This window comes from Frankia sp. Hr75.2 (genome assembly GCF_949319125.1).
Taxonomy (GTDB): domain Bacteria; phylum Actinomycetota; class Actinomycetes; order Frankiales; family Frankiaceae; genus Parafrankia; species Parafrankia soli.
In genome coordinates, this window is the sequence record NZ_CASGGV010000088.1 from 1 (window position 1) to 112,158 (window position 112,158).

A 112,158-nucleotide genomic window follows, 5' to 3' on the forward strand; every position below is an offset into this window, starting at 1 on the left:
TAGCCGCTTGACGTCCATAGGAACATCGACCGGCCGTGAGAGAGCGCAGCCACCCGGCGGTCCGTACATCACGTGACGACCGGCCTCGACCGCAGATAGGTGCCGCGCACCCCGCGCGAGCCTTCACCGCCCAACGCCACCAGGCCCAGCCCGGGTCGGGTCGGGCCGGGTCGCCGTACTGACCTGCGAGCAACGACCGAGGAAGATCAATCGGGGTAGGAGTGAAAAGTGAACTTCGCCGACCTGTTGCATGCAGCGCTTCACGCCTCTACTCGCCGGGGCAGCCCGGCCCTGCCGGCATCGGCCCGGCGACAGGTGGTTCCTCGACGAGACCTACGTCAAGGTCGCCGGCCGGTGGGCCTACCTCTACCGTGCCGTCGACCAGCACGGCCAGGTCATCGACGTCCTCGTCAGCACCCGCGGCGACCAGGCCGCTGCCCGCCGGTTCTTCATCCAGGCGCTGGCGCATGGCCGCCGCCCGGTCGAGGTCACCACCGACAAGGCACCCGTCTACCCGAGGATCCTCGACGAGCTGCTCCCCGAGGCCTGCCATGTCGACGCCGCCAGGGAGAACAATCGGATCGAAGCCGATCATGGCAGGCTCAAAGCCCGGCTCCGGCCGATGCGCGGACTCAAACGGCTCCGGTCCGTCCAGACCATCAGCGCCGGGCGTGCCCTTGTTCAGAACATCCGCCGCGGCTACTACGAGCTCGCCGCCGGCACCGACCCACAGCTGCGGCTGCAGGCCGCGTTCACCGAGCTCGCACGCGCCGTCTGACCGCGGTCGCCGGAGCCCTTGGCGTGCGCCGGATCCCCTGAACGCAACGCCCCTCGTGTCCGCTGGCCGAGGGATGCCGGGCCTTCCACCCGGTGATGACGGGGCGGATCAGCTCCCACGCCTCGTCCGATAGGTCACTGGGGTACGGCTTACGCTCGCTAACGCCTTCCAGCGGAACGCACCGACCGCCGAGCGCAAGACGACCAGCCCCACACCCAGAGATCAACTCAAGCTGAGGCCCGGCGAAAGCGTGCAGAACACCCACCGAGAGCCTGGCCTGCCACCCTTTCCCGGGACACAACAGCCCCTACCGAAGCACCCAAAGTCGGGTAACGTAAAAGTTACTCACCGCATAACCGGGGTCCAAGGGTGCAGGGAGTCATCGCTTGTATATAAATCTGCTATACATATTTTCTCCTTTGAAGAAAATATGTATACTGTACATCGATGCAACATCGGACGTTCGGCGCGCGTTAAACAAGGATTCCTAGGTTGACCCATCGGACTCGGACGGGAGTTCGCTAATTCAACAGGGGAGTCATTCGATGGCAGAAGATTCGCAGGTCGGGCCGCAGCGGCGTGGGCTTCTAAAGGGAATGGCAGTGCTGGGCGGCGCCGCGCTGGCCGGGCCGTTCGGCTCACTTTCCGCGCGTATTGCCTCCGCCGCCCCGGTCGCGGGAGGCGGGTATGGTCCGCTCTACCCGGCCGCCGACCGGACGACGGGACTCGAGCTGCTGCGGCTGCCCCGTGGCTTTGAGTACGTGACCTTCGGGTGGACCGGCGATCCGATGACGGACGGCACCGCGACTCCCGGCGCGCACGATGGAATGGCCGCTTTCCGACGCAACGGAAAGATTCACCTGGTCCGGAATCACGAGCGCGGCACCGGCGCTCCGATCGGCGAGGGTGGGATCCCGACCTACGACAGCACCGCCGCAGGCGGCACCACGACGGTTGTCTTCGACCCGGACCAGGCGAAGTACATCGAGACCCGGCCGAGCCTCGCCGGGACGATCCGCAACTGCGCGGGCGGTCCCACACCCTGGGGCACCTGGCTCAGCTGCGAGGAGACGACGACCATCAGCCCGAAGCGGCACGGGTATGTGTTCGAGGTCCCGGCTGACGGAGTGTCCGACGCGATGCCGATACCCGCCATGGGGCGGTTCAGTCATGAGGCGACCGCGGTCGACCATCACGGCTATGTTTATATGAGCGAGGATGCCACGCCTGGCGGTTGGTACCGCTTCACGCCGAACACCCAAGGCCGGCTCTCCGACGGGGGGAAGCTGGAGATGCTCGCCATACGAGGCGAGTTCCGGAAGAACCTGCGTGGCGCGGTCGGCACCGGTACCACTCTGCCGGTGGAATGGGTACCGATCGCGAACCCCGACCCGGACACCGGCAACGGTGTGGTGCAGCAGGGTCTGGCACTGGGGGCCGCCGAGTTTGCCCGGCCGGAAGGCCTCTGGTACGGAAACCGGCTGGTCTACATGACCGCCACCAGCGGCGGTGCGGCCGGGCAGGGACAGGTCTTCGCCTACAACTCCGACGCGATGACCCTCACCTGTGTGTTCGAGTCACCGGCCGCCAACGTGCTCAACTTCCCCGATAACATCACGGTGAGCCCGCGCGGTGGCCTCGTCCTGTGCGAGGACGGGAGCGGCCGGGAGTTCCTGCACGGTTTGTCCACGGACGGTCTGATCTTCCAGTTCGCTGAGAACAACGTCGTGATCCCCGTCGACAAGGCAGTCAACGGCATCAGTGGCGACTTCACCGGTTCCGAATGGTGCGGGGCCTGCTTCGACAACGACGGCGGCGGAAACTGGCTGTTCGTGAACATCCAGTCGCCGGGCATCACCTTCGCCATCACCGGGCCGTGGCGTCAAGGCATCCTGTAGCACCTCGCACCTGACCGGGACGGCATCTCCTGCGAAACGGACCCGGCGCCAGGTGATCACCTGAACGGAGCGGGGGTCCGGGTCGAATCGGCCCGGGCCCACCCTTGTTAAAGCGGCTCTGTTGCCTCCGGCCAGGGCAGGACTTCGCGCTGGTGGTCGAGCATGATCAGGTGATGGGTCGAGGCGCGGTTGATCCGCCGGTCTCGGAGTTCGCGGGGTTCCGGTTCCCACCGGAGGTGATCGTTCTGGCGGTCCGGTGGTACCTGCGGTTCGCGCTGTCGTACCGGGATGTGGAGGAACTGCTCGCCGAACGCGGCATCGACGTCGATCACGTCACCGTTTACCGGTGGGTGCAGCGGTTCACGCCCCTGCTCGTAGACGCGGCCCGGCCATACCGGCACCGGCCGGGCGATAGATGGTTCGTCGATGAAACGTATGTGAAGGTCGCCGGCCGGGGGACCTACCTCTACCGGGCCGTTGACCAGCACGGCCAGGTCATCGACGTCCTCGCCAGCACCCGCCGCGACCAGGCCGCCGCCCGCCGGTTCTTCACCCAGGCGCTGTCTCATGGCCGCCGGCCGGTTGAGGTCACCACCGACAAAGCACCTGTCTACCCGAGGCTCCTCGACGAGCTGCTCCCCGGGGCGTGCCATGTCGACACCGTCCGGGGGAACAACCGGATTGAGGCTGATCATGGCCGGTTGAAGGCCCGGCTGCGGCCGATGCGCGGGCTGAAACGGCTGCGCTCTGTCCAGACGATCAGCGCCGGACACGCTCTGGTCCAGAACATCCGCCGCGGCCACTACGACCTCGCCACCCACACCGACCCGCAGCTGCGGCTGGCCGCCGCATTCACCGAACTCGCCCAGGCCGTCTGACCACTGCTCACCGGGCCACTGGCATGCCCTGCTTCCTCCGAACGCGTCAGCGCCTCATCGAATCACTATTGACCCCGCGGCCGCCACCGACAGGGCGATCCGCTTCTACAAGAAGGTCGGTTTCCTGCCCGCCGGAATCATGCGCAGGTATGAGCGCGGGCCGGACGGTGCTTTCCGTGATGGGCTACTCATGGACCTGATCAGCGATGATTTGGAGGTTGGATACGGAGCGCGCCGCGGCGCGACCCTCCACCCTTCATAGCTTCCGCGGGAGGCGTTCACCAGGTGTCCTCCTGCCGAGATCGCGGGGCAGGCCGCTCCCGTAGCGGCGCCGCGGTGTCAAGGTGGTGTTCCGGTGCGTCCGGGCGATCGTCCCAGTGGGCCCGGAACGGCTCGAGCCAGCGGGCGAGCTCCCGCAGCGGCGCGGGCTCCAGGAGGTAGAGCCGGCGCTGTCCGTCGGGGCGGACAGTGACGAGCCCGGCCTCACGCAGGATCCGCAGGTGCTTGGACACGCCGGGCTGGCTCAGCCCCAGCTGTTCGACCAGTTCGTTGACGGGCCGAGGGCCGGCGCGGAGCAGCTCGAGCACCCGGCGGCGGTGCGGGTCACCCACCGCGGCCCAGATCACAGGTTCCACAACTCAACTATCACCAAAAGGTTATATTGCTGTCAAGCGATTGCTTTTCCGTGACGGACGTCCCGGAAAGTCGTCTGCGCCGCTATGCGTCCGCGGGCTCACCGATCTCGAAACTGAACGCCGTGTTCGCGCCGTCGACGGAGTCGACGGTGACGTCCACCGGATGGGTCGTGCCGTCCGCCGGTCGATCAGCGCGCACTGCATCTCGACACCCTCGCGGAACGGCCCGTGTCCCGCCGGCGACAGGACCCGGGCAGGCGAGCTCCCTCGTCTGACGGGACCGGTGCCTGCCGGCCGGCGGGTGCTCACCGGGCCGGGCGGATCGTTCCCGTCACCTCACCGAAGCCGATGCGCACGCCGCTGTCGCCGGGGGCGGTGGCCCGGATGGTGATGGTGTCGCCGTCCTCGAGGAACGTCCGCTCGGTGCCGTCGGGCAGTCGCAGCGGCTCGGTGCCGTTCCAGGTGAGCTCCAGGAAGGACCCGCACTCGTCGCGGCGCGGGCCGGAGACGGTGCCCGAGGCGAAGAGGTCGCCGGTGCGCAGCGCCGCGCCGCCGACGGTGAGATGCGCCAGCTGCTGCGCGGGCGTCCAGTACATCTCGGCGAAGGGCGGGCGGCTGACCACGAAGCCGTTCCAGCTCACCTCCAGCCGCAGGTCGAGGCCCCACGCGCCGTTGTCCCGCAGGTAGGGCAGCGGTTCGGGCTCCCGCGGCGGCGGCTGGAACCGCGCGGCCGCCAGCGCGTCGAGCGGGACGACCCAGGGCGAGACCGACGTCGCGAAGGACTTCCCGAGGAACGGCCCGAGCGGCACGTACTCCCACGCCTGGATGTCCCGCGCCGACCAGTCGTTCACCAGCACCACGCCGAACACGTGGTCGGCGAACGCCGCCGGGGTGACCCGTTCACCGAGCGCCGACGGCGTCCCGACGACGAAGCCGACCTCCGCCTCGATGTCGAGGCGGGTCGTCGGGCCGAACGCCGGCGGCTGGCCGTCGGTGGGCCGACGCTGCCCGCACGGGCGGACGATCTCGGTTCCGGAGACGACGACCGTGCCGGAGCGGCCGTGGTAGCCCACAGGCAGGTGCCGCCAGTTCGGGTTCAGCGGATCACCGCCGGGGCGCAGGATCCGTCCGACGTTGCTGGCGTGGTGCTCGGAGGCGTAGAAGTCGACGTAGTCGGCCACGTCCACCGGCAGGTGCAGCCGGACCGCGTCACGCGGGATCAGGCTGGGCCGCGCCGCCGCTTTCTGGGCCGGGTCGGTCAGCAGGTCGGTGATCCGCGCGCGGACTGCCGTCCAGTGGCGCCGGCCCCGGCTGAGGAACTCGTTCAGCCGGGGCCGGGCGAACACCGGGTCCCCCAGCGCGGCGGCGAGGTCCAGCACGTGGTCGCCGATGGCGACGCCGATCCGGGGGCTCCCACCGTCGGCGGAGAAGGCGCCGTAGGGGAGGTTCTGCAGCGGGAAGTCCGAGCCCTTGGGTACCGGCACCCACGAGCGGGCCGTCACGCCGACGCCTCGGTCCCGGCCGACGCCGTCGCCCCGGACGGTGCCGCGGAGCTGACGAGGCCGAGTCGGCGCAGGTCGTCGACCGGTGCGTCTGTCCGGCATGAGCCGTATGCGACGAGGGCCCGGCGTGCGGCGCGGGCCAGCTCCGGCGGCACCGCGCGGGCCTCGGCGACGAGCGCGGCCTCGTCCGTGCGGTCGAGGATCTCGCTGACCGCCGGGAGGCCGGCGCCGTCGACCGCGCGGCAGGTGGCGAGCACCAGGTTGAGGAACCCGTGGTGGGTGAAGCCGGTTCGCCGGTCCCGGTAGGGCAGCGCGTGGTGGAGCCCGGCGGTCGCCTTGAACGGCACGCCGCCGCGCGCGCAGGCGACCACGAATCGGGCCACTTCCGCGGACGGGGGGAACTGTTCCGCGCGCGCCCCGCCGCACCGGATCTTGGCCCCGTGGCCGGCGGCCGACACCCGCGCCAGGGCGTCGAGATCCCCGCGCGGCGTCTCGACGAAACAGGGCACGGACGGTGGCACCGCCGCCAGCGCGGCGAGGTCACCCAGCAGCCCCTCGACCCCGACCAGCTCGACGCGCGGGTCGCCCTCAAGGCGGGCCAGGGCGGTGTGGAGCGTGCTCGGCTCCAACGGGCTGACGAGGCCCAGCGCGAGACGCCCCTCGGCGGCGGTCCCGTCGAGACGCCCGCCAAAGGCTCCACGCCCGCGCGCACCGGCGGCGAGCGCTTCGAGGAGTTCGTCGAGGCGGGACGCGGCGCACAGGAAGTGGCCGGTCAGGACGCCGGTGGGGTCCGCGCGGTCGTGCCGGTGCCGGCGGAGGGCGGCGGGCATGGGCAGTTCCTCGGGCGGGAACAGCCCGGCGTCGTCGACCAGCCCGGCGAACAAGCCCGGCGGCGGATGGCCGGTCACCCTGCGCCGCCCCGCGCCGCCGCGTTCGCCGCCCACGTCCAGGCGTAGTCGGGGTCCTCGCAGGCGAGGCCGCCCTCGCCGAGCTCGAGTGGGGCGAAGGTGTCGACCATGACCGCGAGCTCGTCGACGAACTCCACCCCGATGCTCGCCTGCACCGCCCCGGGCTGCGGGCCGTGGGTGTGCCCGGCGGGATGCAGCGAGAGGGAACCGGGCCCGATCCCGGAACCGCGGCGGGCTCCGTAGGCACCGCCGGTGTAGAAGATCACTTCGTCGGAGTCGATGTTGGCGTGGTAGTACGGCGTCGGGATCGCGTCGGGGTGGTAGTCGACCTTGCGGGGCACGAAGTTGCAGACGACGAAGTTACGGCCCTCGAAGACCTGGTGCACCGGCGGTGGCTGGTGCAACCGGCCGGTGATCGGCTCGAAGTCGCCGATGTTGAACAGGTACGGGTAGAGGCAGCCGTCCCAGCCGACGACGTCGAACGGGTGGGTCCGGTAGGTCAGCACCGTGCCGGCGACGCCGCCGGCCCCGGGCCCGCGGTGCTTCACGTACACCTCGACGTCCGTTCCCTCCTCGAGCAGCGGCCCGGCCGGGCGGCGCAGGTCGCGTTCGCAGTAGGGGGCGTGCTCGAGGAACTGGCCCGAGGCCGACAGGTAGCGCTTCGGCGGGCGGATGTGGCTGTTCGCCTCGATGATGTAGGCGCGCAGCGGCTCGTCGCCGCTCGGCGTCCACCGGTGCGTCGTGCCGCACGGGACGACGACGTAGTCGCCGGGGCCGGCCGGCAGTGTGCCGAACACGGTGTCGACGCGGGCGGTGCCGGCCTCGACGTAGACGCACTCGTCACCGGTGCCGTTGCGGTAGAGCGGTGAAGGCGCGCCGGCGGCGACGTAGCAGAGCCGGACGTCGGCGTTGCCCAGGAGCAGCCGCCGCCCGGTGACGACGTCGAGGCTCCGCCATCCCTCGGCCGCGGTGAGGGTGTGGGTGCGCAGGTGCCGCGGCCGCAGGGGGTGGTTGGCGACAGTGCCGAGGGCGGGCAGCTCCCACGGCCGGGCCGCGCTGATCGCCGCCGGGATCTCCCGGTGGTACAGCAGTGACGAGTCCGCGGAGAAGCCCTCCGATCCCATCAGCTCCTCGCTGTACAGGCCGCCGTCGCCGCCGCGGTGCTGCGTGTGCCGTTTGGGCGGGACGTCCCCGGTCCGGGCGTAGTACGGCATCGTCGGGTCCTTTGCGTCGGGTCCTTTGCGTCGGGTCCTCAGAACATCTGCTCCGCGGAACCTCGGCACCTCAGAGGTTTCCCCGCCGTTCCTGCTCGCGTTCGATCGCCTCGAAGAGGGCCTGGAAGTTGCCCTTGCCGAAGCCGAGCGATCCGTGCCGCTCGATGAGTTCGAAGAACACCGTCGGACGGTCCCCCAGCGGCCTGGTGAAGATCTGCAGGAGGTAGCCGTCCTCGTCGCGGTCGACCAGGATCCGGCGGCGCCGGAGCTCCTCGACCGGTGCCCGCACCTCGCCGACGCGGGCCCACAGCGCGGGGTCGTCGTAGTAGGTGTCGGGAGTGTCGAGGAACTCGACGCCCTCGGCCCGCATCGCGTCGACCGAGGCGAGGATGTCACCGGTCGCCAGGGCGAGGTGCTGCGCGCCGGGACCGCCGTGGAACTCCAGGTACTCCGCTATCTGCGACTTCCGCCGGCCGGGCGCGGGCTCGTTGAGCGGGAACTTGACCCGGTGGTTGCCACTGGCGACCACCTTGCTCATCAGCGCCGAGTACCGGGTGGCGATGTCGCCGCCGACGAACTCGGCCAGGTTCGTGAAGCCCATGACCCGGTTGTAGAACGCCACCCACTCGTCCATGGCGCCGAGCTCGACGTTGCCCACGACGTGGTCCAGCGCCTGGAACAGGCTGCGCGGCGCACCCGGCCGCCGGACGTGCCCGGAGCGGCGCTCGACGTAGCCCGGCAGGTAGCACCCGGAGTAGCGCGACCGGTCGACCAGGGTGTGCCGCGTCCGCCCGTAGGCGGCGATGGCGGCGAGACGCACGGCGCCGTGCTCGTCACGCAGCTCGTGCGGCTCCTCGAGCACCCGCGCACCCTGGGCACGGGCGTGCGCGATGCACCGGTCGACGTCGGGCACCTCCAGCGCGATGTCGACGACGCCGTCGCCGTGCCGGCGGTGGTGGTCGAGCAGGGGGCTGTCCGGGCTCACTCCCCCTTGGAGCACGAACCGCACCGCGCCGCTGGTGAGAACGTAGGAGCAGTGATCGGGCTGGCCCGTCTCCGGCCCGGAGTAGGCGACGAGGTCCATGCCGAACGCCGACTGGTAGTAGTGGGCCGCCTGGTTGGCGTTGCCGACCACCCACACCACCGCGTCCCAGCCGGACACCGGGAACGGGTCGCCGGCCGGGTCGTGCTCGACGAGACCGACCAGCTGTCGGAGCTGGTCGATGTCCAGCTCGGCCGAGCGCTCCTGGCCGGTCAGCGTCACTTCGGTGCTCATGGACGTCCTCTCGGCCGGGCGGGAGTCGAGGCGGCGGCGCTGGCGCGCGAACGCGAGAGTGACACTACCTTGAGTGACGCGATGCCCGCCTGGTGTGACGACTCGCCTGGTGTGATGAGACGGGGTGGTCAGCGACCGGCGACCTCGCCGGTGGTCAGGTCCTGGGTTCCGATGACCCGCAGCAGGTCGAGCTGGTCGCGCGCCGGGCTGCCCGGTCGCGGGTAGAGCACGACCAGCGTCTGGGTGCCCGCGTCGCTGGTCAGCGTCTCGCACAGCAGGTCCACGGCGCCCACCGCCGGATGGATGATCCGCTTGTGGTCGGCGCGGCGCACCATGACCTCGTGCTCCGCCCAGAGCCGCGCGAACTCCTCGCTGCGGCCCAGCAGATCGGCCACGAGATCCTCCACATCCGCGTCGCCGCGGCGCCGGCCGTGGGTCGCGCGCAGGTCCGCGACGTGCGTGCGGGACAGCCGCTCCCAGTCCTCGCGCGGGAACCGCGACCGGACGTCCGGCTCGGCGAACCAGAGCCAGGTGTTGTTGCGGGCCCGTCCCGGGCGGGCGGAGATGTCGCCGGACAACGCGACCGACATGCGGTTGCGCGCCAGGACCTCGCCGATGTCGGAGACGACGAACGCGGGAGTGTCGGTGAGCCGGTCGAGGATGTACAGCAGACCGGGCGAGACGTGCGCGGCGGTGGACGTCCGCGGTGGGGGCGGCTGGCCCGCGAGGTGGAACAGGTGGTCGCGTTCGTCGTCGCTCAGGCGCAGCGCCCGGGCCAGCGCGGCCAGCAGCGGCGCGGACGGCCGCGGCCCGCGGGACTGTTCGAGGCGGGTGTAGTAGTCGGTCGACATGACGGCGAGCGCGGCCACCTCGTCGCGGCGCAGCCCCGGGGTGCGCCGGCGCACCCCGGGGGGCAGGCCGACGTCCGATGGCTGCAGCTGCGCGCGGCGCCGGCGCAGGAAGTCGGCGAGCCCGGAGCGATCCATGCCACCAGCGTTCCCCACACCCGGCGGCCGAGCCAGGGACCGGCGATCCCACGATGAACGGTCCCTGCCGCGGCGTCGCCCGCCGCAGCAGACTGGCGGCCATGACGCAGACGACGATGACGACAAGGCGGCTCGGGGCGACCGGGCCGGAGGTGGGTGCGCTCGGGCTCGGTTGCATGGGCATGTCCGGCATGTACGGGCCGGCCGACGACGACGAGAGCGTGGCGACGATCCTCGCCGCGGTCGACGCGGGGATGACCCTGCTCGACACCGGCGACTTCTACGGCATGGGGCACAACGAGCTGCTGGTCGGCCGCGCCCTGCGCCAGCTCGACCGGGACGCGGTGACGGTGAGCGTGAAGTTCGGCGCGCTGCGCGACGCGGTCGGCGGCTGGGGTGGTTTCGACGCCCGGCCGGCGGCGCTGCGCAACTTCCTCGCCTACTCGCTGGTGCGCCTGGGCACCGACCATGTGGACATCTACCGGCCGGCCCGGCTCGACCCCGCCGTGCCGGTCGAGGACACCATCGGTGCCATCGCCGAGCAGGTCAAGGCCGGTCTGGTCCGGCACATCGGCCTGTCGGAGGTCGGCCCGGAGACGATCCGGCGGGCGGCGGCCGTGCACCCGATCTGCGACCTGCAGATCGAGTACTCGGTCCTCTCCCGCGGCATCGAGGACGAGATCCTGGCGACCTGCCGCGAGCTGGGGATCGCGATCACCGCGTACGGGGTGCTCTCCCGCGGGCTGATCGCCGGCACCGGCCCGTCGGGGCACAGCGGCGACTTCCGGGCGCACAGCCCGCGCTTCCAGGGCGCGAACCTCGACCACAACCTGGGGCTCGTCGAACGCCTACGGCCGGTCGCCGAGCGCCACAACGTCTCCGTCGCGCAGCTGGCCATCGCCTGGGTCGCCGCCGCCGGTCCGGACGTCATCCCGCTGGTGGGGATGCGCCGCCGCAGCCGCGTCGACGACGCCCTGGCCGCCGTGGCCGTCACCCTGTCCGAGCAGGATCTGGCCGACGTCGACCGGACGGTGCCCGCCGGGTCGGCCGCGGGCGGACGGTACGAGGACGCCCAGCTCACCGCCCTCGACAGCGAGCGTCCCGCCGAGCGCTGACGCGGCCCGCCAGCCCGCCCACGCACAGGTGGTGCACAGGGAACGCACAGCGTAGGCATCGCCGGGCCCGCCATGATCGAGCCATCAGGTCAGCCGATCGCAGATGGAGGGCACATGGAGGATCACCGGAGTCCCAGCCGGACGCGGGCGTACGAGGGGCGCCCGCTGGCCCGGCCCGACGAGGAGATCGTTGACCAGGGCCTCGCCTTCGACGTCGGCACACTGCTGAGCCGGCGGCGGATGCTGGCCTTCTTCGGCCTCGGCGCCGCGTCGGCCGGCCTGGCGGCCTGCGGCTCGGACTCCGCCGGATCCACTGCCTCAGCCGCCTCGGGGACGTCCACCTCGGGGACGTCGGCCGCGACAGCGAGCGTGGCGGCCGGGGAGATCCCCGAGGAGACCGCGGGCCCCTACCCGGGCGACGGATCCAACGGGCCGGACGTCCTCGAGCAGAGCGGTGTGGTCCGCAGTGACATCCGGTCCAGCTTCGGCGACTCGACCGGCACCGCCGAGGGCGTCCCCATGACACTGGCGCTGACGGTTCGCGACCTCGCGAACGGCGGCACGCCCTTCGCCGGGGTGGCCGTGTACGTGTGGCACTGCGACCGCGAGGGCCGCTACTCGATGTACTCCGACGGCGTCACCGACCAGAACTACCTGCGCGGGGTCCAGGTCGCAGACTCCGCCGGCACGGTCCGCTTCACCAGCATCTTCCCGGCGTGCTACACGGGGCGCTGGCCGCACATCCACTTCGAGGTCTATCCCGACCAGGCCAGCATCACCGACTCGACGAAGGCCATCGCCACCTCGCAGGTCGCGCTGCCGCAGGACGTCTCCGAGAAGGTCTACGCCCAGTCGGGCTACGAGGCGTCCGTGCGCAACCTGGCGGCGGTCAGCCTCGACAGCGACAACGTCTTCGGGGACGACTCGGCCGCCAGCCAGCTCGGCACCGTGACCGGCGACGTCTCCAGCGGCTACGCGGTCGCCCTCGCCGTCGGCGTCGACACGTCGACGGCCGCGGGCGGCAGCCAGGCTCCCGGTGGAGGGCCGGGGGGCGGAGGGGCGCCGGGCGGGGGCTGACGGGTCAGCCGGACCAGACCGGTCAGCCGGATCAGCCGCGCAGCTCCCAGCCGTTGCCGGCGGGATCGCGGCAGATCACGATCCGCCGGCCGTCGAAGTCACCCGCGGTGAACGGGATGCCGGCCGCGGTCAGGCGGGCCTCGATCGCGGCGCAGTCGGCACCGACCTCGATCGCCGTGTGCGCCTTGGCCGCGGGAACATGGTCGGGGTCGAGGCTCAGGTGGACCTGGGTGCCGTCGTCGGCCTCGAACCACCGCGCACCGCGGCCGAGGGCCACCGACGATGGCTCGAGCCGCCGGTAGCCGAGCACCCCCACCAGGAACTCCGCCTCGGCGTCGGCGGCATCCGGCGGGACCCCGAGGTTGGCATGGTGAAATCTCGGCACACGCCGGAGTGTGGCACAGAAGCCACCTCCGGCGGAACGTCCTCGCCCCCGGTCAACCGGCCTCAGCCTCCAAGCGGGCGGCCGACGAGCCCGGCCCGCTCGGCGACGAACTCCTCGACGCTGCGCGCCGGACGTCCCGCCCGCAGTCGGGAAATGTTTGGATTCTGTCGCCTTCGTACGTGACAGGCGCCGGTGCCCGACGGGTGCCGACGATCATCCCCGGAGGGGCAGATGGCCAGCGAGACGACCTGTCCGGCACCGCCGTTCGACCGGGAGCTCACCCCGCTGCTGGCATCGGGCCAGCTGCCGTCCACCGTGGACGCCGCGCGCATGGTCGCGCTGCGCACGCCGACACCGCTGGCGGTGGTCGACGAGGCGCTGGCCGCGCAGGACCTCGTCCGTGAGGACCGGCTCGTTCCCGGACTGGACGGGGACCCGGACGTCACCGTCGCCGTCATCAGGAAGCGCGCGGGCGCGCCGGGCGGGCCGGGCGTCTACTTCGCCCACGGCGGCGGGATGGTCATGGGTGACCGGTTCAGCGGCATGAACCGGTACCTGGACTGGATCACCCTTTTCGACGCTGTCGTGGTGTCCGTGGACTACCGGCTCGCGCCGGAGCATCCCGACCCGGCGCCGCTGCGCGACTGCTACGCCGGTCTGGTCTGGACGGCGGAGCACGCCGCGGAGCTCGGGTTCGACCCGGGCCGGCTGATCGCTGTGGGCCTGAGCGCCGGCGGCGGGCTCGTCGCGGGGGCGACGCTGATGGCCCGGGACCGCGGCGGGCCCGCGCTCGCCGGGCAGATCCTGCTCTGCCCGATGCTCGACGACCGCGACGCCACGGTCTCCACGCAACAGATCGACGGCATCGGCGTGTGGGACAGGTCCAGCAACATCGCCGGCTGGGGCGCCCGGCTCGGCGACCGGCGCGGCACGGACGACGTCTCGGAGTACTCGGCCCCGGCCCGGGCCACCGACCTCTCCCGGCTGCCGCCGACCTACCTCGACTGCGGATCGGCGGAGGTGTTCCGGGACGAGGTGGTCGCCTATGCCTCGGGAATCTGGGCGGCCGGCGGGTCCGCGGAACTGCACGTGTGGGCCGGCGGCTTCCACGGTTTCGACGGAGTGGCGCCGGACGCCGCGATCTCCGTTGCCGCGCGGAAGACCCGGGACGATTTCATCCGGCGCCTTCTCGGGTCTGCACACAGTGAGGAGCGATGAATAATCGCTCACTCCGAGCCTGCCGACCCGCACCCACCCGCACCCAGGAAGGCCGACCCTCCGCACAGGGAAACATACGAACACGTAACGGCGACTCCCGCCGCGGCACGCACGCACCCCCTAGATCACATTCCGCATCGTGGAATAGTAAGCGCTCACTTGTCCAAGTCGGTTCGGGCGGTTAGCCTTTCCTCGGCGCCAGGAAACCGGCCCGGGGAGAGCGGCGGCGGACCGTCCAGAGCGCCGTACGGCGAGGGCGGCGGCACGTTCGGTCATCGATTCGCGTGATCGCCGCTTCGTGCGTCCCCTCGTATCGGCGGAAGTGAGAGCACTCGACATGGATCGCGAGTCGGAGTCCCCACGTGCGGAATTACTCGCGGCTACCGATGAACAGATCGAAGACGCGGCTGACCACGCCGATCCGATGGCACTGCGGGGATTGCTGTATCAGCTGACCGGCGACGAGAGCGTCGCCGCCACGAAGGTCGGGCCCGTACCGGGCTACGTGGGCGGGAACCTCTCGGTCGGCCTCACCGATCCGGCCGACATCGCCCTGCTGCGAGCGAAGGCCGCGGATTTCCTGAAGGCCTGTCGCGACTCCGGCGCGGGGCAGATCGATCCCGGGCCGCGCGAACGACTGCCGCGCAGCCTCGCGCTCGCCGGCGGCCTGGACGAGCTCCCCGCGGAGGACGTCGATCTCTGGGTGGAGGAGCTCGGCCTCGACCCCTGGGTCCGCGGGCTGACCTGGAAGGAGCCCACCCCGCCGGAGCGGCTCGCGGACTTCTCCGTCATCGTCATCGGTACCGGCATGGGCGGCCTGAACGCGGCCGTCCAGCTCCAGCACGCCGGCATCAGATTCACGGTGATCGAGAAGAACTCCGGCGTCGGTGGGACGTGGCACGAGAACCGCTACCCGGGCGCGCGGGTCGACTCGCCGAGCCGCGCCTACATGCACATGATCGGCGTCGAGTTCGACTGCCCGTCACCGTGGTGCTCACAGTCCGAGAACCAGCGCTACTTCGACTGGGTCGCCGACACCTTCAACCTCCGCGAGCACATCGTGTTCGGCACCGAGGTGACGACGGTGGTCTGGCAGGAGGGCACCTCCACCTGGGAGGTCACGGCGAAGGGGCCGGAGGGCGAGCGGGTCTTCCGGGCGAACGCGGTCATCAGCGCCGTCGGGCTGCTCTCGCGGCCCAGCGTCCCGACCATCGCGGGCGCGCAGGACTTCCAGGGCCCGTCGTTCCACACCGCGCGCTGGCCGGACGGCCTCGAGCTGGGCGACAGGCGGGTCGGTGTGATCGGCACCGGCTGCTCGGGCGTCCAGATGACTCCGGAGCTGGCGAAGCTCGCCTCGCACGTCACGGTGTTCCAGCGGACGCCGCAGTGGCTGTTCGAGCACGCCGGCTACCTGTCACCGTTCCCGGACCAGGTGACCTGGCTGGACCGCAACTTCCCGTACCACCCGCACTTCATGCGGTTCCGGACCAACTGGCTGCTCGGCCCGTACCAGTCGGGGCCGTTGCGTGAGATCGACCCGGAGTTCGACGACCCGTTCGCGCGCAGCGCCGTCAACAAGGAGATCCGCGACGAGCGGGTCGCCTTCATCCGGCAGAAGCTCGCCAGCCGGCCCGACCTGGTCGAGAAGATGATCCCGCCGCATCCGCCGTTCTCGGCGCGGCCGGTGCAGGTCGACGCGAACTACAACATGTACGACGCGATCATGCGCGACAACGTCGCCCTCGTCACCGAGGGGATCGACCGGATCACCCCGACCGGCATCCGCACGGCGGACGGCACCGAGCACGAGCTGGACGTCATCGTCTACGCGACCGGGTTCAAGGCGAACGAGTGCCTGTGGCCGATGGAGGTGCTGGGGCGCAACGGGCGCTCCGTGCACGAGCTGTGGGCGAAGGACGGCCCGCGCGCCTACCTCGGCGCGATGCTGCCGGGGTTCCCGAACCTGTTCCTCATCTACGGGCCGAACATGAACCCGTACGGCGGCCTGGGCGTCGTCAACCACCAGGAGATGGTCACCCGCTGGCTCCTCGAGTGCATCGAGAAGGTCATCCTCGAGGAGAAGGCCTCCATCGACGTCACCGAGGAGGCGTACTGGCGCTACAACGACCAGCTCGACGAGCGCGAGAAGTACAAGATCTACAAGGATGCGCGGGCGAACAGCTACTACCGCAACGAGCACGGCCGCTCGGTCACGAACTGCCCGTTCCCCGGGAACGAGATGTGGCACCGGCTGCGCCACCCGGACTTCGACGACCTGATCCTGCGTTGACCCCGCCGGCCCGCCTGCCCGTGGTCGGGGCCGGCGGGCCCGGTCAGGGCACGGGCGCCCTCGCGTTGGCGGGAGCCCCCGGTCAGGCCGGGTGCGGGGGCCATTCCAGGCCGGACAGCGAAGCCAGCGCGTGCACCAGTGCCTGGGCGCCGTCACGGCCACGGTCCTGCGCCTGCAGGGCCACGTAGAGCTGGTTGGCGAGCGCCAGCCCCGGCAGGGCGAGCCTGGCCCGCCGTGCCTCGGCGAGCGCGATGCCGAGATCCTTGACCATGTGGTCGACGAAGAACCCGGGCGCGAAGTCGCCGCCCACCACCCGCGGCGCGAGGTTCGACAGCGACCAGCTGCCGGCGGCGCCGCTGGCCACCGACTCCAGCACGCCGGCGACGTCCAGTCCGACGCGGCTGGCGTACAGCAGTCCCTCCGACATCGCGACCATGGTGCTGGCGATGAGGATCTGGTTCACCATCTTCGTGTGCTGACCGGCGCCGTGATCACCCTGCCGGACGATCGTGGCGCCCATCGCCTCGAAACCGGGGCGGACCGCCTCGAACACGCCGGGCGGGCCGCCGACCATGATCGAGAGTGTGGCGTTGCGGGCGCCGACGTCGCCGCCCGACACCGGCGCGTCCAGCGCGTGCATCCCGATCTCCCCGGCGGCCCGGCCGATCTCGACCGCGAGCGCGGGCTCGCTCGTCGTCATGTCGACGAGAACCGTCCCGGGCTCAGCACCGGCGAGCGCGCCGGCGGGGCCGAGCAGCACCTCGCGGACGTCCGCGGGCAGGCCCACCATCGAGAACACGACGTCGCTGCCGGCCGCCACCTCGGCGGGCGAGTCGGCCCAGGTCGCCCCCGCGGCGAGCAGGCCGTCCGCGCTGTCCCGGCTGCGGGTCGTGACCGTCACCCGGTAGCCGCGGCGCAGCAGGTGCCCGCACATGGACGCCCCCATCACCCCGGTGCCGATCCACCCGACCCGGGTCGACTCGGGCGACATCGACTCGGGCGACACCGACTCGGGCGACACCGGCGAGGAACCTGCGACGGACAAGACGACCCGCTTCCTGTGCGACCACGCACGACTGCGTCCCACTGCCACCTCGTACGACCCCGTACGACCCAGGAGTTCGTACCACCCGGCCCCGCCGCCGGTGGCGGCCGGCTCAGTTCACTGCGGCGCGGCGCAGCGCGCGGTACAACAGCTGGGGATCGCCCATCCGGCGGCGCAGTGCCCGTTCCAGGCCGGCGATCGGGTAGAGGTTCTGGGGGGCGCGGGCGTCCTTGAACTCGGCGGAGGCGAAACGGCGCAGCGTCACCTGGCTCTGGTCGGCCAGCGCGATCGCCTCGGCGGCGGACATGTCCGCGCCGCACTCGACCCGCACCACCCCGGCCCACGGCGCGCCCGGCCCGCCCGGCAGCCGCAGGTACCAGCTGTGCCGGTCCCAGCTGGAACCCATCAGGAAGACCGGGGTCCGCTGGCCCGGACCGAGGGTGCCGACCATCGCGTGCTGGCGCGGCGGAAGGTAGGCCGACTGGTGGGTCTTGACGAAGCCCAGGGTCCGCGGCAGGTGCTGGCGCCCGCGCAGCGGGCCGTCGACGACCAGCAGGTCGGTGCCGGCGTGGTGGCCGGTGCCGGTCGTGTGGTCGCCGAGCCGGGCGCGGGCCGCGGCGGCCGACTCCACCTCGAGCTCACCGAGGGCCCGCTGCAACGCCAGGCTCAGCCCGACCGGGTCGGTCGCGCGCGTCCGGCGGACGGGATAGTCGCCGGCGGTCGTCCGGACGTCCGCGGCGTGCGCGGCGGCGGTGAACGTCCCCCGGCTCACCATCGCGACGGCCAGGTGGGCCCCGGCCTCACAGCAGCAGACGACGCCACTGGCATAGGAGGCGCACAGGGCCGGCAGCGCCGATGTCGCCTGCTCGCCGGCGGGCACGCTGTCGTGGATCCAGGCGCGTGCCTCGACGCGGCGCACCCCGTCGACGAACAGCACCGCGCCCGGCGGGGCCGTGCCGGGAGCGGGGTCACGCGGCGCCCACGCCGACTCGGGCACCTCGACGTCCAGCACGACCGGGGCGCTGGACTCGACGAGCTCCTCCTCGCCGAGGCTCGTCCCGTAGCCGGGATCCCAGGCGTCGACGCTGAACCGCATCCCGCCCGCCGGCGCCACAGGTGCCGCGGATCCGGGAGGTGCGGGAGGTGCGGGGGATCCGTCGGGTCCGGCCGGCGCGGCCGGCCGCGGGATTGGTGGTGCCTCGGTCACGTGCGCTCCCTGACGACGGTCGACGTCCGCTGGTCCCGGTTCACCGCGAAGCGTACGGGGACCCGCTCGGCCAGCGCCTGGACGTGGGTGACCAGGCCGACCATCCGGCCGCCGCCGCTCGCGAGGCTCTCCAGGGTGCTCGCGACGACGTCCAGGGTGGCCTCGTCGAGGGTGCCGAAGCCCTCGTCGAGGAACAGCGAGTCGAGCGAGGCCGCCCCGCCGGCCGCCATCGCCCGCAGCTGGGAGGACAACGCGAGAGCCAACGCCAGGCTGGCCTGGAACGTCTCACCGCCGGAGAGGGTCCGCACCGGCCGGCGCGAGTCGGCGTCGGCATGGTCGACGACCACGAACTCGCCGTCCTCGTGGGTCAGCTCGAACTGGCCGCCGGACAGCTCCGACAGCGTCACCGACGCCTCCTCGACGAGGATGTCGAGGGCGGCGGCCACCATCCAGCGCGGGAACCGGTCGGAGCGCAGCAGCTGGCCGAGCTGGCGGGCGACCTGGTCCGCCTCGCGCGCCGTCGCGACCTCGGCGGTGAGCCGGGCGGCCTCGGCACGGCGCTCGACGACCCGGGCAAGCTCCGCGCGGGCCCGTGCCAGCCCTTCCGCCACGGCGGCGGACGCACCGGCCGAGGCCGGCCCCCCGGCGGGGTCAGGCTCGGGGCCGTCGGGGCGAAGGTCGTGGGCGGCGAGCAGCTCGCCCAGCGCGGTGTCGGCGTCGTCACGGCGCCGGCGGGTGGCCTCGGCCTCGGCGGTGGCCGCGGTGAGCAGGTGGTCGCGGGCCGTCGCCTGCGCGCGGGACCAGTCGGTCAGCTCCGTCCAACCAGCCAAAACGTCCTCGCCGTCGACCGCGGGGGCGCCGAGCGGGACGAGGCCGTCGCGGGCCGCGGCCAGCGCGGCGCCGGCCGCGCCGAGCGCGTCCCGGGCCTGCTCGAACGCCCGCTCGGCGGCGTCGACTTCCGCCCGGGCGCCGCGTAGCCGCTGGTCGGCCTGGCCGGCCGCGGCGGTGAGCCGGTCGAGCTCGGCGAGCGCGGCCGCGACCTCGACGGCGCTCGGCGCGCCGGCGAGCGCGGCACGCAGCGCCTCGGTCTGGTCGTCGAGGGTCGCGACGCGGGTGGCGGCCCGCTGCTGGGCCCGGGCCGCGGCGATCCGCTCCTCGTCCGCCCGGGCCTGCCCGGCGGTGGCGAGCGCCAGTGCCTGCCGCGCGGCGGCGAGGGACGCCGCGGCGGCGGCCGACCGCTCGGCGGCGGCGTCACGCTGACCGGCCCGGTCACGGGCGAGGCCGGCGGCCCAGGTGACGAGCGCGGCCCAGTCGGCCTCCAGGTCGGTGCCCGCCGGGCCGGGAGCGCCGAGGGAGACCAGCGGGTCCCGGGCGGTGTCGAGCGCCCGCCGTGCCCCGGCCGCCTCGTCCCGGCAACGGGTGACGACCGTCTCGGCGGCCGCCGCGGCGTCGCGGGCCTGGCGCAGGGCCAGGTCGGCGCCGGTGACGGCGCCGTCGAGCCGCTCGACGTCCGCGAGGAGGTCGGCGGCGCGGCGGGCGTCCGGCGCGTCGGCGAGCGCGCGGCGCAGCTCCTCGACCCGTTTGGTCAGCTCCGCGAGCCGGGCCTCGGATTCCAGTGCCGCCCGGGTGGCGGCGGTCGCCTCGGCGGTACGGGCGGCGACCTCACCCTCGGCGGCGGTGACCGCCTCGTCGGCCGCACCGATGCCGAGGGCCGGCAGCGGCGGCGGCAGGGTCGCGACGGGCCGCGCGCAGACCGGGCAGTCCTCCCCCACGGCCAGGTGCGGCCGCAACGCGGCGGCCAGATCGGCGCGGGCGGCGGTGTCCCGGGCGGCGGCCGCGCGGTGCCGGGCGTGGCGGGCCGTGTCCAGGGCGGTCTCGGCCCGGCCGAGCGCGTCCCGGGCTGCGGCGTGCGCGGCTGCCGCGCCAGCCTGGCCGGTCAGCAGCTCGGCGAGCAGCTCGTGATCGCGCAGGGCCCGTTCCAGCGGGCCGCGCGGCGGTGCGGCGGCCCGCTCCTCGCGGACGGCGGTGTCGGCCCGCTCGGCCGCCTCCCGGCGCTCGACGGCCTCGGCCCGCGCCGCCTCTGCGCCGCGCAGCCGATCGGTCAGCGCCGCCAGCCCGACCGGCGGGCGCACACCGGCGAGCAGCCCCAGCTCGGCTTCGAGCCGGCTCATCTCGGCGGCGGCGGCCTCGGCGGTCTGCTCGGCCGCGCGTTCGGTGGTGGTCGCCGACGCCAGCCCGCCGCGCGCCTGCGCGAGCGCGGCGTCCGCGGCGGCGAGGGCCGCCCCGGCCGCGGTCTGCTCGGTGACGGCTTCCGGTCGGGCCGCGAGCAGGCCGGCGAGTGCCTCGTGGTCGTGGGCGTACCGGTCGAGCGGGCCGCGGGACGGCGCCGCGGCGAGCCGTTCCCGGGCGGTGCTGTCCGCCCGCTCGGCCTCCTCGCGGTGCCGGCGGGCGTCCGCGGCGGCGGCCCGGGCGGCGTGCAGCCGGCCGGTGAGATCCGCCAGCCCGTCCGGCGGTCGGACGGCGGCGAGCCGGTCACGCTCAGCGGCCAGCCGGGTGACCTGGGCGGCGGCGTCGGCGGCGGCGGTGTCCAGCCAGGCCAGCTCCGCCAGCGCGGCGGCCACCTCGGCGGCGAGCCGGGTGAGCGCGTCGACCTGGTCGGCCGCGGTGGCCTCGGCGGCGGCGGTCGCGTCCGAGTACCCGGCGAGCTGCTCGGCGAGGACGTCCGCGCGCTGGCGCTGGTCGCTCGCGCGGGCGTTCGCCGCCGCGCGGATCGTGTCGTAGACGCCCAGCCCGAGCAGCCGGGTGAGGATCGCCTGCCGCTCGCTCGGCTTCGCCCGCAGGAACTCCGCGAACTCGCCCTGCGGGAGCACCACGCAGGTGCAGAAGTGCTCGAAGGTGAGCCCGAGCAGCTCCTCGACCGCCGCCGTGACGGCGGGCGCGCCCGCGGCGAGGACCTCCGTCGGCTCCCCCGGCCCGCCCGCGCCGGACGGGTCGGCCAGCCGCTCGAACCGGGCGTTGCGCACGGTCACCCCGCCGCGGGCGGAGCGGCGCAGCTCCCGCGCCACCACGTAGCGGGCGCCGGCCGCGTCGAAGACGAGCCGCACCGTGCCGCGGGCCGCGGTCGGCGCGAGCGCCAGGTGCACCGTCGCGCGGTTGTTCCAGCGCGGCACCGAACCGAACAGCGCGAACGTCAGCGCGTCGATCAGCGTCGACTTGCCGGCGCCGGTCGGGCCCACCAGCGCGAAGTAGTCGGCGTCGGTGAGGTCCAGCACCGCCGGTTCCCGGAACGACCCGAAACCGGCGAGGTCCAGCTGTACCGGGCGCATTCAGTCCCCTCCCAGATCCCTCGGCCGGCGCCGGCTCGGACGTCCCATCAGTCGCTTGGTCACTCGGTCACTCGGCCACTTATTCGCCGCTGGAGACGTCGTCGTGCAGCCGGGCGAACAGCGCCTCGACCCGGGGGTCGTCGAACTGTTCGGCGGCGCAGTACTCCCGGAACAGGTCCGCGGGGCTGCGCCGGGCCAGCGCCGCGGCGCTGGGGCGCGACCCACCGAGGGCCACCCGGAACTCCGGGTCGATGCCGACCTCGAGCGCGTTCGGCAGCAGCTCCTGGACCTCGTCGCGCAGCCCCGCGCGGGCCGGTTCGCGCACGACCACCCGCAGCAGGTCCTCGGCGAGCTCCGGGGCCTGCGCGGCGAGCTCCGCGACGGTGCCCCGGACCGTCCGCAACCGCCGGCCGGCCGTCAGCGCGATGTCGGTGACCCGGGCGGGGACGCCGGGGCTCGCCTCGACGAGGCACACCACGTTCGTGTTCTCCTGCTCCCCGAAGTCGACGGCGAGCGGCGCGCCGGAGTACACCACCGGGCACGGCGCGGCGAGGGTCTGCCGCCGGTGCAGGTGCCCCAGCGCCACGTAGTGGGCGTCCGCGGGGAACGCCGCCGCGGACACGTGATACTCGAAGATCGACTGGGCCATCCGCTCCCCACCGCCGAACAGGCCGTTGGTCACCGTCAGGTGGGCCAGGACGAGGTTCACCGCGTTGTCGTCGAAGCCGGAGTGCAACTGCTCCACCAGGGCGCGCACCACCTGGTCGTAGCGGGCCGCGGTCTGGTCGGGCGTCTGGGTGACCAGGTCGGCGGCGCGCACGGCGTACCGCTGGGAGACGAACGGCAGCGCCGCCACGGTCACCGGTTCACCGGTGCCGGGGGCGCGGAAGGTCACCACCCCGCCGTCGGCGGCGGTGCGCGGCGTTCCGACCAGGGTGATCCCGGCGGCGGACATCAGCGGCCGGTAGGCGTCGAAGGTCGGCTGGTGGTCGTGGTTGCCGGCGATCACGACCACCTCGGCCCCCGTGCCGCGCAACGCGACGAGCGCCTGCACGGCGAGCTGCTGGGCCGCCGCCGGCGGGGCCGCGCTGTCGTAGACGTCCCCGGCGACGAGCACCGCGTCGACCTCGTGCTCCCGGGCGATCCCGATGATCTCCCCGAGCACCGCGCGCTGCTCGTCGAGCCGGTTACGCCCCTTGAGCGTCTTGCCGAGGTGCCAGTCCGAGGTGTGCAGGAACTTCATGGCGGTCCCTAACGGCCAGAGGTCAGAACGGCGGAACCTCGTCGGAGGGGTTGGGTAGGAGATCGAACGGATTGCGGGGAATCGTGCCGGGCGCCGGTTTCCCGGGCTGGCCGGGAACCGAGCCGGACGGCGGGCCGGTGGTTTCGGGGGGAGGACCCGCGGTCTCGGAGTGCCGGGTCGCCCAGGCGGGGAACGGGAACTCCACCGCGAGCGGCACCGGGATCTCCGGCTGCGAGACGAACATCGTGCCCGGCTTGGCCAGTGTGGCCCGGGCGCGCTGCCCGGGCGGCAGAAACCCGTACTCCGGCCGGCCCGCCTCGGCCGAGTCGAGGCGGCCGACCACCTTGATCGAGCTGTTCGCGATGATCCGCCGCTCGACCTCGCTCGCCGTCTGCTGCGCGCCGATCAGGATGATCCCCAGCGAGCGGCCGCGCTCGGCGATGTCGAGCAGCACCTCCTTGATGGGGCTCGCGCCCTCCCGCGGGGCGTACTTGTTCAGCTCGTCGATCATCGTGAACAGCAGCCCGCCGGCGCCGGCCTCCTCCTTGCGCCGCGTCTCCGCGGCCAGCACCACCCCGACGACGAACCGCTGCGCCCGCTCCGGCAGGTTGTGCAGGTCGACCACGGTCACCTGCTGGTCGGCCGTGGACACCCGCCGGCGCGGGCTGTCCGCCAGATCCGCCCGGATCAGTGACCGCAGTGAACGCAACGACGAGCGGAGCCGGCGGACGAAGGCGTTGACCGTCCCGGCGCCCGTCACCGGCCCGGCCCAGTCCCGGCGTGTCTCCTCGTCGGTCAGCCGGTCGACGATCAGGTCGACCAGCTCGGAGTAGGTCCGCACCAGCTGGCCGTCGATGCTGACGGCCCCGTCGGCGCCGGCGGGAACCGCGTCCGTGCGCAGCCGCAGGGCCACCTGGTGGACGACGATCGTGTACTGGTTGCGGTCGTCCTCGGCGTCGGCGAACACGTACGGCAGCAGCTCGCCCGCGCAGAACTCCTGGATCGTCCACCAGAACGCGGCTACCCCGGTCGGCCGGGAGGCGACGTGCGGACGTCCCGAGGTGTCGTCGGGCAGCGGCGGGGCGAAGAAGCCGACCGAGCGGAACGGCTCGGCGGGCAGCCCGAGCAGGCTGTAGGCGGCGCGCATACCCTCGTCGAGCCGGGAGTTGGCGTGGTCGAGGAACAGCAGGTCCTCGCCCTTCACCGAGAACACCAGCGCCTTGGTGTTCACCGCTTCGCGCCTGAGCACCCCGCAGCGGAAGATCGAGTGCAGCAGGAACAGCGCGAAGCTGGTCTTGGTGGCCACTCCCGAGATGCCGCTGATCGAGACGTGAGCGCCCCGGGTCCCGTCGAGGAACTCCAGGTTGACGTAGATCGGGTTGCCGTCCCGCCCGATGCCGACCGGGATCCGCTTGTCCATCATGTCGAAGTACAGCGCCGTCGCCCGCTCGTCGCCGGTCGCCCGCCGCACCTGCTCGCCGGGCAGCGGCGGGACGTAGACCTCCGGCTCCACCCGGGTCGTGGTGATCTCGGCGATCTCCTGCACCTGGGCGGGCAGGACGCCGTCGGCGATCAGGAAGACGTCCGAGCCGAACGACGCGCCCTCGTGCCGGGCCCGCACCTGGGTGACGATGCCGGCGGTCATCACCGGCCCGACGCCGGGCACCGCGCGGACGGTGACGACGACATCGTCGAGCTGCAGATAGCTGCCCTCGAGCAGGGCGACGTGGAACAGCAGCGGGGTGTTCTCCTCGGTGCCGAGCACCCGACCGACCGGCGCCACGGCCGCCGCCTCCCGCGCCGGGCCGGCGGTACGCCTGCCGTTGGACCCGCCGACCTCAACCGTCATGCACGAACCCCCAACCGACTGCCCCTACCAACCTGCTCCTGCCGGCCTGCCACGACCGGCCTGCGACTGCCGGCCTGCCAATGCCAATGCCAATGCCAATGCCATGGCCATGGCCATGCAGCGCCCGACACCCGACACCCTCCGCCGCAGGCGATCGCCCGGCGCATCCGGCGACCGGCCGCCACCAGGCTAGCCGTGAGGTCCGACACCCAGCCGGTGCCACCTCGACCAGCGACCTCCAACGCGTTCGCCGCCCGGCCGGGAGATAGCCGAGCCATAGTCGTCGGATGGCCCGTCTCATGCTCGTGCTGGGTGCCGTGCTCGTCTCCTGCATGGCGACGACGTCCTGCGGGCCGGCCTCGGACGGGTCGGGGCCGGGGCCGGTACCGCCCTGCAGCCTGCTGACAGTGCCGGAGATTCGAGCCGCGATCGACGCGGCCTGGAGCCCGGGCAGGCAGCAGGTCTCTGAAGGGGACACGGATGCGATCGGATGCGCCTTCAGTTCACCGAAAGGGTTCGTCATCCTCTGGAGTTCCGCGCAGGACGCCGAGGCAGGCTATCGGTCATCGCGCGCGGCTCCGGCCCAACAGCCGCAGGAGGATCTGAGCGGTGTCGGCTACGAGGGTTACGCATACACCAGCCCCGGCAACGTCCAGGAAGTCCACCTGCTGAAGGGTGACGCGTACGTCTCGGTCGCCGTCGGGGCAGGAGCCCCGCCGGGCACCGCCCGCCATTTCGGTGATCTTGTCGTTGCCAGACTCCCCTGACCGCCCGGTGCCTGCCGAGACGACCTGCACCTCCGATCAAGATCGCCAACGGACGGGGTGTCGTCAACGCGGTTGATTATCTTGAGGATAATTCGAGACTAAGAAGATCAAACCCCCGGCACGTCACGGTGATCCGGACACGGCAGGGGCAACCAGGGCGCCTACCGGCGCGAAGGCGCGCGACGGGTGATCCGCTGCCGTAGGCGCGCGCCGAGCGGGAAACCGGCCGACCCGCCCAGGAAGATCACCGCGTGGACCAGAGCCTCAACCCACGAGACCCCGAACGCGATCCGGCCCACGCCGATCAGAAGCATCACGATCATGACCGCGAGCGCGGCGAGAGACAGGAACCACCGACGTCGTCCGCGTCGACGTCGGTCTGGCTCCTGAGACGTCGGGGTGGTGCCGTGGCTGCCCGCGGGTTGGACCCGGGCGGCTCAACTGGTGTGGGTCGGGACGTGGCGGTCCAAGGCGTCGGCGAGGTCGGTGAGCTTCCGTTCGTAGGAGTCGTGGATCCGCGGGGTGACGTAGCCGAAGTACAGGTTGCTGCGCAGGATGGCGGTGAGCTGGTCGCCGTGGGCGGTGAGGGTGACCTCGGTCGGCCTAGGCGCCCGGGCGCCTGGTGATGGTGCGGGGCCAGCGCCGCCCGCCCTGACAGCGGACGGTGTTCGGGGTCGGGGGGATCGTTCCCGTGCGGAAGCGGGCGGATCCCCTGCGGCGCTAGGGTGATCGCACTATGACGAGAGCGATCAGAGGCGATCAGAACGAGGCGTCCGAACCTCGGCACAGCATGATCACCGAGTGGCTCGAAGCCGACGCCGAGCCTCGGCCGTGGCGGAAGCCGAGGCGACGGAAGGTCCTGTTCGCGCTGACCACGGTCCTGCTGATCTCGCTGACCGCGCTGCTCTGGCCCGGCGGCGAAGCGGATGCCCCCCTGCCCAGTGCGACCCCCGAAGAGTGGTCCCACGCCGCCCCGCTCGAAAAGACCCTCTACGGCCATACCGGCTGGGTGCGGTCGGTGGTGTTCTCCCCGGACGGACGCACGCTGGCCAGCGGCTCCGACGATGCCACGGTGCGGTTCTGGGACATGTCCGACCGCGCCGACCCCACCCCCCTCGGCAAGCCCCTCACCGACCACACCGACCCGATAGCGGCGGTCGCGTACTCCCCCGACGGACGCACCCTCGCGACCAGCTCCACCGACCGCACGGTGCGCTTCTGGGACGTCACCGACCGCACCGATCCCACCCCCCTCGGCGAGCCCCTGACCCGCCACTCCACGGACCCCACGAGCTATGTGGCCGCGATGGCGTACTCGCCTGATGGCCGCACCCTCGCCACCGGCGGCCTCGACAACACGCTGCGGCTGTGGGATGTCACCGACCGCACCAACCCCACCCTCCTCAACCAAACCCTCACCGGCCACACCAGAACAGTGGCGTTCCTGGCGTACTCCCCGGACGGGCGCACCCTCGCCACCGGCTCCTACGACCGCACGGTGCGGTTCTGGGACGTCACCAACCGCACCCGACCCACTCCCCTGGGCGAACCGATCGTCCTAGGCGACAGCCCGTCCGTCTGGTGGGTGCTAGATCTGGACTACTCCCCTGATGGGCACACCCTCGCCACCATCTCCGGCGACCGACTGGTGCGCTTCTGGGACGTCACCGACCGCACCAGACCCACCCTCCTCGGCCAAACCCTCACCGACCACACCGACCGGCTGGAGTCCGTGGCGTTCTCCCCGGACGGGCGCACCCTCGCCGTCAGCTCCGATGACCGCACGGTGCGGCTGTTGGCGCCGTGAGCAGTCCCCTCGCCCTTGGCCGGCAGCACGGTCCAAGGGTGTTCTGACGCGCCGTTAAGGCTTGTTTAGGACGGCGGCGCTTCGATGGTCGGAGTCGGCTGGAGCCGGGTCCTTCGGGAGGGCGTCTGATGAGTTGGCGGGACCGGTTGTTGCTGCGCCGGTATGGCCAGGGCCGTTCGAAGAGCCGGGCCACACTGCTCGATCGGGAGGCCAGCCCCACGGACCTCGCCGACCTGCGGGCCTTCGTCGCGGAGCGGATCGGTGTGGAGTTCTACGTCGAGCCGGAGACGACCGCGACCGACACGACGGTTGTCGCGGTGGACCGGGACGGCGACTGGATCCGCCGGCGAGTCGGGACCCCGACCGTCGCCGCCAAGCTGGCGAGGTCGGTGGGCGTGCCCGTGTACGACGCCGCGGTGCTCGGGTATCCGCGACGGATGCGGGAACGGAACCGAAACCACCGGAGGTGACCCCGTGGCCGGTCGGTCCCCGGCCCCCGGCTGTGCCGGGTGCGTCGGATGGTGGTGGTGAGTGCCACCTATGCCAGGCTGGCCCGTCTCCCGGGCGGAGGAATCGGCCGGTTGGTGCGGTAATGAGTCGAACGGCTGGTGGGGGGCCTGCGGATCACCCACCGTGACCAGCCGTGTCGGATCGCACCGCGCGGAAGGTGTCCTCAATAGTGATCTTTATTGTGCTGGCGTTTCCCTTCGCACTCATGTTGATGATGTTGGCGATGCACGCGATCGAGCTTCACCTCGACGCGCCGTCGACGCCGGCGCTCAGCCCGGCACGCCGCCGGTCGGCGGTCGCCGCGGCGAGGCCGGCACCACTGCGGCTTCCCGCCCTGTCCCCCGCGCGCCCGTCGCTCCCCGCGCCGATCGCCACGACGATCCCCGGTCTGCACGCACTGCCCCCGTTGCCGGTGCTGCCCGCGCTGCCAGCCCCGCGCTCGGCGACCTCGGTGACCGCGCCGATCGTGCCGGCGACCACCGTGGCCGCGACGATCGTGCCACCAACCGCAGCAGCAGCGGCGACAGCGGCGAACACCGCGACCGTCCCGATGGTCATCACGACCGTGGCGGCCGCGGCACCCGTCACGGTGTAGGACGGCGGCCAGCGGGTCGCAGCCGCCGCCGATGCCGGCGGACCCGCCCCTCCCCCGTCACACCAGGCTCCCCATGGTTCGCTCCGCGTCCCGGACACGGACCTCCCCGGACATCAGCTTCGGCGACAGCGCGTCCCGCAGCCGAGCCAGCGCCGCCGACTCCGCGTGCGCCGCCTCGCCGCGCGCGTCCAGCGCCGCCAGCTCGGCGCCGATCCCGGCACACCGCTCGGCCGCCGGCACCGCGATCACCAGGTCGTTCAGCTTGGCCCTGCTCAGCTCGGTCTGGCCGGTGCTGCCCTCGCCCATCAAGGCGATCCTCGGCTGCGCGGCCAGCATGGAGAATGCCCCGCACACCGGATCCAACCGGTCCGGTACGAACCGGACGACGGTGACATGCGAGTCGACGGTCGCCCACGTCGCATGCACCCACCTCGCCACCCGGCCCAGGGTGCCGATGCCCGTCGAGTTGACCAGGACGTCGTCCGCCCGCAGCCGTTTCGCGGCGGGGACCGCGGCCGGTTCCGTCCCGCGGGCCGGTGCGAGGTCGACCCGGCCGGCGCGTACACACTTCTGGTTGAGTACGACGAGCGCGGAGTCGTCCGCCGTGTACCGGGGCGTGATCCCCCGGGTCAGCGTCTCGACCAGGTCACCGAGCCTGAGCTCCCGGCGGCCCGGCCCGCGCGTCGCCGCCGCGTACCGTGCCTCGGCGAGCTCCCGGGCAGTCGAGGCAAGCCGATGGTTCAGCGCGATCTTGTCGTCGAGGGCGCCCAGCACCGCCGCGATCGCCCGCTGTTCGGGATACTCCGGCGCACGCAGCTCGACGGCGGCGATGTGGTTGCGGTTGAGCGAGGGCTGCGCGCTCCCCGAGTTGAACCGGGTGAAGTCGATCGTCCGCAGCAGGAAGTAGAGAAAACGCGGATCGTTGCCCTGGAAGTCCTCGACGAACAGCACGGTGTTCAACGGCCAGTAGTCAGACGGCACGTACGTCACCGTGCCGATTGACGAACCGCTGCGCCCGAGAGTGATCCCCGGCCCGGCGATCGGCCCCCGGTCATGCCACCCGCTGACCCCGGCGGAGCCGACCACCGGAAAACGACCAGCCCGGCGTTCCGGCGCCGGCAGGTCGAATCCCCGCCGCAGCCGAACCAGGTCAGCGAGCGAGATGCGCCGCCATTCAGGCATCGAGACGCTCCAGTTGGCTGCGAACTTCCTTTTCCAGGCGAGCGGACTCTTCGAAGTGGATGAAGAGTTCCTTGGCGAGACGCTCGATCTTCTCGGCCACCGGCTCGTCGTTGGAAATGTCGGCTTCGGCGGCGCCTACGTAGCGGCCCGGGGTCAGGACGTGGTCGTGGGTGCGGATCTCCTCGGTGGAGGCCGAATAGCAGAAGCCGGGAATGTTCTCGTAGGCCAGGCCCTTGTCGCGGGCCGACTTCGCGCCACGCCAGGCGCGGTAAGTGTCGGTGATCTTCTCGAGGTCACCGTCGGTGAGGATGCGCTCGGTGCGGTCGATCATCGTGCCCATGTTGCGGGCGTCGATGAACAGCGTCTCGCCGCGCCGTCCGGCGAGCCCGCGGGCGCCCGGCTGGCCCTTGTCCTTCGCGAAGAACCACAGGCAGGCCGGGATCTGGGTGGTGCGGAACAGCTGCGGCGGCAGCGCGATCATGCAGGCCACCAGGTCGGCCTCGACCAGCGCGGCACGGATCTCACCCTCGCCGGACTGTTTCGACGACATCGAGCCGTTCGCCATCACCACGCCGGCGGTCCCGCGGGAGCCCAGCTTGGCGATGATGTGCTGCAGCCAGGCGAAGTTCGCGTTGCCGGTCGGTGGGGTCCCGTACCGCCAGCGCTGGTCGTCGACGGTGCGCGCCCAGTCGGACATGTTGAAGGGCGGGTTCGCCAGGATGAAGTCGGCCCGCAGGTCCGGATGCCGGTCGTTGCGGAAGGTGTCGTCCCACCGGGCGCTCAGATCGCCGGTGATCCCGTGGATGGCGAGGTTCATCTTCGCCAGCCGCCAGGTCCGTTCGTTCGACTCCTGGCCGTAGACGGCGATGTCGCCGGAGTGGGTGAGCCCTCGGTGCGCGACGACGAACTTCTCCGCCTGGACGAACATGCCGCCCGAACCGCAGCAGGGATCGTAGACCCGGCCCTCGTAGGGCTCCAGCATCTCGACGAGCAGCCGGACCACGCTGGCCGGGGTGTAGAACTCACCACCGCGCCTGCCCTCGGTGCGAGCGAAGCGTTCCAGGAAGTACTCGTACACCTCCCCCAGCACGTCCCGCGCCGGCCGGGTCGCCGCTTCCGTCGGAACTCCGGCGGCGGATTCGCCGAAAAGCGCACCGTCCTCGCCAGTAGGCGTGGACGCGGGCCGCTCGGTCGCCCGGTGGCCGGTGAAGCGGGCGTCACCGAGCAGGTCGACGAGCTCGCCGAGCCGGTGCTGGTCGACGCCCTCGCCGTTGAAGATCCGCGGGAGGACGCCGGTGAGCGCCGGGTTCGTCCTCATCACGGCGTCCATCGCCGCGTTCAGCAGTTCCCCGATGCCGGCGCTTCTCGCGTTCGCCGCGATGTGCTCCCATCGGGCCTGCCCCGGCACCCAGAACACGCCCTGCCCGACGTACTCGTCGACGTCGTCGAGGAACTCCTCGGCCCGGGACTCGTCGATCCCGTCGGCGAGCACGTCCTGCCGGATCTGCTCGCGCCGCTCGGCGAACGCGTCCGAGACGTACTTGAGGAAGATCAGGCCGAGGACGAAGTCCTTGTACTGGGCGGCGTCCATCGAGCCGCGCAGCTTGTCGGCCGTCTTCCACAGCGTCTCGCGCAACTGGGCCATGGTGGGCGGTCCGGCCTGAGCGGACTTCCTCCGCGGGGGCATGGATCTCCTTGCGATCGTGGAACCGGCTGGTCAGGGGGTCGGGTTCGGGGCGTCGATCAGGGTAAGCGTGCCGTCGGTCAGCCCATAGACGGCGGTGCGGCATGGTTCGCCGTCTCGGCATGAACCGCGGCGGTCACCGTCCGGGCGGCCGCGGCGACGTCCGGGTCGAGGCCTTCGCCGGCGGAGAAGTCGCGGCCGGAGATCGCGTAGATCACGACGTGCTTCGGTAGTCGGCCGAGGCCCCGTCCGATCTCGACGGTGTCGGCGAGGCCGAGCGCGTGGGTCGACGCGGCGCCCACGTCCCGTGGCAGCGCGTGGTCGTCGGCCTCGACGCGGTGCACGGTTCCGGGCGGGGCCGCCGATTCGGCGGCGTCGATGATCCAGACCGCGTCGGCCCCCTCCCACGCGAGGAGCAGGCTCGTCGGTTCGCCCTCGGACTCGAGCACGTCCACGCCCGGCGGGGGCCGGCGGCGGAGCAGGCGGGCGACCTCCAGGCCGACGGCGTCGTCGTGCCGGTAGGGATTGCCGATCCCGATGACCGTCAGTCGCATTCGATGTGGAGGGTCAGGAAGTGGGTCGCGCAGGAGATGCAGGGATCGTAGTTGCGGACGACCCGCTCGCAGCGCCGGACGAGCTCGGCTTCGGACAGGTCCAGGCCGCGTTCGACGACTCCGCGCAGGTCGTCCTCGATCGAGCGCTGGTTCTGGGAGGTCGGCGGAACGATCTTGGCGTCGAGAACGGTGCCGTCCTGATCGGTCGTGTAGCGGTGGTAGAGCAGGCCGCGGGGCGCCTCGGTGGCGCCGTATCCCGTTCCCGCCCGGGGCCGGGACTCCAGCGCGGGGAGGTCGGGCTCGGTGTAGTCACCGATGATCCGCAGTGCCTCGTCGGCCGCGTGGAGCATCTCGACGCAGCGGACGACGATGGCGCGGTACGGGTTGCGCTCGGGTGGGCGCAGGCCGATGTCGGCGGCTGTCTCGCGCGCGGCGGGTGCCAGCCACCGTGCGTTCAGCGCGAAGCGGGCCAGTGGCCCGACGAGGTAGGAGCCGCCCGTGGCGAGGGTGGAGTGCAGCGCGTTCGACCAGGGGACCTGCTCTTCGACGAAGTGCCGGTCGTAGTCGGCGGCGGCGATGTCGAGCCCGTCGGTCGAGACGATCCGACCACGTTCGACGGGATACTCACCGGGTTGGTGAAGGGCGACGAAGGTCTGGGGAATCTCGTCGTCGGGGAAGTCCAGGCCGGCGGCGAACCGGGCGGCGTCCCGGGCGATGTCCCGGGCCCGTTCGAGCTGGGGGACGAGGCCGGTCAGCTCGCGGCGGCGGGGTGCCCGGTACCAGCCGCCGACCCGCGCGTTGACGGGGTGGATCGACCGGCCGCCGATGACCGTCATGAGGCTGTTGCCGGCCTTCTTCAACGCGAGCGCGTTCTCCACCAGGGCGGGATCGTCCTGTGCGAGGTGGATCGCGCTGTCGTAGCCGAGGAAGTCCGGCAGGTGCAGGAGGAAGACGTGCAGGGCGTGGCTCTCGATCCACTCGCCGCAGTAGATGAGCCGTCGCAGGGCCGCGGCCGGGCCGTCGACGTCGAGGCCGCAGATCTGTTCGATGGCCGCGAGCGCGCTCATCTGGTAGGCGACGGGGCAGATGCCGCAGATGCGGGCGGTGATGTCGGGTGGTTCGGTGTAGGCGCGGCCGCGCAGCAGCGCCTCGAAGAACCGCGGCGGCTCGAAGATCTTGAGACGGACCTCGGCGGCACGCCCGTCAACGATCCTGATCAGCAGCCTTCCCTCGCCCTCCACCCGAGCCAGCGGCGGGGGCGTGATGGTCCTAGTCATCATGATCGGACCTCCCGCCGTCCTCGTTGCCGCCGTCCTCGCTGCCGCCGGACGCGGCGCGGAACGCGGGCGCGGCGGCGTTGAACGTCTGGAACACCCGGCCGACGTTGTCGTCGTCCATGCCGAGGACCTTCAGCTGCCGGGTCAGCGCGGGGGCGTTCGGGCTCTCCATGGGGCCGAAGCAGCCGTAGCAGCCACGGTGGTAGGTGGGGCAGATCGCGCCGCAGCCGGCATGCGTGACCGGGCCGAGGCAGGGGGTGCCGTGCGCGACCATGACGCAGACCGTCCCGCGCCGCTTGCACTCGGTGCAGACGGAGGACGAGGAGATGCCCGGACGCCGGCCGGCGAGGAACGCGCTGATCACCTCGAGGAGCTGGCGGCCGTCGATCGGGCAGCCCTGCAGCTCGAAGTCCACCCGGACGTGCGCGGAGATCGGGGTGGACGTCGACAGCGTGGAGACGTACTCGGGAGTGGCGTAGACGGCGGCGAGGAAGCCGCGGACGTCCGCGAAGTTGCGCAGTGCCTGGATGCCCCCGGCGGTGGCGCACGCCCCGATCGTGACCAGGCGTCGGGACGCGGCCCGGATCTGCTGGATGCGCTCCGCGTCCTGCCCGGTGGTCACCGAGCCCTCGACGAGCGACAGGTCGTAGGGCCCGGCCACCGTGGCGCTGGACGCCTCGAGGAAGTAGGAGATCTCGACCTGGCCGGCGAGCGGGAGCAGCTCGTCCTCGCGGTTGAGCAGGGTGAGCTGGCAGCCGTCGCAGGAGGCGAACTTCCAGACGGCGAGCCGGGGCCTGGCCGCCGGGGTCGCGGTCGCGGTCGGTGCCGGGGACGAGGCCGGGGACGGTGTCGGCATCAGAGCTCCCGCACAGCCAGCAGCGGGCCGAGGCGGTCGTAGTCGCGGACCGGCCCGTCGAGGCAGAGGATCAGCGGGCCGAGCTGGCAGCGACCGCAGTGCCCGACGCCGCAGTGCATGTTGCGTTCCACGGACAGGTGGACGCGGTCGGCCGGCACTCCGACGTCGACCAGGGCCCGCGCGGTCAGCCGCATCATGATCTCGGGGCCGCAGGTGAACGCGACGGCCCGGGCCGGGTCGAATCGCACGTCACCGAGCAGGGCGGTGACGAGCCCGACCCGGCCGCGCCATCCGGGCTCACCGCCGTCGACGGTGACCAGGGCCTGCAGGTCGGCCCGGTCCTGCCAACCGGCCAGCTCGCGCCGGTAGAGGAGGTCGACGGGTGTGCGGCTGCCGGCCAGCACGACCACCTCGCCGTAGGCGTCCCGCCGGTCCAGGATCCGCCGGACCACCGGGCGCAGCGGTGCGAGTCCGAGTCCGCCCGCGACCACGACCACGTCCGAGCCGGCGGCCGCGCTCATCGGCCAGCCTCGCCCGAACGGACCACGCACCCCGAGGACGTCACCCGTCCGGGCGGCGCAGATCGCCGCCGTCACCGCCCCGACGGCCCGGACGGTGTGCACCAGCGGCCCGCCGGCGCCAGCCGGCTCGGGACAGGCCGCCACGGACAAGGGCACCTCACCGACGCCGAAGGCGTAGACCATCGTGAACTGGCCGGGCTCGGCGCCGATCGGGGCCCCGGAGAGCGGTTCGAGCTCCAGCGTCCAGGTGTCACGTGTCTCCTGGCGGCGGCGCGTGACCCGGAACGGCCGCGGGGTCATCTCCCCGGCCGCGCCGTCAGCCCTGGTCCGGGTTTCCGTAGACATCAAGCAGTCGCAGACGGGTCGCCTGCAGGCGCTCGACGAGCACCTGGGCGAGGTGGAGCAGCGCGTCGTAGCCCAGCGCCGGGTCCCGCGCGAAGGTTCGGCGCAGGCAGGAGCCGTCGATGGCGCTCGCCCGGACGGGTGACAGGGCGCGGGCGTCGAAATGCAGCCGGTACGGCGGGAACAGCCACGACCAGCCGACCACGCTGCCGGCCGTGACCGTCTCGATGGGGACCAGCCCACGGGACGGGACGAACATCTCGATCGCCACCGTGCCCCGCCGGATGACGTAGAGAGTGTCCGCTGGGTCGCCCTCCCGCAGGATCACCGCACCGGCGTCGAACGTCGCGTCGCGGGCGCATCGGGCGAGCAGCGCGAGGTGGTCCGGGCGCATGCCGGCGAACACGCCCGCCTCGCCCAGGGGCGTCTCAATGGATGTCATCGCCGGCCTGCCCCTCCGGACCGGCCTCCCCCGCCGGACCACGGATCAGCGTCTCCGGGTCGCCGGCCGCCGAGTTCGCGCGGATGGCGGTCAGTTCCTCGGTCACGTCGATGCCGACCGGGCACCAGGTGACGCACCGGCCGCAGCCGACGCACCCGGATGTGCCGAACTGGTCATGCCAGGTGCCGAACTTGTGTGTCAGCCACTGGCGGTAGCGGGAGCGTCCGGAGGCGCGGACGTCGCCGCCGTGGGTGTGGGAGTGGTCCAGTGAGAAGCAGGACTCCCAGCTGCGCCAGCGCTCCGCCGTGCCGCCGGTGAGGTCGCTGACGTCCTCTACGGAGGTGCAGTAGCAGGTCGGGCACACCATGGTGCAGTTGCCGCAGCTCAGGCACCGCTGCGCCACCTCGTCCCAGCGCGGGTGTTCGAGGTTGTCCGCGAGCAGGTCGCGCAGGTCGGCCGCGTCGACGGTGCGCCCCATCCGGTCGGCGGCGCCGTCCACCGCCGACCGGGCCGCGTCCCGGTCGGACGCCTCGGCCGCCCGTCCGCCCAGCTCTTCCAGCACCTCGACGCCCCGCGGGGTGCCCGCCTCGAGGAGGATCCGGTGCTCACCGTCCAGGATCTCGCTGAGGACCAGGTCGTAGCCCTCCCGCACCGCGGGGCCGGTGTTCATCGACACGCAGAAGCAGGTGCCGCCCGGCTCGTGGCAGTTCACCGCGACGACGAACACCTCGCCGCGACGGGCGGCGTAGTCACGGTCGGTGTGACGTCCACCGAGCAGCACCCGGTCCTGGATCGCGATCGCGTGCAGCTCACACGAACGCACGCCGAGGAACGCCACCGCGCCGCGCGGCACCGGCTCCTCCTCCACCTCGAACCCGCCGTCGCCGTCCCGTCGGGTCGTGAGCAGGCGCAGCCGGGGCGGCAGCAGGTGCTGCTTCCACGAGTGCGGCCCGACCGCGTAGCCGAACAGCGCCGCGTCACGACGGCGCTCAAGCCGGTAGCGGCCGGCGTCCTGGACGTCGGTCCAGCCCACCGGCAGCTCCCCGGCACCGCGGATCTCGTCGTAGACGATGGCGCCGTCGCGCACGGTGGGGCCGACGACCTGGTAACCACGCGCCCGCAGCACGTCGATCAGGGTCCCGACCGTCGCCGGCCCGACGACGGCGTCGGTCACACCTGCGTGCGTCACCCTGCCCCCTCATCCACCCTGACAGCGACAACCTTCTGTAGCGGGTTCCATACCCTTCGCTTTCACCAGGGAACATCGACGTCAGGCGGAGATCTCCGACGCGACGACCCGAGCCGAGAAGGCCGTGCCGACGACGGCGAGCGGTGCGTGATCAGAAACGTTCGGACGGCCGGAAGCCGGGCAGGAAGAAAGCGTGAGGAACCGGCTACCAGACGCTTACGGGGGCGGGCACCGCTCCGCGGGCGGAAGGGCGGTGTGACGTGCTTTTCCGTGATCGTATGGACGCGGGCCGGCAGCTCGGCCGGAGGCTGACGCATCTCCGTGGGCTGGACGTCGTGGTTGTCGGGCTCCCCCGCGGCGGGATTCCGGTCGCCTACCAGGTCGCGCGGGCGCTGGGCGCCCCGCTGGACGTCATCCTGGTCCGCAAGCTCGGCGTCCCCTTCCAGCCGGAGCTCGCGATGGGCGCGATCGCCGAAGGGGACGTGCGGGTCATCAACCCCGAGACGCGGCTGATGGCCGACATCGGCCCGGACGAGCTGGCCGCGGTCGAAGCCCGCGAGCGACTGGAGCTGGACCGCCGGGTCCGCCGGTTCCGGGGCGCCCGGCCACGGGTTCCACTGGCCGGCCACACTGTGGTCGTGGTGGACGACGGGATCGCCACCGGGGCGACGGCGTCCGCCGCCTGCCAGGCGGCCCGCGCCGCCGGCGCCACCCGGATCGTGTTGGCGGCTCCCGTCGCACCACCGGACCGGATCGGATGGCTGCGCCGGGACGCCGACGAGGTCGTATGCCTGCACACTCCGGACCGGTTCTTCGCCATCGGCACGTTCTACACCGACTTCACCCAGACGTCCGACGACGAGGTGACGGACCTGCTGCGCAGGGCGGCGGTCCTGGCACCGCAGGCGCCTACGGCCGCACCGGCCGGGACGCACGAGACGCACGAGACGCACGGAGCGGCCACGCCGGGCGCGACGCCCAACCCGCCGGGGCGCGAGGTCGAGGTCGACATCCCTGCCGTCCCGGTCCGGCTGACCGGGCAGCTCACGGTTCCGGAGGGGGCCGGCGGTCTGGTCGTGTTCGCCCACGGCAGCGGCAGCAGCCGACACAGTCCCCGTAACCGGTACGTGGCCGACGTCCTGGGCGCCGCCGGACTCGCCACCCTGCTGTTCGACCTGCTCACCCCCGCCGAGGAGATCGACCGGGCCAACGTGTTCGACATCGGGCTGCTCGCCCACCGCCTGGTGGACGTCACCGGCTGGCTGCGCGGCCAGCCGGGCGTGTCGCACCTCCCGGTCGGCTACTTCGGGGCCAGCACCGGAGCCGCCGCCGCGCTGTGGGCCGCGGCCGAACCCGGCTCCCGCATCGCCGCCGTCGTCTCCCGCGGCGGCCGGCCGGACCTGGCCGCCTCGAAACTGGCCGCGGTGGCGGCCCCGACCCTGCTCGTCGTGGGCGAGCACGATGACCTCGTCATCGACCTCAACCGGCAGGCCCAGGCCCGGCTGCGGTGCGAGAACCGGCTCACGGTGGTCCCGCGGGCCACCCACCTGTTCGCCGAGCCCGGCGCGCTGGAGACGGTGGCCGCGCTCGCCCGTGACTGGTTCGTCCACCACCTGACCCTGGTCACGCACCGCGGCTGACCCCGTCGCGCACCGGCCGGCGGCGGGCCGGGCTCTAACGGCGGCCCGCCGCCGCGGCATGACGTTCGGCGGCGGCCGCCGGCGTGGTGACCGGTGTGGCCGCCGTGGGCAGGGGCTGCCAGCGGTCCGAGAGACGGTCCTCCAGAGCGGGCATGGTGGTGTACTCGAGCTCGTCGAGGCCGAGCCGGTGCGGCTCGAAGGGGCCGTGCCGGCGCAGGTAGTCCATCACCTCGTTGGCCTGCGCCCGGGCGCGGTCGAACGCCGGGTCGTCGAACATGTCGCGGGGGCCGATGAGCCGTCCGCCGGAGATCTGGAAGCCGAGGCACACCACCCGGGGTGGGCCGTCGAACCGGGACGGGTGCGCCTGCCCGGCGGCGACCGGCATGAGCGGCGCGTGGTGCGAGCCGCGCATGCTACCGGCGACCGTGTAGGCCAGGGCGAACGGTTCGAGGGCCTCGCCGACCGCGGGCAGGCCTGACTGGCAGCGCACGATCATCACCGGGTCGTCCTTGCCGACATACCTGCCGGCGATCAGGGACAGCCGCTGGGTGCTGGTCGCCACCGCCTGCTCGGCCGAGGTCTTCGAGGTGACGCTGTGCAGGACGTAGCGGGCCGGAGCGCCGATGTACATCAGCAGGTCGTACATGTCGGCCGGGCAGTCGAAGACGATCCGCTTCTCCTGGTACAGGTCGTACACCTCGAACTGGAAACCGGCGTGCATCTTCGCGTCGATCACCAGCCCGGCGGTGGTGAACGGGTCGGCGAACATCCGGAACAGCGGGAGGTTCCAGGCTCCCGGCTCGGTCTTGTCCGCCAGGAAGCACAGCACCGTCTCGGACGGCCGTTCGGTGAACTCCAGCTCGGCGTAGCCGGGGCCCATGCCCCGCAGGTTCCCGGAGAAGGCGTCGGAGAGCAGGTCCTGCCCGGCCCCGTAGAGCCCCAGATCCCGGGCGATCCGGGTGGTCGCGTGGAAGACGTCCCAGGCGAACGAGTGCACCGCCGCGGCGTCCGGGCCGTGCTCGTGCGTCATGATCAGAGCGAGGTCGTCACCGCAGGCCGCGACCTTCCCGTCGAGCAACAGGTCGCCGCGGGCCGCCTCGACCCGCCGGGTCGCCTCCTCGACCATGTCCGGGTGGACGGCGCAGTGGCCCACGAACCCCCCGGTGTCGGCCTTGATGATGCTCAGGGTCGGCATGACCGCTACCTCCTGACTCGGCGGGCGTGTTCACCAGATGTTCGAAGCCCTACCCGGGCGGGTGGACGGCAGTCCCGCCGCGGGCGGCGGACAGCAGCAACCGCCGCTCGGCCGAGGCGATGACCCGCCGGGCGGCGTCGACCGCGTCCGGGTTGACCGACACCGAGGTGATCCCGAGGCGCACCAGGTGTTCGGCGAAGTCGGGCCGGGTCGACGGCGCCTGCCCGCACAGCGACGAGGTGATCCCGGCGTCCCGGCAGGCCGCGATGATCCGTGTGATGGCGTCCAGCACCGCCGGGTCGGACTCGTCGAACAGCTCCGCGCAGGTCCGCGAGTCGCGGTCGACGCCGAGGACGAGCTGGGTGAGGTCGTTGGAGCCGATGGACACCCCGTCGACGCCGAGCCGGGCGTAGGCCGGGATCCAGTAGGCCACCGACGGGACCTCGGCCATGACCCAGCGGTGCAGGCCGCGGTGGTCGCCGAGCGGGCTGGCGTCGACGGCTTCCAGGCAGGCTTCCAGCTCCCAGCGGGTCCGCACGAACGGGATCATGAGGTGCAGGTTCGGCGTCCGCTCACGGACGTGGGCCAGCACCTCCAGTTCGAGGGCGAAGATCTCGGGTTCGCGGACATAGCGGTAACAGCCGCGGTAGCCGATCATCGGGTTCGCCTCGGCCGCCTCGAACCGCTCACCGCCGGTGAGCCCGCGGAACTCGTTGGTACGGAAGTCCGTCGTGCGGTAGATCACCGGGCGGGGGGCGAACGGGCGGGTGATGCGCAGCAGCGAGGCGCTCATCCTCTCGACGAACTCCGCCCGCCCGCCGCGCGCGAGCAGCTCCTTGGGGTGCACTCCACCGAGCGCCTCGGTGAGCAGGAACTCCGCGCGCAGCAGGCCGACACCGTCCACCGGCAGTGCGGCGACCTCCTCCGCCCGTTCGGCGATCGCAAGGTTGACCAGCAGTTTCGTGCCGGTGGGCTCGGCTTCGGCCCGGCCGGGCCGAAGCGCGGCGACGGTGGTCGCCGGCGCGCCCGCGATGGCCGCGGCCCCTTCGTAGACGGTTCCCCTGGTGCCCTCGACGGTGACCAGCTCGCCGGTGCGCAGCGTCGTGGTGGCCGTGCGGGTGCCGACCACACAGGGCACCCCGAGCTCGCGGCTGACGATCGCGGCGTGGCAGGTCATGCCGCCGCCGTCGGTCACCAGGGCCGCCGACCGGCGGATGGCGGGCACCCAGTCCGGCGAGGTCATGGGCGCCACCAGCACCTCGCCGGGCCGCAACAGGGAGCACTGGTCGGGTGAGGCGAGGATGCGCACCGTGCCGCTGGCCCGGCCCGGCGCGGCCGGAAGGCCGCTGACCAGCGTCTTCCGCGCAGCCGGAAGCACGGATGGTTCGGGTGCCCGCTCGCCGCTCGGCGCCGTGCCGAGGGTGGTGATCGGGCGGGACTGGACGAGGAAGGTGCGGCCGTCATCGCGTGCCCACTCGATGTCCTGCGGGCTGCCGTAGTGGTCTTCGACCCGGATCGCCAGCCGCGCCAGGTCCACGGCCTCGTCGTCGCTCAGTACCCGCTGGGCCCCCTGGTCGGGGGCGAGCTCGACCCGGCGGTCGGAGCCGTCGGATCCCCGCACGATCTGGTGGCTCTTGTTGCCGACCCGGACTTCGAGCAGACGGGGTCCCCGCTTGCTCAGCGTGTAGGTGTCCGGCAGGAGCTGTCCGCCGACGACGGCCTCACCGAGACCGAAGGCTGCTTCGATCACGACCCGGGACCGGTCGCCGGTCGCGGGGTCGGCGGAGAAGATGACGCCGGAGCGCGCCGCGTCGACCATCTGCTGCACGACGACGGCGATCGCCGGCTCGCCGCTGATCCGCCTGCTCGCCCGGTAGGCGAGGACCCGCGATCCGAAGAGGGAGGCCCAGCAGTCCCGGACCCGGTCGAGCAGGTCGCCGCCCGAGGTGTTGGTGAAGGTCCGGTTCATACCGGCGAACGAGGCCCCGGCGGTGTCCTCCTCCGTGGCCGACGAGCGGACCGCCACCCACTCGGCGCCGAGCCGCTCGTAGGCGTCCAGGACGGCCCGGCGAACCGTGTCGGACAGTTCGACGGCACCGACCCGCTTCGCCAACTCGTCCGCCACGGCCGCGCACGCCGCCGGATCATCCGGGTCGAGGCCCGCGGTGCGCGCCGCGAGCTCGGCACGCAGACCCGCCCGTTCCACCGTCTGCAGGTAGGCCGATGCCGTGATGACAAATCCCGGCGGGACCGGCAGACCAGCCCGGACCAGTTCTCCCAGGTTTGCGCCTTTTCCCCCGGCCAGCGCCGTATCGCGCACGGACAACTCGTCGAACCAGGCCACCAGCGGTGTATCAGCCTCCATCAACGTCACCTCACCAGAGCTGCGCAACAAACCTGACCGTGCTACTCCAGACCTTTCTCTCAGCCATACCCATGACCGGATCGGCTGACCGCCTGCCGCTGTCAGGCCATCCCGGTTCGCAGCCGATACACTTCTCAGCCGGCGGCCAAATCGGGCCGAGGCCGGATTGATACCTGGCGCAATCGTAATTTCTGACCCATTGCGACCTTGGCTGACATCTCTGACGTCACCAAAAATGGTGGTAGTTCCGGTCGAAGGACGTTCGACGGGAGGAACCGATGCCCGCATCCGGCGTCACGATGATCGAACGAAGCGTCGACAAGACCTACGAGTGGCTCAACCAGCTCGCTGACGCGCTTGGTAGTCCCGGTGACCGCCACTATGCGTACCGGGTGTTGCGGGCGGTCCTGCACACGCTGCGTAACCGGCTGCCGGTGGACGCGGCGGCGCATCTCGGCGCTCAGCTGCCCGAGCTGATCCGCGGGATCTACTACGAGGCCTGGCGGCCATCGGCCACCCCGCAGCCGTATCACCACGCGGCGCAGTTCCTCGACCGGGTCGCCGCCGAAGCAGGTCTGACCGGGGAGACCCAGGCCGGCTATGCCGTGGCGGCAGCCGCCCGGGTGCTACGTCAGCACATCACCGCCGGCGAGCTGGATCATGTGTGCGCCGCGCTACCGACCGAGATCTCCGCTCTGCTGACCGACGCGAAGTCCTGAGCGAGCTGCTGGATGATCTCCTTCGGCCAACGCCGGCGCCGGCGGCGGGCCAGCACGTCCGGCCCGTAGACAACCAGCCGCCGGGCCGCCTTCCGCCGATCACGACGGCGTCGCCGGCGCCCAGCCGAGGTGGGGGGCGACGGTTTCGGCGATGTCCTCGAGCAGGCTCAGGTTGTCGCGCAGCCCGAAGGCGGGCGGCAGGAACGCGATGAGCTCGTCGCTGACCGCCAGGCTCGGGTCGGCGAGCAGCTGGTCGACGACGGCGGACGGGGCGCCGTGGTGCACGGGACTCATCGTGAACCGGGCGGGCGGGGCCGCCGCGGGGGTCAGGGCGCCCTCCGGGCGCGAGGCCGCCGGCCCGTGGGTGCGCCGCTGTTCGTCGTAGGCCGCGTAGCCGCGGGCGAGCTCCGGCGACGTGGCGGGCAGCACGGAGCGTGCGATGGCGACGCGCGAGGGCGAGGTTCCGGTGTAGGCGGCGCGGTAGGCCTCGACGGCGCGGGCCAGTTCGGCGCCGTAGTCGTCGATCTGGCCGTGCAGGATGGTGCTGAGCAGCAGTCGCAGCCCCTGGCGGCCGACCCGTTCGGCGGAGGCCACCGAGCCGCCGCCGTACCAGACCCGGTCCGGCAGCGTGGGGCTGGTCGGGCGGACGAACAGCCCGGTGCCCGCGGCGACGAGCCCGGCGGGGAAGGCGATGCGGGAGTTGAAGCCGAGCCGGAGCCGGCGCGCCTCCCCCGCGGCCGTGGCCGTGGCGGCGGTGGCCTTGGCGGCGGTGTCGTTGACTGCAACGGTCGTCACGGGGTGCTCCCGTCGTTGTGGTGGAGGAGGGTCTGGTGGCGCTCGTCGGCGCCGGCGGTGTGCTCGACCCAGGCCGCGTGCAGTCGGGCGTAGTGGCCGGGGACGCCGACGAGCTCGTCGTGCCGCCCGCTCTGGACGAGACGCCCGTGGTCGAAGACGAGGACGCGGTCGGCGCGCTCGGCCGTCACCATGCGGTGGGCGATCGAGACCGTGGTACGCCCGACCGTGAGCGCGCCGAGCGCGTGCTGCACGCGGACGTCGGTCGCGGGGTCGACGCCGCTGGTCGCCTCGTCGAGCACGAGCAGGTCGGGGTCGACCAGGGCGGTGCGGGCGAGGGCGACGAGCTGGCGCTCGCCGGCGGAGAGCCGGTCGCCGCGTGTGCCGACGCGGGTGTCGAGGCCCTCGGGCAGGGTGTCGATCCACGGCCGCAGGCCGAGCGAGTCGACGATCTCGTCGAGCGCCCCGGCGTCGCCGCGGACCCCGGCGAGGATGTTGTCGGCGATCGTGGCGTCGAACAGGAACGGGTCCTGCGGGACGACCGCGACGCGGCGCTGGAAGGACAGGTCCGACACCTGGCCGGCCGGGAGGCCGCCGAGCAGGACACGGCCGTGGCGTGGCGCGATCTGCCTGGTCAGCAGCCGGGCGAACGTGCTCTTGCCCGAGCCGGTCTCGCCGACGACGGCGACGTGCTCGCCCGCGGCAATGCCGACGGTCAGCTCCCGCAGCACGGGCGGGCCGTCCCCGTAGGCGGCGGCGACGTCGTGCAGGTCGACGGCGACCGGCCCGGCGGGCAGCTCGCGGGCGTCCCCGCCTTCGACGACACCCGACGGCGTGGCGAGGATCTCCAGCGCGCGGCGCCAGCCGACGACGGCGTTCTGGGCCTCGCCGAGCATCTGGACCAGCATCTGCAGGGGCCGGACGAAGAAGGTGACGAGCAGGAGCATCGCCACCAGCTCACCGGCCGACAGGTGCAGCGTCGGCTCCCACCGGGTGTGGGCGGTCGACCAGCGGACGCCCGCGACGATCACCACCACGGTGACGAACGAGATCGCGATCTCACCGAAGGCGGTGTTGAAGTGCAACGGGACGAGGGTGCGGCGCTGCGCCGACGCCGTGTGCTCGACGGCCTCCTCGACCATGGCGCGGCTGCGTGCCTCGGTGCCGGTCGAGCGGATGACGCTGATGCCGGTGACGGCCTCACCCACGGTGGACTGCAGCGCTGACACGCTCTCCCGGACCACGGTGAACCGGCGCGCCACCAGCGCCTGCACGCGACGCATCGCGACGAACAGCAGCACCGCCGTCGCCAGCACGGGCACCGCCAGCTGCCAGGAGTACACCGCGATCAGCACGCCGGCGATGATCATCTGGGTGACGTTGACGAGCAGCATGACGCCGCCGTTCTGCACGAAGGTCGTGACGGCGTCGACGTCGCCGGTGAGCCGGCTGACGAGGTCGGCGCTGCCGGTGCGCGCGAACGTCTCCGCGGCCATCTCGTGGATGCGCGCGACGCCGGCCGCGCGCAGCTCGGCGAGCGCGGCCTCCGTACGCCGGTAGACACGCCGGTTCAGCCACCAGGAGGCGAGCACCGCCGTGACGGTCGCCGCGGCACCGACACCGGCGGCGCGCGCGACCACGCCGGCGGTTCCCTTGTGCGGCTCGAGCAGGCCGTGGTCCAGGGCGTACTGGACGGTCAGCGGCGTCACGATCCGGCCGGCACCGGCGACGAACGCCAGCAGCAGGGTGAGCGGCAGGCCGACGGTGAGGACGGGCGTGGTGGAGGCGATCAGCCGGCCCAGCTCGCGCGCCCGGGCCCGCCCGAGATCGGCGAGGCCGCGCTCACTCATCGGCCGTGTCCGATCCCGCCATGTCTGATCCCGCCGCGTCAAAGCCCGCCGCGTCCGGGTCCGCCCCGTGGGTGCCGTACGCGCCGAGAATCCGGCGGTAGTCGGGCTCGGCGCCGAGCAGCTCCGTGTGGGTGCCGACGGCGACGAGCCGCCCCGCGCGCAGGAAGGCGACCCGGTCGGCGACCGCGACCGAGCTGGGACGTCCGCCGACGATCAGCACGGTCGTCCGCCCGCGCAGGCCGGCCAGCCCGCCGAGCACCCGGCGTTCCACGGCGGGATCGAGGGCCGAGGTGGCGTCGTCCAGCAGCAGCACGCCGGGCTCGCGCAGCAGCGCGCGGGCCAGGCACAGCCGCTGCCGCTGGCCGCCGGAGAGCCGGGCGCCGCGCTCGCCGACCCGGGTGTCGAGGCCGTTGGGCAGGTCACGGACGACGTCATCGGCGCCGGCGGCGGCCAGCGCCCGCCAGATCTCACCGGCGGTGTAGGGACGCCGTTCGCGGGGATGGCCGTCGAGCTGAAGGTTGGCGTGGACGCTGCCGCCGAACAGCCACGAGGTCTGCCCGACGACGGCCAGCCGGGACGAGATCTCCCCGCGGGCGAGGTCGGTGGCGCGGACTCCGCCGATCTCGACGACGCCGTCGGTGGGGTCGTCCTGGCGGCTGAGGAGCTCGACCAGGGTGGTCTTGCCCGAACCGGTCGGCCCGACGAGGGCGACGATCTCGCCGGGGCGCACCTCGATGTCGACGTCCGCGAGAAGGCTCGTACCGCCACGGATGAGCCCGACGCCCCGCGCCCGCAGCCCCAGCGCGGGGGCGGGCACGGGCACGGGCGGATCGCTCACCTGCCGTCCCGGCGCCCGCGGAGCAGGCGCCCGCGGGCCGGGAGCGGCGGCGCCGGGCAGGACGCGGTCTCCGTGGGCGGTGGTCTCGGCGGCGTCGAGCACGGCGGCGACGCGGGTGCGGCCGGCCACCGAGACCGGCAGCATCCCCAGGAAGCGGCTGATCACGTTGAGCGGGATGGAGATGGTCAGCAGCAGGTAGACGACCTCGACGAGGACGCCGACGCTGAGGTCGCCGGTCTCGACCCGGCGCGAGCCGACGACGAGGACGGCCAGGACCGCGGCGGTCGGCAGCACCTCCAGGAGCGGGTCGAACACCGAGCTGAGGTCGCCCGCCGCGGTGGTGGCCGCGCGCAGCCGGAGCGCCGCGGCACCGACCCGGGCCCGCTCGCGGTCGGCGATGCCGAGGGTCCGGACGACCTGGCCGCCCTCGATGCTCTCCAGCGCGAGCGCGCCGAACTCGCCGCGGCTGTCCTGCACCGCCCGGGCGCGCGGGCTGAGCAGGCGCTGGTAGAGCAGGTTCACGCCGAGGACGGAGCCGACGAGGCCGACCCCGACCAGCCCGAGCGCGGTGTCGTGCCCGAAAAGCTGGACGATCGCGACGACCAGCATGACGATCATCCCGAGCGCGAAGTAGAAGAACGTCATCGGGAACCACAGGGCGTCCACATCGGACACCGCGGTGGACAGCAGACGCCCGGGCGGATGCCGGCGGTGCCAGGCCAGGTCGAGCTCGAGATACCGGCCGACGACGGACCGCCGGACCCGCGCCTGCGAGCCGTGCTGCACGTATCCGGTCGCGATGCCGCGGATGACGATGGTCACCCAGCGCACCGTGGAGACGCCGAGGATCGCGCCGACCGCGATCCACCAGGTGGCGCGGGCGACGTGGCCGCCGGCGAGGGCCGGGACGATCAGATGGTCGGTGGCCCAGCCGATGGCGGCGGCACCGAGGATCATGGTGGTCCCGTTGACGATGCCGGCGAGGGTGGCGATCAGGGCCGGCCGCGGGTGGGCGAGGGAGCCCTCCAGCATCGTCCGCAGCCCTGGCCACAGGGTCGCGCCGCCGCGCGCTTCCCCATCCAGGTTCCTTCTTATGTTCACCAGAATGGTAGGAAATACTGGTCTCGTCCAACGCGTTCGCGCGATTGCACCGATCGCGGCCCGCGATAGATCCTTGGCTGTCGCCGATCCCGCCCGGATCCTCGGAGGCGGGCGGCGCCCGCGACCTGGCCGGCGGGATGGGTCACCATGGCGGCATGCGAGTCACGGCGCCGCCCAGCCAGCCCCGAGCCGGGAGCGCATGATGCCGGCCGGGCTCCCCCCGTCCGGTCGCGCGATCGGCCGTGAGGTGACCGCGGCTGTCACGGCCGTCGCCGCGCGGGACGCGGACGCGCTGCGCGAGGCACGCACCCGGCTGCGGGCCGTCGACGAGCTGCAGGTCCGGGACGTCCTGCACGGGCTGACCCTGGGGCTGATCGAGCAGGCGTTCCCCGACGGTCTCGACGCGGCCGACCTGCGCGCGCTGCTGGGGGACGTCCTGCGCTCGGCGGCGGCCTGGCTGCCGGAGCTGGACGCCTACCCGGTCGCCGTCGTGCTCACCGGCGTGCTGTCGGTGCACGAGGCGGACGCGCCACCGCTCGACCCCGAGGTGCTTCCGATCGCCTGCGCGGCGGTGGTCAGCCACCTGGTCCAGCGGCTCGGCGTCCCACTCGACGCCGAGCTGGCCCGCGTCTTCGACGAGCTCCGCCAGGCGCAGACGATGGAGATGCCCTGAGGTTGACATCCTCCCCGGCATGAATGCCGGGGATTCCCGCACCTCGCGATGCGGGTTCCTGCTTCGTCAACGGACGCCTCCTCGCTTCAGGAGCGAGGCGGTCTCACTCCATCTCCACAGGCAGCCACCGCGAGCCCCGCGGCCAGAACGTTCCGCGCCGCATTCACGTCCCGGTCGTGAACTGTGCCGCAGCCGCGGCAGGCCCATTCCCGGACGTTCAACGGCATCTTCTCGACGATCGACCCGCACACCGAACAGGTCTTGCTGCTCGGGTAGAAACGATCGATCGCGATCACGGTGCGGCCGTACCAGCCGGCCTTGTACTCCAGCATCGTCCGCAGCTCCGACCACGATGCGTCGGAGATCGCCCGTGCCAGCGCATGGTTGCGGACCATGGTGCGGACCGCCAGGACCTCGATGACCACCGTTTGGTTCTCGCGGATGATCCTCGTGGACAGCTTGTGCAGATGATCCCGGCGACGGTCCCGGATACGGCCGTGGACCTTCGCGACCCTCGCGCGGGCTTTCGCCCGGTTCGCCGAGCCCTTCTCCTTGCGGGACAGTTCCCGCTGTGCGCGTGCGAGCCGAGCCCGGTCGGCACGCTCGTACCGGGGGCTGGTGACCTTCTCCCCGGTCGACAGAGTGACCAGACTCGTGATCCCCGCGTCGATCCCCACCTGCCCCGATGTCGGAGGCAGGGTGATGATGGTCTCCTCGACCAGGATCGAGATGTGGTACTGGCCGCGACTGTTCCGCGACACCGTCACCTGCGACACGTCCGCGCCGTCGGGCAGCGGACGCGACCAGACGATGTCCAGCGACCGGTCCTGCTTGGCGAGGGTGACAGCACCGTTCCGGTAGCTGAAGCAGTTCCGGAAGTAGGTCGCCGAATCGAGGGTCCTGCCCTTCTTCTTGAAGGACGGGTAGCCGGCCCGCTTCTCCCAGAAGTTCACGAACGCCGACTGAAGGTGCCGTAGCGTGGCCTGCAAGGGTCCTTTCGACGACTCGGCGAGCCATGCCGTCTCCGGGTTCCGTTTCCACGCGGTGAGCATCTTGTCGGTCTCGGCGTGCGTGATGCGACACCGTTCCTGGAACCACGCGCGAGACCGCTCGGCGAGCGCCCGGTTGTAGACGTAGTGGACGCAGCCGAAGGTGCGGGCGAGCTGCTCGGCCTGCTCTGGGGTCGGGTAGAAGCGGTAACGGTACGCCCGCTTCACCACCCCGCTCCCCATAGCTGACATGGATACCACCTTTGCCTGTCACGCTGTCGTTGATGCGCTATCCCCGCCCTGAAGGACGGGGCCTGCGCGCTACGTTCCACGGTCACCCGAGGCGCAGGACAGGCTGGTCACCCAGGCGTTCCGGCGGGGCCCCGCGACCGAGGGCGCCCCGTTCACTCCCGGCCTGGGCCTGCAGCCGGCTCCGCCGAGAACCCTGCTGCCGGCGACCAGCGGCCACGTCCTGGAAAGCCTCGCCGCGGGCTGGAACGCACTGGCGCCAGCCGCGTAGCGGCGGGGGGCTGTTTCGCGACGCGGGTACCGGCGGCTGGCCGCGTACTTCTCACGACGGCGTCCGCGGTCCCGCACGGTGGGTCAGCGGGCGCCGAACGGCGGGTGCCGGCCGCGTCGAGACGTGGCGGGCCCGAGGCGATACGTGCCGAGCCGCGGGTGGGTTCACGCCCGGCCAGGCGCGTGGGCGCCGGCCGCCGGCCGGGTGGGCAGGCGCGTCAGTGAGGGGGGCGCGCCTGCTCCCTCCGGCGCGTCGGCCGGGTCGGCCGCGGGCACGGCGGCCGGGTCGGTGGCCCGGTCCGAGGCGCTGGCCCGGGGGGCCGTGGCCCAGCGGATACTCGAGACCACGCCGTGCCCGGCGATCCGTCCCCAGGTGGCTTCGGTCGCCGGGAGGTAGGGCAGGCGCAGCGGCCAGCGGGTCCAGGCGGGCATCAGCCCGACGGCCGCGGCGGCAAGCGCGCTGTAGGGAACCCGGGCGGCGAGGGGCAGCGGGGCCCGCAGCAACAGGTAGCGGGCCGCGCCGCGGGCCTGCGGCGTCCCCCGCAGCTCGGGCCGGAAGGCGGCGAGCTGGTCGGCGAGCTCGGGCCGGGTCCGCGGCGGGTCGGGCACGCCGAGCCGGCTGGCGATCAGGCTGGCGTCGGCGATGTAGTCGTCGCATTCGGACGGGCTCAGCGGCGCCGCCCCGTAGCGTTGGTGGGCGGCCAGGAAGCTGTCGATCTCGGCGAGGTGAACCCATCGCAGCAGGTGCGGGTCGCCCGCCGAGTAGGGCCGGCCGTCCGCGGCGACGCCCCGGACCCGCCGGTGCACCCCGCGCACCCGGTCCACCGCCCGCTCCGCCTCACTCACCGGGCCGAACGTCGTCACCGCCAGGAAGAAACTCGTCCGCTGGAGACGGCCCCACGGGTCCTCTCGGTAGTCCGAGTGCTCGGCGACCCCGGCCATCGCGAGCGGGTGCAGCGACTGGAAGAGCAGGGCGCGCAGGCCGCCGACGAACATGGCCGCGTCGGCGTGCACCCGGCGGATGGGCCGGTCCTCGCCGAACCAACGCTCGCCGGGGGCCTCGAAGATCTGCTCCCGCCGCTGCGGCCCGCTCGTGCCCGCCACCCGGGAGAACACCTCCCCGGCGAGACGGGTGCGCAGGGCTTCCGCGTCGATCCGGATCCTGGGCAGCGTCACCGTTCCATCATGCGCCGGGCAACCGCGGACGGACCAACCGGCCGGAATCGGCCTCCGGCCCGGGACGGCCCGGGGACGTGCCGGGTGCCGGGTGCCGCCTTCCCGCATGGTTCAGTGATGGCCATGGGGGTTGCCGGACCTGCGACGATCGCCGGCCACGTGATCGTGTGTGGCCTGAACGACCTGGGCCTGAGCATCGTCGAGCAGCTTGACGCGGCCGGGGTGCGCGCCGTGGTGGTGGACGAGCGCGACGCGCCGGGCCTGCGCCGCCGGCTCGAGCGGTGGGGCGTCACCCTGATCCGGGAGAGCGTCCGGACGCCGGAGTCCCTGCGCGAGGCCGGCCTCGACACCGCGCTGGCTGTGGTGGCCTGCCACGAGACCGACCTGGAGAACCTGCAGATCGCGCTGGTGGCGGTCAACGCCGCGCCGCGGATCCGGATCATCGCCGGCATCGGCAACCGCCAGCTCGGCGACCAGCTCCGGGACGCGCTCACCCAGGTCCGGGTACGCAGCGTCGGTGAGCTGGCGGGGCCGGGCTTCGTCGAGGCGTGCGTCCGCTCCGCCGTGATCCACGCCTTTCCTTTGGACGAACCAGCCGGGGACAGGGAGATCTTCGCCGTCGTCGACGAGCCGGTCACCGGCCGGGCGCCGTTCCGGGCGCTCTACGGCGACCTGACACCCATCTCGCTGCGCCGGGCGGGCGAGCGGCTGGCCGAGGTGTGCCCGCCGCGGGACGTCCCGCTGGCCCCCGGTGACCGTCTCACCGTGCTGGGCCGTCTCGGCGAGCTCCGCGCACGCGGGATGGCGGTCGACGAGGTGCACGACGCCCGCGTCTTCGCCTCCCTGGCCGCCGGCGCCAGGGAGGACGCCGGCGACAACAGCCGCGGCCACGGCGGCGGGGGCGCCGGGGGCGATGACCGCGACCGCGGTGGACTCGGTGACAGAGACGGCCGCGGTGGCAGGGATGGCCGTGCGAGGGCGCCGGACGTCCCCGGCCGCACACGGCACGCGCCGGCCCGGAACACGACGCGGGCCGCCCGGATGCGGACGCTGCTGGCGACGGTGCGCGGCGAGCTCGACCGGCCGTTCCGCCGGGCCCTGACGGTCGTCGGGGCCCTCATGGTGATCAGCACTGTCGTGCTGGCGTTGACCTACGAGGACAACAACCCCGGGGCGCCCGCGGACTTCGACACGCTCGACGCGCTGTACCTGACGGTCGAGACCATGGTCACGGTCGGCTACGGCGACTACAACTTCGGCGCCGCGGACAGCTGGCTGCAGGCCTTCGGCATCGGCCTGATGCTGCTCGGCGCCCTGTCCATCGCCGTCGTCTACGCGTTCATCACCAACGTCATCATCAGCCGCCGGCTGGAACGGGCGCTTGGGCGCGGCCGAGCGAACGCCGTCCGCGGGCATGTGATCCTCTGCGGGCTCGGCTCGGTGGGCGTGGCGACGATGGAGGGCCTGCTGCGGGCCGGCCGGCGGATCGTGGTCATCGAACGGGACGAGAACAACCGGTTCCTGCCGGTGGCCCGCGAGCGCGGCGTCCCCGTGGTGATCGGCGACGCGACGGTACGCGCGACGCTGTTGGAGGCCGGGCTCGCACACGCGACCACGATCGCGGCGGTGACCAGCGACGGCCTGGCCAACCTGGAGACCATCCTGTCGGCCCGCGAGACGCACGCGGAGCTGCGCCGGGCCCACGCCGCCCGGTGGGCCGCGCGGGCCGCCGCCCAACGCGCCGGCGGCCGAGCCCACCACGGCGCACGCCACGACCCCGCCCGACCTGCCGACAGGAGCCCCGAAGCGGCGCTGCGCGTCGTCCTGCGGGTCTTCGACGCCACCATGGCGGACGAGTTCGAGCGCCGCTTCGGGATCCACACCGCCCGCAGCGCGTCCACGCTGGCGACGCCGTACTTCGTCGCCGCCGCGCTCGGCCACGAGGTGATCAGCGCCTTCTACGTGGAGCGGACGCCGTTCCTGGTCGCGCGGATGACGGTGCGCCCCGGAGGCGGGCTGGCCGGGCCCACCCTCGGCGAGCTCGCGACCGGAACCCGGGTCCTGGCCGTGACCAGGCACGACGACCCCCACAGCGGCCCCCGTATCGGGCCCGACGACGACTCCCGGGGCAACGCCGAGGACGGCATGGCCCACGGCTCGGGCGCGAGCTCCCCGGACTACCGACCCGGCCGGCACACAAAGCTGCGGCCCGGGGACGAACTGCTCGTGGTCGGCCCCGTCACCCAGATCGTGGACATGGTCCGGCGCAACCAGCTGACCCGGCACACGTCGTCACAGAGCTGACGCCGCCAGCCGGCACCGCGGGCGGCTGCTGGCCAGGAGCGGCTGTTCAGGCCAGGGGGATGCCGGCGCCGAGCAGGCCGGTGCGGACACGCTCGGCCACCGCCTCGACCTGCGTCGAGAGGTAGAAGTGCCCGCCGGGCAGCACAGCCAGGTCGAACGCGCCTGTCGTGTGCTCGGCCCAGGCCGCCGCCTCCGCCTCGGTCACGGCCGCGTCGCTGTCACCGATCGTCACCCGCAGCTCCGCGGCCACCGTGACACCGGGCGCGCAACGGTAGGTCTCGATGGCCTGGTAGTCGGCCCGCGTCGCGGGCAGGATCAGGTCGACCAGCTCCGGGTCCGCGAGGATCCGCCGGTCGGTGCCGCCCAGCTTCGCGATCGACTCCAGGACGGACGCGTCATCACCGTGGTGGACGGTGCCGGGCCGGCTCCTGGACGGGGCGGGACGGCCGGACGGGAACACGATCGACGGAACAGGTGCCCCCGGCGTGGCCTCCAGCCGGCGGGTCACCTCGAACGCGACGATCGAGCCCATACTGTGCCCGAACAGGGCAAGCGGGCGGTCGGTCAGCGGGCCCAGCGCCGCCGCGATCTCGTCGGCGAGCGCGTCGATGCTGGTGTGCGGGGCCTCGGCCAGCCGGTCCTGCCGGCCCGGGTACTGCACGGCGCAGACCTCGGCGACCTCCGCCAGCGCCGCGGACAGCGGGTGAAAGAAGGTGGACGCGCCGCCGGCGTGCGGGAAGCACACGAGCCGGGGGCCCGTCTCACTGCCGCGGTGGAACCGCCGCAGCCAGCGGTCGATGTCGCTGGTCAAGGTCACCACCGTCAGGCCGGGACAAGGACGGGAACAGAGCGGTCCGTGTCCGGACCCACCACCACCATCAGACCATGCCCGCCCGCTCCCCGGCCACCGGCCCGTCGACGTCCCGGTCGAGCATCGTTCGCACGCCGGTCCGCACTGGACTCCCGGGGCCGCCGCCACGGCACCGGGTACGCCGACGAACGCGCCTAATAGCTTTGCGGTTCGAGCAGGCTCCGAGGAAGATCCCCGCATGCCGGTCGAGAGCTCTGACGGGGTCCGTATCGGCTACGAGATCCTTGGGCAGGGGAAGCCGCTGGTACTTCTGCACGGCTTCTTCGGGGACCGCGAAGCCGAGCTCTTCCGCACCCGTGGCGTCGCACCGTTCATCGACCACCTCGAACGGCAGGGAGCGCTGCCCGACTGGATGCGGACAGCCGACCGACTGGCCAGAGCCGTCGTCGTTGAGCTGCCGGGCTGCGGCCACTTCGACGCATTCGTCCGTAGCGATCTTTCCGTCCCACCCGCCAGGACCTTCCTCTCCACAGCCTCGATACCCGTCAGCCGGACCTGACCCAAGGGAGCACACCAGTGGCCGCCGGAGTACTGATCGCGGAGAGCCTGCGCGTCGGGACCGTCCTGGACGACCTGTCGCTCGTCGTCCGGAAACTCCAACGGTCGGCACCGGGAAATGCCACCGCCGAGCAGCCACCTGTCTGGACGCTGGTCTTCTTCGACGTCGCCGACACCGCAGCCGAGGCACTGGCCACTCAACTGAGCGACGCCCTGGATACGCCTGGATGGTACGTGGACCTACACACCGCTCAGGACAGCTTCATCGTGTTCCCCGGCCGAGTCATATGCTACCGACGGGGGGACCCGCAGGGACGCGCCGAAGCCCAGGAACACGGCCGTGCTCACGGCATCCCCGACTCACAACTCGACTGGCCGATCTGACTCTCCGACCGGCGAGGATCTCGATGGTGCGGTCAGGCTCGTCTCCTGCTGGTCGGAGGAACGGCGCGGCGGGTCTCCGACGAGCCACGTGGCCCACGACGCTCGGCCCGCGTGGCCAGGCTGCCCCGCATGGCGCTGGATGACTGTTTCCCAGGCTGGCGCGGTACTGGTGGTGCGTCCTGATCTGACGGACGTGGAGCTCAACGAGCTGTTCGACGCGTCGTGGCCGGACCGCGGCCGACGTCCTTTGCGCCCTCAAAGGGCCGCCAAATGGCGGGGGCCGCTCACCATCGTGTTTCGCCGCGGCCACCCTGAAAGCACAAAGAACCCAGAGAGTCAACACACAACCCTTCCCCAACACGGATGGTCGACCTATCATCTCTTTACGGTGATCGGCTAAGGTTGCATGCCGTCGTCCATCTCGAGGCCCGCGGTAGTCGTGTGCGCCGGGCGCTTCGTTTATTTCCATGTCGGGGGTTCACATGGGTACGGGTGCCGACCAGGCCATCGAAGACGCCACCCAGGGGTCTCCCAGCGATCCGCGGCCGGTTACCGATACCTGGCGTGATTTTTTCCCGCGCCCGTGACCATGCTTCTGTGATTCCGTTCTCCTTCGCCGCCGGAGATTTTCGGCGGCGACCGGCGGCGATTCCACAAAAGCCGACCCAGGGCGCTGGACACGCCTGCCTTCAGACAGGCGTCCCGGAGAGGACGGCACCAGCAATGCTCGACCACCCCGTACTTCCCGTACCCGACGTTGTTCCCCTACCCGAATCCGCGGTCCCGGGTCGCGTTCCCTCTCGTCGCGGGCTGTTCCTGGCCGCGACCGGTGCCGTCCCCGCGGCGGTCCTGACGAGCGGCGTGGCCGCGGCCGCGGTGCGTCCGGGAGGGCCCGGCCAGCCCGCTGGGGACCTGCCGCCGCGCGTCGACGTGCACCACCACGCCATGCCGGCACCCGTCCGGTCCTGGCTGGTGGAGCACGGCATGCTCCCACCGGCGGGCGGCCCGCTGTTCGCGCGGTGGGATCTCGGCACCACCCTCGCCACCATGGACCAGCACGGCATCCAGCTCGCCGTCCTGTCCGCGCCGGTGCCGACCGCGTTCACCCCAGTGCCCTCGCAGGCCGCGGAGCTGGCGACCATCGCGAACGACAGCCTGGGCACGCTCGCCCGCGAGCAGCCGTCCCGCTTCGGCTGGCTGGCCAGCGTCCCATACCTCGAGCCGAACGACGCCGTGGCCGAGATCGAGCGGGTGTACGGCGGCCAGGCGCCCGACGGGGTGCTGCTCACCGCGCACGCCGGCACCCGGTACCTCGGTGACCCGGCCCTGGATCCGGTCATGGCGGCCCTGAACGACCGGGACGCGGTTGTCCTGGTGCATCCGTTCGACCTGCCCGGCGCGTCCCCGATCGCGGTGCCGTCCTTCGTCGTGGACTTCATGGCGGACACCACCCGCGCTGCCGTGCAACTCACCGTGTCCGGCGCTCTCGACCGTTTCCCGCGGATCCAATGGATCCTCGCGCACGGCGGCGGCGCCTTCCCGTACCTGGCGGGCCGCCTGGCGCTGGGCCGCGGCCTCGGCTACGGCGCGGACCCGGGAGCGATCAGGGCCGCGGTGCGGCGGTTCTGGTACGACACCGCTGGGCCGATGTCCCCGTACGCCACGCCCAGCCTGCTCGCGGCCGCCGGTGCCGGGAGGATCCTCTACGGCTCCGACTACAACGCCATCCCCGCGGCGACCGTCGGCGAGAGCCTCGCGGCCCTACGCGCCGACCCGGCGCTGGACGCCCCGGCGCGCGCGGCGATCGCCCGCGGCAACGCCCTGCGCCTGTTCCCCGCCCTGGCACAGCGACTGGGCTGAGGGAACGCCGCACCGGGCCGCGGCCGGCGCTCGCCCGCATGGTCGGACGGCGGGCGTCCACGTCTCCCTCGTCGTGGACGCCCGCCGTCCGCGCCTCAGTCGCTCAGGACCAGTCCGGCCAGGTCACCGGCGTCGCGCCACTCCTGCAACAGCTCCTCGAACGCGTAGAAGCCGGGCCCGTAGGGCTCCCCGAGGAACCACCGGGCGTTCGACTCGCCCTCGCTGTTGTAGTAGCCGGGGGTGCACTCGGTGACGAACCTGGTGTTGTCGATCTTGTTGTCGCGGATGGTCCGGACCCAGCCCTCCTCGGCCTCGGCGGTGGGCTCCACGACCTTCGCCCCGCGCGCGATCGCCTCGCCGAGGATGTAGGCGATGTGGTCGGCCTGCTGCTCGAACATCTTGGTCGTGGACGCGGTGACCCCGCCCTGGATGAAGCCGGTGGCGAAGTAGTTGGGGAAACCGTGCGCCATGATGCCGTGCAGCGTGCGGAAGCCCTTGCCCCAGTGGTCGTAGAGCGATCTGCCGTCACGGCCCGCGAGCGGCCTGATGTCCAGCTGCCGGTCGAGAGCTCCGGTGATCTCGAAGCCGCTGGCGAACACGATGCAGTCAACCTCGTGTTCGATGCCGTTGGCGACAACCCCACGCTCGGTGATCCGCTCGACGCCCTTGGAGTCCGACACGTCGACGAGGGTGACGTTCGGCAGGTTGAAGGTCGGCAGGTAGTCGTCGTTGAACACCGGACGCTTGCACAGAATGCGGAAGTACGGCTTCAGGAGCTCCGCGGTCTTCGGGTCCTCGACGACCTGGTCGACCCGCTGCCGGATCCGCTCCGCGACCCGGTAGTCCTCGGCCTCGTGCAGCTCCATGAACTTCACGGGGTCGGCCAGCGCGCCCCAGCCGTTCGTGGAGTTGAGGTGCGCCGCGAGGTTACGGGCGACCTCGGTCCAGGCGTCGCAGATGTTGTCCGGCTCACCCGGCGAGTAGAACGCGAAGGTCGCGTTGTGGAAGTTGCGCTGGCGCTCCTCCCGCCACCCGGGCTTCAGGCTCGCCACCCATTCCGGATCGGTCGGGTAGTTGGAACGCTCGAAGACGTAGGACGGCGTCCGCTGGAACACCGTCAGGTGCTTCGCGCCGCGTGCCAGGTGCGGGATCGCCTGGACGCCGCTGGAGCCGGTACCGATCACGGCGATCCGCTTGTCGCCGATCTTGTCCAGCCCGCCGTGCAGGTCACCGCCGGTGTAGTCGAAGTCCCAGCGGGCGGTGTGGAAGGTGTGCCCCTTGAAATCGGTGATGCCGGGGATGCCGGGTAGCTTCGGCCGGTTGTAGGGCCCCTGGCACATGATGATGAACCTGGTCCGGATGTCGTCACCGCGGTTGGTGACTATCCGCCAGCGCCCGACCTCCTCGTCCCACTCCAGCGACTGGACCATGGTGTGGAACAGCGTCTTGTCGTAGACGCCCAGGTGGCGCCCGATCCGCTGGGCGTGCTCGTAGCACTCGTCGCCGTGGGAGAACTTCTCCTTCGGGATGAAGCCGGTCTCCTCGAGCAGCGGGAGATAGCAGTAGGCGTCCGAGTCGATCTGGATGCCTGGATAGCGGTTCCAGTACCAGACGCCACCGAAGTCGCCGCCCAGTTCCAGGATTTTGAAGTCGGAGATCCCCTTCTTCTGTAACCGGTCCGCGGCGATCAGTCCCGAGAAGCCGCCACCGAGGATCACCACCTCGATCTCAAGGTCGATCGGCGTGCGGGGCGTGAGCGGCGTGTGCGGATCGGCTTCGTAGAACTCGGCGAACTCGTCACCGGACTCGACGTACTGCTTCTGGCCGTCAGTGCGCAGCCGCCGGTCCCGCTCGGCGAGATACTTCTCGCGAAGCGCCTCCTGATCGACCTCGGGGGTGATCGTCGGCGCACAGTGATCCAGGGGCGATCGGTACATGAGAGATCCTCGGTCCTGCTCGTGGTCACGGTCGGGAACGGCGGGTCCGGTCATGGCCGGCTCCGCGGGATTTCGATCGGCCGGGTCGGTATGTCCACGGCGCGGCTGCTCAGCGTTCCGGCCGGAGGGCCAGGACGCTGCCCTCGGCGTCCGCCGAGACGTACAGGGTGCCGTCCGGGCCGGCGGCGATACCGGCGAACGGGCCCTGCGGCCCCGAGAACGGCGGCTGCCCGCGCAGCGGCTTGGGGGTGACGCCGGGCGGGGCACCCACGGGGAGGTCACGCGCGATCGTGGTGCGCGCCCCGGTGCCCGGGTCGACGTCTAGCAGCGTCTTGGCGCCGGCGTCGACGATCAGCAACCGCCCGCCCCGGGCCAGGATGCCCTGCGGCGTGTCCAGACCGTCGACGACGGTCTCCGCGCGTGGGCCGCCGACCGAGACGATCCGCCCGGCGCCGGCCTCGGACACCAGGCAGGCCCCGTCGGAGCCGAAGGTCACGCCGACCGGCTTGTCCAGTCCGGTGGCGAGGACCTCGATCTCGCCGGCTCGGACAGCCAGCACCCGGCCGCGGCCGAACTCGGCCGCCACCACCGCGCCGTCCGGCGCGATCGCGACACCGTAGGGCTGGTCCAGGCCCTCCGCCAGCACCTCGCTCACGAATTCCGCGGGCCGGAAGCGCGCGATCGTGCCATTGCCCGTGGTGACGATGAATTCGCCAGGCCCGGTGGTGGTCACCCCGCGGACGAAGCCGGGGCTGCCGGGGCTGAACAGCATGCCGACGGTTCGCGGGGAGCCGCCCGGGCTCAGCGCGTAGAAGAACGGACCGTCGGCGATGTAAAGGGTGCCGTCCGTGTCGAGGGTCAGGTCCAGCGGCCAGTTCAGGCCCCCGGGCAGCGTGGTCCGGGTCTCGCCGCCACCCAGCACCTCCGTGATCTCTCCGGTGAAGTTCGAGACGAACAGCCGGCCGTCGAGAAAGGTGCAGTTGTCGAGGCCGGGCTGGAGTTTGGCGAGCACCTCCCGATCGCCCGAGCGCGGGTCGATGCGCAGCACCTCGCCGGTGTGTACCTGGGTGGACACGATGAATCCGGCGTCGTCGAACTTCACCGAGTCCGGCACACCCAGGTCGCCGGCGACCCGCTGCGGCTCGCCGCCGTCGGGGTGAATACGCCAGATGTCGTTGGTGGCCATGGCCGGGTAGTAAAGAAAGCCGTCCGGGCCGACCTCCATGGCGTTCGGCATGCCCAGGTTGTCCGCGAGCACCCGGGGCGCGCCGCCACCGAGCGGCAGCTCCATCAGCCGGCCGCCGGGGCGGCACTCGTTCACGAACAGGCGGTCCTGGTACACGGTGATGCCGTTGACGGCGGGCATGTCCTCGCCCACGACCCGGACCCGGCCGTCGGTGCCGAGGACGCTCACCCGGTCGTCCATGTACTCGGTCGCGTAGATGTTGCCGGCCGAGTCGAACGCGACGTCGTCCGGGCCGACGATGTCGCCGCCCTTGGGGCTGACGGCCTCCACCGCCCCGGTGTCGACGTCCAGCGCGCTGATCTGACTGCCGGTCACCTGGGCTATGTATATGCGGCCGTCGGGACCGGTGCGCAGCCCGTTCGCACCGAAAAGCCTGCTCGTCGGCGTAAGTCGGTCCAAGGTCCAACCCGCCGCGAGGGTGGTCGGAGCAAGGCTGGTGTAGCGCGCCCCTTGAGCCAAGGTTGAGACCCCCTGTACTGAGGACATCGGTGTCCGCGAGACGTGTCCGCCGCCTGCCGTCGGATGGCAGGCGCGCGGACCACCTCTGTACTGGTTATGTGTCTGGTTTATGACCGTATATCTTTACAAGGATAGCAATGCTGGCCGCCATCCTCAACAGCCATCTCGAGAACAGCGGCGCCTGGTCAGAACGACCCATTGTTTGCTGAAAAGCTAATGGGTGGAAGGCGTCGTCTCCTGTAGCACACCCTCGTCGACCAGGCGCTCGATTTCCCCCTCGTCGAGGCCGAGCAGCTCGCGGGCGATCCGGCGGGTGTGCTCGCCGAGCATCGGCGCGGGGCGCAGCTCGACGTCCGGGATGTTCCGGAAGTGCGCGGGGGTGTTCTCGCTGGGCATCGGCCGCGGGATCAGCGGGTGCCGCGCGGTGCGGAACGCCCCGCGCGCCCGGAGGTGCTCGTCGTCCAGCAGCTCCGTGAGCCGCAGCATCATCCCGGCCGGCACGCCCGCCGCCTGGAACTCGGACGCCGCGACGCGGGGCGGGCGCAGGCGGGTCCACGCCGCGATCAGCTCGTCGATCTCCTCCGAGCGGGCGAGGCGGTCCTGCGTGGTCGCGAACCGCGGGTCCGCGGCGAGGGACGGGCCACCGATCACCGCGGCGAGCCGGTGCCAGTCCGCGGAGTCCCGCACGTCGACGACGACCCACTCGTCGTCACCGCCGCACGGGTACACGCCCCGCGGCGCGTGCCGCTGCGAGCCCTCGGCCCGGCCGAGCGACGCCGCGGCGTACAGGTCGGGATTCTGGCCGAGGATGACCTCGGCCTGGGCGACGCTCACGGTCCCGCCACGGCCGGTGCTGCGCCGCCGGACGAGCAGAGCCAGGACGCCGATCGCCGCGACCCGGGCCGCGACGTGGTCCGGGTAGATCGTCGACGCGTCGGCGAAGCCGCCCGAATCACCGGCGAAGCCGCCCGGGTCGTCGGAGGTGTCGTCCCGCCACAGCAGGCTGATACCGGTCGCGGCGCGCACGAGGGGGCCGTAGCCGAGCCAGTCGCCCCACGGGCCGTCCGCCCCGAAGGCGCTGGAATCGGCCACCACCAGCCGCGGGTTGACCCGGTGCAGCTCGGCCACACCGAGCCCCAGCTTCTCCATCGTCCCCGGCTTGAAGTTCGACAGCACGACGTCGGACTGCCGCGCGAGCTCCAGGAACAGCGCCCGGCCACGCGGGTGGCGCAGGTCCAGCCCCAGGCTCGCCTTGTTGCGGTTGCCCCAGGCGAAGACGGGGCTGATCGGCTCCACGGTGAGCGACTGCCGCGAGCCGTCGGGGAACGCCGCGCTCTCGATCTTGATCACCTCGGCCCCCATGTCGGCCAGGAGCCGCCCACTCTCCCCACCCACGACGATCACGCCGAGATCGAGCACCCGGAGTCCGTCGAGCGGCCGGCGCGACGCGGGAGGCGCAGGAGGCGCAGGGGGCTCGGTGGTGCCGGCCGCATCGGGTCCCGCCACCGCCGCCGGACGATCACCGGGGGCCCCGCTGTCCGGCGGCTCACCCGCCGGCTCAGCCGCCGGTTCAGCCGCCGACTCACCGGCCCGCGGTGCCGGTGTGCGCAGGCCGGCCCGGTGGCCGTCGATCCCGAGCAGACAGTCCGGGACGAGCATCTCCCCCTCCGGCGTGGCGACGCCGGTGAACGTGCGGCGGGCGGCGAAGTGGTCCGCGCGCAGGACCCCGGTGAGGTCGAGCACCGCCGCCGCGGGAATCCCCAGCCGCTGGAGCTCGGCCGCGACCTCGTCGCGTTTCCGGTTGGCGAGCAGGCGACCGATCTCGGGATGCAGGACGTCCGCGACGGCGAAGCGCCGGGACATGTCCGCCAGCTCCGGGTCCGCGAACCGGGCGGGACGGCCCATCCACTCGAACACGGCCCGCCACTGCCGGGGCTTGAGGATGCACAGCCGGACGTAGCCGTCCGCGCAGCGGAACACCGGATAGAGATGGCCGGCGGCCGGGCGGCCCCGGGGGCCGTCGGAGGTGGGGATGCCGCTCGTCGCGGAACCCGCCATCCCGTAGCCGGGGTCGATGACCTGGACGGTGGTCTCGAAGACCGACACCTCCACGTCGTCGCCGACACCGGTGACCAGCCGGTTGTGGTGGGCGAGCAGCGCCGACCACGCCGCGACCAGCGCCGAGGACTCCGTGGGCAGGGCGGCCGGTGGGAGCAGCGGTGGCCGGCCGGGCAACCCCGAGCGGGAGAGGAAGCCGGCGAGCGCGGCGTGCACGGCATCGGTGCCGGCCCAGTCCCGGTAGGGCCCGGACCGGCCGAACTCGGTGACGGAGACGACGACGAGCGCGGGAAACCGGCGCCGGAACTCACCCGCGTCGAGGCCCAGACTGTCCGGGAGCGACTCGGTGAGCCCCTCGATGACGATGTCGCTCCTCGCGAGCAGGCCCAGTAACCGCTCGCGGCCGCCGGCCGCCGCGAGATCGAGCGCCAGGGCGCGCTTGTTGAAGTTGTGCGTCTCGTGCCGGACGTCCGTACCGGGCGCCCGACCAGGAGCGTCGAGGGTTCCGGCCGGCTCGACCCGGACGACGTCGGCGCCGAGGTCGCCGAGCACCCGCGAGGCGAGCTCCGCGCCGCCGCGGCACAGGTCGACGACCCGGACGCCGGCCAAGGGCAGCTCGGCGCCGCCGCCCGACAGCCCCGTCACGGTCGCTGCCCCGTCCGGTCGGGCGGGGACCCGGCGCTGCTCTCCGGGGCGAAGCACGGCAGGGCGCCGCCCTCGCAGTCGAGGAACCGCACCCGGACCGGCAGGCCGACGGCCACCTGGTCCGGATCACAGTCCACGATGTTGGTCAGCATCGTCCACTCGCCGTCGACCTCGACGGTGGCGAGGACGAACGGGGTCGCGAAGTCCGGGGACAGCGCCCGGTGCACGACCGTGTGGGCCACGACCCGGCCCGTCCCGGTGCTCTCCACGTAGTGCCAGCCGGGCTCGCCGCATCCCGGACACAGGCGTTCGGGGGGGAAGTACCGGATCCCGCAACCGCCGCAACAGGGGACGAGCAGGCGATGCTTCGCTGCGGCGGACCAGAACTCGACGGAGAGCTCGGAGGGCGTGGGTGTCGATCGTGTCATTTCAGGCCTTCCCCAGGACGACGACCTCGTAGTGCCGGGTGCCGGACCCGGCGTTCGCCACGACGGCGACCTCGGCCCCCGGCACCTGGTGGACCGCCGTGCCGCGGATCTGCCGGACCGCCTCGGCCACCTTCAGCGTCATGTGCTGGGTTCCGTTCCAGGAGTAGGACAGGCAGCCACCCTCGGGGTTGGTCGGGTACCGGCCGTCGAGGGCGATGTGCCCGTCGTCGACGAACGCCCCGCCCTCCCCCTCGTCGCACAGCCCGATCACCTCGAGCTGCCTGAGGAGCTCGAACGAGTTGGGGTCGTAGAGGGCGAGCACGTCGGCGTCCCGCGCTGTGACGCCCGCGGCCCCGAACGCCCGCTGCGCCGCGGCGGCGCCCAGCCGGCCCACCGTCCGGTAGTCCAGCGGCGGCATGCCGTGGTTCCCGGCGAACTCCATCCCGGCCCCGAGCACGGCGACCGGCTGGTGGGGCAGATCGCGCGCCCGTTCCAGCGAGGTGAGCACGACGGCTCCGCCGCCCTCACCGGTGATGCACACATCGAGCAGGTGGAACGGCGTCGCCACCAGGGGCGAGGCCAGGATGTCGTCGACCGTGTACGGGCCCTTCCCGTACATCATCGCCTCGGGATTCGACGAGCCGTTGTTCCGGATCGTGGCGGCGACGGTCGCCAGCTGCTCCGGGGTGGTCCCGAACCGGCGGATGTACCCCTGGGCGACCAGGGCGAACAGGGGAATGGAGTAGGCGCCCCAGACGTCGACGAACTCGACCTCCGCCACCGCCACGCCCACCGGCCCGCGGCCGCCGAACCTGCCCGACAACCCACCGCCGACGACGGCGACGTCGCACAGGCCCGCGGCGATCGCGGCAGCGGCCTTCATCACGCCGCGGGCACCGGCCGTGTCGAGCATCCCCTCGCCGACCCAGTTGAGTGACCGCCCCAGCGAGCGCGACCACGAGGCGCTCTCGTCGACCGTCCCGCCGGGGCCGGGCCAGTCCGCGGCGACCCCGTCGACGTCCGCGGGCCGCAGGCCGGCGTCGGCGATCGCGCCGAAGACGGCCTCCTGCGCGAGATCGAGCGCGGTGCGGTGCGGCAGCCGGCGCGCCTGTTCGGTGGCGTGCAGCCCGACGATCGCGACGTCACGCAGTGCCATCTGAGCCCGCCTCCTCGCGGCCGAGCCACTCCCGGGCCCGCGTGTAATGACTCATCTCGCGTTCGACCAGGAGCGCCGTCGCGTGCGCGAGCTCAGTGCCGCTCGACGCGAGGTGGATGCTGCCCTCGACGGTCCATTTCCCGCCGTCCTTCCCGGCGAGCCAGGCCCGCGCGGTCAGCGGCCGGTTGATCGGAACCGGCTTGCGGTAGGTGACGCTCAGCGCCCCCGTCACCGCGAGCTGCTCCATCTGCACGGCGAGGTGGCCCACGATCTCGACGAACACGCCCGAGATCCAGCCCCCGTGCGCCACGCCCGGGCCGCCCTCGTGCTCCGGGCCGCAGCGCAGGCGGTAGTGGGCCGACCCGTCCGCGGCCAGCGTCTCTTCTTCCATCCCCATCCGGCAGCGCCCGAGCTGCCGGCAGGGGGGACACAGGACGGCAAACAGGTCGTCGCCGACCGGTTTCCAGTTCGGTTCGGTGCCGTTCGGCTGCTCTGTCAACGTGACCGCCCTACCACTCGACCGGGAGCGACTCCGGGGCCCGCACGAGCAGGCCGGACTTCCATGGCAGTTCCTCGACCGGCACGCCCAGCCGCAGCGAGGGGAACCGGCGCAGCAACGCGGCCAACGCGACCTGCAGCTCCATCCGGCCCAGCTGGGCTCCGAGGCAGTAGTGCGTGCCGTACCCGAAGGCCAGGTGATGGTTGGGGTGACGAGTGAAGTCCAGTTCGTCCGGGTGATCGAAGACGGCCTCGTCGCGGTTCGCGGACTGCGCGAACACGATCACGGCCTCGCCGGCCGACACCGTGACGTCGCCCAGCCGGACGTCCTCGGTGGCCACCCGGGGGTTGTTGCCGCCGGTGGACAGCTGGACGTGTCGCAGCAGCTCCTCCACCGCGCCGGGTATCAGCTCGGGCCGCGCACGCAGCGCCTCCCAGTGCCCGGGCTCGGTGAGCAGCACGTAGATGAAGTTGGACAGCTCACTCGCGGTGGTCTCGTGACCGGCGATCAGCAGGGTGATGCCGATGTCGATCAGCTCCTCCTCGCTGAGCCGATCCTCGTCGTCCCGCGCGGCGACCAGAGCACCCAGCAGGTCGTCCGTCGGGTGCGCCCGGCGGAGGGCCACCAGCTCGGCGAGGTAGCCCGCGAGCCTCGCCCGGGCGTCGACGACCTGTTCCTCGGTGTAGGCGGTCGTCGACAGCATGACGTCGGCGAACTCACGGAACCGGTGCTGATCTTCCGGCGGCACGCCGAGCATCTCGCAGATCAGCGTGACCGGCAGCGGCAGGGCGAAGCCCCGAACGAGATCGGCGGGCGGCCCCGATCGCTCGATCTGCTCCAGGTGTGCCTCGACGATCTCCTGGGCACGAGGGCGTAACTGCTCGACGCGACGGCCGGTGAAGGCTCTGGAGATCAGCAGGCGTAACCGGGTGTGCTCCGGCGGGTCCATGCTCAGCAGCGCGGACGGCTGCGCCGGCCGCGGGGTGGTCCGTGGGACGTCCTCCCGACCGACGGCCGCGGCGCGGCTGAGTCGCGGGTCGGAGAGCGCCTGCTTCATGTCGTCATAGCGGGTGACCAGCCATCCCTCGCCGCCGTAGGGCAGCCGTACCCGGGCGACCGGCTCCTCCCGGCGGATCTTCGCCCACAGGGGATGGACTTCGAGGCCGGCCGATGGACCGAAAGGGAACCGGTGGACCTCGGTGTCGTCGGGCACGGCTTTCCTCCGTTCTCGCCGTCGCAACACAGACAGATCAGGTAAGTGGACAGGGCTCGCGGATCGTCAGGTTCGGGTCCGGGTCAGGACCCACCGGCGGCGCGCGGGAGCCGGCGACCGTCCGACTGCTCCGAGTCGTCGGTCACGAAACCGGAATCCGGGTCAAGGGAGGATTGGGCCGGGTGCACTACGCCCGGACCGGGAAGTTCACCGTGCTGAGCTGTCACCGGCGGCACGGTGCCGAGGAAATCACCCCGGCGTCCTGCCGTGGTTCACCGGCACGCAGCCACGACGCACGGCACCTTACGGAACCAGAATGCTGCCTGCTCTTTGTCAAACTCCGGCGGAAAACACGCAGCCGCCAGCAAACACCGCGCCGGCGCCCGTCAGTTCTGCGCGATCCGGAACTCGCCCACCACTGCGACCGGAGACGGAGTCGCCCTTTCCGACACCGCCTGCCGACTCGCCGAGGGCCGCCCCCTGGATGGCCGCAGCCGCCGACCAGATTATAAACGATCTTCGGACGCTAACATTGACAAGATTAGAAGCCTTATCTCGATGTGTCTACTCCCATCTCGACAGCCGGCGCGGATCCCGCGGACAGGAGCTGACCGGATGGAAGGTTGACCAGGCCGCAGGCAACCTCACCCTGGCCGCGCAGCCAGAATCGTTCCAGCAGGTCAGGAGCACTTTCCGACGATTTCACCGAGGACCGCGCGCGAGCTCACCGGCGTCGGGCGAGCGCGCAGCACGAGGGTCTCCGGCCCCGCTCGCAGTTGGCGGCCGGCCGGACTCCGAGCGGGTGAACGGGGCCTGGAACGGCGGAGCCCATCGCCACCCGACAAGCTCCGCGTACGGACCACTTTCGGAGCAACAAACAGGCCCGGGCTGGCCTGAATCTGCTTTGCGACAAGTAATGGAGCGTCCGGACGGATGATGGCCTGCGCGGCAACTAAATACAAAGACGCAGTTGACAGGCCGTAGGGGCCGGTGGGATATATCGGTACCGACGTGGCGCGACGGGAGGCGGCGCAGATGGCTCGACCGATGGAGGGCGTCCGAGTGCTGGAGGTCGCCCAATACACTTTCGTCCCCGCCTCCGGAGCGGTTCTGGCCGACTGGGGCGCGGACGTGATCAAGGTCGAACACGCCGAGTACGGCGACGCCCAACGCGGGCTGATCCGGCTGCTGGGTCTCGATGTCTCCAGCAACGGAAACGCGTTCTTTCCCATCATGGAGGCCCCCAACCGCGGCAAACGCAGCATCGGGCTCGCGCTCGAAAAGCCCGGCGCGCGCGTCGTTCTGGAGAAGCTCGTCGCGCGGGCCGACGTGTTCGTGACGAACTTCCTGCCCAGGTCACGGTCCCGACTGAAGATCGACCTCGAGGACATCAGGGCAATCAATCCCAACATCATCTATGTGCGGGGCAGCGGTTTCGGCCAGCGTGGCCCGGAGCGTGACAAGGGCGGGTACGACGGCACCGCGTTCTGGGCCCGGGGCGGCAGCGCGTCGGGCGTCACCCCACCCGGAGCCGAGCGGATGACGAAGATGCCAGCCGGCGCCTACGGCGATTCGATGGGCGGGCTGACGATCGCCGGCGGCATCGCCGCGGCCCTCTACCGGCGCGCGGCGACCGGTGAGCCCTCGGTGGTGGACGTGTCCCTGCTCGGCGTCGGAGCATGGACCACCCAGTTCTCGGTGAACCTGGCCCTGCTGGCCGGCGGACCGCTGCCGGACGTCGAGGAGCCCCGGCACGGCGCGCCGACGAACCCGCTGATCGGCGCCTTCCGGACCGCGGACGACCGGTGGCTTCAGCTGTCGATGCTCCAGCCGGGGGTGTACTGGCCGGAGTTCTGCACGGTCGTCGGGCGCCCGGAGCTCGCCGAGGACGAACGGTTCAACTCGACCGAGAAGATCATGGCGAACGCCGCGGAGGCCGCCGATCTGGTGGCCGGGATCATCGCCTCCCTGACCTACTCCGAATGGCTCAAAACCGTCGAGGGGATGAAGGGCCAGTGGGCCGTGGTCCAGGACGCCTGGGGCGTCGGCCAGGACGTTTCGCTGCGCGCCAACGGCAACATAGGAACCCTCGTCGACGCCGAGGGCAGGAACCGTGAACTCGTCGCGAACCCCGTCCAGTTCGACGAGACACCCGCAGACCTCGGCCGCGCGCCGCGCTTCGCCGAGCACACCGACGAGATCCTGCAGGAGCTGGGTTGGTCGGAGGAGGAGATGATCCAGCTGAAGATCGACGGCGTGGCAACCTGACCCGGGCCGCGGGAAAGTCCGAGGTATCACCCACCCGATCAGCACCAGGCCCCCGGCCTGCGCCCGGTCGGCGAACTCCGCGCATTCGCCCACTACTCGCCGCCTGCCGCCGAGAAACCCGCCACGCACCGCACCGTAAGCACCGATCACATGATCGGAAGAACTGCCGTCACCCATCCGACACCGAAAACTCTCCACGGAGAGGCTCACCGCAACCCACACCGGTTCCCGGGCCGTTTCAGAATGTGCCGGCAGACGCCGACGTCGATGTCGCTCCCCGCCGGCCCCTGCCCGCCGTGCGCTGTGTCCTGACCCCGCCGCCAGACAACGGGATCGCATCCAGAACACCCGGATCAGACCGGAACAAACCCATCCCCGAATCGCACCACGACTCGGCGGACTCATCGGTGGTTGACTTCCGCCTGGGCCGCGGGCCGGCGTGCCCGTGTGCCCAGAACCTGATTCCGGTGTGCCGCCGCGCGCATCACCGAATGTGTGGCGGCAGCGGTCCGCTCGCCTCAGCCCGTCAACTCGGAGCATCGCCACCTGCATATTTCTCCAGATTCCGCTTGTGAAACGGACAGGCGGTCCGTACCGTGGCCGTTCATATCGAACCGGAGGTCCGATTCGACAGATCGACCGGCCGGGGACCCGGCCGCACCGCCAGGCGGGTGCGGCCCGGCGGCCTGCGATCTCGCCACGAACCACACCGTCCCGGCCGACGGAAGTACAGATCACCTATCGCGAGACGAGGGACATCAACATGCGGAATTCGGGGATCCTGCTCGGCAGGTCGGCATGCGGACGGCAACCGCGACAGCCGGTGGGCGTGCGCTTAGCCGCGTTAGGAGCTTTAGGTGCTCTGGCCGCGAGCCTGTTCCTCGCCGGTTGCGGCGACAGCGACGACAACGGGAGCAGCGGGACGGCGGGCGACACCGGGACCGCCGCCGAAGTTCTGGGCCCGGTGGCGCAGGCAAAAGGTGACCCGGTGAAGATCGGAATCATCTCGGACGGCAAGGGCCCCGCCGCGGACCTCTCCTACGAGTTCAAGGTCTCCGAGGCGACCGTCAAATACCTCAACGAACACCGCTCCGGAATCGCGGGCCGGCCCATCGAGCTGGTGGAGTGCGAGGCGCTGGCCGACCCGGCCAAGGCCACCGACTGCGCGAACCGGATGGTCGAGGAGAACGTCGCCGCCGTCGTCGTCGGCTCGGCCGGGGCCGGGGAGCAGATCTGGGAGCCGCTGCACGCCGCGCACGTCCCGGTGATGTTCTACACCGCCAACGGCGCCGGGTCGCTGGGCGACCGCGAGTCGACCTTCGTCCTGGCCGACCAGTTCTTCCCCCTGGTGACCCTGCCGGTCAAGGTCGCCAAGGACGAGGGCGCCAAGAAGGTGACGGCCATCGCGATCGACCTGCCCATCACCAAAGGCCTCTTCCAGATCATCAGGCCTCAGCTCGAGCAGCAGGGCCTCGCGCTCGACGTCATCCTGATCCCGCCGGGCACCGCCGACATGACGCCGCAGATGCAGAGCATCATCAGCGGCGACCCCGGGATCGTGCACGTGGTCGGCAGCGACGCCTTCTGCATCAGCGCCTTCAACGGACTGCGCGCGGTCGGGTACGACGGGCCGCGCACGGCCATCGCGCACTGCGTCAGCGACGCGACCCGGGAAGCCGTACCCGGCGACTTCCTGGAAGGCATGACGATCACCGCGACCGCCCCGATCGGCTCGGACGACCCGGCGATCCGCCTCTTCAACGCCGTGGTGGAGACCTACGGCAAGGACATCGACGTCACCGAGGCCGGCGCCGCGGCCATGTACCTCACGGTCTCCGCCTTCCACTCCGCGCTCGAGGGGATCACGGGCGACATCACCCCGGCCACCGTCACGGCCAAGATCAAGGCAATGCCGGAGAAGGACCTGCCGGGCGCGACCGGACTGCGGTTCCGGTGCAACGGCAAGGCGTATCCGGCATCCCCGGCGGAATGCTCCCGAGGCGGTCTCCTGACGACCCTGGACGAGGAGGGCCGGCCCACCACGTACGAGGCGGTCGGAGTGACGCCGATCGAGGACTGAGACGACGGCCAGCCCGCTGTCACAGCCTCAACCGGGACGACGTCGGGAGATCGTCATGGATCATGTCGCCTCGCTCCTCCTCGGGCTCGGCAACGGAGGGGTGTTCGCGGCGTTGGCCGTGGCACTCGTGCTGACCTACCGCAGCTCGGGTGTCATCAACTTCGCGACCGGAGCGATCGCTTCCTACGTCGCCTACACGTACGCCTGGCTACGGGACGGCGAGCTGCTCGTGCTCGTGCCCGGCCTGCCGACGTCGGTCGGCCTCGGCAGGCCGCTGGGCTTCGCCGCGGCGGCGCCGATCGCCCTCGCGATCGGCGCGCTGCTCGGCGCGCTGCTCTACCTGCTGGTGTTCCGACAGCTGCGCGAGGCACCGCCGCTGGCCAGAGCGGTCGCCTCCCTGGGTGTTCTCCTCGTGATCCAGTCGCTGTTGGTGATCCGGGTCGGCGTGGCACCGGTGAGCGTCAAGACGATCTTCCCGGGAGAGCGCTGGCGGCTCGGCTCGTTGACCGTGCTCTCCGACCGCTTCTACCTCGCGTTGTCAGTGCTGGTGCTGACCCTCGCGCTGACCGCCGTCTACCGCTTCACCCGCTTCGGGCTGCTCACCCGGGCGACCGCCGAGTCGCAGACCGGCGCGTACGTGAGCGGCGTGAACCCCGACCGGGTGGCCCTGCTCAACTGGATGATCAGCAGCGCGGTCGCCGGCGCGGCCGGGATCCTCATCGCCCCGTTGACCCCGCTCGCGCCGGCCACCTACACCCTGTTCGTCGTTCCGGCGCTGGCCGCCACGGTCGTCGGTGGCTTCCAGCATCTGCTTCCGGCCGCCGCCGCCGGGCTTGCCATCGGCATGCTCCAGGCTGAGGCGATCGCGCTGGCCGCGGACCACTCCTGGCTGCCGCAGAGCGGGTCGGCGGAGCTGGTGCCGCTGGTGGTGATCCTGGTGGCGCTGCTGGCCACCGGACGGGGCCTGCCCGTGCGTGGCACTCTCGTCCGCCAGCCCCTCGGCCGGGCGCCCCGGCCACGTTCGCTGCTCCTGCCGACCGTCATCGGCACCCTGATCGGCGTCATCGCGCTGCTCGCCACCGACGGAACCTGGCGCAGCGCCGTCATCGGCACGTTCATCGCGGCCGTCATCGGCCTGTCCCTCGTCGTCGTCACCGGCTACGCCGGCCAGGTGTCGCTGGCCCAGCTCGCCCTCGCCGGCAGCGCCGCCTTCACCCTGTCCGGCCTCACCCGGAGCTGGCATGTGCCGTTCCCGTTCGCGCCGCTGCTGGCCGCCCTGGTCGCCACCGTCCTCGGTGTGCTCGTCGGGCTGCCCGCCCTGCGGCTGCGCGGCCTGACCCTCGGGGTCGTCACCCTCGCCCTCGCCCACGCCATCGAGGCCGTCTGGTTCCGCAACACCGACATCGTCAGCGCCAGCGGCGCCCTGGTGACCCAGCCCTCGCTGTTCGGCCTCGACCTGAGCATCGGCACCGGTCACGCGTTCCCCCGCATCCAGTTCGGTCTGCTCTGCCTGGCCGTGCTCGTCGCCACCGCGTGGGGCGTCGCCCGCCTGCGGAGAAGCGCGCTGGGGTCGGCCATGCTCGCCGTCCGCGCCAACGAGCGGTCCGCGGCCGGCATCGGCGTGAACGTCGTGCTCATCAAGGTCGTGAGCTTCGCGCTGGCGTCCTTCATCGCCGGTCTCGGCGGCAGCCTGCTCGCCTACCGGCAGAGCACGGTCACCTACGAATCGTTCACCGCGATCAGTGGCCTGACTCTGCTGTCGACGGCGTACCTCGCCGGAGTGACCTCGGTGTACGGCGGCATTCTCGCCGGTGTGACGGCCGGGACCGGCATCATCTTCATCGCCCTGGACCGGTGGGTCGACCTCGGGGACTGGTTCCCCGTCCTCTCCGGGCTCGGGGTGGTCGCCGTCGTCCTCGTCCACCCCGAGGGGGCGGCCAGCGCCGGCCACCACCTCGCCGACCGCCTGGCCCGCCTTCGCGGCGGACGGAGCCGGAGCGGCGGAAAGCCGGCACCGTCCGCGCCGGCACAGAGCGTGGCAGCGGGGGACGTGGCAGTACAGGACATGGCGGCGCAGCACGCTCCGACCGGGGGGAAGCCGGCGGCGGTCGCAATGGCGGACGCGACCTCGGAGACGGCAGCTGCCCCGGAAGCCGGCACCGCTGTGGACGCCGGCACCGCTGTGGACGCGGCGGCGGAAGGGGCGCCGGGTCTCGACGTCACCGGGCTCACCGTGCGCTACGGCGGCACGGTCGCGGTCTCGGACGTCTCGCTGGGGGTGCCAGCCGGGCGGATCGTCGGCCTGATCGGCCCAAACGGCGCGGGCAAGACCAGCGTGATCGACGCGGTCACCGGCTTCACCCGGGCTCAGGGCGAGGTGCGGTTCGGCGGGCAGCGCATCGACCAGCTGGCGCCGCACCAGCTCGTGCGGCGCGGCCTGGCCCGGACCTTCCAGTCCCTCGAGCTCTACGACGACCTCACCGTCGAGGAGAACGTCGGCGCCGCCTTGTTCGGCACCCGCGGCGAGGGGCTGCACCGTGCCCTGCACGCCGCGCTCGACCTCGTCGGCATCGGTGACCGGGCCGACCGGCCCGCCGGTGAGCTCAGCCAGGGTGAACGCCAGTTGGTCTCGATCGCCCGTGCCTGTGCCACCGGCCCCCGGATCCTCCTGCTCGACGAACCGGCCGCGGGACTCGACTCCACCGAGACCGCGTGGCTCGGCAGGCGCATCCAGGCGATCGGCCGGTCCGGCGTCGGGCTGCTGCTCGTCGACCACGACATCGCCCTCGTGCTCGGCGTCTGCGACTACATCTACGTGCTCGACTTCGGAACGGTCATCGCCGAAGGCACCCCGGCCGAGATCCGCGCCAGCCGGGCCGTCGCCGATGCCTACCTCGGCACCACCCACGACACCCCAGCGGTGATCTCGTGAGCTCGTCGTGAACCCCGTCCAGTTCGACGAGACGCCCGCGGAACTCGGCCGCGCGTCACGCTTCGCCGAGCACACCGACGAAATCCTGTGGGAGCTGGGTTGGTCGGACGACGAGATGATCCAGCTGAAGATCGACGGCGTGACGACCTGACCCGGGCCGCGGGAATGCCAGAGGTATGACCTACCCGATCAGCATCGGGTAAGCGGAAGCATCTCTCCGGAAAGACCCTCCCAGGAACCCGGACCGGTTCCTGGGCTGTTCCAGGGTGCGTCGGCCGACGCCGATGCCGGAGCCGTCCGCTATCGGGCTCCGCCCTGCGCGCGCTGTTTCCCGGCCCCACCGCCGGACAATGGCGCGCACCCCGCCCGGAACCAGACCGGAAGCCGGCCCGACTCCGATAACGCGACCGCTACCCGGCGGACTCGTCCACGGGCGCCTCACCCGCGCCCAGTATCCGGGCAGCCGCCGTCGCCGTGCTGATCGCCGAACGGCCACCGGCAGCGATCCGTCCGCCTCGGCTCGCCCGTTCAGACCATCGTCACCTGCGTCTTTCTTCGGATTCCGCTTGTGAGGCGGACCGGTGGTCCGTACGGTGGCTCCCTGCATACCGGACCGGCGGTCCGATTCGACGGGATCGGCCGGCCGGGAACTCGACCGTGCCGGCGGCGGGTGACCCGGGGACCTGTGGTCTCGCCACGAACCACACCGTCCCGGCCGGCGGCGGTACAGCACACCCAACGCGAGACGAGGGACATCAACATGCAGAAGTCGGGGATCCTGCTCGATAGGTTGACGCGCAGGCGGCAACCGGGACAGCCGGTAGGCGTGCGCTTAGCCGCGTTAGGAGCTTTAGGCGCCCTGGCCGGGAGCCTGTTCCTCGCCGGCTGCGGTGACAGTGACGACAACGGGGGCGGCGGGACGGCGGGCGACACCGGGACGACCACCGAGATCCTGGGCCCGGTGGCCCAGGCAAAGGGCGACCCGGTGAAGATCGGTATCGTCTCGGACGGGCAGGGCCCCGCCGCGGACCTGTCCTACGAGTTCACCACCGCCGAGGCCACCGTCAAGTACCTCAACGAGCACGGCTCCGGCATCGCGGGCCGGCCCATCGAACTCGTGCAGTGCGAGGCGCTGGCCGACCCGGGCAAGGCCACCGACTGCGCGAACCGGATGATCGAAGAGGACGTCACCGCCGTCGTCATGGGCTCCTCCGGGGCCGGGGAGCAGATCTGGGAGCCCCTGCACGCCGCGCACGTACCGTCGATGTCCTATACCGCCAACGGCGCCAAGTCGTTGGCTGACGGCGATTCGACCTTCGCCCTCAGTGACCAGTTCTTTCCCCTGGTCACCATGCCGATCACGGTGGCCAAGGACGAGGGCGCCAAGAAGGTGACGGTCATCGCGATCGACCTGCCCGTCACCACCGGTCTCTACCAGCTCACCAGGCCTCAGTTCGAGCAGCAGGGCATCGCGCTCGACGTCATCCTGGTCCCGCCGGGCACGGCCGACATGACGCCGCAGATGCAGAGCATCGTCGGCGGCGACCCCGGGATCGTGCAGGTGGTGGGCAGCGACGCCTTCTGCATCAGCGCCTTCAACGGACTGCGCGCGGTCGGGTACGACGGGCCGCTCGCGGCCATCGCGCACTGCATCACCGACGCGACCCGCGAAGCCGTGCCCGGCGACTTCCTGGAGGGCATGACGGTCACGGCGACCGCCCCGCTCGGCTCGGACGACCCAGCCGTCCGCCTCTTCGAAGCCGTGATGAAGACCTACGGCAAGGACATCGACACGACCGAGGCCGGCGCGGCCGGCATGTACCTCACGGTCTCCGCCCTCCACTCCGCCCTCGAGGGGATCACGGGCGACCTCACCCCGGCCACCGTCACGGCCAAGATCAAGGCAATGCCGGAGAAGGACCTGCCGGGCGCGACCGGACTGCGGTTCCGCTGCAACGGCAAGGCCTATCCGACCCTCCCGGCGGAATGCTCCCGAGGCGGTCTCATCACGACCCTGGACGAGAAGGGCCAGCCCACCACGTACGAGGCGGTCGGAGTGACGCCGATCGAGGACTGAGACGACGGCCAGCCCGCTGTCACAGCCTCAACCGGGATGACCGGCCTGCCGATGTCACTCGGCGTCGGCAGGCCGCCGGCCTGCACCCTCGGGACCACGGGTGTCCCAGCGCAGCTCGACCGTGAGCCGCCCGTCGTCGACGTCGACGATCGCCTGGACGGCTCCGGTCAGCGCGGGGGGCTCCGTCTGGCCCGGCCAGGCCGCCGAGACGAAGACGCTGCCGCCCTCGGCGTCACTCCACAGCGTGAGCAGCGCCCGGTTCTCCGGCAGCACGGCGAGCGTGCGGTCGAGCAGGTCGACCAGCCCGGCCCGCAGCTCCAGCGGAATGTTCGCCGGCTCCCCCGCGACCTGCACCTCGACGGTCATCCCGCGGCCCTCCGCGGCGGCGACGACCGCCTCGATGTCGGCGGCGAGCGTGGCCAGGGTGGAGCCCGCACCGTCCTGGACGAGCATGCGGCGGATCGCCCCCGCCTGCCGGGCACACTGCCGACGCCACCGGCGGTCCCGCGGGTCGGCTGTCCCGTCGGCGAGCGCGTCGAGGGTCGGCAACACGTCGTCGCGGATGGTGCCCAGCCACCGCGCCCGCTCCCGGCGGATCATCACGTCGGAGTCCCGGCCGGCGGCCGTCTCCGCCTCGGCGCGGGCGGCCCGCGCGGTGGTGTCGGCGGTCCGCCGCAGCAACGGTCCCATCATGGCCACGATCAGCTGAAGCCCGGTGATTCCGTACGCGAGCGAGAGCAGCCGCGAGACGGTGAGCGGATCCGTCACGCCGCGGACGACGACGGTCGCGACCACGGCGGCCACGACGACGGCCATCGCCGCGAGCGACTCCACCGCCCGCCGGGACGCCGTCACGAACGCGACCAGCAACCCCACCGCGATCAGCGGCCAGTTCACCACCCGCAGCAGGTCGCCGTCGTCGACGTTGGCGCTGGCCAGCACCGCCCCGATGGCCAGCGCCGTCACACCGGCCGCCTCCGGCCCCGACAGCGGACGGCGGCGGACCACCGACGCGACGGTGACCGTCGCGGCCGCGAGCACCAGCCAGACACCGACAGCCGTGGCCGCGGAGTGGACCCGTCCCAGCGTGACGAGCAGCGGCAGCAGCATCAGGACCTGCCAGGCGATGGCGAGGGCTGCGATCACCACGCGCAGGCCGGCGGCGTAGTCGTGCCGAAGGTCCGCCGCGGTCGTCTCACGCGTGGTCTCCGCACCGGCCCGGCTACCAGAGGCGCTGCCGGCGGCCGGGCCGCCGGCTGCCGGGCGCGGGTCCGCGTTCGCGCCGTGGTCCGGCCAGGTCAGCGTCACGGTGGTGCCGCGCCCGGGCGCGGAGTCGATCGTCGCCAGGCCGCCGGCGTCCCGGACCCGCGCGAGGACGGACTGACGCACCCCGAGCCGGTCGGGAGCGAATCTGCCCGGCTGGAAGCCGGCGCCCCGGTCGCTCACCCGGATCGTCAGCCGCCGTGGCGACCGCTCCAGGCACACCCACGCCTCGCCCGTCCCCGCGTGCCGCTCGACGTTGGCCAACGCCTCACCGGTGGCGCCGGCCAGCGCGGCCACGACCGCCGCCGACGGCCCGCCGGCCTCCTCACCGGCAGCGGGATACCCGTCAGCGGGATGCCCGTCGGCCGGCTGCCCGTCCTCGAGCGGCGCCGTTCCGGTCAGGTGCACGGTCAGGCCGCGTTCCCGGGCGCTGCTCACCACCGCGGCGAGAGCGGCGTCCAGGCCGATGGCCGGTGGGCCGTGATCGTGGGCGAGCAGGTGGCGCACCGCCGCGGCGCCGGCCGCGCACCGGCGCCGCGCCAGCGCGAGATCGTCCCCCCCGCCCCAGGCGATGCCCGTCAGGATGTTGAGGACAGTGTCGTGCAGCAGCCGTTGGCGCTCCCGCCGGTCACGGTCGAGCGCGAGCACGAGCACCCTGGCCCGGTGGCCGAGCATCGCCGAGGTGAGGCGGTCGTCCGCCCGTCTGGTCGACTCGCGCAGACGGCACACGGCGAGCGCGAACAGGACGGGCACGACCAGGGTGAAGGTGACCGCGGTGAACACCTGGGGCCGCCCGTCATGTCCGCCGACGACGACCGACACCACCAGAACGGTCTCGGCGGCGGCGAACGCGCGCGGCGGCAGCGCCCACGCCGCCGTCAGCCCGGCGTGGAAGACGGCGAGCATCACCCAGCTCCCGGTGTCACCGGCGGACGCCGGCGGCAGGCATACCGAGCTCAGCGCCGCGGGGGCGGCCGCAGCCACGACAGTGCCGGCAGCGAGCGGCACGCCCACACCGTGGCGCAGGCTGACGACCACGAAGAGGACACCCCACGCGGAGGCCGCCACGACGACCGCCACCGCAGCGGCCTCGTGCGCGTACCAGGAGTTCCACACCGCGAGGTAGACCGGTGTCAGGACGAGGCCGGCCGACCGCAGCGCCGCGAGCGCCCGGACGGTCGACCGCTCCAACGCCGCGCTGGCCCGGGATGACGCCGCGCCGGCCAGGTCGTCGCGGTACCCGGGACGGCCGGTCGCGAACGGAACCGATGGCCACGGTGCCGACATCGACGTGGCCGGGGTAGCCGCGAGAGCCACGGGCGAGGCCCGGTTGCCCGACGGCAGCGGGCGTTCGTGGCCCCCGCCCCCGTCTGACGTCCCCATGACGCCACCCTGCCACGAAGCTCACCGGGCATCCCAGCGACCACCGAGTGGCCGAACGTCCCTGGGTATCGGCGCACCGGATGATGCCGCCGTGGAATCATCGCCGGGTGGCCACGCCGTCGCTCGTCCTGTGGGACATCGACCGGACTCTGCTCACCGTCGGCCCGCTCGGCCGGGAGATCCACGCCGCCGCCTTCGAGGCTGTTGTCGGCCGTCCGCTCGGCGAACGGGCGAACACGACCGGCCGCACCGAGCGCGCGATCCTCCGCGACACTCTGCGGCTCAACGGCGTCGCCGTGGACGAGGCGGTTCTCAGCGCCCTCTACACGGCGATGGGGCTGGCCGCGGAGCGGCTCGAGGCACGCATGCGACAGATCGGCGAGCCGATGCCCGGCGCTCGGGCGGCCGTCGCGAGCCTCGCCGACCACGCGGGCCTGCCGAGCGGGACCGTCGTGCAGTCAGTGGTGACCGGCAACCTCCGTTCCGTAGCGGCGGCGAAGCTCCGCGCCCTCGGCCTGACGGAGCACCTCGACCTCACCATCGGCGGCTACGGGGATGACGACGGCGACCGGGCCGTGCTTGTCCGGCAGGCGGTCAAACGGGCCGAAACCGCCTACGACCTCACCTTCGAGCCGGCCCGCACCGTCGTCATCGGCGACACCCCGCACGACGTGAAGGGCGCCCGCGACGCCGGCGTCCGGGCCGTCGGCGTCGCCACCGGTGCCACCACCGCCGCCGGTCTGGCCGCCGTCGGCGCCGACGCCGTCCTGGCCGACCTGACCGACCTCGACGCCCTGTACAGCGCCGTCCTCGGCGTCGGCCCGGCGGAACGCCGCGCATGACCGTCGACGTCCACACCGTTGGTGTCCAGGTAGCGGCCGGTCTCAACGGGGTCCCGAGGTCCGTGCTTACGGCCTCGGGCCGGGTCGCACCCGGCTGTCAACTCCGTATCGTCTGGCCCCGGTAAGCTGGGTCAACCGCAAAAACTGGTCCACCGAGCGGTGTCGAGCCATAGCGGGCCGTCGAGGCATAACAGCGGGTGCACCACCCTGCACATCAGGTCCATGTCGGCTACCGGAAGCGGCCGAGGGAGAGAAGGTCGATCATGGTGGCCGAGCCGAGAAAAACACGGAATCGCGACCGAGCGACGCTGCGCGAAAAGCCCCAGCGCATTGCCGACGAGCTTCGACAGCTCATCGTCCAGGGCGATCTTTCGGAGGGAGAATCGCTCGGCCACGAGCCGGACCTGGTGGAACGCTTCGGGGTCTCCCGCCCATCCCTGCGCGAAGCACTGCGCATACTCGAGACCGAGGGGCTGATCTCGGTCAAACGCGGTGTCCTCGGCGGAATCGTCGCCCATCGGCCCGACCAGCGGATGACGGCGCGCACCGCGGCCCTCGTGCTCCAGGCCCGCAACGTGCCGCTCGCGGACGTCCACGCTGCCCGTAGCCTGCTCGAACCGGTCGCCGCACGGCTTGTCGCCACGTCCCGGGGTCGTCTCGCGGCGGCCAACGAACTACGGCGACTCACCGCCGAGCAGCTCGAGGTGATCGACGACCCCGAGGCGTTCGGGAACGCCAACTCGCGTTTTCACGCCCGACTCGTCGAACTGGCCGGAAACCAGACCCTGGGCATTGTCGCGGAAATGCTCAACGAAATTGTCGGCCGAGCCGTCGCCGCGGTCAGCCAACCCGAGGACGGAAAAGACACCACGGACACCCGGCTACGTGGGCTGCGTTCCCAGGCCCGACTGGCAGCCCTAATCGAGGCGGGCGACGCCGCCGGCGCGGAAGAACACTGGAAAGAACACATGACGACGGTGGGAAAGGTGCTGCTTGCCCAGGGCGCAAAATCAGTCATCGACCTGATGCAACATCAGTACTGATATTCGTCCGCACGCAGCGGCTGGTTACCGGCCCAGCGGACCTTCATCTTGTCCAGCAGCATCAGGATCGGCAGGCCGGACTCGCTGAACGCATGACCGTGACCGTGGTCTCCCCCGCCGCCCGGCCACTGCCGTCGCCGAGATCGACACCTCGTGGGCGCGGCGTCTGTCAGCCGGACGGGTGCCGGCTCCGGGGCAGGCGGCAGGCCTGCGCAGCGATGATGTTGCGCTGGATCTCGCTGGTGCCCGCGTAGATCGCCGTGCCGAGCGAGAACCGCAGGGCGTGCTCGATGCGGCCGTCGGCGAGCGCCGTGGGATCGAGCCGGCTACGCAGGGCGTCCGGCCCGACCAGCTCGGTCAGGTCCTCGGCGGCGTCAACCAGGGATTCGGTGCTGAACAGCTTCGACATGGGGCCCTCGGCCACCGGGACCTGCCCGGTGGCGCTCATCCAGGTGGTGCGCAGCTCCAGCAGCCGGGCGACCTCGAGCGCGGTCGCCCAGCGACCGAGCCGTGCCTGCACATCGGGCTCGTCCAGCCGCCCGCTGGCGCGTGCCCACTCCTCCACCGCCCCGAGCAGGCGGTCCAGGTGCGGGCTGAACGCGGCGGAGTGCTCGTCCTGGAGCGCGAGCATCAGCGCCCGCCACCCGCCGTCGACCTGGCCGATACGCCAGCGGTCCTCGACCGCCACCCCGCCGAGGAACACGATGTTCGTCCGCTCCCCGGAGAGGGTGTACACGGCCTGTACACCGATGCCGGGCTGGTCGAGCCGCACCAGGAACAAGGTGAGGCCGGCGTGCCTCGGGCCGTCGGGACGGGTGCGGGTGAGCAGGAAGATGTAGTCGGTGACGTGGCCGTTGGTCGTGAACATCTTCTGGCCGTCCACGATCCAGCGGTCGCCGTCGCGGCGGGCCCGGGTACGCACACCGGCGACGTCGGAGCCCGCCTCGGGTTCGGTCATGCCCAGCGCGATGGTGAGCTCACCGCGCAGGAACCGCGGGAGGATCTCGGCCCTGAGCTCCGCCGAGCCGACCACCCGGATGACGTTGGCGACCATCTCCGTGGTGGCGACGGCGTAGATCGGCGCCTCCGCCCTCGTCAGCTCCTCCTCGAGGACGTGAACCTCGTAGGGGTTCAGCCGCCGGTGGCCGTCGTCACGCTCCCAGCCCGGACCGACCCAGCCGCGCTCGGCCAGCCGCCGGGCGAAGGTCGCGTCGTGTGACACGCCGCTGCGGTACACCCGCTCGTCGAGTTCGGGCGTCAGCTCCCGCGCGAGGAACTCCTGTACCTCGGTACGGAACGCCGACACGGATTCGTCCAGTTCGAAATCCACGCGCTCAGACCTCCGTGTCGCCGCCGTACCGGGCCCGGGCCGCCCGCCGATAGGCGTCCCGCGGCTCGCCCCACACACGCGCCCAGCCCCTCGCCCGCCGGTAGTACAGCTGGAGGTCGTACTCGAACATGAAGCCGTAGCCGCCGTGAAAGTGGACGGCGTCGTAGGTCACCTGCCGGGCGGTCTCCGCCGCGAAGGCGAAGGCCATCGCGGCCAGCTCGCGGGCGCGAGGCGATCCCCGCCCCGGCTCCGCGGCCGCCCTGACCGCCAGCAACCGGGCGCCGTCCAGGGCCGTCGCGCCGTTCGCCAACGGATGCGACACCGCCTGGTTGGCACCGATCGGCATGTCCCACGCCCGCCGCTCCCGCGCGTACTCGCAGGTGGCCCGGTGCGCCGCCGCGGCCGCCCCGACGAGCCCGCCGGCGGTCAGCACCAGCCAGTCGTCGAGCGCGGCCTCGAAGGCGGCAACCGCCGCCGGGCCGCGCGCGAGCTCGACCGCATCGGCGTCCAGGGTGACGTCCGCGAGCGGGGCGGAGGCGAGGTTGGCGACGGCGCGGCGCGTCCCGTCGCGCAGCGGCACGAGCAGCAGCCGCTCGCCGTCGAGGACGATGGTGTCGTCGGCGACCGCCGCCGCCGGCACGAGTGACGCCGTGCCGCCGTGCGCCGGGCGCACAGCCAGCGTCACCAGTCGCTCCTCGCGCAGGGCGGTCGTCAGCGCGGTACGCGCCGCGTCGGTGTCGACGTCGCTGGCGTCGGCGTCGGCCTGGCCGGCGCCGGCCAGAACAGCGAGCAGCGAGGCCGCGGCCTGCGTCTCGACGACGGGCGCCGGCGCGACCGCGGCTCCGACCTGCTCGGCCACCAGGACGAGGTCGAGAAGCGCCGCTCCCCAGCCACCGTGCTCCTCCGGGACGGCCATCTCGACCACTCCGACGTCGCGCAGCACCGCCCAGAGCACCGGATCGAAGCCCACCGGCTCGGCGGCCCGCACCCGTTCCGGCGGGGCATGCTTCGCGAGCAGCTCGGCGAACGAGGCGACGAGCGCCCGCTGTTCCGCACTGAGCTTCAGGTCCATGGCTTCAGGTCCATGGCAGCACGATCCGCACAGTCAGAGGCTACCAAAACATATACATTTTTTCCAGGCGGTGCGATCCCGACTCGGCGACGGAGCGGGCCGGCCGCCACAGAAACCTGGTGGGCGGACGCCGTCCACCCAACCCTCTGCCACCACATATATATAGATCTATTGGCTTCGATGCGGTAACGTCGGCCGCCAGTCCACGACGTCAGCTTCCCTGGAGGACTGATGCCCGAGCACCGCATGCTGATCGACGGCAGCCTCGTCGAGGCCACGAGCGGCCGCGTCTTCGACAACGTCAACCCGGCCACCGAGGAGGTGCTCGGCACCACGGCCGACGGTTCCCCCGCCGACATGGCGCGGGCCGTCGCCGCGGCCCGCGCCGCGTTCGACCAGACCGCGTGGTCCCGTGACCACGCCGGCCGCCACGCCGCTCTGCTGCAACTGCAGGCGGCCCTTGAGCGCGAGGCCGAGGACCTGCGCGCCGAGCTCGTCGCCGAGGTCGGATGCCCCGTGATCACGACCTACGGGCCGCAGCTCGACGCCCCGCTGCGTGAGGCGCTGCGCTGGCCGGCGGAGATGATCGAGTCGTTCCCCTGGTCGCGCACGCTCCCCCCGAAGGACGCCTTCGGGTTCGGGTTCCCGTCCGTCCGCGAGGTCTGGAAGGAGCCCCTCGGCGTGGTCGGCGTGATCGTGCCGTGGAACTTCCCGTTCGAGATCGCGCTCAACAAGCTCGGGCCCGTCCTCGCCATGGGTAACACCTGCGTACTCAAGCCGGCGCCGGACACCCCCTGGAACGCCACCCGCATCGGCCGGCTGATCGCCGAGCACACCGACATCCCACCGGGCGTCGTGAACATCGTTCCGTCCTCCGACCACCTCGTCGGCGAGGTCCTGTCCACCTCCCCTCTCGTCGACATGGTCGCCTTCACCGGTTCGACGGCGACCGGGCGCCGCGTCATGGCCGCGGCCGCCGGCACGGTGAAGCCCACCTTCCTCGAGCTGGGCGGCAAGTCGGTCAATCTCGTCCTCGCCGACGCCGACCTCGCCAAGGCCGTACCGCCCGCCGCGATGGTCTGCATGCACGGCGGTCAGGGCTGCGCGATGCCGACCCGGCTGCTGGTCCCGAACTCGCGCTACGACGAGGCGGTCGAACTGGCCCGGGCGGCGTTCGAGGACGTCCGGTACGGCGACCCGACCGATCCGTCCGTGCTGCAGGGTCCGCAGGTCTCGAAGCGGCAGCAGGAGCGGGTCCTGGGCTACATCGAGAAGGGCCGCCGGGAGGGTGCGCGCGTCGTGGTGGGCGGCGGCGTGCCGTCGGACCTCACCCGCGGGTACTTCGTGGAGCCGACGCTGTTCGCCGACGTCGAGCCCGGGATGACGATCGCGCAGGAGGAAATCTTCGGGCCGGTCCTCGTGGTGATCGGCTTCGAGGACGACGAGGACGCGATCCGCATCGCCAACGACTCCCCGTACGGGCTGTCCGGGGTGATCACGTCGGGTGACCTGGACCGGGCCAAGGCGGTGGCACGCCGGATCCGCACCGGGACGCTCGGCATCAACGGCGGCCTGTGGTACGGCGCCGACGCCCCGTTCGGCGGCTACAAACAGTCCGGTGTCGGACGTCAGTGCGGCATCGAGGGCCTGGAGATCTTCACCGAGACCAAGACGGTGGCGTGGCCCGCCTGACCAACCTCGCCACCGGTCGCCCGGGCGGCGACTCGGCCAGGGCACCGGGGTGACCGCGCTGCCCGAGCGACCGCGCCGTCAGAGCGACGCGGAGCCGAGGAGCTCGATCGCGTTGTCCCGCATGATCCTGCGCACCTCGGCCCCGCTGAAGCCGTCGAGCTCCTTGAGGAAGTCCAGGGGCTGCTCGAGCCCCTCGCCGTGCGGCCAGTCGGAGCCGAACAGCACGCGCTCGACCCCGATGAGCTCGGCCAGCGCCGGCAGGTCCTCCTCGTAGTACGGGGTCACCCAGACACTGCGGCGGATCGCCTCGAGGGGCTCCTCCGGGAAGTCCCACGGCGTCTGGTTCGCCTGCTTCCGCAACCGCCTGACCAGCAGCGACACCCAGTCAGAGCCGTTCTCGATACTCGCGACGCGCAGGGTCGGATGGCGGTGGAGGACCCCGTCGACGACCAGGGAGGCGACGGTGTCGTGGATGGCCCGGTCGGAGACGAGGATCTTGCTCAGCGTGTTGACCCTGCCGTAGCCCTCGAAGTTGGCGGACCCTCCCCACATGGCGGTGAAGGCGTTGTAGCCGCTGTCCCCGAGATGGAAGGCCACCGGGATCGAGGCCTCCGCCAGCCTGGCCCAGACCGGGTCGTGCGCGCGGTCACCCAGCGACCGCGACGTGCCGTGCCGGCCCGGCACCGGCGCGGGCCGGATGTGCACGATGCGGGCGCCACGTTCGACGAGGCTGTCAAGCTCGGCCAGCGCCGCCTCCGGATCGGCCAGCGAAAGCATGGGCGCCGACACGAGACGGCCGCGGTGGACGAAGCCCCAGTCCTCCTCGAGCCACCGGTTGAACGCCGACAGGCTCGCCATCGTCGCGTCCACGTCGTGCTTCAGCGCCTCCTCGACGCCGCAGCCCAGGGTCGGGAACAGCAGGACGGCGTCGAGGCCCTGGCTCTCCGCCACCGCGACGCGCTCATCACGGCCCTGGTACTCCACCTTGAGCGGCTCGACCCGCATCAGCGTTCTCGGGTCGACCCCCTCGGGCACCTGGCCACGGAACAGCGGGTCGAGGCAGCCGGGCACGACGATCGGGTTGAACGTCGGGTTCGGGATGAACCGATTGACCCGCCCACTGATGAGGATGTGCGTCCGCCTACCTTCGGTGACGACCCGGACGCCCCGGGCCTTGAACCGGGGGTCGAGGTGCCGGGTGAACGCGTCGATCGACTCGTAGTAGTGGTTGTCGGCGTCGATCGCTCCGAAGTCGAGCTCCATCGCGCGTCCTCTCCGTTTCGGCCCCCGCGGACTCCTCGGTCACCCAGAGTCTAGGCGATAACATCTAGACTTTTCCAGTCGCCTGGGGGACGTCCGGTCCGCTGCGGCCGGCGCGCGACGATCGCCCGATCACCGCCGGAAACCCGCCGGCCCCGTGAGACCGGACGACGTCCGACCCCGTCTCACCCAGCCCGGCACGAGCCGGTCCGAGCGGTCCGTCCGCGGCATTGCACTCCCATTAACATCTAGATATCTTGCGTACCCGCGGCCACGACGGGACCAGGAGGCGACCGTGCTTCGAGTGATCCAGTGGGGCACCGGGAACGTCGGCCGGCACGCCGTCGCGGCCCTCTGCCGGCATCCCGAGCTCAAGCTGGTGGGCGCGCTGGTCTACAGCGACGCGAAGGCCGGCCGGGACGTCGGCGAGATCTGCGGCGTCGGCGACCTCGGGGTGCCGGCGACCCGGGACCGGGACGAGATCGTCGCCCTCGACGCCGACTGCGTCCTGTACATGGCACAGGGCGAGATGAACCCGGCCGGAGCCCTCGACGACATCTGCCGGCTGCTCGCGGCGGGCAAGAACGTGGTGTCGACGGCGGTGACGGCGCACATCTACCCGCGCAGCGCGGGCCGCCGCGTCGTCGAACGGCTCGAGGCCGCCTGCGCCGAGGGCGGGACGTCCTTCCACGGCACCGGCATCGAACCCGGCTGGGCAGCCGAGGTGCTGCCCCTCACCATGTCCCCGCTGTTCCGGCGGATCGACTCCCTGCTCGTCCAGGAGCTGCTCGACTACTCCACCTACGACAGCGCCGACATGCTCTTCGACATTATGGGCTTCGGGCGGGCACCCGGCGCCGCCGTACCGATGTCCGACCCGGTGCTGGCCGGAGGCGTCTTCCGGGCACCGATCATGATGGTCGCCGACGGCCTCGGGGCCACTATCGACGACCTCGTCTACGACCGGGCGGTGGCCGTCACCGACACGGCGTTCGACATCAGTGCCGGTCGCATCGAGGCCGGAACCGTCTCGGCGCAGCGGTTCTCCTGCACCGCCGTCATCGGGGGCCGCCGGGCGCTGACCGTCGAGCACGTCACCCGCGTCGGACACGGGCAGGCACCGGACTGGCCCACCGGCCGGGGCTGGCGGGTCACCGTCGAGGGCCAGCCGTCGATGGTGCTCGAGTCCAGGATCGCCGTCCACGGCGAGGACGAGAACGACCAGGGCTGTCTCGGCACGGCGATGCACGCCGTGCACGCGATCGGGCCGGTCTGCCGGGCGGAGCCCGGGATACGCACCTTCCTCGACCTCCCGATCATCAACGGCCGGCATGTGTTCGGGGCGGGCCTCGCCGCGGGCGGCCCACCGCGATGAGCAGCCCCGCCAGGACGAACGAAGGCCGGGAGCCGGCCCGGTAGGTGGAGTCAACCGAAGGGCAGGACGACCGTCCTGGTCTCGGTGTAGGCCTCGACGCCCTCGGGGCCCATCTCCCGGCCGATCCCGGACTGCTTGAACCCGCCGAACGGGCTGCGCGGCTCGACGATCGCGATCGAGTTGACCGCGCAGGTGCCGGTCCGGATCCGGCTGGCCAGCGCGACGCCGCGGGCGGTGTCGGCGGTCCACACCGAGCCCGACAGACCGTACTCGGAGTCGTTGGCGATCGCCGCCGCCTCGTCCTCGCCCTCGTACCTGATCACCGTCACCACCGGCCCGAAGATCTCCTCCCGGGCGATCCGGCTGGCGTTGTCGACGTCGGCGAACAGCGTCGGCTCGACGTAGAAGCCGGGGTCGAGGCCGGCGGGGCGGCCGCCGCCGACCACCAGCCGGGCGTCACCGGCCCGGCCGTCGGCGATGTAGCCCTCGACCCGGTCCCGCTGGCGGGCGGAGACGACCGGGCCGACGTCGGTACCGGGGTCGCGCGGGTCACCGACGACCAGCGTGCGCACGTGGTCGGCGAGCGCGTCGACGACCTCGTCGTAGCGCGCGGCCGGCGCCAGCACGCGGCTCTGCGCGGCGCAGACCTGACCGTTGTTCTGCAGCGCCGAGTCGAGGAGCTGCGGGACGACGGTCGCCAGGTCGGCGTCGTCGAGAATGATGCCGGCCGACTTGCCGCCGAGCTCCAGCGTGCACCGCTTCACGAGCTCCCCGCAGGTGGCCCCGACCGTCCGGCCGGCCGCGCTGCTCCCCGTGAACGACACCTTGTCGACACCCGGGTGGGCTACCAGGTACCGACCGAGGTCGGCACCGCCGGGCAGCACGCTCACCACACCCGCCGGGATGCCGGCGTCGAGGAGCACCTCGGCGAGCAGGAACGAGCTCAGCGGCGCCTCCGGGGCCGGCTTCAGGATGATCGGGGCGCCGGCCGCCAGCGCCGCGCCGAGCTTCATGCACGAGATGAAGATCGGTACGTTCCACGGCACGATCCCGGCCGCCACCCCGACCGGCACCTTCTGCACCAGGCAGGGCCCCATCACGCCGGCCCGCTCCTCGGTGAAGGCGAACCGCTCGGCGACGTCCGCGAAGCCGTCCAGGATGAGCGCGGGGCTGATGGCCTGGCCGAAGATCGAGAACTTCGCCGGCGCGCCCATCTCGTCGGTGACCAGCCCGGCCAGCTCCTCGGCCCGGGCCTGCAGCCCGCCGGACACCTTGCGGATCAGGCCGGCGCGTTCGCCGCCGGTGGTCGCCGCCCAGTCGCCATCCGCCAGGACGGCCCGTGCCGCGGTGACGGCCGCGTCGGCGTCAGCCTGGCCGGCCTCCGGGACGGTGGCCACGAGGCGCTGGTCGTGCGGCGAGCGGACCTCGATCAGGCCGGGCGAGGCGGGCTCGCGCCAGCGGCCGCCGACGAGCAGCCGGTCGCGTTCGATCACAGTGGTCACGCGGTAACCTCCGGGGGTAACAGGCGCCGCGCGACCTTGCCGGTCAGCAGGCGCGGCAGCTCGGCCAGGAACACGACCGAGCGGGGACACTTGTAGTGGGCGACGCGGTCCCGGGCGAACGCGATGAGCTCCGCCTCGAGCACAGCGGTGTCGGCGGGGGGCTCCGCCGGCTGGACGACCGCGCGCACCGACTCGCCCATCTCGGCGTCCGGCACGCCGATCACGACGACATCCGTGACGGCGGGGTGGAGGATCAGCACGTCCTCGACCTCGCATGGGTAGATGTTCACGCCACCCGAGATGATCATGTTCGACACCCGGTCGGTGAGGTAGAGGTAGCCGTCCTCGTCCACCCAGCCGACCTCGCCGAAGGTGCCCCACCCGCGTTCGTCGAACGCGCCGGCCGTCCGCTCCGGGTCACCGTGGTACGCGAACGGCCGAGCCACCTCGAAGTACACCCGGCCCTCGGTGCGCGGCGGCACCTCGTTGCCGTCCCCGTCGACGATGTGCACCGGGGCCAGCAGCGACCTGCCGACCGAGCCCGGGTGGGCGAGCCACTCCTCGGGACCGATGGCGCAGAACCCGACTCCCTCGCTGCCGGAGTAGTACTCGTACACGACCGGCCCGAGCCAGTCCAGGACGGCCCGCTTGACCTCGGGCGGGCAGGGCGCCGCGGCGTGCACGAGCGTCCGCAGGCTGGACAGGTCGAACCGGGCCCGGTCCGCCGCGGGCAGCTTCAGCAGCCGGACGAGGTGCGTCGGTACCACCTGGCTCAAGGTCACCCGGTGCCGCTCGACGAGCCGGAGGAACTCGATCGCGTCGAACCGCTCGGTGGCGATGACCGTGCCGCCGATCCGGTGGACCGCGGTCGCCCAGGCCAGCGGCGCGGCATGGTAGAGCGGCGCCGGGCTCAGGTAACGCGTCGACTCGTCGGCGCCGTACAGGAACCTGACCATCCCGGTGAACTGGTCGCCCGCGCCGACCGGGCCACCGACACTCGCCGGTGTGATCCCCTTGGGCCGGCCGGTGGTGCCCGACGAGTAGAACATCCAGTTGCCCTCGCACTCGTCGTCGACCGGCGACGCCGGTTGGGCGCCGGTGACCTCCTCGTACGAGTCGAACCCTTCGACCGGCCCGCCGACGGCGAGCCGCACCTTCAGCGCCGGGGCGTCGATCCCGGCGGCCACGTCGGCCCGGGGCGCGGACACGACCAGCGCGGCGGCACCGCAGTCGGAGACGATGTACCCGGCCTCGGCGGCCGACAGATGCCAGTTGATCGGAGTCACCAGGAGGCCGGCGCGCAGTGCCGCCCAGACCACCTCGAAGTACTCCGTCCGGTTCTCCATCAGTACGGCGAGGTGGCTGCCGACGCCGAGCCCGGACGACCTCAGCGCCTGCGCCACCTGGTTGGATCGCCGCTCCAGCTCCCCGTACGACAACACCCGATCGCCGATGATCACAGCTGGCCGGTCCGGCGCGGACGCCGCGAACCGCTTCGGATGCTCGATGTCCATGCACACTCCTCCGGTGCGGACTCCCTCAGCGCGGACCGCCTCGGTCCGGGCCACCTCGGTGCGGACTCGCCCGCGCCGCTGCCGTCGACGGATCAGGCCTGCCCGGACGGGAGCAGGACCGGCTTGACGACCTTGCCCGACCGCGAGGCCTCCTCCGCGGTGTTGATCGCCTCGAGCGGGTAGGTCTCGATCAGTCGGTCGAACGGGAAGCGGCCCGCCCGCCACAGTTCGATGAGCCGCGGGATCACGATCTGCGGGTCGGCGCCGCCCTCGAGGATGCTCGACACCGTTTTGCCGAGGAGCGCCACCGGGCCGAAGGTGATCGGCTCGGTCTGGATGCCCACCAGCCCGCAGTGCCCGCCCATCCGCAGCGCGCCGACGGCGGTCGCGATGACCGCGACGTTTCCGGTGGTGTCGAAGCCGAACCGGGCCCCGCCCCCGGTCAGTTCCTGGATCCGGGGGATGAGATCCGTGCCGGCGCCGTCCAGCACGTGGGTGGCACCGAGCTCGGTGGCGAGCTCCAGCCGGTGCCGGTGGAGGTCGACCGCGATGATCGGGCCCGCGCCGGCCACCCGCGCCGCCATGATCGCCGCGAGGCCCACCGCGCCGGCGCCGAACACGGCGATGCTGTCCCCCTCCCCCACGTTCAGGTCGACGAGCACGGAACCGGCGCCGGTGAGGATGCCGCAGCCCAGCGGGCCCAGCTTCGCCAGCGGCAGGTCCCGGTCCACCACGACGACGCCGCGCTCCGCGGCGACGCAGTGGGTCGCGAACGAGGACTGGCCGAACCAGCGCGAGGCGATCTCGCCCCCGTCGGCGTCGCGGACACCGGTGGTGCCGTCGAGGCGGCGGCCGAAGAAATTGCGGAACAGGAACAGATCGCAGTAGGGCGGGGCGCCCCGGCGGCAGCTCGGGCACTCGCCGCAGGAGTCGAACGAAAGCACCACGTGGTCACCGACCGACACCCGCGCCACGCCCTCGCCGACAGCCTCGACCACGCCGGCGCCCTCGTGCCCGGTGATGATCGGCGGCGGCGCCGGCGCCCCGTCCTGGCGCGGCACGACGTCGGTATGGCACATGCCGGCGCTCACCGCGGACCAGCACGTCGCCGGGTCCGGGCGGATCGAGCTCGACCTCCTCGAGCACGTAGGGCCCGTCCGCCTGCCGGAGCACCGCCGCAGTCGCCTTCATCCCGCGCTCTCCCAGTTCCAGTCGTCCGCTCGTCGGCCTGCCGGCGCGTCTCCGGCACGCGGGCCGTTCACCCGGAACCCTAAGTCATAGATCTAGATGTTTCAATATCACCAGAAGTAGGAAGATGCGGCGGCCGCCGGCGCGGACGCACCACCGGACGCTCCCGGCCTGGCCGCACCCACAGCCCGTCCGGCCGCCGGGGACGCCCGCGGCGCGACGGGGAGACCGCCGCACCAGGCGGCCCGCGGTGGCCCGCGCCCGCGACATCCCGGTCCGGATTACATGTAGACCTTTTACCGCCTGCGGGCGTAGGCTGCGCCCACTGGACACCCAGCGGCCCCACCGCCCGTCAGCCCCGCGGTGCAGCACCGCCACGGCGACGGCGCCGACCTCGGGCACCGCCCCAGGAGGACGATGTTCACCCAGACCGCGGACCAGGATCTGCTCGGGAACACGACGGCGCAGTACCTGGAGGCGAGATACCCCCCGTCCCGCGTGCGCGAGCTGGCGCGGCAGGACGAGACATTCGACGGCACCCTGTGGAAGCAGGGCGCCGAGTTCGGCTGGACGACGCCGCTGGTCCCGGAGCACGCCGGCGGTGGTTCCGTCAGCGGGAACGGGCTGGCCGACCTGCTGGCGGTCACCTTCCAGTTCGGCCGGCACGCCGCGCCGGGGCCACTGATCGGGACGAACGTCGTCGCGGCGGCGCTGGGCCGGTGGGGCTCGGCGGAGCTGCACGCCGGCCCGCTGGCGGAGCTGCTCGACGGAGGCGCCACCGCCGCCTGGGGGCACTCGCCGCGGACCGGAGGGCGCGCGGGCGCGCAGGTTCGGTCCGCCCGCTCGGGCGACCGGGTCGTCCTGGACGGCACGGTCCCCTGCATCGAGCGGGGAGGTCCGAACGGCTACCTCCTCGTCGCCGCCACCGGTCCGGACAGCGCCACCGGCGACGGCGCGCGGTCGCACTTCCTCGTCCCGCTCGGCGCTCCCGGCGTGGAGACGACCCCGCTCGACAGCATCGACCTGACCCGCCGCTACCAGGCGGTGACGCTGCGGGCGGTGGCCGTGCCGGTGACCGCCCGGGTCGGCGAGCCGGGCACCGCCGACGCCCACGACGCCGCGCTGCTCGACATCAGCGCCGTGCTGCAGGCCGGTGAGATCGTCGGGGCGACGCACCGCGCGTTCGAGCTGACCCTGCGATGGACCAACGACCGCTACTCCTTCGGCCGGCCGCTGGGGTCGTACCAGGAGATCAAGCACCGGATGGCCGACCTGCGCACCCAGCTGGAGGCGAGCGCGGCGGTCACCGAGAAGGCGGCGCGCCTGGTCGGCACCGGCCGTGCCGACGCCCGCACGTGGGCCAGCACGGCCAAGGCCTACGTCGGGCGGGTCGGCCCCGAGGCGATCCAGGACTGCGTCCAGCTGCACGGCGGGATCGGCGTCACCTACGAACACGACCTGCACCTTTACCTGCGCCGAGCTCTGGTCGACGCTCAGCTGTTCGGCACGCCGACCTACTTCACCGAACGGCTCGTGCGCCTCGTCGAGGCCGCCGTGGCAGACGGAGGACGAGCGTAATGATCACAGTCGAGGAGTTCACCGCGCGCGCCCGAAGCTGGCTCGCCGAGAACATGCCACCCGCCGATCCGGACACCACCGAATTCTTCCTGACGGCGACCCAGCGCCCCGAGGCCGAGGAGCTGGCCCGCGTCGCCACCTGCCGCGAGTTGCAGCGCCGGCTGTTCGACGGCGGGTTCGCCGGCATCTGCGTGCCGGCGGAGTACGGCGGGCAGGGGCTGACACCGATGCACCAGGCCGCCTTCAACCGGGAGATCCGCGGCTACGACTACCCGGCGGAGATCCAGGCGTCGACGTTCATCCCGTGCATGGCCGTGTTGCTGGAGTTCGGCACCCACGAACAGAAGCTGCGCCACATCCCGGCGATGCTGCGCGGCGAGGAGATCTGGGTCCAGCTCCTGTCGGAGCCGGGGGGCGGGTCCGACGCCGCCGGCGCGGTCACCACCGCGACCCGCGACGGCGACCGGTGGATCCTCAACGGATCGAAGATCTGGACCACCTCCGCCTGGTACGGCGACTGGGCGCTGTGCCTGGCCCGCACGAACTGGGACGTCGGGAAACACATCGGGCTGACCGTGTTCAGCCTGCCGGTCAGCGCCCCGGGCGTCGACACCCACCGGATCGAGCTGGTCAACGGCTCGAAGGAGTTCTGCCAGGAGTACCTGACCGACGTCGTCGTACCCGACCACGACCGCGTCGGCGACGTCGACGCCGGCTGGGGCGTCGTCACCCGCTGGCTCCACCACGAGCGGACCATCTCCGGGGGCTCGCCCTACGTCACCGGCAGCGGCAACCGCCCGAACGACGGCCCCTACGAGCCCCGGATGATGCTCGAGACCGCCCGGCGCCTCGGCACGATCGACGACAGCCGCACCCGGGACCTCATCGGCGAGGGGCAGACACTCGCCCTCGTCACCAGGGCCCTCGTCGAGTCGGTCACCCGCAAGATGGCCACCGGCGCCCTGCCGCACCACGCCGCCGCCATGTGCCGGTTGTTCAGCGGCACCGCGACCAGCCGCCGCGCGGCGATAGCGACGGAGCTGTGCGGTGACACCGGGGTGGTCTGGGCACCACACGACGAGACCTCCGCCCAGGTCGCGCGCGGCTACCTGGCCCGCCAGGCGGCCTGTATCGGCGGCGGCACGACCGAGATGGCCCGCAATGTGATCAGCGAACGGCTGCTCGGCATGCCCCGCGAGCACCGCGCCGACACCGGCCCCTTCCGGGACGTCCCGCGCGGGCCACAGGCGAGCGGCGGACGGAGCAGTACCTGATCCAGCTGTGGCCTGCCTGCGTCCTCCACGAGTTCACCTGGGGGTGCCGCAACCGAGAGACCGGTTCGTCGAGGGCCACGTCCCCGTGGCGGGCAACGGTCCCGACACCGACTCCTGGAGCCACATCGAGAAGCACGGCAGCCAGGGCGGCATCATCCTCACCCATCCCGAGTCCGGGCTGCTACAAGGCGCCGAGGGCTAACTACGACGCATAGCCTGCCGCCGAGGCCTCGACGCGGACTTCACGCAACGACTCCAGGCAGCTCTCGACGCATGGGACGCCTACTCCCCTGCCTGACCCGGTAGAGGCGTGACCTTGTAGCTCGTCGCGGTCACGTACTCGTCCGCCGGCGTCGCAGAACCGGACCGCTTCACTGGCCCGGCCGGAGTGGTGCCGCGGCTGCCGTCTGCGGGCCGGTGTGCGGCACCAGCCAACGTGGGTCGACCTGTGCCCGTCCGGGCTCGGGCATCATGTCCGCGGCCCTGCTCGCGATGGCCTCGACCAGCCGGATCGCCTGAAGGACAGACAGATTCAGAACGATCTCGGCGCCGGCGTCCGCCTGCAACCGCACCGATACGTCCGCCATCGTCACATGCCCTTCGTCGCGAATCTGATCGCCCCCTGTACCGAGGGGGTCATGCTGACGCTACGTGGGAAGCCCCCGATGACGTCGGGAAAGGTGGCCAGCGGCACTACCGCGGTCGTGGGACAGGCCGGCACGACGAGCCCACTGACACCGGCAGCAGTATGCCTCTCACGCGCCGAAGTCACCGCCACAGGACTGGGCCTCAACCATCCGTCGTCGGTCACCGCCAGCCGGCCGGTGCTCGCCGTCGAGCACCTGGACCACGGAGCGTCCGGGCGGCTGCCGAACTGCGCTCGCTGGCGATATAGCGGGTAGTGGCACCGGGGCAGGGAGGTAGCGGCCGCTACCCCTGTCCGCTACCCACCGTGGGCGGTCCATGCCGGGTGGAGGCGTCGGGGTAGCAGGAACGGCACTGGCGGCTATGCCGGTCGATCCGGGCCCAGTGCGGGCCGGGCTGGGGCGAGCGTCCAAATCGCGACGTCCCACCCCAGGAACTGTCGGCCCCATGTGCGACGCTGAGTTCGTGGTCGTCGTTTTCGAGGGTGAGCTGTGGATTTGGGAGACCCGGCGCGCTGACAGCTGGACGTTCGTCAGCTTGCCCGCCGAGGCATCCGAAGAGATTCGCGACCGGACTGGCGGACAGCGCCGTGGCTTCGGGTCGCTGCGGGTGCGGGTCACGGTCGGCGGCAGCACGTGGACGACCTCGATCTTTCCCGACAGCGGGCGTGGCAGCTATGCGTTGCCCATCAAGCGCGCTGTTCGCGAGGCTGAGGCCCTGGACGCGGGTGGCATCGCGGCCGTGACCGTTGAACTCATCGATCTTTGATCGTCCCCGGCAGGGGCCGCACCTTGGACGGATCATGAATGCGGGTATGCGCCACGCGCCCCCGGATTCATGATCCAGTGGATGCACCCGCGCGTCGCGGAACCCCTGGACGAGCTTGTCGGCCCGGAACCGGGCGAGCACCGCCGGGTCCCAGCCGTTGACCCGCACCAGGATGTCGCCGGAGCCGAGCAGGTAGGTGGCCAGCCGGCCCACGGCCCGGCGCTCCGGTGTTCCGGCGCGATGTGGTCGCCGACGGTGGCGAGGACCGACCAGATCCGGATGCCGCCGGGTCCCGGACGGCTGTCCCGCAGCGGCCCGGCCATGTCCTTGAGCTGGGCGCCGGTGACCGGGCTGAGCCCGACCCAGGTCCAGAACTGGTCGAAGCCGAACTCGGTGAGCTGGTCGGTCGTCATGGGGATGGTCTCCCTACCGGCCCGGCTTGCGCTCCGCGAAGAAGAAGGACTGGGCGTTGTCGTGGAGCCAGGCCTGGCGGACCTCGTCGGTCAGGTCGAGGTTGGCGACCTCTCCGGTGCACCGGGACATGGACAGGACCGGGTGGTCCGAGGCGAAGATGATCCGGTCGCGGCCCCGGGTCGACAGGTAGTGCAGCAGCGACGCCGGCAGCCGCCTGGGAGACCACGCCGACGTCATCAGCCGCAGATTGCGATATTTGATCATCATTCGGATCGCGGTGTCCCACCACGGATCAGCCCCGTGGATCATGCACAGCCGCAGCTCCGGGAACCGGATACAGACCCGGTCGAGATGTATCGGGTTCTGCGGCTCCGCGGGGATCGGCGGCCCCGGGATACCCGTGTTGACGCACAACGGCAGGTCGAGCTCGCAGCACTTGGTGTAGAGCGGGTAGTAGACCGCGTCGCTGGGCGGGTACATCCCGTCCCCCCAGAAGCTCGGCCCGACCGTGGCGTACACGACCGGGTAGTCCCGGACGAACGACTCCAGCGCGCGCAGCGCGCTCATCGGACGCAGCAGGTTGAAACCGCCGATCCCGAGCGCGAAACGGTCCGGACGCTCCTCGGCGTAGCGCCGCGCCCGGTCGTCCTTCCGCCCCGCCTTGGAGATCAGGATCGCCCGCTCGACACCGGCCGCGTCCATCGCGTCGACCAGCTCGGGAAGCTCCGGGCTGCGCAGGAAGTCCGCCCCGCCCTTGAAGTAGTCCTCCTTCACCCGGATCATCCAGTCGGGCGGCGCGCTGTCCCCCATGTCCACGTTGACCAGGCAGTCGATGGCCTTCACCTTGACCTCGCCTTCAGGGAACCCGCGGTGCCCTCCTCGACGAGGAGGCGGCGGAGCGCGTCGATGTCGACCTTTCCGCTGGCCAGCCGCGGCACCCGGTGGGGGTCGCGGACGATCAGCCAGCGGGTCGGGATCTTGAAGCTGCTCAGGTTGGCCCGGGCCTGCTCGGCCAGCTCGTCCGGGTCGTCGAGTGAGCTGGCGACGACCACCGCCGCGACCTCCCGCGCCCCCACGGCGCCGGCGGCGCCCGCGGCTCCCGGTCCGGTGGAGACGTCCGTGACTTGGGCGGCAGTGACGTCGGTGACGTAGGCGTCGGTGACGCCGGGCAGCGCACGCAGCGCCGCCTCGACCTCCATCGGGTAGACCGTGGCGCCCCGGACCTTGAACATGTCGTCGAGGCGGCCTCGATACCAGAGGTAGCCGTCGGCGTCGAGCAGGCCGCGGTCCGCGGTGGGGTAGAACCCGTCGGCGTCGAAGAGGTCCGCGCGGTGCCGGCCGGCGATGCCGCGCATGACGTTCGGCCCACGCAGCAGGATCTCGCCCTCGGTACCGGGCGGGAGGACGGTTCCGGTCTCCGGGTCGGCGATCCGCACCTCGACACCGGTGAACGGCCGGCCACAGCTGCCGTGCTTGCCGGCGGGCAGGTCGGTGTCGAGCCGGGAACCGCAGTACGGCCCGAAGGTCTCGGTCATCCCGAACAGGTTCGCCCGGGCGCCCGGCCCCGGCCGCGCCGCCGGCGGCAGCACCGCGCCGAGGCTCGCGGGCCGCAGCGTCGACAGGTCGGTGGTGGCGAACGCCGGATGCGCGGCGAGCCGTGCTGCCTGGTCGGGCCAGCCGCGGAACAGCGTCACCCGTTCGCGCTCCAGGAACCGCAGCGTGCGGGCCGGTTCCGGCACGGCCTCGGTGAGCAGGGTGGCGCCTGCGACGAGCGCCGAGAGCAGTCCGCCGCCGAACCCACCGGTCCAGAAGAACGGCATCGGGATGTAGAGCCGTTCGCCCCGCCCGATGCGGCGGCTGTCCAGGCTGGACGCGACGGCCCGCAGCCCGTTGCCATGGGTGTGGAGCACCCCCTTCGGGGTGTCGCGGCTGCCCGAGGTGAACAGCACGGCCAGGTCGTCGGCCGGGCGGACGGCCCGGCCGAGCGCCTCGACGAGCGCCTCGACGAGCGGCGCCGGTGCGGCGCCGGCGGGCAGCTCGTCCGAGGTCCACTCGTCCGAGGTCCAGATCCAGCGCAGTGACGGGAGATCCGGGTGCGGGCGGCCGCGCCGGGCATGCTCGGTCAGCCCGGGCGCCGCCGACGCCAGTTCGTCGAGGTGGTCGCGGCCGCGCAGCCGCGGCACCACGACCAGCTGGGTGACGGCGGCGGCGCGAAGCTGGGCGAGCAGCTCCGGCGGCCGCAGCAGGGTGCTCAGCGGGACGAGCACGGCACCGACGCGCATCACCGCCAGCGCGGCGGTCGCCCACCCGATGCCGTTCGGCATCACCAGCCCGACCCTGCTGCCTTTGGTGACGCCGGCGCCGACCAGCCGCCCGGCCAGGGTCCGGCTCGCGTCGTCGAGCTCGGCGAAGGTGATCTCCTCGTCGTCGCTGACGAACGCCTGGACCGCGCCGTCGAGGCGCCGCCGGGTCGCGAGCAGCGCCGGGATGGTCAGCTGGCCCGGCAGCACCGGCGCATGGGGCAGCACCGCCTCCTCAGGCGTCGCTTCGGGCAGCACCGCCTCTTCAGACAGCGCGGGGTCGGGCAGGGAGTCATCCGGCGGCACGGAGCAGCTCCTTGAGCGCGGTCATGTCGATCTTGCCGCTGGACATCGTCGGCACCTCGTCGTCGGCGATCGGCACGATGCGCCGGGGGACCTTGTACGCGGAGAGGCGTTCGGTCAGCCGGCGGCGCAGCCCGTCGGGGTCGACGGTCCGCCCGGGGGGCACCCGGACCGCCGCGGCGACGATCTCGCCGCGGGCCGCGTCCGGCAGGCCGACGACGTGCGCGGTCAGCGCGGCGACGTCCCGGATGGCGGCCTCGACCTCGAGCGGCGAGACGTTGACGCCGGCCGTCTTGATGACGTCGCCACCCCGGCCCTTGAAGTAGAAGAACCCCTCGTCGTCGACGACGAACAGGTCACCGGAGTGGTACCAGCCGTCGGCGTCGAACGCCTCGTGGCGTTCCCGCCCGTAGTAGCCCTCCATCAGGAACGGGCCCCGCAGCCACAGCTCCCCCACCTCGCCCGCGCCGAGCACCCGCCCGTCCTCGGGATCGACGATCCGGGCCTCGAAACCCGGCGCCGGACGTCCGAACGAGCCGCGCCGGTGTTCGGGCTGGTCGCCCTCGTCCTCGCTGACCAGGCACACACTGCCGGTCTCGGTCATGCCGAGCATCTGGTGGCGCAGCTGCGGGTCGGCCGGCCGGACGTCGCTCGGCATGAGCGCGTACAGGTTCCCGCGCCGGATCGAGGAGAGGTCACGGCGGGCGAACGTCGGGTCGGCGGGCAGGCGCGCCACCGACTGCGCGTAGCCGTTGACCATCGTCGGGCGCTCGCGCTCGAGCACGTCGAGCACACCGGCGGCGCTCGGCGCGTTGGAGCACACCAGCCGGCCGCCGGCGAGCAGCGTGCCGAGCAGCGCGTAGGCGAACCCCCCGATCCAGAAGAACGGCGAGTTCGAGAACAGCACGTCGTCGGCGGTGTAGCGGCGGATCTCGTTCAGGTTCGCGAGGTGGCGGATCAGCGCGCCATGGGTGTGGATCACACCCTTCGGCACACTCGTCGACCCCGACGTATGCACGATCACGAGCCGGTCACTCGCGTGCACCGCGTCCTCGGCCGCGCGGGCGACGTCCTCGCCCACCTCGGTGCCCCGGGTCAGCAGGGCGTGCACCTCCCAGGCGGGACCGGCACCGCCCCCGCCGTCGGTTGCCATCCCGGGCTCGGCATCCGCCGTCGAGCCGACGAAGACGTGCCGAAGCACCGGCATGGACGGGGCGAGCAGGGGTGGTGCCGCGGCCTCACCGAACTCGGGGACGGCGTCCCGCAGCGCCGCGACGTAGTCGTGGGAGCGGTGGGAACGCGCGCTCAGCAGCACCCCGACGTCGGCGTTGCGCAGCAGGGTCCGCAGCTCGGCGCCGGTGGAGAAGGTGCTCAGCGGCACGCTCACCGCGCCGATCCGCGCGACGGCGAGCCAGCCGACGACGAACTCGCTCCCGTTCGGGTGCAGGAGCCCGATGTGCGTGCCGGGGCCGGCACCCACCGCCAGCAGGCCGCGGGCGAGCGCCCTTGACCGCCGGTCGGCGTCGGCGTAGGTGAGCACGTCCTCGTCGCAGGCGAGCAGGACCCGCGGGCCGTACCGGTCGGCCTGCCGGCGCAGCAGTGCCGGGACGGTCAGCGGCGTCCCGTCCCCGGCGTCGACGGTCGTGGCGATCATGACTGCGCCCTCCGCGGTGAGACGTCCGGCTGCCGGGCCCGGTCGCCCTTGACCGCGTCCAGCTCCGCCTCGCACAGCACGACGTCACCGGCGGGGTCACCGGCCAGCAGCCGGCCGGTGGTCCTGATCCGCGGCCCGTCGGCCGACCGGGCCAGCACGAAGCGCAGATCGGTGCGCAGCGGGACGGGCCGCCGGTAGCGCAGCGCGAGCCCCGCCGTCTTCCCGGCCAGGCCGAGGTCGCAGTTGTGGTGCTGGATCACCGCGTCGAAGAACAGCGCGAGGAAACCGCCGTGGACCAGGCCCGGCGGGCCCTCGTAGGCGATCGGGAAGTTGACCGTGCCCTCGGCACGGTCGCCGTCGACGGCGATCCCGTAACCGGGGAAGCAGGGATTGAACGCGCCGATGTGGCGGGAGTGGTCCAGGTAGACGCGGCCGTCGCCGTCCGCCGCCGGGCCGACGCGGGGCGCCGGGTCGGCCGGGACGCGCCGGCCCAGCAGCCGCTGCGCCACGTCGAGGGCGGCGAGCAGGGCGTCCACCGCCGGGTCGGGATACTCGAGCGCGAGCAGTAGACCGATGACCTGCCGTAACCGCTCCGCCGCCTCGACGGTCTCCGGGAGCGGCTCAACGCCGAACGTCCAGGGCGAGGGCGGGGCCGGGGCCGGGGTCAGGTCGGTCACCGCAACCTCCACGGCCGCCCGGCCGTCGGGTTCCCGTCCGGCGTCCCGCCCGTCCCGCCCGTGCCACCCGCGGGCGACTCCTTGGCATCCGCCTCCGCCTCGGCCATCCCGATCGGGTTGCCGAGCCGGGTGTAGATCAGCGACTGCTCCATCGCCGCGCGGTACGGCCGGTCCAGCGACTCCCAGATGGCGCGCACGGTTCCCTGCGTGGCGGCCGACGGCTTGCGCGCGATCCCCGCCGCGATCTCGTGGGCACGCTCCCAGAGCCGCGCGCGGTCCACGACCTCGGTCACCAGGCCGATGCGCAGCGCGGTCTGGGCCGAGACCCGCTCGTCGTTGCCCGACAACGCGATCCGCAGCGTCTCCCCCAGCCCGATCTTCCGCATCAGCCCGATCGGTTCCACCGCGCACACCCGACCGTAGGTGACATGCGAGTCGAAGAACGTGGCGTCCGACGAGCAGATCACCACATCGGCCTCGTTCAGGAAGTAGAACGCACCAGCGGTGCAGATGCCCTGAACCGCGCACACCACGGGCTTCCAGCACTTCTGCCACTTCGGGCTGAGCAGCTCGCCCGGGTCCTCGTGGTTCCACACGTCCTCGGGCTGGCCGAACGGCTTCTTCACGTCCAGCCCGGCGCAGAACGCCCGGTCCCCGGCCGCCCGCAGCACCACCGCATGCACCTCCGGGTTCAGTTTCACCCGTTGCCAGACGTCGCGGATCTCCCCGCACATCCGCCGGTCGAAGGCGTTCAGCGCCTCGGGCCGGTCCAGGGTGATCGTCGCGACCCGGTCGGGCCCCGTCTCGTACCGGATGGTCGAGTAGGTCGACGTCATGTGTCCCGCCACTCCGCCTTGTCGGTGTATCGCGGCGATGGTAGCTCGCAATCCTCAAAATATATAGAGATATAGCATAACCTCGCGCGTCCGATCAACGAGAGGGTGTGCCGGTGGGCGAGGACCTCGGGCGTGTGACTGCGTCGGCAACCCGTGGCATATATATAGAGATTTAGGTTAGGCTGCGGTCGGATCATTCCCGACGCGCAGGAGAGGGACAGCGTGGAACTGAAGGGGTTGCGGGCGGTCGTCGTGGGCGGCGCGTCCGGGATGGCCAGGGCGACGGCCGAGCTGATCGCGACTCGCGGTGGGCGGGTGGCGATCCTGGACCGGGACAGCAGCGACGGCGCGGCGGTGGCCGAAGGTCTCAAGGGCAGTTTCCACGCCTGTGACGTCACCGACTTCGCGGGGATGGAAGGCGTCATCGAGACCGCGGTGGCCGCGCTGGAGGGGATCGACGTCGTCGTGAACACCGCCGGCGGGGCGACTCCCGGGCGCACGCTGAGCAAGGACGGCCCGCTGTCGATAGAGACGTTCCAGGGCATCATCGATCTCAACCTGACGGGCACGTTCAACGTGGCCCGCCTCGCCGCGTGGCACATGAGCCGCAACGCGCCGAACGCCGACGGCGAACGAGGCGTGATCATCAACACCGCGTCGATCGCCGCGTTCGAGGGGCAGATCGGACAGATCGCCTACACCGCGGCGAAGGGCGGGGTGGCCGCGATGAGCCTGACGATGGCCCGTGAGCTCGGTTCTCTCGGGATCCGGGTGAACGCCATCGCACCGAGTCTGTTCCAGACCGGCCTGACCCGGGGCATCCCGGAGGAGTACGAGAAGGTCCTCACCAAGGACGCCGCGTTCCCCAAGCGGATGGGGCGGCCCGAGGAGTACGCGCGCCTCGCCCTGGGCATCATCGAGAATCCCATGCTCAACGGCTCCACCATCCGCCTCGACGGCGGCCAGCGCTTCGCCCCGAAGTAGGTCAGGGCATGGTCCGCTACGTACTCTTAGGCGATCGACGCGAGCCAGTCGGCGACAAGCGTGTTGAACTCGGCCGGGCGTTCCTGGTGCAGCCAGTGGCCGGCACCCTCCCAGGTCACCACGCGTGATCGGGGGTCGGTGAAGACGGCCCGCTCGACCGCGGCCCGCGCCGGGTCGGCGTAGAAGGTCAGCACCGGGCAGCGCCGCCGGCGCAGATACGGCTCGCTGCGCGAGTGCAGGGCCATCCCGGTCGCCTGCGCCTCCAGCGACTGCCGCAGCACGTGGCCGGCCATCCCGGCGATCCGGCGCACCTGCCAGGTCCGCAGGGCCGGCAGCCGCGCCGGCGAGTCCATGCCGCCCACCAGCTGCTGGACGAACGGCACCGGGTCGGTGTCGACGAGCAGGTCGAGCATCGGCCCGATCGCGCCGGCCGTCTCGTCCGGGAGCAGGTAGGCGGGATCGACGGCGACGACGGCGGCGACCCGGTCCGGGTACTCGACGGCCAGGGCGCTGACCACGTTGCCTCCCATCGAGTGCCCGACCCCGACGACCCGTTCGATCTCCAGGTGGTCGAGCAGCCCGGCCAGGTCGGCGGCGAACTGCGCCGTCGTGTAGCCGTGGACGAGCAGCAGCGGTCGGTCGCCGCTCCCCTCGTCGGTGTAGAACAGCCGGACGTCGCCGAGCTCGACGAAGGGCACCGGATCCCCCTAGGAGAGCTTGAAGCCGGTGTACCTGACGCCGGTGCCGCCGCCGGCCGCGATCTCGTCACAGCGCCGCCGGTACTCGGAAGACCGCCCACGTACGTGGTGTACATGCGCTTCTTGCCAGGCACGTTGGCGCCGTTCCACCAGGAGTTGCAGTCCGGGTGGACCAGCACGCTGCCGGTGACGAACGAGAGGACCTCGTCGATCCACTCGGCCTGCGCCGAGGGCAGCGCCTCGATCGTGCGGCCGCCGCCGTCACGCAGGTGCGCGACGCAGTCGGCGATCCATTCGGCATGGTGTTCCATGGCTGCGAGGAAGTTCGAGGCGGCCGACGGGCTGCCCGGCCCCTGGATCATGAACAGGTTCGGGAACCCGGCCACCTGCAGGCCGAGGTAGGAGACGGGGCCCTCGTCCCTCCAGAGCTCGCGCAGCAGCGCACCGCCCCGGCCGCGGACGTCGATACGCGACAGCGCGCCGGTGAGCGCGTCGAAACCGGTCGCGAACAGGATGACGTCGACGTCGTAGGAGCCCTGCCCGGTGCGGATGCCGGAGGAGGTGATCTCCTGGACCGGGCCGGCGCGGAGGTCGACCAGCGTGACGTTGTCGCGGTTGAACGTCTCGTAGTAGCCCACGTCGATGATCGGCGCTTGCAGCCGAACGGGTACGTCGGCACCAGCGACGCCGCGGTCCGCGGGTCCCGCACGATGCGCGCGACCGCCTCGCCGTACAGCGCCGTCGCCAGCCGGCCGGCCTCGGAGTCCACGAGGACGTCGCTCCGGTAGAGCGCGCCGAGGACGCCGCGTTCCTCGACGGCGCGCGGCTGCTCCTCGCGCGACGCCGTCCGCAGGGCCGGGAAGCCCGCCATGTCGACCAGCACCGAGAACGCGCTGGTCCGGGCGGCCCCCACGTGCGCCGCCCGCTGCGCCGCCCGGATCTCGTCGTACCGGGCCCTGAGGCCCTCGAACTCACCCGGCTCGTAGGCGCGCGCGGGCGAGGGCAGCGTGTAGGCGGCCGACCGCTGGAACACGTACAGGTGGGCGGCCTGCTCGGCGACCACCGGGATGGCCTGCACACCGGTCGAGCCGGTGCCGACGACGGCCACCCGCTTCCCGGTGAAGTCGAAGCCCTCCCGCGGGTACCGGTGCTGAACAGCACGGTGCCGCCGAAGGTGTCGAGCCCCGGGATACCGGGGTCGAGCGGCGCCGAGAGGATGCCGGTGGCGGCGACGACGAAGGGGGCGACGAACAGCTCGCCGTCCGCCCGTCTCCACCAGCCACGACGCTTCGTCCTCGTTCAAGAAATGTTCCAGGACCGCGGACGATGATCGACTATTTGCCGATCCGGGCCTTCATACCGTCCAGGAGCAGGAGAAACGGCAGCCCGGACGCGCTGAGCGCATGGCCGTGACCGGTCTGGTGGATGTCGAACACGGACTGGACGGCCGCGTAGAAGCCCTGCACGTCGAGGGTCTGGTTGACCGCCCGCTTCGCCTGTCGCAGCGCGAACGGGTGCATCTGGGCGATCTGCTCGGCCAGCTCCCGGGTTGCCGGGCGCAGCTCGTCGAGCGGCACCACCCGGTTGACCATCCCGACCCGCTCGGCCTCGTAGGCGTCCATCTTCCGGCCGGTGAACAGCAGTTGCTTGGCCTTGCGGGCACCCAACTCCCAGGTGTGGCCGTGGTACTCCACCCCGCCGATACCCATGTTGACCACCGGGTCCGAGAAGGTCGCGTTGTCCGCCGCGAGGATCAGATCGCACGGCCAGCACAGCAGCAGGCCACCCGAGATGCACACGCCCTGCACCGCGGCGATCGACGGCTTCGGCACGTTGCGCCAGCGCAGTGAGTACTCGAGGAACCGTTTCGCCTCGATCTCGTAGATCCCGGCAAGTGTCCAGCTCGGCTGCTGGCCGTTCTCATTCCCGTCCCCGGTCCCGCCGACGTCGCCGCTGGCACCGACGCCCTTGATGTCGTGCCCGGCGGAGAAGTGCCTGCCGTTGGCCTGCAAGATGATCGCTCGGACGTCCGGGTCCGCGGCCGCCCGCCGCCAGGCCTCGTCGAGTTCGTCGAGCAGCTCGAGCGTCTGCGCGTTCGCCGCCTGCGGCCGGTTGAGCGTGATCGTCGCGATCCGCTCGGCCGCCTCGTACTCGATGAAGCTCTCGCTCACGATCGCTCTCCTCGCACAGTTCCGGGCCGGACCGGTGGCCCTGGCCGTCCCAGGTCCGCACCCGCCCGGACCCAAGATATATAGATGTTAAGCGGGCAGTCGCGGCGAAGCCAGCGGCGCTGCCGCTTCGCGCGGAGCCGCCAGCACTCCGCGCGGAGTCGCCAGACGACCGGCGAAGTTCCCTGGCGCGAGGCGTCCGGGGTTGCGTCGCCCGACTACCCGCCCTTACTTTCAACATCTAGATATTTTGCCCAGCACATGCTGCCATCGGCCCCCCACAGAGAGTGACCGACTGAGATCATGGCCACGACCCTCGACTTCCCGGTGTTCGACGCCGATCACCACCTCTACGAGACGGAGGACGCGTTCACCCGGCACCTGCCGGCGCGGCACAGAGACCTGTTCCGCTTCGTCGAGCTGAACGGCCGGAAGAAGATGGCCTTCTACTCAGGCGACAACCCGGAGGGGAAGTCGCTGCGGGAGCTCACCGGGACGCCGATGCGCAGCATCCCCGCCTTCCGGGAGCCGAAGGCCCGCCTGGAGGTGCTCGACGAACAGGGCGTGCACGCCTGCCTGCTGTTCCCGACCCTCGCCAGCCTCGTCGAGGAACGCCTGCGCGACGACCCGACGCTGACTCAGGTCGCCATCCGCGCCTTCAACGACTGGCTCCACGACGACTGGACCTACAACTACGCCGACCGCATCCTCACCACGCCGATCGTCTCGCCCTGCGACGTCGACGCGGGCATCGCCGAACTCGACCGGGTCCTGCGACGTGGCGCCCGTGCCATCCTCGTGCGCCCAGCCCCCGTAGCCGGCCTACGCGGCCCGTGTTCCCCGTTCCTCCCCGAGTTCGACCCCTTCTGGGCCCGCGTCCAGGAGGCCGGCGTCCTCGTCGCCCTGCACGCCTCCGACAGCGGCTACCAGGAGTACCTCAACACCTGGGAGGGCAGCAGCGGAGAATACGTCGCCTTCCGCCCCAGGACGTTCGCCCACGTCGCCGACGGCGGCCGCACCATCCAGGACACCCTCGCCTCCGCCATCTGCCATCTGCCATCTGCCATCTGCCATCTGCCACGGCATGCTCGACCGCTTCCCCCGCGTACGGCTCATCAGCGTCGAGAACGGCGGCAGCTGGGTCGGCATCCTCGCCCGCAATCTCGAGCTCGCCCGGAAGAAAATGCCCGGGGAGTTCCCCACCCACCCCCTCGAACTCCTGCGCCGCAACATCTGGATCAACCCGTTCTGGGAGGACTCCCTCGAGGGCCTCATCTCCCTCATGGGCTCCGACCGCGTCTGCTTCGGCTCCGACTATCCCCACCCCGAAGGCCTCGCCGAGCCCCTCTCCTTCACCGGACAGCTCACGGGTCTCGCCCCGGCCGACATCGAACGGGTCATGTCGACCAACATGTTCGAGCTCCTCGGCCTCCCCCGGCCGGCCCCCACCGGCGACCCGCTGTAGTACCAGGATGTCTTTCAAGCGACTGACGGTAGGTGATGACGTCCCATGCAGTTCTGCCTCGACGAGGACCAGCTGGCGATGCGCGATGCCGTCCGGGCGTTCTGCGCGGACCGGTTCGGTCTCGCCGACATCACGGCCCGCGACGGCAAGCCCACCGACCCTGGACTGTGGGCGGCTCTCGCCGAGCTCGGTGTGCTGGGCGTCCTCGTCGACGAGGCCGGTTCCGGGATCGGCATCATCGAGGCCGCCATCGCGTTCGAGCAGTTCGGCGAGCATCTCGCCGGCGGGCCGGTGCTGTGGTCGACCCTCGCCGCGCCGTTCGTCCCCGGCGCCGCCGACGGAAGGGTCCGGGTCGCCGGCGTCGAGCTGACCGGCACCGACCTGGCGAACGCCGGGCCGGTGAACGCCGAGCCGGCCGACGGGACGAACGGCTCGCTGGTCGTCGAGCACGCCGACGAGTGCGACGTGCTCCTGTTGCTGCGCGACGACCGGGTGGAGGTGTGCCCGCGCGCCGGCCTGCCACCGCCCGTGGGCGGCACGCCACTCGACCCGCTGACGCCCGTCGCCGTGTTCCCCCACATCCCCGCGGGCCAGGTGGTCGGCACAGCGGCGGACGCGCGGCGCCTGCAGCGGTCGGGAGAGATCCTCAGCGCCGCGCTGCTGGTCGGCGTCGCCCAGGGCGCGCTCGAGACCGCCCGCGGCTACGCGCTCGAGCGGGTGCAGTTCGGAGTTCCCATCGGCTCGTTCCAGGCCGTCAAGCACCTGCTCGCCGACATGTACGTGCGGGTGGAGCTGGCGCGGACGGCGACCTACGCCGCCGCCGCGATCGCGGCCGACCCGCGCGCCGGTGACCCGGACCGCGCCGCGAACACGGCGAAGCTGCTCGCCGGCGAGGCGGGCATCGCCAACGGCCGCGCGGCCGTGCAGGTCCTCGGCGGCATGGGCTTCACCTGGGACATGCTCCCGCACTACTTCCTGAAGCGGGCCTGGGTCCTCGAGAACGGATTCGGCACCGCGTCCTGGCACGCCGCCCGGCTCGGTGCCGCGGTCGGGGACGAAGTCACCGCCCCGTGACCGGGGCGCAGACACCGACCCGGTCCGCCCGCCGGTAGAGCGAAAGGCTGTTCGCATGGGATTCGACACGATCCAGTACCAGGTCGAGGAACGGGTGGCCACGATCACCTTCGACCGGCCCGAGGCGCTCAACGCGCTGAGCCCGGCGATGGTCAAGGAGCTGCGGCAGGCGTACGCCGACGCCGAGGCCGACGACGAGGTCTGGATCCTGCTCGTCACCGGGAACGGCCGGGCGTTCTGCGCCGGCGCCGACGTCACCGAGATCCCCGACGACGGGCGGGTCGTCTACGACGAGCCCTACCTGTCGACGTTCCCGCAGTGGGAGGCGCCCCAGGAGGGCACGCCGCCGTTCCGGACGATGACCAAGCCGATCCTCACCGCCGTGAACGGCCTGTGCTGCGGCGCCGGGCTCGACCTCGTCACCACCGGCGACATCGTCATCGCCTCCGACCGGGCCGAGTTCTTCGACCCCCATGTCAGCATCGGCCTGGTCTCCGGCCGGGAGGTGGTACGGCTGGCCCGCGCCCTGCCGACCAACATCGCCATGCGGATGGCGCTGATGGGCCGGCACGAGCGGATGAGCGCGCAGCGCGCCTACGACCTGGGGCTGGTCTCCGAGGTCGTCGAGCACGACCGGCTGCTCGAGCGGGCCCGGGAGATCGCCCGCACCGTCAACCGCAACGCGCCGCTGGCCGTGCGCGGCACCCGGCTCGCCATCCGCCGGGGCCGCGACCTCCCCCTGTACGAGGCCGAGGTCATGGCCGAGACGTTCCGGGAGCGGGTGGTCCGCACCGAGGACGCCAAGGAGGGCCCCCGCGCCTTCATGGAGAAACGCCAGCCGGATTGGAAGTGCCGGTGACATTCTCTGGAATGGCCGAGCTTCCCGCGCTCAGCGAGCGCATCGGGAGGGTGCTCGCTCTCGACCCGTCGGCGCCCGCCGTCGAGTTCGAGCGCCACTGGCACACCTGGGGCAAGCTGGCCGCGTCGGCCGACGCGGTCGCGCCGCACGTGCGGCCGGGCGAGCGCGTCGCCCTGCTGCTGCGCAACCGGCCACCGCAGCTCGGCCTGCTCCTCGGTCTGCTCCGGGCCGGCGCCTGCGTGGTCGCCGTCAACCCCGGACGAGGAGTAGAGCGGGTCCGGGCCGACCTCGGCTCGCTCACCGTCACGACCGTCGCCGGCGGCCAGGCCGACCTGGCCGACCTGGCCGCCTTCGCGCCGCGGGTGCGCTGGTTCGGCAGCGACGCGCTCGGCTCCGTGGAGGTCACCGGCGACAGGCCGGCGCCGGACGACGGCGAGCTGCGTCCCGAGGTGGCGGTCGAGATGCTGACCAGCGGGACGACCGGCCCGCCCAAGCGGGTTCCGCTGACCTACGAGACCTTCCGGCGGGTGCTCGCCGGGGCCAAGCACTACGAACGCAGTCCCGACGCCGGCCTTCGGCTGCGCCGTGGCGTGGTCGTCGTGAACGCGCCGCTGGTGCACCTGGGCGGGCTGTTCCGGATCCTGCAGTGCGTCAACGACGGCCGCTCCTTCTGCCTGCTCGAACGCTTCCGCGTCGAGGAGTGGGCGGACGCCGTGCGCCGGCATCGACCCTCCACCGTCAGCCTGGTCCCGGCCGCGTTGCGGATGGTCCTCGACGCCGACCTCGATCCCACCGACCTGTCCGGCGTGCGGTCGGTGATCTCTGGTACCGCGCCGCTGTCGCCCGAGGACGCCGACGCCTTCCAGGCGAGGTTCGGGGTGCCGGTGCTGACCTCGTACGCGGCGACCGAGTTCGGCGGCGGCGTCGCCGGCTGGAACCTCGCCGACCACGAGCGGTACTGGGCGGCGAAGCGCGGCAGTGTCGGGCGCGCCCACGCCGGCTGCGCGCTGCGCGTGGTCGACCCGGACACCGGCGCACCCCGCGGACCGGACGAACCGGGGCTGCTGGAGGTCCGGGCGGCGCAGCTCGGTGCCGACAGCGGCTGGACCCGGACCACCGACCTCGCCCGGATCGACGCCGACGGCTTCCTGTGGATCCTCGGCCGCGCCGACCAGGCGATCATCCGCGGGGGGTTCAAGATCCTGCCCGACGAGGTGCGCGTCGCCCTGGAACGCGACCCGCGGGTGCGCGGCGCCGCCGTCGTCGGCCGTCCCGATGCCCGGCTGGGTGCCGTTCCGGTGGCGGCCGTCGAGCCGCGCCCCGGGGTCACGGTGACCGCCGAGGCCCTCCTGGCGGCGGCGGCAGGCGTCCTGGCCCGCTACGAGCTGCCGGCCCAGCTGCGAGTCGTCGAGGCTCTTCCCCGGACGCCCTCGGGCAAGGTCGACCTGGCCGCCGTGCGCGAGCTGTTCACCCAGCAGCCCTGAGCACCCCGCACCCCGCAGCCCTCAGCCCTCAACCGGCCGAGGGGCCGGCGCCCCCGAACAGCCGGAGACGCACGAACAGCCAGCGGCCCACGAACAACCGGAGGAGCGCGGTATGGACCTGACCTACAGCGAGCAGGACGAGGCGTTCCGCGCCGAGCTCCGCGCCTGGCTCCAGGCGGAGGTGCCCGCGCACGGCCCGCCCCCACCCCCCGGGGACTGGCCGGCGCGACGCGCCTACGACACCGCCTGGCAGCGCAGGCTGTACGACGCGGGATACGCCGGCCTGCACTGGCCCAGCCAGTTCGGCGGCCGCGGCCTGCCCGTCACCCAGCAGCTCGTCTACCTGGAGGAATACGCCCGCGCAGGCGCCCCCTACATCAGCGTCAACTTCGTCGGGATGATGCACGCCGGCCCCACGCTGATCGCCGAGGGCACCGACGAGCAGCGGGCCTACCACCTGCCGCGCATCCTGCGCGGCGAACACGTCTGGTGCCAGGGCTTCTCCGAGCCACAGGCCGGCTCCGACCTCGCCTCCCTGCGCACCAGCGCGGTGCGCGAGGGCGACGAGTACATCGTCAACGGCCAGAAGATCTGGAGTACCCGGGCGCACGTCGCCGACTACGGCGAGCTGCTGGTCCGCACCGACCCCGACGCCCGCAAACACCGCGGCATCAGCTGGCTCATCCTCGACATGCACTCCCCCGGCGTCGAGGTCCGCCCGATGCGCACCATCGACGGCGAGAGCCACTTCTGCGAGGTGTTCCTCACCAACGTCCGGGTGCCCGTCGCCAACCTCGTCGGCGCGGAGAACGACGGCTGGCGGGTCACGAACGTGACCCTGCGCTTCGAGCGTGGCACCGCCTTCGCCCAGCACATCATCACCCTGCGCTCCCAGCTCCGGGACCTGGTCAGGGCGGCCCGGCTGGTGCCCGCGCCGGGCGGCGGCACCGCCTGGGACGACCCGGCGCTGCGCGGGCATGTCGGCCGCCTGGATGCACACGTCGACGGGCTGTGGCGGATGACCCAGCGCGACATCACCGAGGCCGAGGCCACCGGACTGCCCGCACCCACCGGCTCCGCCGTCAAGCTGCGGTTCAGCGAGCTCAGCCAGGAGCTGAGCGAGCTCGCGGTGCGCGTTCTCGGCCGCGCGGCGACGGGCGGCGTGCGGGGCCACGGCCTCGACGGCGCCGAGATCGCCCGGGCCTACCTCTGGTCACTGCAGTACACGATCGCGGCCGGCACCTCGCAGATCCAGCGCAACCTCATCGCCGAACGCGTCCTCGGGATGCCCCGCGTGGCCTGACGCCGGGTCCGGGCGCAGAACGGGAAAGCGACCAGTCGTTCCTCCACCGGCGGCGGCCTCGGCCCCCGCCCGCAACGGAGAGGGTTGAGATGGACCTCGGTATACGTGATCGTGGTTTCCTCGTCGTCGGCGGGACGGCGGGCATGGGTCTCGCCGTCGCGCAGGTGCTGGTCGCCGACGGCGCGCGCGTGGCACTCGTGGGGCGGAACCCCGGCCGGGCGCGGGCGGCCGTGGGGCTGCTGGGCCGGCGGAACGCGACGGCGGTCGTCGGCGACGTCAGCCGCCCCGGTGAGGCGGAACGGATCGTGAGCGAGGTGGTCGGGACGCTCGGCGAGCTGGCCGGTGTCGCGGTGACCACCGGCACGTCGACCGCAGCGCACGCCAGCCTCGACGCTGCCTCGGACGCGGTGTGGGCGGACGCCGTCGACGACGTGCTGATGGGGACGGTCCGCACCGTCAGGGCGGCCGTCCCGCACCTGGTCGCCGGCGGCGGGGGCACGGTGGTCACCACGGCGGCGTACGGAATGCGCGCCTATCATCCCGACCGGCTGCCGTACGTCACGCTGAAGAGCGGGGTGGCCGCGTTCACCAAGACCGTCGCCAGGGCGTACGGCGGCTCGGGGGTGCGGGCGAACTGCGTCTGCCCCGGTGCCATCGAGACCGGGTCGCTCGCGGCCCTGCGCGGGGCGCTCGCCCGGGAGCGCGGCGTCCCGCCGGCCGGCCTCCTGGAGCAGGTCATGGTCGACGAGTGGCGCATGGACGTCGCCCTGCGCCGGCCGGGCACGCCGGGTGAGGTCGGCGACCTGTTCGCCTTCCTCCTGTCGCCCCGCGCGGGGTACCTGACCGGCGCGGTCATCAACATCGACGGCGGCACCCAGTTCT

General features: G+C 72.1%; 89 protein-coding genes and 3 pseudogenes. 38 read left to right on the forward strand and 54 right to left on the reverse strand.

The annotated features are described in order from the left end of the window. Window positions 1-250: 250 nt before the first annotated feature. Window positions 251-778: pseudogene (locus AC559T_RS08260) on the forward strand (IS6 family transposase); the annotation flags it as partial. 49 nt (window positions 779-827) lie between these two features. On the opposite strand, the pseudogene AC559T_RS08265 reads toward AC559T_RS08260, so the two are convergent. Continuing rightward, window positions 828-950: pseudogene (locus AC559T_RS08265) on the reverse strand (IS5/IS1182 family transposase); the annotation flags it as partial. Window positions 951-1,323: 373 nt separating this feature from the next. Here AC559T_RS08265 and AC559T_RS08270 point away from each other — a divergent pair. Together AC559T_RS08270 and AC559T_RS08275 are read left to right on the forward strand one after the other, a co-directional pair. After that, window positions 1,324-2,676 carry a PhoX family protein gene (locus tag AC559T_RS08270; RefSeq protein WP_498868318.1) on the forward strand — a complete coding sequence of 451 codons (1,353 nt, stop codon included), beginning with the start codon at window positions 1,324-1,326 and terminating at the stop codon, window positions 2,674-2,676. Between the two features lie 173 nt (window positions 2,677-2,849). Continuing rightward, window positions 2,850-3,554, forward strand: coding sequence for an IS6 family transposase (locus AC559T_RS08275; RefSeq protein ID WP_498868319.1), 705 nt, complete (start codon window positions 2,850-2,852; stop codon window positions 3,552-3,554). Window positions 3,555-3,832: 278 nt separating this feature from the next. On the opposite strand, the gene AC559T_RS08280 is transcribed toward AC559T_RS08275, so the two are convergent. The 6 genes from AC559T_RS08280 to AC559T_RS08305 form a co-directional block, all read right to left on the reverse strand. After that, a complete protein-coding gene (locus tag AC559T_RS08280) occupies window positions 3,833-4,189 on the reverse strand; it encodes an ArsR/SmtB family transcription factor (protein ID WP_200835191.1) in 357 nt (118 codons plus the stop codon). Between the two features lie 305 nt (window positions 4,190-4,494). Next, window positions 4,495-5,691, reverse strand: coding sequence for a fumarylacetoacetase (gene fahA / locus AC559T_RS08285; protein WP_498868320.1), 1,197 nt, complete (start codon window positions 5,689-5,691; stop codon window positions 4,495-4,497). After that, a complete protein-coding gene (locus AC559T_RS08290) occupies window positions 5,688-6,599 on the reverse strand; it encodes a hypothetical protein (protein ID WP_498868321.1) in 912 nt (303 codons plus the stop codon). Before AC559T_RS08290 ends, fahA begins: the two co-directional genes overlap by 4 nt. After that, window positions 6,596-7,813, reverse strand: coding sequence for a homogentisate 1,2-dioxygenase (locus AC559T_RS08295; protein ID WP_498868322.1), 1,218 nt, complete (start codon window positions 7,811-7,813; stop codon window positions 6,596-6,598). Before AC559T_RS08295 ends, AC559T_RS08290 begins: the two co-directional genes overlap by 4 nt. 70 nt (window positions 7,814-7,883) lie before the next feature. Then, complete coding sequence (gene hppD, locus AC559T_RS08300; RefSeq protein ID WP_498868323.1) at window positions 7,884-9,089, reverse strand: 4-hydroxyphenylpyruvate dioxygenase; 1,206 nt, start codon at window positions 9,087-9,089, stop codon at window positions 7,884-7,886. A gap of 128 nt (window positions 9,090-9,217) precedes the next feature. After that, window positions 9,218-10,075 carry an MmyB family transcriptional regulator gene (locus tag AC559T_RS08305; RefSeq protein ID WP_112105166.1) on the reverse strand — a complete coding sequence of 286 codons (858 nt, stop codon included), beginning with the start codon at window positions 10,073-10,075 and terminating at the stop codon, window positions 9,218-9,220. A gap of 101 nt (window positions 10,076-10,176) precedes the next feature. Between AC559T_RS08305 and AC559T_RS08310 the strand changes: the two genes are divergently transcribed. Then, window positions 10,177-11,190 (forward strand): aldo/keto reductase, encoded by a 1,014-nt coding sequence (locus AC559T_RS08310; protein ID WP_498868324.1) that lies wholly within the window; start codon window positions 10,177-10,179, stop codon window positions 11,188-11,190. A gap of 114 nt (window positions 11,191-11,304) precedes the next feature. Further along, window positions 11,305-12,267, forward strand: coding sequence for an intradiol ring-cleavage dioxygenase (locus AC559T_RS08315; RefSeq protein WP_498868325.1), 963 nt, complete (start codon window positions 11,305-11,307; stop codon window positions 12,265-12,267). A 31-nt stretch (window positions 12,268-12,298) separates the two neighbouring features. On the opposite strand, the gene AC559T_RS08320 is transcribed toward AC559T_RS08315, so the two are convergent. Continuing rightward, window positions 12,299-12,652 carry a VOC family protein gene (locus AC559T_RS08320; RefSeq protein ID WP_112105432.1) on the reverse strand — a complete coding sequence of 118 codons (354 nt, stop codon included), beginning with the start codon at window positions 12,650-12,652 and terminating at the stop codon, window positions 12,299-12,301. A 231-nt stretch (window positions 12,653-12,883) separates the two neighbouring features. On the opposite strand from AC559T_RS08320, the gene AC559T_RS08325 reads away from it, so the two are divergent. Together AC559T_RS08325 and AC559T_RS08330 are read left to right on the forward strand one after the other, a co-directional pair. Further along, on the forward strand, window positions 12,884-13,870 hold the full coding sequence (locus AC559T_RS08325) for an alpha/beta hydrolase (RefSeq protein ID WP_498868326.1): 987 nt from the start codon (window positions 12,884-12,886) through the stop codon (window positions 13,868-13,870). Between the two features lie 424 nt (window positions 13,871-14,294). Beyond that, entirely contained in the window at window positions 14,295-16,160 is a 1,866-nt protein-coding gene (locus AC559T_RS08330) for a flavin-containing monooxygenase (RefSeq protein ID WP_498868327.1), read from the forward strand. 82 nt (window positions 16,161-16,242) lie between these two features. On the opposite strand, the gene AC559T_RS08335 is transcribed toward AC559T_RS08330, so the two are convergent. From AC559T_RS08335 to AC559T_RS08355, 5 genes are all read right to left on the reverse strand, one after another. Beyond that, a complete protein-coding gene (locus AC559T_RS08335; protein ID WP_498868328.1) occupies window positions 16,243-17,181 on the reverse strand; it encodes an NAD(P)-dependent oxidoreductase in 939 nt (312 codons plus the stop codon). Window positions 17,182-17,317: 136 nt separating this feature from the next. Further along, window positions 17,318-18,301 carry a hypothetical protein gene (locus tag AC559T_RS08340; protein ID WP_498868329.1) on the reverse strand — a complete coding sequence of 328 codons (984 nt, stop codon included), beginning with the start codon at window positions 18,299-18,301 and terminating at the stop codon, window positions 17,318-17,320. Between the two features lie 107 nt (window positions 18,302-18,408). Beyond that, the gene (locus tag AC559T_RS08345) at window positions 18,409-21,738 is read right to left on the reverse strand and encodes an AAA family ATPase (RefSeq protein ID WP_498868330.1); all 3,330 of its coding nucleotides are present in this window, start codon (window positions 21,736-21,738) and stop codon (window positions 18,409-18,411) included. Between the two features lie 79 nt (window positions 21,739-21,817). Beyond that, entirely contained in the window at window positions 21,818-22,981 is a 1,164-nt protein-coding gene (locus AC559T_RS08350) for an exonuclease SbcCD subunit D (RefSeq protein WP_498868331.1), read from the reverse strand. A gap of 22 nt (window positions 22,982-23,003) precedes the next feature. Continuing rightward, window positions 23,004-24,830 (reverse strand): ATP-binding protein, encoded by a 1,827-nt coding sequence (locus AC559T_RS08355; RefSeq protein WP_498868332.1) that lies wholly within the window; start codon window positions 24,828-24,830, stop codon window positions 23,004-23,006. A gap of 287 nt (window positions 24,831-25,117) precedes the next feature. Between AC559T_RS08355 and AC559T_RS08360 the strand changes: the two genes are divergently transcribed. Further along, window positions 25,118-25,597: a hypothetical protein gene (locus tag AC559T_RS08360; protein WP_498868333.1), complete on the forward strand. Its 480-nt coding sequence runs from the start codon at window positions 25,118-25,120 to the stop codon at window positions 25,595-25,597. 161 nt (window positions 25,598-25,758) lie between these two features. On the opposite strand, the gene AC559T_RS08365 is transcribed toward AC559T_RS08360, so the two are convergent. Continuing rightward, the gene (locus AC559T_RS08365; RefSeq protein WP_165938787.1) at window positions 25,759-25,920 is read right to left on the reverse strand and encodes a hypothetical protein; all 162 of its coding nucleotides are present in this window, start codon (window positions 25,918-25,920) and stop codon (window positions 25,759-25,761) included. A 413-nt stretch (window positions 25,921-26,333) separates the two neighbouring features. Here AC559T_RS08365 and AC559T_RS08370 point away from each other — a divergent pair, with 413 nt between their 5' ends. The 3 genes from AC559T_RS08370 (at window position 26,334) to AC559T_RS08380 (ending at window position 28,509) form a co-directional block, all read left to right on the forward strand. After that, the gene (locus AC559T_RS08370; protein ID WP_498868334.1) at window positions 26,334-27,404 is read left to right on the forward strand and encodes a WD40 repeat domain-containing protein; all 1,071 of its coding nucleotides are present in this window, start codon (window positions 26,334-26,336) and stop codon (window positions 27,402-27,404) included. 128 nt (window positions 27,405-27,532) lie between these two features. Then, window positions 27,533-27,874: a hypothetical protein gene (locus AC559T_RS08375; protein WP_200835212.1), complete on the forward strand. Its 342-nt coding sequence runs from the start codon at window positions 27,533-27,535 to the stop codon at window positions 27,872-27,874. A gap of 263 nt (window positions 27,875-28,137) precedes the next feature. Further along, window positions 28,138-28,509 carry a hypothetical protein gene (locus AC559T_RS08380; protein ID WP_498868335.1) on the forward strand — a complete coding sequence of 124 codons (372 nt, stop codon included), beginning with the start codon at window positions 28,138-28,140 and terminating at the stop codon, window positions 28,507-28,509. Window positions 28,510-28,566: 57 nt separating this feature from the next. Here AC559T_RS08380 and AC559T_RS08385 read toward each other — a convergent pair whose 3' ends face one another. The 8 genes from AC559T_RS08385 to AC559T_RS08420 form a co-directional block, all read right to left on the reverse strand. Beyond that, window positions 28,567-29,691, reverse strand: coding sequence for a restriction endonuclease subunit S (locus AC559T_RS08385; RefSeq protein ID WP_498868336.1), 1,125 nt, complete (start codon window positions 29,689-29,691; stop codon window positions 28,567-28,569). Continuing rightward, window positions 29,684-31,378: a class I SAM-dependent DNA methyltransferase gene (locus tag AC559T_RS08390; protein WP_498868337.1), complete on the reverse strand. Its 1,695-nt coding sequence runs from the start codon at window positions 31,376-31,378 to the stop codon at window positions 29,684-29,686. The genes AC559T_RS08385 and AC559T_RS08390 overlap by 8 nt, the downstream gene beginning before the upstream one ends. Before the next feature lie 77 nt (window positions 31,379-31,455). After that, a complete protein-coding gene (locus AC559T_RS08395) occupies window positions 31,456-31,929 on the reverse strand; it encodes a hydrogenase maturation protease (RefSeq protein ID WP_498868338.1) in 474 nt (157 codons plus the stop codon). Beyond that, entirely contained in the window at window positions 31,920-33,209 is a 1,290-nt protein-coding gene (locus tag AC559T_RS08400; RefSeq protein ID WP_498868339.1) for a Ni/Fe hydrogenase subunit alpha, read from the reverse strand. The genes AC559T_RS08395 and AC559T_RS08400 overlap by 10 nt, the downstream gene beginning before the upstream one ends. Continuing rightward, window positions 33,199-34,062 carry an NADH-quinone oxidoreductase subunit B family protein gene (locus AC559T_RS08405; RefSeq protein ID WP_498868340.1) on the reverse strand — a complete coding sequence of 288 codons (864 nt, stop codon included), beginning with the start codon at window positions 34,060-34,062 and terminating at the stop codon, window positions 33,199-33,201. Before AC559T_RS08405 ends, AC559T_RS08400 begins: the two co-directional genes overlap by 11 nt. Further along, complete coding sequence (locus tag AC559T_RS08410; RefSeq protein ID WP_498868341.1) at window positions 34,062-34,928, reverse strand: FAD/NAD(P)-binding protein; 867 nt, start codon at window positions 34,926-34,928, stop codon at window positions 34,062-34,064. The genes AC559T_RS08405 and AC559T_RS08410 overlap by 1 nt, the downstream gene beginning before the upstream one ends. Beyond that, on the reverse strand, window positions 34,900-35,367 hold the full coding sequence (locus AC559T_RS08415; RefSeq protein ID WP_498868342.1) for a cyclic nucleotide-binding domain-containing protein: 468 nt from the start codon (window positions 35,365-35,367) through the stop codon (window positions 34,900-34,902). Before AC559T_RS08415 ends, AC559T_RS08410 begins: the two co-directional genes overlap by 29 nt. Continuing rightward, on the reverse strand, window positions 35,354-36,556 hold the full coding sequence (locus tag AC559T_RS08420) for a 4Fe-4S dicluster domain-containing protein (protein WP_498868343.1): 1,203 nt from the start codon (window positions 36,554-36,556) through the stop codon (window positions 35,354-35,356). Before AC559T_RS08420 ends, AC559T_RS08415 begins: the two co-directional genes overlap by 14 nt. 278 nt (window positions 36,557-36,834) lie before the next feature. On the opposite strand from AC559T_RS08420, the gene AC559T_RS08425 reads away from it, so the two are divergent. Then, window positions 36,835-38,196 carry a phosphoribosyltransferase family protein gene (locus AC559T_RS08425; protein WP_498868344.1) on the forward strand — a complete coding sequence of 454 codons (1,362 nt, stop codon included), beginning with the start codon at window positions 36,835-36,837 and terminating at the stop codon, window positions 38,194-38,196. Window positions 38,197-38,230: 34 nt separating this feature from the next. Here AC559T_RS08425 and fbp read toward each other — a convergent pair whose 3' ends face one another. Together fbp and ppsA are read right to left on the reverse strand one after the other, a co-directional pair. Continuing rightward, window positions 38,231-39,391: a fructose-1,6-bisphosphate aldolase/phosphatase gene (gene fbp / locus AC559T_RS08430; protein ID WP_112105449.1), complete on the reverse strand. Its 1,161-nt coding sequence runs from the start codon at window positions 39,389-39,391 to the stop codon at window positions 38,231-38,233. 49 nt (window positions 39,392-39,440) lie between these two features. Continuing rightward, window positions 39,441-41,756, reverse strand: a complete 2,316-nt coding sequence (gene ppsA, locus AC559T_RS08435; RefSeq protein WP_498868345.1) for a phosphoenolpyruvate synthase — start codon at window positions 41,754-41,756, stop codon at window positions 39,441-39,443. A gap of 278 nt (window positions 41,757-42,034) precedes the next feature. Between ppsA and AC559T_RS08440 the strand changes: the two genes are divergently transcribed. Continuing rightward, complete coding sequence (locus AC559T_RS08440; RefSeq protein ID WP_071066333.1) at window positions 42,035-42,475, forward strand: DUF2267 domain-containing protein; 441 nt, start codon at window positions 42,035-42,037, stop codon at window positions 42,473-42,475. Window positions 42,476-42,574: 99 nt separating this feature from the next. Here the strand turns inward: AC559T_RS08440 and AC559T_RS08445 are convergent, their stop codons facing one another. Genes AC559T_RS08445 through AC559T_RS08455 form a run of 3 tightly spaced genes read right to left on the reverse strand, consistent with a single transcriptional unit; the run spans window position 42,575 to window position 46,987 of the window. Continuing rightward, window positions 42,575-43,270 (reverse strand): hypothetical protein, encoded by a 696-nt coding sequence (locus AC559T_RS08445; protein WP_498868346.1) that lies wholly within the window; start codon window positions 43,268-43,270, stop codon window positions 42,575-42,577. Next, window positions 43,267-45,117, reverse strand: a complete 1,851-nt coding sequence (locus AC559T_RS08450; protein ID WP_498868347.1) for an ABC transporter ATP-binding protein — start codon at window positions 45,115-45,117, stop codon at window positions 43,267-43,269. The genes AC559T_RS08445 and AC559T_RS08450 overlap by 4 nt, the downstream gene beginning before the upstream one ends. After that, a complete protein-coding gene (locus AC559T_RS08455) occupies window positions 45,110-46,987 on the reverse strand; it encodes an ABC transporter ATP-binding protein (RefSeq protein ID WP_498868383.1) in 1,878 nt (625 codons plus the stop codon). The genes AC559T_RS08450 and AC559T_RS08455 overlap by 8 nt, the downstream gene beginning before the upstream one ends. A gap of 316 nt (window positions 46,988-47,303) precedes the next feature. Between AC559T_RS08455 and AC559T_RS08460 the strand changes: the two genes are divergently transcribed. Next, window positions 47,304-47,729 carry a hypothetical protein gene (locus AC559T_RS08460; RefSeq protein ID WP_235013792.1) on the forward strand — a complete coding sequence of 142 codons (426 nt, stop codon included), beginning with the start codon at window positions 47,304-47,306 and terminating at the stop codon, window positions 47,727-47,729. An 86-nt stretch (window positions 47,730-47,815) separates the two neighbouring features. On the opposite strand, the gene AC559T_RS08465 is transcribed toward AC559T_RS08460, so the two are convergent. Further along, entirely contained in the window at window positions 47,816-48,970 is a 1,155-nt protein-coding gene (locus AC559T_RS08465) for an RNA-guided endonuclease InsQ/TnpB family protein (RefSeq protein ID WP_498868348.1), read from the reverse strand. A gap of 432 nt (window positions 48,971-49,402) precedes the next feature. After that, window positions 49,403-50,413, reverse strand: coding sequence for an oxygenase MpaB family protein (locus AC559T_RS08470; protein WP_241831820.1), 1,011 nt, complete (start codon window positions 50,411-50,413; stop codon window positions 49,403-49,405). A 117-nt stretch (window positions 50,414-50,530) separates the two neighbouring features. Between AC559T_RS08470 and AC559T_RS08475 the strand changes: the two genes are divergently transcribed. Continuing rightward, window positions 50,531-52,717, forward strand: coding sequence for an NAD-binding protein (locus tag AC559T_RS08475; RefSeq protein ID WP_498868349.1), 2,187 nt, complete (start codon window positions 50,531-50,533; stop codon window positions 52,715-52,717). Between the two features lie 46 nt (window positions 52,718-52,763). Here the strand turns inward: AC559T_RS08475 and AC559T_RS08480 are convergent, their stop codons facing one another. Further along, window positions 52,764-53,534, reverse strand: coding sequence for a thioesterase II family protein (locus AC559T_RS08480; protein WP_112105485.1), 771 nt, complete (start codon window positions 53,532-53,534; stop codon window positions 52,764-52,766). Window positions 53,535-53,766: 232 nt separating this feature from the next. Between AC559T_RS08480 and AC559T_RS08485 the strand changes: the two genes are divergently transcribed. The 3 genes from AC559T_RS08485 (at window position 53,767) to AC559T_RS08495 (ending at window position 56,330) form a co-directional block, all read left to right on the forward strand. Then, complete coding sequence (locus AC559T_RS08485; protein WP_112105454.1) at window positions 53,767-54,087, forward strand: alpha/beta fold hydrolase; 321 nt, start codon at window positions 53,767-53,769, stop codon at window positions 54,085-54,087. A gap of 17 nt (window positions 54,088-54,104) precedes the next feature. Next, the gene (locus tag AC559T_RS08490) at window positions 54,105-54,470 is read left to right on the forward strand and encodes a hypothetical protein (protein WP_498868350.1); all 366 of its coding nucleotides are present in this window, start codon (window positions 54,105-54,107) and stop codon (window positions 54,468-54,470) included. A gap of 723 nt (window positions 54,471-55,193) precedes the next feature. Then, window positions 55,194-56,330, forward strand: coding sequence for an amidohydrolase family protein (locus tag AC559T_RS08495; protein WP_498868351.1), 1,137 nt, complete (start codon window positions 55,194-55,196; stop codon window positions 56,328-56,330). Window positions 56,331-56,425: 95 nt separating this feature from the next. On the opposite strand, the gene AC559T_RS08500 is transcribed toward AC559T_RS08495, so the two are convergent. The 7 genes from AC559T_RS08500 to AC559T_RS08530 all read right to left on the reverse strand — a co-directional run bounded on the left by AC559T_RS08500 (window position 56,426) and on the right by AC559T_RS08530 (window position 65,971). After that, entirely contained in the window at window positions 56,426-58,267 is a 1,842-nt protein-coding gene (locus tag AC559T_RS08500; RefSeq protein WP_498868352.1) for a flavin-containing monooxygenase, read from the reverse strand. Between the two features lie 109 nt (window positions 58,268-58,376). Then, entirely contained in the window at window positions 58,377-59,999 is a 1,623-nt protein-coding gene (locus AC559T_RS08505; RefSeq protein WP_112105457.1) for an SMP-30/gluconolactonase/LRE family protein, read from the reverse strand. A 186-nt stretch (window positions 60,000-60,185) separates the two neighbouring features. After that, window positions 60,186-62,675 carry a CaiB/BaiF CoA-transferase family protein gene (locus tag AC559T_RS08510; RefSeq protein ID WP_498868353.1) on the reverse strand — a complete coding sequence of 830 codons (2,490 nt, stop codon included), beginning with the start codon at window positions 62,673-62,675 and terminating at the stop codon, window positions 60,186-60,188. After that, window positions 62,672-63,103 (reverse strand): Zn-ribbon domain-containing OB-fold protein, encoded by a 432-nt coding sequence (locus AC559T_RS08515; protein ID WP_498868354.1) that lies wholly within the window; start codon window positions 63,101-63,103, stop codon window positions 62,672-62,674. The genes AC559T_RS08510 and AC559T_RS08515 overlap by 4 nt, the downstream gene beginning before the upstream one ends. 1 nt (window position 63,104) lies before the next feature. Further along, window positions 63,105-64,259, reverse strand: a complete 1,155-nt coding sequence (locus AC559T_RS08520) for a thiolase family protein (protein ID WP_498868355.1) — start codon at window positions 64,257-64,259, stop codon at window positions 63,105-63,107. Beyond that, complete coding sequence (locus tag AC559T_RS08525; protein ID WP_083391231.1) at window positions 64,246-64,758, reverse strand: PaaI family thioesterase; 513 nt, start codon at window positions 64,756-64,758, stop codon at window positions 64,246-64,248. Before AC559T_RS08525 ends, AC559T_RS08520 begins: the two co-directional genes overlap by 14 nt. A 10-nt stretch (window positions 64,759-64,768) precedes the next feature. Then, entirely contained in the window at window positions 64,769-65,971 is a 1,203-nt protein-coding gene (locus tag AC559T_RS08530) for a cytochrome P450 (RefSeq protein ID WP_368953009.1), read from the reverse strand. A gap of 1,035 nt (window positions 65,972-67,006) precedes the next feature. On the opposite strand from AC559T_RS08530, the gene AC559T_RS08535 reads away from it, so the two are divergent. The 5 genes from AC559T_RS08535 (at window position 67,007) to AC559T_RS08555 (ending at window position 75,328) form a co-directional block, all read left to right on the forward strand. After that, window positions 67,007-68,239, forward strand: a complete 1,233-nt coding sequence (locus AC559T_RS08535) for a CaiB/BaiF CoA transferase family protein (protein WP_498868356.1) — start codon at window positions 67,007-67,009, stop codon at window positions 68,237-68,239. A 763-nt stretch (window positions 68,240-69,002) separates the two neighbouring features. Continuing rightward, window positions 69,003-70,319: an ABC transporter substrate-binding protein gene (locus AC559T_RS08540; RefSeq protein WP_498868357.1), complete on the forward strand. Its 1,317-nt coding sequence runs from the start codon at window positions 69,003-69,005 to the stop codon at window positions 70,317-70,319. A 55-nt stretch (window positions 70,320-70,374) separates the two neighbouring features. Next, on the forward strand, window positions 70,375-73,251 hold the full coding sequence (locus AC559T_RS08545; RefSeq protein ID WP_498868358.1) for an ABC transporter permease subunit: 2,877 nt from the start codon (window positions 70,375-70,377) through the stop codon (window positions 73,249-73,251). A 7-nt stretch (window positions 73,252-73,258) separates the two neighbouring features. Beyond that, window positions 73,259-73,402 carry a hypothetical protein gene (locus AC559T_RS08550; protein ID WP_198541427.1) on the forward strand — a complete coding sequence of 48 codons (144 nt, stop codon included), beginning with the start codon at window positions 73,259-73,261 and terminating at the stop codon, window positions 73,400-73,402. Between the two features lie 675 nt (window positions 73,403-74,077). Further along, the gene (locus AC559T_RS08555; RefSeq protein WP_498868359.1) at window positions 74,078-75,328 is read left to right on the forward strand and encodes an ABC transporter substrate-binding protein; all 1,251 of its coding nucleotides are present in this window, start codon (window positions 74,078-74,080) and stop codon (window positions 75,326-75,328) included. A gap of 54 nt (window positions 75,329-75,382) precedes the next feature. Here AC559T_RS08555 and AC559T_RS08560 read toward each other — a convergent pair whose 3' ends face one another. Beyond that, the gene (locus AC559T_RS08560) at window positions 75,383-77,974 is read right to left on the reverse strand and encodes a sensor histidine kinase (RefSeq protein ID WP_498868360.1); all 2,592 of its coding nucleotides are present in this window, start codon (window positions 77,972-77,974) and stop codon (window positions 75,383-75,385) included. A gap of 107 nt (window positions 77,975-78,081) precedes the next feature. Here AC559T_RS08560 and AC559T_RS08565 point away from each other — a divergent pair, with 107 nt between their 5' ends. Beyond that, window positions 78,082-78,816 carry an HAD family hydrolase gene (locus AC559T_RS08565; RefSeq protein WP_498868361.1) on the forward strand — a complete coding sequence of 245 codons (735 nt, stop codon included), beginning with the start codon at window positions 78,082-78,084 and terminating at the stop codon, window positions 78,814-78,816. 263 nt (window positions 78,817-79,079) lie between these two features. Beyond that, on the forward strand, window positions 79,080-79,859 hold the full coding sequence (locus tag AC559T_RS08570; RefSeq protein WP_498868362.1) for a FadR/GntR family transcriptional regulator: 780 nt from the start codon (window positions 79,080-79,082) through the stop codon (window positions 79,857-79,859). A gap of 169 nt (window positions 79,860-80,028) precedes the next feature. Here the strand turns inward: AC559T_RS08570 and AC559T_RS08575 are convergent, their stop codons facing one another. Next, window positions 80,029-81,189: an acyl-CoA dehydrogenase family protein gene (locus AC559T_RS08575; RefSeq protein ID WP_498868363.1), complete on the reverse strand. Its 1,161-nt coding sequence runs from the start codon at window positions 81,187-81,189 to the stop codon at window positions 80,029-80,031. A gap of 4 nt (window positions 81,190-81,193) precedes the next feature. Continuing rightward, a complete protein-coding gene (locus AC559T_RS08580) occupies window positions 81,194-82,261 on the reverse strand; it encodes an acyl-CoA dehydrogenase family protein (protein WP_498868364.1) in 1,068 nt (355 codons plus the stop codon). A 231-nt stretch (window positions 82,262-82,492) separates the two neighbouring features. Between AC559T_RS08580 and AC559T_RS08585 the strand changes: the two genes are divergently transcribed. After that, window positions 82,493-83,953, forward strand: coding sequence for an aldehyde dehydrogenase family protein (locus tag AC559T_RS08585; RefSeq protein WP_498868365.1), 1,461 nt, complete (start codon window positions 82,493-82,495; stop codon window positions 83,951-83,953). Between the two features lie 78 nt (window positions 83,954-84,031). On the opposite strand, the gene AC559T_RS08590 is transcribed toward AC559T_RS08585, so the two are convergent. Then, window positions 84,032-85,216, reverse strand: a complete 1,185-nt coding sequence (locus tag AC559T_RS08590) for an amidohydrolase family protein (protein ID WP_498868366.1) — start codon at window positions 85,214-85,216, stop codon at window positions 84,032-84,034. A gap of 292 nt (window positions 85,217-85,508) precedes the next feature. On the opposite strand from AC559T_RS08590, the gene AC559T_RS08595 reads away from it, so the two are divergent. Beyond that, entirely contained in the window at window positions 85,509-86,588 is a 1,080-nt protein-coding gene (locus AC559T_RS08595) for an NAD(P)H-dependent amine dehydrogenase family protein (protein ID WP_498868367.1), read from the forward strand. A gap of 50 nt (window positions 86,589-86,638) precedes the next feature. Here the strand turns inward: AC559T_RS08595 and AC559T_RS08600 are convergent, their stop codons facing one another. From AC559T_RS08600 to AC559T_RS08610, 3 genes are all read right to left on the reverse strand, one after another. After that, the gene (locus tag AC559T_RS08600; protein WP_498868368.1) at window positions 86,639-88,090 is read right to left on the reverse strand and encodes an aldehyde dehydrogenase; all 1,452 of its coding nucleotides are present in this window, start codon (window positions 88,088-88,090) and stop codon (window positions 86,639-86,641) included. Continuing rightward, window positions 88,087-89,604, reverse strand: a complete 1,518-nt coding sequence (locus AC559T_RS08605; protein ID WP_498868369.1) for an acyl-CoA synthetase — start codon at window positions 89,602-89,604, stop codon at window positions 88,087-88,089. Before AC559T_RS08605 ends, AC559T_RS08600 begins: the two co-directional genes overlap by 4 nt. Before the next feature lie 92 nt (window positions 89,605-89,696). Beyond that, window positions 89,697-90,683, reverse strand: a complete 987-nt coding sequence (locus AC559T_RS08610) for an NAD(P)-dependent alcohol dehydrogenase (protein WP_498868370.1) — start codon at window positions 90,681-90,683, stop codon at window positions 89,697-89,699. Between the two features lie 526 nt (window positions 90,684-91,209). Between AC559T_RS08610 and AC559T_RS08615 the strand changes: the two genes are divergently transcribed. From AC559T_RS08615 to AC559T_RS08625, 3 genes are read left to right on the forward strand one after another with little or no spacing between them, the layout of a single operon-like run. After that, window positions 91,210-92,370, forward strand: coding sequence for an acyl-CoA dehydrogenase family protein (locus AC559T_RS08615; protein ID WP_498868371.1), 1,161 nt, complete (start codon window positions 91,210-91,212; stop codon window positions 92,368-92,370). Then, window positions 92,370-93,644 carry an acyl-CoA dehydrogenase family protein gene (locus AC559T_RS08620; protein WP_112105472.1) on the forward strand — a complete coding sequence of 425 codons (1,275 nt, stop codon included), beginning with the start codon at window positions 92,370-92,372 and terminating at the stop codon, window positions 93,642-93,644. Before AC559T_RS08615 ends, AC559T_RS08620 begins: the two co-directional genes overlap by 1 nt. A 43-nt stretch (window positions 93,645-93,687) precedes the next feature. After that, window positions 93,688-93,846 carry a hypothetical protein gene (locus AC559T_RS08625; RefSeq protein WP_160144243.1) on the forward strand — a complete coding sequence of 53 codons (159 nt, stop codon included), beginning with the start codon at window positions 93,688-93,690 and terminating at the stop codon, window positions 93,844-93,846. A gap of 169 nt (window positions 93,847-94,015) precedes the next feature. On the opposite strand, the gene AC559T_RS08630 is transcribed toward AC559T_RS08625, so the two are convergent. Then, window positions 94,016-94,231, reverse strand: a complete 216-nt coding sequence (locus AC559T_RS08630; RefSeq protein ID WP_112105491.1) for a hypothetical protein — start codon at window positions 94,229-94,231, stop codon at window positions 94,016-94,018. A gap of 523 nt (window positions 94,232-94,754) precedes the next feature. On the opposite strand from AC559T_RS08630, the gene AC559T_RS08635 reads away from it, so the two are divergent. Further along, entirely contained in the window at window positions 94,755-95,057 is a 303-nt protein-coding gene (locus AC559T_RS08635; RefSeq protein WP_071065695.1) for a DUF1905 domain-containing protein, read from the forward strand. A 32-nt stretch (window positions 95,058-95,089) separates the two neighbouring features. On the opposite strand, the gene AC559T_RS08640 is transcribed toward AC559T_RS08635, so the two are convergent. The 6 genes from AC559T_RS08640 to AC559T_RS08665 are packed head-to-tail and all read right to left on the reverse strand — an operon-like array spanning window position 95,090 to window position 101,241. Then, on the reverse strand, window positions 95,090-95,470 hold the full coding sequence (locus AC559T_RS08640) for a hypothetical protein (RefSeq protein ID WP_498868372.1): 381 nt from the start codon (window positions 95,468-95,470) through the stop codon (window positions 95,090-95,092). Between the two features lie 13 nt (window positions 95,471-95,483). Further along, complete coding sequence (locus AC559T_RS08645; protein ID WP_200835214.1) at window positions 95,484-96,314, reverse strand: amidohydrolase family protein; 831 nt, start codon at window positions 96,312-96,314, stop codon at window positions 95,484-95,486. Then, the gene (locus tag AC559T_RS08650; RefSeq protein ID WP_498868373.1) at window positions 96,311-98,077 is read right to left on the reverse strand and encodes a class I adenylate-forming enzyme family protein; all 1,767 of its coding nucleotides are present in this window, start codon (window positions 98,075-98,077) and stop codon (window positions 96,311-96,313) included. Before AC559T_RS08650 ends, AC559T_RS08645 begins: the two co-directional genes overlap by 4 nt. After that, window positions 98,064-99,728 carry a class I adenylate-forming enzyme family protein gene (locus AC559T_RS08655; RefSeq protein ID WP_498868374.1) on the reverse strand — a complete coding sequence of 555 codons (1,665 nt, stop codon included), beginning with the start codon at window positions 99,726-99,728 and terminating at the stop codon, window positions 98,064-98,066. The genes AC559T_RS08650 and AC559T_RS08655 overlap by 14 nt, the downstream gene beginning before the upstream one ends. Further along, entirely contained in the window at window positions 99,725-100,405 is a 681-nt protein-coding gene (locus AC559T_RS08660) for a hypothetical protein (protein ID WP_498868375.1), read from the reverse strand. The genes AC559T_RS08655 and AC559T_RS08660 overlap by 4 nt, the downstream gene beginning before the upstream one ends. Beyond that, complete coding sequence (locus AC559T_RS08665) at window positions 100,402-101,241, reverse strand: enoyl-CoA hydratase/isomerase family protein (RefSeq protein WP_071065687.1); 840 nt, start codon at window positions 101,239-101,241, stop codon at window positions 100,402-100,404. Before AC559T_RS08665 ends, AC559T_RS08660 begins: the two co-directional genes overlap by 4 nt. A 222-nt stretch (window positions 101,242-101,463) precedes the next feature. Between AC559T_RS08665 and AC559T_RS08670 the strand changes: the two genes are divergently transcribed. Further along, a complete protein-coding gene (locus AC559T_RS08670; RefSeq protein ID WP_112105475.1) occupies window positions 101,464-102,225 on the forward strand; it encodes an SDR family NAD(P)-dependent oxidoreductase in 762 nt (253 codons plus the stop codon). Between the two features lie 26 nt (window positions 102,226-102,251). Here the strand turns inward: AC559T_RS08670 and AC559T_RS08675 are convergent, their stop codons facing one another. The 3 genes from AC559T_RS08675 to AC559T_RS08685 all read right to left on the reverse strand — a co-directional run bounded on the left by AC559T_RS08675 (window position 102,252) and on the right by AC559T_RS08685 (window position 105,094). Next, window positions 102,252-102,923, reverse strand: coding sequence for an alpha/beta fold hydrolase (locus tag AC559T_RS08675; RefSeq protein ID WP_498868376.1), 672 nt, complete (start codon window positions 102,921-102,923; stop codon window positions 102,252-102,254). 358 nt (window positions 102,924-103,281) lie between these two features. Continuing rightward, window positions 103,282-104,031 (reverse strand): hypothetical protein, encoded by a 750-nt coding sequence (locus tag AC559T_RS08680; protein ID WP_498868377.1) that lies wholly within the window; start codon window positions 104,029-104,031, stop codon window positions 103,282-103,284. Between the two features lie 226 nt (window positions 104,032-104,257). Continuing rightward, on the reverse strand, window positions 104,258-105,094 hold the full coding sequence (locus tag AC559T_RS08685) for an enoyl-CoA hydratase (RefSeq protein WP_498868378.1): 837 nt from the start codon (window positions 105,092-105,094) through the stop codon (window positions 104,258-104,260). A gap of 300 nt (window positions 105,095-105,394) precedes the next feature. Here AC559T_RS08685 and AC559T_RS08690 point away from each other — a divergent pair. The 6 genes and pseudogenes from AC559T_RS08690 to AC559T_RS08715 form a co-directional block, all read left to right on the forward strand. Then, a pseudogene (locus AC559T_RS08690) lies at window positions 105,395-106,556 on the forward strand (amidohydrolase family protein). Window positions 106,557-106,601: 45 nt separating this feature from the next. After that, window positions 106,602-107,630 carry an acyl-CoA dehydrogenase family protein gene (locus AC559T_RS08695; protein WP_498868379.1) on the forward strand — a complete coding sequence of 343 codons (1,029 nt, stop codon included), beginning with the start codon at window positions 106,602-106,604 and terminating at the stop codon, window positions 107,628-107,630. A gap of 55 nt (window positions 107,631-107,685) precedes the next feature. Further along, complete coding sequence (locus AC559T_RS08700; RefSeq protein ID WP_112107692.1) at window positions 107,686-108,489, forward strand: enoyl-CoA hydratase/isomerase family protein; 804 nt, start codon at window positions 107,686-107,688, stop codon at window positions 108,487-108,489. Between the two features lie 11 nt (window positions 108,490-108,500). Next, on the forward strand, window positions 108,501-109,973 hold the full coding sequence (locus AC559T_RS08705) for a class I adenylate-forming enzyme family protein (protein ID WP_498868380.1): 1,473 nt from the start codon (window positions 108,501-108,503) through the stop codon (window positions 109,971-109,973). Between the two features lie 112 nt (window positions 109,974-110,085). Then, on the forward strand, window positions 110,086-111,276 hold the full coding sequence (locus tag AC559T_RS08710) for an acyl-CoA dehydrogenase family protein (RefSeq protein ID WP_498868381.1): 1,191 nt from the start codon (window positions 110,086-110,088) through the stop codon (window positions 111,274-111,276). An 89-nt stretch (window positions 111,277-111,365) separates the two neighbouring features. After that, window positions 111,366-112,158 (forward strand): SDR family NAD(P)-dependent oxidoreductase (locus AC559T_RS08715; protein ID WP_498868382.1); only part of this gene is annotated, 793 nt, incomplete at its 3' end.

What these genes read in the sequence shown, in the direction of transcription:
- AC559T_RS08520 (WP_498868355.1), bottom strand. Translation starts at nt 64,259, where the DNA reads ATGGCACTGCGTGACGTCGCGATCGTCGGGCTGCACGCCACCGAACAG.
- AC559T_RS08695 (WP_498868379.1), top strand. Translation starts at nt 106,602, where the DNA reads ATGCAGTTCTGCCTCGACGAGGACCAGCTGGCGATGCGCGATGCCGTC.
- AC559T_RS08590 (WP_498868366.1), bottom strand. Translation starts at nt 85,216, where the DNA reads ATGGAGCTCGACTTCGGAGCGATCGACGCCGACAACCACTACTACGAG.
- AC559T_RS08345 (WP_498868330.1), bottom strand. Translation starts at nt 21,738, where the DNA reads ATGCGCCCGGTACAGCTGGACCTCGCCGGTTTCGGGTCGTTCCGGGAA.
- AC559T_RS08560 (WP_498868360.1), bottom strand. Translation starts at nt 77,974, where the DNA reads ATGGGGACGTCAGACGGGGGCGGGGGCCACGAACGCCCGCTGCCGTCG.
- AC559T_RS08330 (WP_498868327.1), top strand. Translation starts at nt 14,295, where the DNA reads ATGGCACTGCGGGGATTGCTGTATCAGCTGACCGGCGACGAGAGCGTC.
- fbp (WP_112105449.1), bottom strand. Translation starts at nt 39,391, where the DNA reads ATGCCGACCCTGAGCATCATCAAGGCCGACACCGGGGGGTTCGTGGGC.
- AC559T_RS08455 (WP_498868383.1), bottom strand. Translation starts at nt 46,987, where the DNA reads ATGCTGGAGGGCTCCCTCGCCCACCCGCGGCCGGCCCTGATCGCCACC.
- AC559T_RS08620 (WP_112105472.1), top strand. Translation starts at nt 92,370, where the DNA reads ATGATCACAGTCGAGGAGTTCACCGCGCGCGCCCGAAGCTGGCTCGCC.
- AC559T_RS08700 (WP_112107692.1), top strand. Translation starts at nt 107,686, where the DNA reads ATGGGATTCGACACGATCCAGTACCAGGTCGAGGAACGGGTGGCCACG.
- ppsA (WP_498868345.1), bottom strand. Translation starts at nt 41,756, where the DNA reads ATGGAGGCTGATACACCGCTGGTGGCCTGGTTCGACGAGTTGTCCGTG.
- AC559T_RS08580 (WP_498868364.1), bottom strand. Translation starts at nt 82,261, where the DNA reads ATGGACCTGAAGCTCAGTGCGGAACAGCGGGCGCTCGTCGCCTCGTTC.
- AC559T_RS08305 (WP_112105166.1), bottom strand. Translation starts at nt 10,075, where the DNA reads ATGGATCGCTCCGGGCTCGCCGACTTCCTGCGCCGGCGCCGCGCGCAG.
- AC559T_RS08270 (WP_498868318.1), top strand. Translation starts at nt 1,324, where the DNA reads ATGGCAGAAGATTCGCAGGTCGGGCCGCAGCGGCGTGGGCTTCTAAAG.
- AC559T_RS08535 (WP_498868356.1), top strand. Translation starts at nt 67,007, where the DNA reads ATGGCTCGACCGATGGAGGGCGTCCGAGTGCTGGAGGTCGCCCAATAC.
- AC559T_RS08425 (WP_498868344.1), top strand. Translation starts at nt 36,835, where the DNA reads ATGGACGCGGGCCGGCAGCTCGGCCGGAGGCTGACGCATCTCCGTGGG.
- AC559T_RS08315 (WP_498868325.1), top strand. Translation starts at nt 11,305, where the DNA reads ATGGAGGATCACCGGAGTCCCAGCCGGACGCGGGCGTACGAGGGGCGC.
- AC559T_RS08275 (WP_498868319.1), top strand. Translation starts at nt 2,850, where the DNA reads ATGGGTCGAGGCGCGGTTGATCCGCCGGTCTCGGAGTTCGCGGGGTTC.
- AC559T_RS08385 (WP_498868336.1), bottom strand. Translation starts at nt 29,691, where the DNA reads ATGCCTGAATGGCGGCGCATCTCGCTCGCTGACCTGGTTCGGCTGCGG.
- AC559T_RS08495 (WP_498868351.1), top strand. Translation starts at nt 55,194, where the DNA reads ATGCTCGACCACCCCGTACTTCCCGTACCCGACGTTGTTCCCCTACCC.
- hppD (WP_498868323.1), bottom strand. Translation starts at nt 9,089, where the DNA reads ATGAGCACCGAAGTGACGCTGACCGGCCAGGAGCGCTCGGCCGAGCTG.
- AC559T_RS08640 (WP_498868372.1), bottom strand. Translation starts at nt 95,470, where the DNA reads ATGACGACCGACCAGCTCACCGAGTTCGGCTTCGACCAGTTCTGGACC.
- AC559T_RS08355 (WP_498868332.1), bottom strand. Translation starts at nt 24,830, where the DNA reads ATGACGGTTGAGGTCGGCGGGTCCAACGGCAGGCGTACCGCCGGCCCG.
- AC559T_RS08570 (WP_498868362.1), top strand. Translation starts at nt 79,080, where the DNA reads ATGGTGGCCGAGCCGAGAAAAACACGGAATCGCGACCGAGCGACGCTG.
- AC559T_RS08350 (WP_498868331.1), bottom strand. Translation starts at nt 22,981, where the DNA reads ATGAAGTTCCTGCACACCTCGGACTGGCACCTCGGCAAGACGCTCAAG.
- AC559T_RS08500 (WP_498868352.1), bottom strand. Translation starts at nt 58,267, where the DNA reads ATGTACCGATCGCCCCTGGATCACTGTGCGCCGACGATCACCCCCGAG.
- AC559T_RS08395 (WP_498868338.1), bottom strand. Translation starts at nt 31,929, where the DNA reads ATGCGACTGACGGTCATCGGGATCGGCAATCCCTACCGGCACGACGAC.
- AC559T_RS08485 (WP_112105454.1), top strand. Translation starts at nt 53,767, where the DNA reads ATGCCGGTCGAGAGCTCTGACGGGGTCCGTATCGGCTACGAGATCCTT.
- AC559T_RS08545 (WP_498868358.1), top strand. Translation starts at nt 70,375, where the DNA reads ATGGATCATGTCGCCTCGCTCCTCCTCGGGCTCGGCAACGGAGGGGTG.
- AC559T_RS08710 (WP_498868381.1), top strand. Translation starts at nt 110,086, where the DNA reads ATGGACCTGACCTACAGCGAGCAGGACGAGGCGTTCCGCGCCGAGCTC.
- AC559T_RS08370 (WP_498868334.1), top strand. Translation starts at nt 26,334, where the DNA reads ATGACGAGAGCGATCAGAGGCGATCAGAACGAGGCGTCCGAACCTCGG.
- AC559T_RS08450 (WP_498868347.1), bottom strand. Translation starts at nt 45,117, where the DNA reads ATGAGTGAGCGCGGCCTCGCCGATCTCGGGCGGGCCCGGGCGCGCGAG.
- AC559T_RS08540 (WP_498868357.1), top strand. Translation starts at nt 69,003, where the DNA reads ATGCGGAATTCGGGGATCCTGCTCGGCAGGTCGGCATGCGGACGGCAA.
- AC559T_RS08405 (WP_498868340.1), bottom strand. Translation starts at nt 34,062, where the DNA reads ATGCCGACACCGTCCCCGGCCTCGTCCCCGGCACCGACCGCGACCGCG.
- AC559T_RS08325 (WP_498868326.1), top strand. Translation starts at nt 12,884, where the DNA reads ATGGCCAGCGAGACGACCTGTCCGGCACCGCCGTTCGACCGGGAGCTC.
- AC559T_RS08375 (WP_200835212.1), top strand. Translation starts at nt 27,533, where the DNA reads ATGAGTTGGCGGGACCGGTTGTTGCTGCGCCGGTATGGCCAGGGCCGT.
- AC559T_RS08505 (WP_112105457.1), bottom strand. Translation starts at nt 59,999, where the DNA reads ATGTCCTCAGTACAGGGGGTCTCAACCTTGGCTCAAGGGGCGCGCTAC.
- AC559T_RS08340 (WP_498868329.1), bottom strand. Translation starts at nt 18,301, where the DNA reads ATGCGGTTCAGCGTCGACGCCTGGGATCCCGGCTACGGGACGAGCCTC.
- AC559T_RS08365 (WP_165938787.1), bottom strand. Translation starts at nt 25,920, where the DNA reads ATGATCGTGATGCTTCTGATCGGCGTGGGCCGGATCGCGTTCGGGGTC.
- AC559T_RS08610 (WP_498868370.1), bottom strand. Translation starts at nt 90,683, where the DNA reads ATGTGCCATACCGACGTCGTGCCGCGCCAGGACGGGGCGCCGGCGCCG.
- AC559T_RS08410 (WP_498868341.1), bottom strand. Translation starts at nt 34,928, where the DNA reads ATGTCTACGGAAACCCGGACCAGGGCTGACGGCGCGGCCGGGGAGATG.
- AC559T_RS08615 (WP_498868371.1), top strand. Translation starts at nt 91,210, where the DNA reads ATGTTCACCCAGACCGCGGACCAGGATCTGCTCGGGAACACGACGGCG.
- AC559T_RS08400 (WP_498868339.1), bottom strand. Translation starts at nt 33,209, where the DNA reads ATGATGACTAGGACCATCACGCCCCCGCCGCTGGCTCGGGTGGAGGGC.
- AC559T_RS08440 (WP_071066333.1), top strand. Translation starts at nt 42,035, where the DNA reads ATGCCCGCATCCGGCGTCACGATGATCGAACGAAGCGTCGACAAGACC.
- AC559T_RS08475 (WP_498868349.1), top strand. Translation starts at nt 50,531, where the DNA reads ATGGCCATGGGGGTTGCCGGACCTGCGACGATCGCCGGCCACGTGATC.
- AC559T_RS08515 (WP_498868354.1), bottom strand. Translation starts at nt 63,103, where the DNA reads ATGACACGATCGACACCCACGCCCTCCGAGCTCTCCGTCGAGTTCTGG.
- AC559T_RS08295 (WP_498868322.1), bottom strand. Translation starts at nt 7,813, where the DNA reads ATGCCGTACTACGCCCGGACCGGGGACGTCCCGCCCAAACGGCACACG.
- AC559T_RS08415 (WP_498868342.1), bottom strand. Translation starts at nt 35,367, where the DNA reads ATGACATCCATTGAGACGCCCCTGGGCGAGGCGGGCGTGTTCGCCGGC.
- AC559T_RS08390 (WP_498868337.1), bottom strand. Translation starts at nt 31,378, where the DNA reads ATGCCCCCGCGGAGGAAGTCCGCTCAGGCCGGACCGCCCACCATGGCC.
- AC559T_RS08465 (WP_498868348.1), bottom strand. Translation starts at nt 48,970, where the DNA reads ATGTCAGCTATGGGGAGCGGGGTGGTGAAGCGGGCGTACCGTTACCGC.
- AC559T_RS08380 (WP_498868335.1), top strand. Translation starts at nt 28,138, where the DNA reads ATGCACGCGATCGAGCTTCACCTCGACGCGCCGTCGACGCCGGCGCTC.
- AC559T_RS08585 (WP_498868365.1), top strand. Translation starts at nt 82,493, where the DNA reads ATGCCCGAGCACCGCATGCTGATCGACGGCAGCCTCGTCGAGGCCACG.
- AC559T_RS08630 (WP_112105491.1), bottom strand. Translation starts at nt 94,231, where the DNA reads ATGGCGGACGTATCGGTGCGGTTGCAGGCGGACGCCGGCGCCGAGATC.
- AC559T_RS08605 (WP_498868369.1), bottom strand. Translation starts at nt 89,604, where the DNA reads ATGGACATCGAGCATCCGAAGCGGTTCGCGGCGTCCGCGCCGGACCGG.
- AC559T_RS08310 (WP_498868324.1), top strand. Translation starts at nt 10,177, where the DNA reads ATGACGCAGACGACGATGACGACAAGGCGGCTCGGGGCGACCGGGCCG.
- AC559T_RS08360 (WP_498868333.1), top strand. Translation starts at nt 25,118, where the DNA reads ATGGCCCGTCTCATGCTCGTGCTGGGTGCCGTGCTCGTCTCCTGCATG.
- AC559T_RS08655 (WP_498868374.1), bottom strand. Translation starts at nt 99,728, where the DNA reads ATGATCGCCACGACCGTCGACGCCGGGGACGGGACGCCGCTGACCGTC.
- AC559T_RS08665 (WP_071065687.1), bottom strand. Translation starts at nt 101,241, where the DNA reads ATGACGTCGACCTACTCGACCATCCGGTACGAGACGGGGCCCGACCGG.
- AC559T_RS08705 (WP_498868380.1), top strand. Translation starts at nt 108,501, where the DNA reads ATGGCCGAGCTTCCCGCGCTCAGCGAGCGCATCGGGAGGGTGCTCGCT.